Raw genomic sequence first — 115343 nt, 5'->3', positions numbered from 1 at the left:
CACCGCATCGCGTACCTCCTCGCGGAGCGCGGCGCGCACCCCGGCCAGATCCTCGCGATCACGTTCACGAACAAGGCCGCGGGCGAGATGAAGGAGCGCGTCGAGCAGCTCGTCGGCCCGCGCGCGGGCGCGATGTGGGTGTCGACGTTCCACAGCGCGTGCGTGCGCATCCTGCGCCGGGAGTACAAGAAGCTGGGCTTCACGTCCTCCTTCTCGATCTACGACGCCGCCGACTCCAAGCGCCTGATGGCCCTGGTCTGCCGCGACCTGGACCTCGACCCGAAGAAGTTCCCGCCGAAGTCCTTCAGCGCCAAGATCTCGAACCTGAAGAACGAGCTGATCGACGAGGAGGACTTCGCGGGCCAGGCCGCTGGGGGCACCTCCCAGACGGAGTCTGGGGGAGGGTTCGAGAAGACCCTCGCCCAGGCGTACGCGATGTACCAGTCGCGGCTCCGAGAGGCCAACGCCCTCGACTTCGACGACCTGATCATGACGACGGTGAACCTGCTGCGCGCCTTCCCGGACGTGGCCGAGCACTACCGCCGCCGCTTCCGCCACGTGATGGTGGACGAGTACCAGGACACCAACCACGCCCAGTACGCCCTCGTGCGCGAGCTGGTGGGCCCCTCCGGAGAGGGGCAGGAGCCCGGCGAGCTGTGCGTCGTCGGCGACGCCGACCAGTCCATCTACGCCTTCCGCGGCGCCACGATCCGCAACATCCTCCAGTTCGAGGAGGACTACCCGGACGCGACGACGATCCTCCTGGAGCAGAACTACCGCTCCACGCAGACGATCCTGACCGCGGCCAACGCCGTCATCGAGCGCAACGAGAGCCGCCGCCCCAAGAACCTGTGGACCAACGCGGGCGCGGGCGCCCGCATCACCGGATACGTGGCGGACACCGAGCACGACGAGGCCCAGTTCGTCGCCGACGAGATCGACCGCCTCACCGACGCGGGCGACGCCAAGTCCGGCGACGTGGCGATCTTCTACCGCACGAACGCCCAGTCCCGCGTCTTCGAAGAGATCTTCATCCGCGTCGGCCTGCCCTACAAGGTCGTCGGCGGCGTGCGGTTCTACGAGCGCAAGGAAGTCCGCGACGTCCTCGCGTACTTGAGGGTGCTCGCCAACCCCGAGGACACCGTCCCGCTGCGCCGCATCCTGAACGTGCCGAAGCGCGGCATCGGCGACCGCGCCGAAGCGATGATCGACGCCCTCGCGCAGCGCGAGAAGATCTCCTTCCCGCAGGCGCTGCGCCGCGTCGACGAGGCGTACGGCATGGCGGCCCGCTCCACGAACGCCGTGCGGCGCTTCAACACGCTCATGGAGGAGCTGCGCACCGTCGTGGAGTCCGGCGCGGGCCCCGCAGTCGTCCTGGAGGCGGTCCTGGAGCGGACCGGCTACCTGGCCGAGCTGCAGTCCTCCACCGACCCGCAGGACGAGACGCGCATCGAGAACCTCCAGGAACTGGCCGCCGTGGCCCTGGAGTTCGAGCAGGACAACAACACCGCCGCAGGGGCGAACACCGCCGCCGAGGGTGCGGGGGCGGCCGCCGAGGGCGCCGAGACGGCCCCTGAGGGCACCGAGGCCGCCGCCGTCGAGGGTGCCGAGCCCCCGGAGGGTGCCGCTCCCGCCGGGTCGCTCTCCGACTTCCTGGAGCGCGTCGCCCTCGTCGCCGACTCCGACCAGATCCCCGACGAGGAGGACGACGGCTCCGGAGTCATCACGCTCATGACGCTGCACACCGCCAAGGGCCTGGAATTCCCCGTCGTGTTCCTGACCGGCATGGAGGACGGCGTCTTCCCGCACATGCGCGCCCTCGGCCAGGTCAAGGAGCTGGAGGAGGAGCGGCGGCTCGCGTACGTCGGCATCACGCGCGCGCGGGAGCGGCTGTACCTGACCCGCTCCACCCTGCGCAGCGCCTGGGGCCAGCCGTCGTACAACCCGCCGTCGCGCTTCCTGGAGGAGATCCCGGAGGCCCATCTGGACTGGAAGCGGACGGGATCCGTCGGCGCGCCCGCGTCGTCCGGGCCCGCCGCCGGGGTCGCCGCCTCGCTGTCGTCGTCGCGCTCGCGCGCGGGCGGCGCGCAGGGCTTCGCCACCCGCCGTGCCTCGGAGAAGCCGGTGGTCTCGCTCGCCATCGGCGACCGCGTCACGCACGACCAGTTCGGACTCGGCACGGTGGTCGGCGTGAAGGGCACCGGGGCGAACGCCGAGGCGACGGTCGACTTCGGCGAGGAGAAGCCGAAGCGGCTGCTGTTGAGGTACGCGCCGGTGGAAAAGCTGTAGCCCTCACTCGGAGTAAGAGGGACACTCTCTAAGGGCAACTCCAGTGACGGGGGCTGGAGTTGCACCCTTCGGGGAGATGCCGCATGCGCTGACGCGGGCCTACGGGAAGACCGACGCCGCCCTACAGGGAGCAGCGCCCTACGGGGAGAGCAATGTCCTACGGAGAGAGCGGCGGGCTTTAGGTCGGGTCCAGCCCGTGGCTGCGCAGCCACGGCAGCGGGTCGATCGCCGAGCCGCCGCCCGGGCGGACCTCGAAGTGCAGGTGCGGGCCGGTGGAGTTGCCGGAGTTCCCGGAGAAGGCGATGGTCTCGCCCGCCTTCACGGGGCCGCTCGCGATCTTGTGCGTGGAGAGGTGGCAGTACCACGTCTCCGTGCCGTCCTTGGCGGTCACGATCGCCATGTTGCCGTAGGCGCTGTTGTACTTCGTGGAGACCGTGCCGTCGGTGGCGGCCTTGACCTCCGTGCCGTACGACACCGGAAAGTCGATCCCGGAGTGCGCGGACATCCAGTTGACGCCCGCCTGGCCGTAGTAGGCGCTCAGGCCGTGCTGCGCGACGGGCAGCGAGAACTTCGGCCGCAGCCGCTCCTTGCGCGCGGCCTCCGCGACGGCCTGCTTGTGCGCGGCGACCTTCTGGGCCTTGAGGTCGATGCGTTCCTGCGTGCGGCTCGCGCGGTCCGCGAAGTCGCCCGCGTCCGCGGAGAGGTTCGCCAACTGCGTGTCGAGCTTGTTGTTGGCGGTGGACGGCTTCACGGTCGCCGGGTCCGGGGCGGAAGCCTGCGTGTCCTTGCCGTCGTCGCCCCCGCCGAGACCGCCGACGGAGGCCGCGGCCACACCGGCGACGCCCATCACGCAGGCCGACGGCACCGCGACGGTGAACAGCGCGGAACGCTTGGCGGGGGAGCGGCGCGAGCGGGACCGCCCACGGGGCGCGGCCGACCGGGCGGAACGGGAGCGCTCGGGGCGGTCCACCGGCGCGTAGTCGCTGAGGTCGGCGCGCTCGTCGTCGGCCCGATCGCCGTGCTCCGCGTGCTCGGTGACCGGTTCGACGCCGCCGAGCCGATCGCCGGACGCCTCGTCGGGCAGGAACGCGTGCGTGGCGTCGTCGCCGTCGTACGCCGTGTCGCCGGACCCGTACGCCTCGGGGCCCATGGCCGCCGGCGCCTCGTACGGATCCTGGACGGCGTAACCGTTCTGCGTGTCGTACGCCGTGTCGTGCGCTTCGTAGGCGTCGTGTTGCTGCGGGGCGCCGTACGCGTCGTGCTGGTGCCCGGCTTCGTAGGCGTCGTGCTGGGGTGCCTCGTACGTGTCGTGCTGCGGGGTGTCGTACGCGTCGTGGCCGCCGGAGTTCCAGGCGGTGGCGTCGTACGCGCCGGTGTCGAAGACCTGCGTGGCCCACTGGCCGGTCGCCGGTGACTCGTTCCAGGCGGTGGCGTCCCAGGTGGCGCCGGAGTCCGGGCCCGGCTGGGAGGGGATGTCCGACAGCGGCTGGAAGGAGGTGCCCCAGGCGGTGGTGTCGTGGGTGCCGGTGTCGTACCCGGGCTGGGCCGCGTACGCGTCGTACGTCAGGGTCTGCTGCGTGCCGGTCGTGGACCACTGGCCGGTGTCGTGGCCGCCCGGCAGATCGCCGAAGAGCGGGTCGGTCGCGAAGCCCGCGGCGGGCACGGCGAAACCGGAACCGGAAGTGTCGAAGCCGCCCGTTGCTCCATAGCCGTCAGGGGCGTTGAAAGCGGTGGTGGAGAAGGTGCCGGTGGAATAGCCGTCGTACCCGAGGTGGCCGACGTGCTGCGCGCCCTGCTGGTCGTAGGACCCATAGGGCGGGCAGTCGGCGTCGGGTGCCGGGGCCGGAGCGGGGGTCTCCGACGGGTGACGGTCGTTCACCAACTTCTCTTTCGCCTCGACAGCATGGGCTGGCAGAGCAGTGCCGCGACTGTACCCGGCGGTACGCGGGCGCGACAATCTTCGTCAGGTTTCCTGCTCGCCGGAAACGGTCATTCGGCCGCCTTTCGGCGGTCCCCGGGCACAGCTTTGGCTCTGTGTTCGAGGTTCGTTCGAGTGCGAGGGGTGGGATCGCGTCCGGATCGGGCCGTGCGGAACCGGAATCCGGAGCCGCCCGTCCGGCTGCGGCGAACCGGAATCCGACGCCGGGTCAGGCCACCGTGAGGCCACCGGCCGACGCGGCGGGGGCCATGCCCGACTCTGCGAGGTCGAGGGCCTGGCGGATCGCCGTCGCCACCGCGGGGTGCACCGGCAGGGCGAGATGGCCGATGCCGGAGACGCGGATGTTCCGCGCGAGCAGGTCCGGGTGGTCGACGCAGGCCGTCTCGACGGGGTCCATGATCTGGTCCAGCTCGCTCCAGAAACTCATGAACCGCGTACGACAGCCCGGCGCGGGCTCCCGCAGCTCCGCCACCACGTCCGAGTCCGGCCGCATCTGGCGCACGATCGGGTGCGCGTCCGCGAGCGGCGCCACCCGGGTGCCCGAGTGCGGCGTGCCCAGGGTGACGAGGGTGCGGACGCGGGCGTCGCCGCCCAGGCGCTGCGCATAGTAACGGGCGATGAGGCCGCCGAGGCTGTGGCCGACGATGTCCACCCGGTCATGGCCGGTGCGCTCGCATATCTCCTCTATGTGGCGGCCGAGCAGTTCGGCGGCGGTACGGATGTCGCAGGTCAGCGGCGAGTAGTTGAGGGACTCCAGGTGCTGCCTGCCGTGCTGGGCGAGATTGCGGCGCAGCAGCACGAACACGGAGCGGTTGTCGATGAAGCCGTGCAGGAGCAGGACCGGGGGTTTGTCGGTCGCGGGCAGCCGGGGGGCGTCCGGTGAGGGCGGCGGGGGAACTGCCCGGCGTTCCTGGGTGATGCCCGATGGATACAGCAGGAGGTGTCCGGCGAGGATCACGAACTCGAGCGCGGTCGCCTTCAGCAGTGCGAGCGGCAGGCCCGCGAGGCTGGCGGGCAGCAGGGCGCCGCAGCGGCGAAAGGGCTGGACCCTCGTGATTGTCATGTCGACCTCCCGGTCGGCACACGGAAGGCGGCTCTGTCCCCCGTGTACCCCTAGTGGGAAGCCGGAGGTGGGCCTTGCCGTCCCCACGGCGTGGCGTACTCCTTGGCGATGCGCCGACACCACCGCGCCGTGCGGCTGACGGCGCGGTGGTGTGGCGGCCTCGCGGTGGCTCCCCTCACGCGGTCCCCGACGCGGCCCGGGCGCCGGGTGGGATCCGGCCCGGGTGCCGGGGCGGATCCGGCCCATGTGCCGGTTGCATACGGGAGCGGCGCGCAGCGAACGTGTCCCACCGTGTGATTTCCCCCTCGCTCTCCACCACGAAACTGCGGGCTGCGCGATGCTGGAGATAACGTTCGTTCACCTACCCGGCCGGTGCGGCGCGGGGTGTCCGTGCCGGGACCGCTGGATCTCCGGCACGACGGGATTCCGCAGAGGGCTCTCTGTACATGGAGGCAGTGATGGGTGTGGCAGCCGGTCCGATCCGCGTGGTGGTCGCCAAGCCGGGGCTCGACGGCCACGATCGCGGGGCCAAGGTGATCGCGCGGGCGCTGCGCGACGCCGGCATGGAGGTCATCTACACCGGCCTGCACCAGACGCCCGAGCAGGTCGTCGACACCGCGATCCAGGAGGACGCCGACGCGATCGGCCTGTCCATCCTGTCCGGTGCCCACAACACCCTCTTCGCCCGGGTCATCGAACTCCTCAAGGAGCGCGACGCGGAGGACATCAAGGTCTTCGGTGGCGGGATCATCCCCGAAGAGGACATTCCGCCGCTGAAGGAGAAGGGCGTCGCGGAGATCTTCACGCCCGGGGCGACGACGACGGCCATCGTGGAGTGGGTACGGGAGAACGTGCGGCAGCCGACCGAGGCGTAGGCCTCTGCGGTTCTCCAGGCCCTCCAGGCCCTCCAGGGTCTCGCGGTTCGGGGTGGGCCCCCGCTCCGTGGGCGCCGCTGCGGCGGTGGGGCCGGGGTGGCTGTGCCGTGCGCTCCCCCGCGCCACGCGGCCCTCGCCCGGCCACCCCACCTCAACCGTCCAGTTCCGCGCGCATCGCCGCCCGCAGGCGCAACGTGCTGACCAGGCGCTGGAACGCCTCCGACCAGTAGCCGCCCGCCCCGGGGGACGCGTCCTCGGGCTCGTCCGGGGTCGCCGTCAGGGCCTCCAGGCGTACCGCCTCCGCCGGGTCCAGACAGCGCTCCGCCAGGCCCATCACACCGCTGAAACTCCACGGGTAGCTGCCCGCGTCCCGGGCGATGTTCAGCGCGTCCACCACCGCGCGGCCCAGCGGGGGCGCCCACGGCACCGCGCACACGCCGAGCAGCTGGAACGCCTCCGACAGGCCGTGGGCGTCGATGAACCCGGCGACCCACTCGGCCCGTTCGGCCGCGGGCAGCGTGGTGAGGAGCTTGGCGCGCTCCGCGAGGGACACCGCGCCCGGGCCGGCCGCGTCCGGTGCCGACGGGGAGCCGAGCAGCGCCCTCGACCAGCCCGTGTCCCGCTGCCGTACGGCAGCGCGGCACCAGGCGGCGTGCAGTTCGCCGCGCCAGCCGTCGGCCACGGGCAGCGCCACGATGTCGTCCGGGGTGCGGTCGCCGAGGCGGCGCTGCCAGGTCGCCAGGGGTGCGGACTCCACCAACTGGCCGAGCCACCAGGAGCGTTCACCCCGCCCGGCGGGCGGCTTCGGCGCGACGCCGTCCCGCTCCATGCCCGCGTCGCACTCGTGCGGCGCCTCCACGGTCAGCTCCGGTCGGCCCGCCGTGCGGTCCAGGGCCACACAGGAGGCGGCCCGGTCGGCCATGCGGGCGGCCAGCGCCGAACCCGGCAGTGCGGACAGCAACTCGGCCGCCGTGGACCGGACGTTGCGGCTCCGGTCGCCGAGCGCCTGCTCCAGGAACGGCTCGTCGGCCCCGCCCAGCCCCGTGCGCAGCGAGTCCAGGAACATCAGCCGGTCCTCCGCCCGCTCCGTCGTCCAGGTGTCGGACAGCAGCTCACGGGCGTCGTCCGGGGCGTGCGCGCGGAGGGTGGCGAGGAGGGTGACGCGCTCCGCGAACAGGCCTTCCTGCCAGCGCCGTTGGAGCTCCCGCTGCCCCTGCGGGCCGGTCTCCGGGGCGCTGCCCGGCGCCGCGCGCAGCGCGAACTTCCAGTCCGGGTTGAACCGGGCCAGCCACTGGGCGCGCGGGCCCGCGAAGGCCAGGGCCTGGGGGCGCAGGTCGGTGCGCCCGCGGGCCGCGTTCAGGAGGGCGGGCAGCAGCTCCGGGGGTGCCGTGAAGCCCCGGTCGCCGGCCAGGGCCAGCCACTGGGGCAGCAGTTCCATCAGGTCGGGTGCGGTGCCTCGGCGGCCGCCGCTCGCGCTCGGGTGGTCGGCGAGCAGGGTCGCGAGCCTGCGCCGGGCCGCCGCCGGGACGACGGGGCGGGGGTCGGCGGGCGCGGGGGCGGGGCGGTCGGCCGCGGGGGCGGGGCGCAGGCCCGCCCGGCGTCGTACGGTCTGGACGGCGGCCGCGTCCAGCAGGGCCGCCGGGGCCTGCCTGCCGGGGGCGGTGAGCGGCGGGGTGCGCCGGTCCGTTCCCAGGAGCGCCGCCGTGACCAGCTCCTCCCAGGGCGTGCGGGCGTGCCGCCCGGCTGCTTCCGCGTGCGCGGTGGGTGGGGTCATCTCCCCTCCTTCTCCTTGACTCTCGTGTCGAGAGCTTCGTGTCGAGAACTTCTTGTCGAGACGCCGAGTGCCTTCAACGGCCTTGCTGGAAGGTCTTCTTGAGTACGTGGTCCCGCGGCCCGGTCCGCCGCGCGAGGCGCCGTCGTGCGACGCCGACGGCCCGACTCCTACGTCGACCGCGCGCGTCACAGCCGTACGGTCTCCGCCTGCGCGTGCGGCCACGCCGACAGTGGGGTGAAGCCCTGGTGGCCGCATTCGCCGAAGACTGTGAGCGGGGCGCCGCCGGAGAGGGCGACCAGGCGCCACAGGCCGGCGCGGGACGCGGCGGTGGGGGTGATCGGCAGGGCTGTCTCGCTGGCGGCGTCGGCCAGTTGCCAGTCCGGGCCGTTCGGGACGGGGACGACCCGGTGGAGGGTGACCGGCCAGGTGTCGAGCCAGGGGTCGTCGCGCAGCGCCTCGCCGTACCGGGCGGTCGCCTCGGTGGGCGAGATGCCGGGCGGGTGGCCCGTGGTGGGGGCCGGTGCCGTGAACTGCTCGCCCAGGTCGGCGCGGAGCTGCCGGGACGCCGGGTCCGCGGCGTACGGGACCAGCTCGGCGTCCAGGGCCAGGCCGACCGGCAGGGCCAGGGAGGGCACGCGGCCCGCCGCTCCGTACGACAGGAGCAGGGCGGTGCGCCCAGACCTCTGTCCGTGCACCCATATGCGGCGCGTGGTCAGCTTGTTGTCGGCGGTGTCGTACTGCGCGAGGACCTGCCAGGTGTCCCGCAGCGGCGTGCCCTGCGCGGGGGCGGGCAGGCCCGTACGGGAGCGGACCGTGGCGGCCAGGGTGTCGGGCAGGGCGTCGTGGCGCAGCCAGCCCGAGGTGAGCAGGTGCAGCAGCGCGCACTCCTCCAGGAGGCGGGCGGGCCAGCCGGGCCCCGAGGCCGGTATGGCGCCCAACTCCCGCACCCGCGCGGCAAGGCCGGGCGCCTGGGCGTCGACCATGCGGGCCGCGGTCTCCTCCCACATGCCGTACCCCGCCTGCTCGGCCGCCGCCATGCCGCCGCGCAGCAGGTCGGACAGGCGGCGCTCCAGCTCCGTGGCCCCCGCCGTGACGCGCTCCGCCCTGCGTTCCGCGCGCTTGCGCGCGGCCTCCGGATCGGCGGGCGCCGCGGCCCCCGGCCCGGGCCCGGCGCCGGGTGAACTCCGCTTCGCCGCCGCCTTCTCGCGGCGTCCGTCCAGCCACTCCCGCGCCCAGTCCGGCGGCTGCTCCCCGTCCGGCACGGCTCGTCCGCCGCCCCCGTCCCCGGCCCAGAGAAGGAGCAGGCCGAGCGCGTGCTTGCACGGGAACTTGCGGCTCGGGCAACTGCACTTGTACGCCGGGCCCGCCACGTCCGCCGTGTCTATCACCGTCTGATACGGCTTGCTGCCGCTGCCCTTGCACAGTCCCCACACGGCCCCCTCGCCGGAACTTCCCGCCCGCGACCACGGCCCGGCGATGCCGAGCCTGCTTCCCGCCTTCTGTGACGACGCGTCAGGTGCCAGTGCCAGCACCTGGTCCGCCGTCCAGCGCACCCCCTGCTGAGTCATGAGTCGAAGGTAGGTCCCGGCACTGACAATCGACCTCGCGCTCATTATCCGCGCAGGTCAGGGGTGTTCCGCGGTCGATTGTCAGTGGCGTGGTGCACGGTGGGACACATCGCGGCCAAGCCGTCGGCGCAGCAGCGTCGTTGCTGGTGGGTGCTGCCCGGACGCGCACGCCGCGGCACTGACGCACGCACGATCTGGAGGGGGATCACATGTCTGTTTCCGTGGAGTCGGCCGGGTCGGCCACCACGTCCGCCGGGGCGGTGGGGGAGGCGCCGGACGCGGGGACCGAGGAGGCGGTGGAAGAGGGGGCCGAGCAGGCGCTGCGGCCGCACGCCGAGGACGCCTTCGCCGCCGAACTCGCCGCGCTGGCCGAGCAGGACGACCGGCCGCGCCCGGCCCGCTGGCTGCTCTCGCCCTGGGCCGTGGCGACGTATCTGCTGGGCGGCACGCTGCCCGACGGCACCGTGATCACACCGAAGTACGTGGGACCGCGCCGCATCGTCGAGGTCGCCGTCACGACGCTCGCCACCGACCGCGCCCTGCTGCTCCTCGGCGTCCCCGGCACCGCCAAGACCTGGGTGTCCGAGCACCTGGCCGCGGCGGTCAGCGGCGACTCGACGCTGCTGGTGCAGGGCACGGCGGGCACGCCGGAGGAGGCCATCCGGTACGGCTGGAACTACGCGCGGCTGCTCGCGCACGGCCCGAGCCGGGCGGCGCTGGTGCCGAGCCCGGTGATGCGGGCCATGGCCGACGGCATGACGGCCCGCGTCGAGGAGCTGACCCGCATCCCCGCGGACGTACAGGACTCGCTGATCACGATCCTGTCCGAGAAGACCCTGCCGATACCGGAACTGGGCGAGGAGGTGCAGGCCGTCCGCGGCTTCAACCTGATCGCCACCGCCAACGACCGCGACCGCGGCGTGAACGACCTCTCCAGTGCGCTGCGCCGCCGCTTCAACACCGTCGTCCTGCCGCTGCCCGAGAGCGCCGATGCCGAGGTCGACATCGTCTCGCGCCGCGTCGACCAGATCGGCCGTTCCCTCGACCTGCCGACCGGCCCGGACGGAATCGACGAGATCCGCCGCGTCGTCACGGTCTTCCGCGAGCTGCGCGACGGCGTCACCACGGACGGGCGTACGAAGCTGAAGTCCCCCAGCGGGACGCTGTCCACGGCCGAGGCGATCTCCGTGGTCACCAGCGGCCTCGCCCTCGCCGCGCACTTCGGTGACGGCGTGCTGCGCCCCGGCGACGTCGCCGCGGGCATCCTCGGCGCCGTCGTGCGGGACCCCGCCGCCGACCGCGTGATCTGGCAGGAGTATCTGGAAGCGGTCGTGCGCGAGCGCGACGGGTGGAAGGACTTCTACCGCGCCTGCCGCGAGGTCAGCGCATGACCGCCACCGAGGAGCGCACGGCGGCCGGGGGCGGTGCCGCCGCGCGGGAAGCCGGTGCGGGCGGGCCGCTGCTGCTCGGCGTGCGGCACCACGGGCCGGGTTCCGCGCGGGCCGTGCGGAGCGCGCTCGACGCGGCCGCGCCGCGGGTGGTGCTGATCGAGGGGCCACCGGAGGCCGACGGCCTCGTGGCGCTGGCCGCCGAGGCCGACATGCGCCCGCCGGTCGCGCTGCTCGCCCACATCGTGGACGAGCCGGGCCGGTCGGCGTTCTGGCCGCTGGCCGAGTTCTCCCCGGAGTGGGTGGCGATCCAGTGGGCGGTACGGCGGGGGGTGCCGGTGCGGTTCATGGATCTGCCGGCTGCGCATTCGCTGGCGCGGGGCGAGGGGGACGAGGCGCGGGACGGGGGCGGCTCCGGCGGCGAGGGGGGCGCCCAGGATTCGGCTCCTGGTTCGGCTCCGGCTCCGGACGAGGCTCCGGCTCCGGATGTGGACTCGGCCGACGGCCTTGAGGGAGCGGACGGTTCCGGGAACGGCGACGGGGGCGCCGCGGGCGAGACGCTGAGGGTCGACCCGTTGGCGGTGCTCGCCGAGACCGCCGGGTACGACGACCCGGAGCGCTGGTGGGAGGACGTGATCGAGCACCGTGCGGGCGGCGGTGACGCGTTCGCGCCGTTCGAGGCGCTCGGCGAGGCCATGGGGGCGCTGCGTGAGACGTACGACAGCGGCGGGCACGACCGGGACCTGCTGCGCGAGGCGTACATGCGGCTCCAGGTGCGGGCGGCACAGCGGGAGTTCGGGACCGGGCACGTCGCCGTGGTCTGCGGGGCCTGGCATGTGCCCGCCCTGCGCCGGAAGACGTCCGTGGTCGCCGACCGGGCGCTGCTCAAGGGGCTGCCCAAGGTCAAGGTCGACATGACGTGGGTGCCGTGGACGCACCGGCGGCTGTCGCGGCACAGCGGGTACGGGGCGGGCATCGACTCGCCCGGCTGGTACGGGCACCTGTTCAGCGCGCTCGACCGGCCCGTCGAGCGCTGGCTGACCAAGGTCGCGGGGCTGCTCAGGGACGAGGACCGCCTGGTGTCGTCCGCGCACGTCATCGAGGCGGTGCGGCTGGCCGAGACGCTCGCCGTGATGCGGGGGCGGCCGCTGCCCGGGCTCACCGAGACGATGGACGCCGTGCGGGCCGTGATGTGCGAGGGCTCGGACGTGCCGCTCGCGCTCGTGCACGACCGTCTTGTGGTCGGCGATGTCCTCGGCGAGGTGCCGGACGCGGCGCCCGCCGTGCCGCTCCAGCGGGATCTCACCCGGCTCCAGCGCAAGCTTCGGCTCAAGCCGGAGGCGCTGGAACGGGAGCTGGAACTCGACCTCCGCAAGGACACCGACGCCGCTCGCAGCCGCCTGCTGCACCGGCTGCGGCTGCTCGGCGTCGGCTGGGGCGAGCCGGTCGAGTCGCGCGGGAGCACGGGCACGTTCCGGGAGAGCTGGCGGTTGCGGTGGGAGCCCGAGCTGTCGGTGCGGGTCGCCGAGGCGGGGGTGTGGGGCACCACGGTGGTGGGCGCCGCGACCGCCAAGGCCGAGGCGGACGCGGTCGGCGCGGGGGCGTTGGCCGAGGTGACGGCGCTGGCCGAGCAGTGCCTGCTGGCCGAGTTGCCGGAGGCGTTGCCCGTGGTGATGCGGGTGCTTGCCGACCGGGCCGCGCTCGACGCCGACGTCGGGCATCTGGCCCAGGCGCTGCCTGCGTTGGTGCGGTCGCTGCGGTACGGGGATGTTCGGGGGACGGACACCGGGGCCCTGGGGGAGGTGGCTCTTGGGCTCGCAGAGCGTGTGTTCGTGGGGTTGCCGCCTGCATGTGTGGGGCTCGACGCGGAGGCGGCGGGGGCCATGCGGGGGCATGTGGATGCGGTTCACCTGGCGGTGGGGCTCTTGGGGGAGCTTGCTGGCGGGGGCGCCTCGGGCGGGGGCGGTGCCCCGGGTGCCCCGGTCGGGCCGGGTGGGCCGGGTGAGCCGGGGCCGGAGTTGGACGAGGCGGTGCCCGGCACCGTGGGCGCAGCGGGAGCGGCTGGGGCGGCGGGCGCGCCAGGTTCGGAGGGAACCGCCGGTGTGGCAGGGGCCGTTGGGGTTCGGGCGCGGTGGCAGCGGGTTCTGCGGGGGCTTGTGGGGGGTGCGCGGGTTGCCGGGGGTGTTCGGGGGCGGTGTGCTCGGCTGTTGATGGATGACGGGGTGCTCGCGGAGGGGGAGGCCGCTCGGTTTGTGGGGCTTGCGCTGTCGCCTGGTACCGAGCCGGGTGAGGCCGCCGCTTGGATCGAGGGGTTCCTTGGGGGCGGCGCCGGGGGCGGGCTGCTGCTCGTGCACGACGAGCGGTTGCTCGGGTTGGTCGACCAGTGGCTGACGGGGGTTTCGGCGGACGCCTTCGTCGACGTACTGCCGCTGCTGCGGCGCACGTTCGGCGCGTACGAAACGGGTGTGCGTCGGAGTCTGGGCGAGCTGGTGCGTCGGGGGCCGGGGCAGTCCGGTGCGGCGGTGCCCCCGGCCGAGGGTGTGTCCGGCTTCGGGGCCGAGCTGGATCCGGGGCGTGCGGACGCGGTGCTTCCGGTGGTGGGGCTGTTGTTGGGGCTCGGGGATGGGCCGGAGAGGCCGGGAAGAGGTGGTGCGGGGCGAGGCGGTGCTGTGGATGGCGGTGGAGGGCCGCCCGGCGTTGTGGAGGGTGACGGGTTGCGTGGGAGCTCGCTGGCGGGGGTGGCGTGATGGGGGACGTAGGCATGGGTGAGGTGGACGGCGTGGGGAGCGTGGACGTGGACCGTGAGGGGGGCGTGGACATGGATGGTGGTGGGGGCGTGGACGTGGCGGGGGCCGCGGGGGAGCGGTTGCGGCGGTGGCGGTTGGTGCTCGGTGGGGGCGGGGCCGATGGGACCGGGTGTCAGTTGGGCGGGCGGGACGCGGCGATGGACGGGGCGTTGGGGGCGCTCTACGGGGGTGGGGGGAAGAAGGAGCGGGGGGAAGGGCGTTCGGCCGGGCTCGGGGCTTCGGCGCCTGCCGTCGCGCGGTGGCTCGGGGACATCAGGACGTACTTCCCCTCGTCCGTCGTGCAGGTCATGCAGCGTGACGCCATCGACCGGCTCGGCCTGTCCGCGCTGCTCCTGGAGCCCGAGATGCTGGCGGCCGTCGAGGCGGACGTCCATCTGGTCGGCACGCTGCTCTCGTTGAACAAGGCGATGCCCGAGACCACGAAGGAGACCGCGCGGGCCGTCGTACGGAAGGTGGTCGACGACCTGGAGAAGAAGCTCGCCTCCCGCACCCGCGCCACCCTCACCGGCGCGCTCGACCGCAGCGCCCGCGTCAGCAGGCCGCGCCACCACGACATCGACTGGAACCGCACCATCGCGGCGAACCTCAAGAACTACCTGCCCGAGTACCGGACGGTGGTCCTCGAGCGGCTCATCGGGTACGGGCGGGCCGCGCAGTCGGTGAAGAAGGACGTCATCCTCTGCATCGACCAGTCCGGTTCGATGGCGGCGTCCGTCGTGTACGCCTCCGTGTTCGGGGCGGTGCTCGCCTCGATGCGGTCCATCAGCACCAGGCTCGTCGTGTTCGACACGAACATCGTGGACCTGACGGACCAGTTGGACGACCCCGTGGACGTGCTGTTCGGTACGCAGCTCGGCGGTGGTACGGACATCAACAGGGCGCTCGCGTACTGCCAGGCGCAGATCACCCGGCCCGCGGAGACCGTCGTCGTCCTCATCTCCGACCTCTACGAAGGCGGTATCCGCAACGAGATGCTGAAGCGGGTCGCGGCGATGAAGGCGTCCGGCGTGCAGTTCGTGACGCTGCTCGCGCTGTCCGACGAAGGGGCGCCCGCGTACGACCGCGACCACGCGGCGGCGCTCGCCGCGCTGGACGCGCCCGCGTTCGCCTGCACGCCCGACCTCTTCCCGGACGTGATGGCGGCGGCGATCGAGAAGCGGCCGCTGCCCATACCGGACATGCATACGCATCGGTAACAGGGGACTTGCGCGACGGCCGCACCCTCGTGCGAGTATCGACGCCCCGCCCACGCGGAGCGAGTGGTTCCGCGTGCTGCGCGCCCGTCCCTCCGGGCCGCTGGGGGTTGCTTCGCAGGCCTCTTGGCAGGCTTCTCACGGAAGGTCGTTCCCGCCTTGGTTTCCGCAGTCGTTCGGTCCGGTACGGCGGTGCGCCTCGTGCGCGCGGTCGTCGGGCGGCGCGCGCTGCGGGTGCTGGTGCTGCTCGCCGGGTTCGTCGTCATCGGCCTCGTGTGCGGGGAGCGGGCGCGGGCGGCGGAAGGCGGCGACGCGGTGGACGCGGTGCGGGGGGTGGCTCGGCCCGTGGTGGAGCCCGCGGTACCTCCCGTACGGGAGGTCGCCGACGAGGCGGCGCGGGGTGCGCACGAGGCACCGTCCACGGCCTTGCCTGAGCCGGGGCGGGCGTTGCCCGCGCGGAGCGCGACGCTCTCGGAGCCGCGTCGGGTGCTGCCCGAGCGTGAGCGCGTGGCGCCCGAGGCCCGGCGCGTGGTGGCGGAGCCGCGGCGGCTGTTGTCCGACGCGGGGCGGTTGGTGCCGAAGGCCAAGAGCTTGGTGGCCGAGCCGCAGCGCGTGCTGCCCGAGGTGTTGCTGCCGGGGGCCGGAGGTGGCGCCGGGCGTGACGGCGATGGCGGCGGGACCGGGGCAACAGGGCCCGGAGGATCCGGCGTTGACGACGGACACCGGGGGCGCGGCGCCGAGCGTCCGCGCCACGACGGTCGTGGCGGTCCTGGCGGCCGGGACAGCGGTGACGAGGACCGGGGCGATGCGGCGTACGGGCCGCGTCTCGACTCCTCGTACCCCTATGGCAGTTGGACCCCGGCGAGCGGCGATCGCTTCGGTGACCGTCGTGGCGACGAGGCGCGGGACGGCGGCGGGGCCGCGTTCGGCGAGCACGGGAACGGTGGGCCGGAGAGGGCTCCGTTGCCCGGGCGGCCCGGTGGTTGTGCGAGCGGTCAGTCGGCGGGTGACGGGAGCGCGCAGCGTCACGCCGATCCGGGTGCCGTCGGCTCCGGTGGCCGTGGTGGGGTCCGCCTCGTGGCCGGGCCCCGGGTGGCGGCCGATGCCGCGCCGGTGCGCGAGAGACACCGGGACATCCTCGAATTCCCTGGCTAGGGCGGCCCGTTCCCCGCTCGACCCGCCGCGCGGGGGCGGCACGGGTCTGCCCGCCGGTCGCAGGGCCGGTTCCACAGCCAGCACGAATCCGAAGGATCAGACGTACGCATGAACAAGAACATTCGCCGTTCCATTGTCATAGCCGCCGGTGTCACCGGTGCGTGGGCGCTCGGCTCGGCCGTCGCCAGCGCGGACGAACTGCCCGCGCACTCTGTCGCCGTGCCCGACCAGGCGGCGGACGCCGCCGCCGACGCCAAGGGTGAGGTCGACGACGTCCAGAAGGGCGTCCAGGACGTCCAGAAGAAGGCCCCCGTCGTGCGGGACGTCCATGGCACCGTGACCGACGCGCAGGACAAGGTGTCCGGCGTGCGCGGCACGGTCTCGGGCGTGCAGGACAAGGTGTCCGGCGTGCGCGGCACCGTCTCCGGCGTGGACGATCAGGTCGACATTTCAGGTGTCTCCGGTGTCTCCGGTGCCTCCGATGTCTCCGGTGCCTCCGGCCTGCGGGACAAGGTCCGGGACACCGTCCAGGACAAGGCCGATGTCCAGGGCAAGGTCGCCGACGTCGCGCAGGGCAAGGTCGCCGACGTCGACCCCCAGCGCGTCGGGGAGATCGACTACCTCTTCGGCCCCCTCTCCGCCTTCGCCCCTCAGCTCGACGGCATCGGCGCCCCCCAGCTCGACAGCATCGACGCCGCCCACGCCGTCGACGGCACGGTCGGCACCGTCGACGCGGGCGGCACCGCCCGAGGCGCCCAGGACCTCGCCGCGGCCACCCTCACCACCGCGGGCCCGACCGTCGACGGCGCCTCCGACTCCGTGCTGCCCCCGGTCGCGGGGACGGCCGTCGACGGCGTGGTCCCGGTCGCGCTGGGCGCCGTCGGGGACGTGAGCTACCTGGCGCAGGGCGTGCTCGGCGACGTGCAGCCGTTCGTGGGCGGCGTCGTCGCGGACGTGCCGCCGTTCGCGCAGGCGGTCGTGGCGGACGACGTGCAGCCGTTCGCCGGTGGTGTGGTCGGGTCGGTGCAGCCGCTCGTGGAGTCGGTGACCGAGCAGGTCAGCCCGGTCGTGGGCGGTGTCGGCGGCAGCGCGGACGGCCTCGTGCGGGGTGCCGTGGGCGAGGTGAGCCCGTTCGCGGGCGGGGTGGTCGCCGACGTGCAGCCGTTCGCCGAGGACCTGACCGGCACGGTCGGCGCCGACGCGGGGTCGCTCGCGGGGAACGCCGTCACCGGCGCGCGGGACGTGACGGGCGTGGTCACCCCGGACTACCTGCCGGGCGGCGGCGCGACGGGCCTGCCGGTGTACGACGCGGCGTACCAGTCGACGTACAACGGCTGACCCCGGCCGCCCGTACGACGGCCGCCGCGCAGCCGCGCACCGGCCGACCGGCGTACAGCGGCTGATCACCCCCGCCTACGGCGGCCGCCACTGCTGACACGCACGGCGGCCGCCACTGCTGACACGCACGGCGGCCGCCACTGCTGACACGCACGGCGGCCGTCACTGCTGACACGCACGGCGGCCGCCACTGCTGACACGCACGGCGGCCGCCACTGCTGACACGCACGGCGGCCGCCACTGCTGACACGCACGGCGGCCGCCACTGCTGACACGCACGGCGGCCGCCACCGCCGACACGCACAGCGGCTGATCACAACCGCAAACGCCACGAACCGGGGCCCGCGCACCCCTCGCGACCCGAGCCGCGCGCCCGCCCCCAGGCCCCGGCACGCCCGGAGACGGCGCGTGCCGGGGCCACCCGACACGCCCGGCGTCCGCGATCTGTGACAGTCATCACCGCGCAAATGTGATCTGCGATTTAGGGACGCACGGCCCGCGGCGATAACCTGCGAGACGGACATGCCGCGTACCGGACTTTCGGCTACGCCTCCCTTGTGACAGCGCAGTCACGTTGCCCTTCGCGGCACGCCCACGCAGAGCACGCAGAGACTGAAGCCGCTGCACGGCGGCGCGAGATCACTGAAAAGGGACGGACGCGCGTGGACCTGTTCGAGTACCAGGCGAGGGACCTCTTCGCCAAGCACGGTGTACCGGTGCTGGCCGGTGAAGTCATCGACACGCCTGAGGCGGCGCGCGAGGCCACCGAGCGGCTTGGCGGCAAGTCGGTAGTGAAGGCGCAGGTGAAGGTCGGTGGCCGCGGCAAGGCCGGCGGCGTGAAGCTGGCCGCCTCCGCGGACGAGGCCGTCGCTCGCGCGACGGACATCCTCGGGATGGACATCAAGGGCCACACGGTCCACAAGGTGATGATCGCCGAGCTGTCCCCGGAGATCGAGGCGGAGTACTACGTCTCGTACCTCCTCGACCGCACCAACCGCACCTTCCTCGCCATGGCGTCGGTGCAGGGCGGCATGGACATCGAGGAGGTCGCGGAGAAGACCCCCGAGGCCCTCGCGAAGGTCCCGGTCAACGCCGTCGAGGGCGTGAACATCGAGAAGGCCCGCGAGATCGTGGCCCAGGCGAAGTTCCCGGCCGACGTGGCCGAGGGTGTCGCCGAGGCCATGGTGACCCTGTGGGACACCTTCGTCGCCGAGGACGCGCTCCTCGTCGAGGTGAACCCGCTGGTGAAGACCAAGGACGGCCGCATCCTGGCCCTGGACGGCAAGGTCTCGCTCGACGAGAACGCCGACTTCCGCCAGCCCGACCACGAGGCTCTCGAGGACAAGGACGCAGCCAACCCGCTCGAGGCTGCCGCCAAGGCCAAGAACCTCAACTACGTCAAGCTCGACGGCGAGGTCGGCATCATCGGTAACGGTGCCGGTCTGGTCATGTCGACCCTGGACGTCGTCGCGTACGCCGGTGAGAACCACGGCGACGTGAAGCCCGCCAACTTCCTCGACATCGGTGGCGGCGCCTCCGCCGAGGTGATGGCGAACGGCCTGGAGATCATCCTCGGCGACCCGGACGTCAAGTCCGTCTTCGTCAACGTCTTCGGCGGCATCACCGCCTGCGACGAGGTCGCCAACGGCATCGTGCAGGCCCTGGAGCTCCTCAAGTCCAAGGGCGAAGAGGTCACCAAGCCGCTGGTCGTGCGCCTCGACGGCAACAACGCGGAGCTGGGTCGCAAGATCCTCAGCGACGCCAACCACCCGCTGGTCCAGCGCGTGGACACCATGGACGGCGCGGCCGACAAGGCCGCCGAGCTCGCTGCGGCTGCGAAGTAAGGGACGAGGGACTCAGACCACCATGGCTATCTTCCTCAACAAGGACAGCAAGGTCATCGTCCAGGGCATGACCGGTGCCACGGGCATGAAGCACACCAAGCTCATGCTGGGTGACGGCACCGACATCGTCGGCGGCGTGAACCCGCGCAAGGCGGGCACGAAGGTCGACTTCGACGGCACCGAGGTTCCGGTCTTCGGCACCGTCAAGGAGGCCATGGAGGCGACGGGCGCCAACGTCTCCGTCCTCTTCGTGCCCCCGGCCTTCTCCAAGGCCGCCGTCGTCGAGGCGATCGACGCCGAGATTCCGCTCGCGGTCGTCATCACCGAGGGCATCGCGGTCCACGACTCCGCCGCCTTCTGGGCGTACGCGAAGTCGAAGGGCAACAAGACCCGCATCATCGGCCCGAACTGCCCGGGTCTGATCACGCCGGGTCAGTCGAACGCGGGCATCATCCCGGGCGACATCACCAAGCCGGGCCGCATCGGCCTGGTGTCGAAGTCCGGCACGCTGACCTACCAGATGATGTACGAGCTCCGTGACATCGGCTTCTCGTCGGCCGTCGGCATCGGTGGCGACCCGGTCATCGGTACGACGCACATCGACGCCCTGGAGGCGTTCGAGGCTGACCCCGACACCGACCTGATCGTCATGATCGGTGAGATCGGCGGCGACGCCGAGGAGCGCGCGGCGGACTACATCAAGGCCAACGTGACGAAGCCGGTCGTCGGGTACGTCGCGGGCTTCACCGCGCCCGAGGGCAAGACGATGGGGCACGCCGGCGCCATCGTCTCCGGGTCCTCCGGTACGGCTGCCGCCAAGAAGGAGGCCCTTGAGGCCGCCGGTGTGAAGGTCGGCAAGACGCCGACCGAGACGGCGAAGCTGGCGCGGGCGATTCTCGCCGGCTGAGCTTCCGCTCGCTGAAAGCGGGCCCGCACCCCTTGCCCGGGGTGCGGGCCCGCTTCCGTTGCCCGGGGCGCCGGGGTGCTCTCCGCCGGGTCGGGAGCCGCCCTGCGGCACGACTGCCCGCAGCGAGTGGGGGGGGAGCTACTCGGCCTTCGGCAGGAGGCGGGCCGGGCCTCTTGTTTCCTCCTTGCGGAGCTTTTCGCGGAGCACTTCGTCCTCGTACGAGAGGGGGCCGGGGCCCATTCTCGGGGGGACGCCGCTGATGGCCCGGCCGGGGGACTGCGGGGGTTCGTAGCGGGTGGGGGCCGTGCGGACGGTGAGGGCTGTGGCGCCGATGATCAGGGCCGTGAAGGCGATGGCCGCGCGGGTCCAGAGGCGGGCCCGGCGCTCGCTGCCGATGCGGACGCGGGCGGGGCGTGGCACCGGCAGGCGTTCGGTGCTGCCGAGCGCGGCGAGGTGCTGGTGCAGTACCTCGGGTGGTTCGTCGGCGGCGCGCAGGCGCTCGGCGACGGCCTCGCGGGCGTGCAGCAGGCGGCTCGCGGCGGCCGGTGTGCTGGCCTCCGTCTCGGCTGCGGTCTCGGGCAGGCCGAGGCCGACGCCGTCGTAGAGGAGGAGCGTGCGGCGCTGTGCCGGCGGCAGGTGCAGGAGTGCGCCGAGCAGGGCGCGGTGGGTCTCGTCGGCGGGCGGTACGTCGGGCTTGCGGTGGGCCGGGCGGAAGCGGTGCCACGGGGACAGCGCGTACTCGTGGGCCGCCGCCCGCACCCAGCCCGCCGGGTCGCGGTCCACGGCCACCTCGGGCCAGCGTTGCCAGGCCAGTTGGAAGGCGCGTTCCACGGCCTCGCGGGCCAGTGCGCGGCGGCCGGTGAGGGCGTACGTCTGCCGTACGAGGGCGGGGGCGGTGCGGGCGCAGAGGGCGTCGAAGGCGGCTTCGGCGGTCGGGGGCCCGTCGGGTGAGGTGGCCGCCGTCGCCGCCTGGGCCGCGGCCTCGGCCTGGGCCTCGGTCAGCTCCCGGGCCGCCGCCCGCTCCTCCGCCCGCGCCTCGGCCTCCGCCTGGACCTGCGCCAGGGTCGGCGTGCTCGGCCGGTCCCGCGCCTCGGGCTTCTCCCCGACCTGCGCCTCGGCCTCGCCTTCGACCTGCGCTTCGGCCTCCCCTTCGACCTGCGCCTCGGCCTCCCCCTCGACCTGCGCCGACGCCCCGACCTCCGCCGCCACCTCCGCCGAGGCCCCCGCCCCCGCCCCCGCGCCTTGCCCCATCGTCAGCTCCTCCAACAGCCGCGCATAGGCCACCCGCCGCTGCCCCCGTGGGTGCGTGCGGCCCGTTTCCCAGGCGCGGACGGTCTCGCGGCTGACGCCGATCTCCGCGGCGACCTCGGCCTGGCTCAGGGACTTCGCCTCGCGGAGCCTGCGGCGTTCCTTGGGGGGAGGCAGTGGGACGGCAGGGCGCTGGGAGGACATGGCTAGCCGATCCGTCGCACGAAAAAGTACATAAACGTATCTTGAGCGACACATCCGGCATTCGCCCGTTACCCGATGAAAGCGCGTGTCGTTGGGAGCATGGCCGCGTGACCCACATGACCGACTCTGGTTCTTTCACGCTCTACCGGAAGCAGGCGGCCCCCGGCCTCGGCACCTGCGTCCTCGGCGGCGCGATCGCCGCGGGGCTCGGGCTCGGCGCGTTCGCGGTCCTGGTGATGGGCCTGTGGATCAGCTCGCCGTACCCGGACAGCGGGCCGGGCGGGGCGCTGCACGTGGCGGCCGCGCTGTGGCTCCTCGCGCACGGCACGGAACTGGTCCGCACCGAGACGCTGTCCGGCGTCCCCGCGCCGGTGGGCGTCACCCCGCTGCTGCTCCTGGCCCTGCCCGCCTGGCTGGTGCACCGCGCGGCGCGCGACGCGGCGGATCCGGAGGAGCGGGCGCTGGGCGTACGCACCGCGTGGGCGGGCGTGGTCGGCGGCTACCTGCTGGTGGCGACGGCCGCGGCCGCCTACGCGGCGGGCGGTGAGCTGCGCCCCTCCTGGCCGAGCGCGGCGGCGCACGTGCCGCTGCTCGCGGTGGCGGCGGCCGGGTTCGGCGTGTGGACGGCGCACGGACGGCCGTCGGGCCCGCTGCCGGACGCGGTGCGGCGCGCGGCGGACGCGCTGCCGGTGCCCGGTGCGGTCCGCCGTCTTTTCGTACGCGGCCTCTTCGTGCGCGAACGCGTGCTCGGCGCGGGCCGCGCGGCCGTCGCGGGGACGGCGGTCCTGGTCGGCGGGGGAGCGCTGCTCGTCGGGGTCGCGGTGGTGCTGCACGGCGGCCCGGTGCGGGAGTCGTTCCTGTCGGTGACCACGGTGTGGTCGGGACGGTTCGCGGTCCTCCTGCTGGCCCTCGCGCTGGTGCCGAACGCGGCGGTGTGGGGCGCCGCGTACGGGCTCGGGCCCGGATTCGTCCTGGGTACGGGGACGGTCGTGGCGCCGCTCGACGCGGCCGCCGCCCCGCTGCTGCCCCCGTTCCCGCTGCTCGCGGCCGTGCCCGAGGCCGGTCCGGGATCGCCGCTCACCTGGGCGGTGGGGGCGGTGCCGGTGGCGGCCGGGTGCGCGCTCGGGTGGTTCGTGGCACGGGCGGCGACGGCCGGGGAGTCCGCCTGGTCGGCGGGGCGGACGGCGGCGGGGGCCGGGACGGCGGCCCTGCTGTGCGGCGTCCTCTGTGCGGGGCTCGCGGGGCTGGCCGGGGGGCCGATGGGGGTCGGGGTGCTGGCCGAGTTCGGGCCGGTGTGGTGGCTGACGGGTCTTGCGGCGGTGGCGTGGACGGGGTTGCTGGGGGTGCCGGTGGGGCTGGGGGTGCGGTGGTGGCGGCTGCGCGCGCGGTCGCGGGCGGGGGCGCCCGGTGCGGCGGAGCGGGTGGGGGCGCCCGGTGCGGCGGAGCGGGTGGGGAAGAGGGCGCGGGGGAGCGGGCGTCGGGCTGGGTGGTGGCGCGGGCTCGGGCTCGGGGTCGGCGGGCGCGGGCTCGGGCGGAGGAAGGCCGAGGGCGTGGCGCCCGGCGGTGCGGCCGAGGTGACGGCGGCCCGCACCGAGGCGGTCACGGGGACCGAGACGGTGGCCGCTCCCGCAGCCGTGACCGCCGCCGAACCGGCCCCCGGCATCGACACCACGGCCCCCGACACCGCCCCGCCGACCACCCTCAGCGCCCCGACCACCTCCAGCGCCCCGACCACCCCCAGCACCCTCCCCTCACCACCCCCACCGCCCACGACACCCCCACTCCCCACCTTCGAGCCCTACGACTTCCTCCCCGACCGAGGCCGGTACCGCGACCCGGACCGGGACCGGTACCGCGCCCCGGACCCGGACCCGGACCGGGACCGGGACCGGGCCCCGGACCGGGAATCGAGCCTCGACCCGGACCGGGAATCGGACCAAGACCCGGACCGGGAATCGGGCCGCGACACCTAGCCGCGAACCCCCGCACCGACGTTGATCAGCACTCCGGAATTCGTGTACGATCTTGACGTAACTTCGGTGCACAGCACGGGAGTCGCGCGTCTGTGGTCCAAGGAAAGACGCCCATCATCCGATGGGAAATGTAGGTGCAAGGCCTGCCGGGCGCTCCAGTGAAGAAGGTCCCCTCACTCCACGAGTGAGGGGACCTTCGCCGTTTCCGCGGTCAGAGGGAAGCAGGGGCCGACAGAGGAGAACGGCCCTCCCACGAACGCGTGGGAGGGCCGTCCGGAAAACCGCGGAGCGCCTCAGTCGCGATCCGTCAGCAGCGGCCGCAGCTCCTTCGGCAACAGGTCCTCACAGTTCTGCTGCGCCTGGTTCGTCAGCGCGTCGTCACGGCAGGTGTAGTAGTCCCGGTAGATGAGCTGCGCGGCGAACGTCGCGAGCACCATGGCCAGCGCCAGCGAAGCCGTCACCAGACCACTGATCGCTGCCGTGGTCTGCGGCCGCCCGCCGGCGCCCCGGGTCCGGGCCCCGTTGGCCCCGCCGTTCCCCCCGGCCCCGCCCGCGGCCCCGGCCGGGGCGGTCGGCGCCGGAGCCGTCGGGTCCATCGGCCTCGGCTTGGCGCGCAGGGCGCTGATGGCCCAGTGCAGACCCAGCGCGCCGAGCAGCAGCGCGACGTACCGCCAGCCGAAGAGCGCGAAGAAGAACGCCCACATGCCGGACAGGAGGGCGTAGCGGGCGCGGCGCTGGGCCGGGTCCGTCGGGTCCCAGCGCATGCCGCCGCCCTGCCCGCCGGAGCCAGGACCGGAACCCTCGGGGCCCTGGCCGCCGCCGGGCCGCTCGCCGAAGCCGCCGTCGGACGACCGCCCGGGCTGCCGGTCGCTCCACTGGCTGCCCCACGGCGAGTCACCGTTGCCGGAGCCGTCGGAACCGCCGGAGCCGTCGCCGCCCGCGGGCCGCCGCGGCTGCCACGGCTGCTCGGGCGTGCCCTCGGGCGGCGGCGCGAACGGATTGTCCTCGGCGGACCCGCCGGAGCCCCCGGACGTACCGGAAGCGGACCCGCCGGAGCCCCCGGACGTACCGGAACCGGAAGACCCGCCGGACGCACCGGAATCGCCGGACCCGTCCGACCCCCGGGGCGGAGACGAAGGCCGCCCCCCGTCCCGCAGCAGTGTCGACCCGTCCCGCCCCCCGCGTGTCGAGCCGGACGCGACATCCGCGAAGGACGGGCCGTACGCGAAGGACGGTGGGAGGCGGAGGCTGCGGTCCGGCATCAGGTGTGCGTCTTCCCCTTGGTAGAGCCCGGCCCCTGGGTAGAGCTCGGCTGGTGGAACCCGGTGGCTCGGCGGCGCCGGGCAACTCGGCGATGGAGCTTGGCTACTGGCTGTTCGGGCGTCTGCCCCCACAGACGCTACCTTCCGGCCGCGCCCCCGTCCCGTGAGGGGCCGTCCGGTGTGCCGGTATCGTTGCTGACGGTCGGCCGCTTCGTAGGGTTCCCCGTATCGGGGAGTACGAAGCCTTCGTACGACCGTACAAAGAGCACTCCCGAGAAAGGGCCCCGTCGTGGCCAAGGCCAAGCGCCTCGTCGTGCTGGTCTCCGGATCAGGTACGAATCTGCAGGCACTGCTCGACGCCGTCGCGGAGCACGGGGCGGACGCCTACGGCGCCGAGGTCGTGGCCGTCGGCGCCGACCGGACCGGCATCGTGGGCCTGGACCGCGCCGAGCGCGCGGGCCTGCCGACGTTCGTGTGCCGGGTGAAGGACTACGCGAGCCGCGCCGAGTGGGACCGGGCGCTGGCCGAGGCCATCGCCGCGTACGAGCCCGACCTGGTCGTGTCGGCCGGGTTCATGAAGATCGTCGGGAAGGAATTCCTGGCCCGGTTCGGCGGACGCACGGTGAACACGCACCCTGCCCTGCTGCCCAGTTTCCCGGGGGCCCACGGCGTGCGCGACGCGCTCGCGTACGGCGCGAAGGTCACCGGCTGCACCGTCCACTTCGTCGACGACGGCGTCGACACCGGCCCGATCATCGCGCAGGGCGTGGTGACGGTCAGGGCCGAGGACGACGAGAGCGCGCTGCACGAGCGCATCAAGGAAGTCGAGCGAGGACTGCTCGTCGAAGTCGTGGGGCGTCTCGCGCGCGACGGCTTCTCGATCGAGGGACGAAAGGTAGTTATCCCGTGACCGCCGAAGGTACGGCCACCACCGCCGAAGGTACGCAGCGCCCCATCAAGCGCGCGCTCATCAGCGTCTACGACAAGACCGGTCTCGAGGACCTCGCGCGCGGGCTCCACGAGTCGGGCGTGGAACTGGTGTCGACCGGGTCCACCGCCGGGCGGATCGCCGCCGCCGGTGTGCCGGTCACCAAGGTCGAGGAGCTGACCGGCTTCCCCGAGTGCCTGGACGGCCGGGTCAAGACGCTGCACCCGCGCGTGCACGCCGGGATCCTCGCCGACCTGCGCCTGGAGACCCACCGCAAGCAGCTCGAAGAGCTCGACGTCGAGCCGTTCGGCCTGGTCGTCGTGAACCTCTACCCGTTCCGCGAGACCGTCGCGTCGGGCGCGAGCTACGACGAGTGCGTCGAGCAGATCGACATCGGCGGCCCCTCGATGGTCCGCGCCGCCGCCAAGAACCACCCGTCGGTCGCGGTCGTCACCAGCCCGTCCCGGTACGCCGACGTGCTCGCCGCCGTCCGCGCGGGCGGCTTCGGCTTCGAGGACCGCAGGGCGCTGGCCGCCGAGGCGTTCCAGCACACCGCCGCGTACGACGTCGCCGTCGCGAACTGGTTCCTGGAGAGCGAGCAGTCCGGCAAGGACGGCTTCCCCGCGTTCGTCGGCGCCGCCTTCGACCTGAAGAACCAGCTCCGCTACGGCGAGAACCCGCACCAGGGCGCCGCGCTCTACACCGACGGCCGCGGTGGCCTGGCCGAGGCCGTGCAGCTGCACGGCAAGGAGATGTCGTACAACAACTACACGGACACGGACGCCGCCCGCCGTGCCGCGTACGACCACGACGACCCGTGCGTGGCGATCATCAAGCACGCCAACCCGTGCGGGATCGCCATCGGCGGGAACGTCGCCGAGGCGCACCGCAAGGCGCACGCCTGCGACCCGCTGTCCGCGTTCGGCGGCGTCATCGCCGTGAACCGGCCGGTGACGCGGGAGCTGGCCGAGCAGGTCGCCGACATCTTCACCGAGGTCATCGTCGCGCCCGACTACGAGGACGGCGCGCTCGAAGCCCTCACCAAGAAGAAGAACATCCGCGTCCTGCGCGCCCCGCAGGCGCCGTCCGCGCCCGTCGAGGTCAAGCCGATCGACGGCGGCGCGCTGCTCCAGGTCACCGACCGGCTCCAGGCCGACGGCGACCACCCCGCCAACTGGACCCTCGCCACCGGCGACGCCCTCTCCCCGGGCGAGCTGGCCGAACTCGTCTTCGCCTGGCGGGCCTGCCGCGCCGTGAAGTCCAACGCGATCCTCCTCGCCAAGGACGGCGCCTCCGTCGGCGTCGGCATGGGCCAGGTCAACCGCGTCGACTCCGCGAAGCTCGCCGTGGAACGCGCGGGCGAGGAGCGCGCCCGCGGCGCCTTCGCGGCGTCCGACGCTTTCTTCCCCTTCCCGGACGGCCTCGAAGTCCTCACCAACGCCGGCGTCAAGGCCGTCGTCCAGCCCGGCGGCTCGGTCCGCGACGAACTGGTCGTGGAGGCGGCGAAGAAGGCGGGCGTGACGATGTACTTCACGGGCACGCGGCACTTCTTCCACTGAGCTGTCGGTACGCGACTGAGCGGCCGGTACGCGACGGCGGCCGCACCCCGCGCCGGGGTGCGGCCGCCGTGCCGTGTGCGCTCAGCACTTACCGACGCTGGAGATCCGGTTGTCCCAGGAGCGGTCGTCGTCGGCGAGGTCCTTCGACAGGTCCTTGAAGTAGTGGCCCGCGCCGACGCGCAGCTTCAGGCCGCCCTGGTCCTTGAGCTGGTACGCGCACATCGTCGTCGCGGTGTTGTTCTTCACCGAGCTGGCCCTGTTGTCCAGGCTGGACTTGATGTTGTACGACCCCGCGTAGAAGCACTCCTTGATGCCGCCCCAGTAGTTGAAGGTGGTGTGCTGGTAGACGCAGAACTTGTCCGCCCGGGCACCGGCGTCCCGAGCACTGCCGCCCGCCCCCTGCGCGGCCGACGGAACGGCCACCGCCACGGTGAGCGCCGCCCCGACGGCCGCCGCGGAGACCATGAGCGTACGGATCCTGGTCATGCGTTTCCCCCTTCTCGCGCCACCCGCTCTTCGGTACGCCCCCGTTGGCCGCACCGAGGTGGTGTGGAGTGGTGCCACCGTCGCAGCGGTGGTCGGCTCCCGGTACCTCGTACGTCCTAGGGCCGGCGCCGGAGCGCAGGTCAGCAGCGCGGGGACCAGGTGTGCGAGCGGGGGCGCAGGGGGACGGGGAAGTTCTTCCTGGCGCCGACCTCCACGCAGTCGAGACGGTCCTTGAGGTGGGCGCGGCCGTAGAAGATGACGTCGACGTACTTCTCGCCCATCGAGGTGTCCCGGCCGTGGTTGAAGACCGACCGGGCCGCCTCGTCGTCCGCCCAGCCGCACCAGGCCTCGCCGCCCTGCCAGTGCGAGTCGTCGCCGACCCAGGCGCACAGGTCGCCCGCGCCGTCCCTCCCGGTGAAGAAGCAGACGGCGCCCAGGGGGCAGCGGTCGTAGCCGGAGCGGCCGTCGGCCCCGGGGATGCGGGAGACGTCCCGGCTGTCGCCGACGAGGGTCGGGCTGGACGTGGGCCGCTTCCTGGCGGCGTCCGGCCCGGGGCCGTCGTCGGCGAGGGTGGTCCAGGCGATGCCGACGCCGAGGGCGAGGAGGGCCGCCGTCGCACCCGCGACGAGCCGTGCGCGGCCCCGTCTCCGGAACCGGGGCCGTCCCCGTACCGCGCGGCGGGACAGGCCCCGCCGCTCCGGCGGCGCCCCCGCCGCCACGGCCGTCACCCTCCGCAGCAGGAGCGACGCGTCGTACCGGGCCCGTTCCGCGTGCGTACGGGACAGGCAGTCCGTGACGATGTCCCGCCACGCCGCCGGGAGCCGGGGCGACAGGCGCAGCTCGTCGGTGCCACGGGCGTAGCGGACGACGGCGTCCCTGCGGGCCGACGGGGTGCCGCCCGGCCAGGGGAACGTGCCCGTGAGGGTGTGGTGGGCGAGGACGCCGAAGGCCCAGATGTCGGCGGTCGGACGGATCCGCGCGCCGCGTTCGCCGACCTCGCCCCACAGGAGTTCCGGCGGGGTGTAGTCGACGGTGGCGAAGGCGGGCGCGTAGGCGTGGGTGCCGTCCAGCTCCGCGGCCGTGCTGAAGTCGGCGAGGCGCGCCGAACCGTCCCGCATCAGCAGTACGTTGGCGGGCTTCAGGTCGCCGTGCACCCAGCCCGCGGCGTGCAGCTGGCCGAGGCCTTCGCAGACCTGGGCGAGGATCGCGGGTCCGGCGGGCGGCGCGGGCCCGGAGCCGGTGAGCCGGTCCAGGGACGTCTCGGCCCGCTCCAGTACGAGGACGGTGGCGCCGTCGAGCGCGGGCAGCGCCGGGTCGTCCACGGTGAGCGTCTCGTACAGCCGGATCAGGCGTGGCCTGTCGCGCAGGCGGCGCAGCAACTCCAGTTCGCGCTCGGCCAGTTCGCGCAGGTGGGCGAGTTGGCGCGGGGTGCGGGTCCCGGTGGGCAGGAACTTCAGGGCGGCCGTGCGGGGCAGGCCCGAGCCGTCGTCGGCGGGGCCGGGGCGGCGGGCCGCGTAGACGCTGCCGAAGGCGCCCGTGCCGAGCGGCTCGCGGACGGTCCAGCGCCCCACGCGGTAGTCGCGTGCCACCTCGACCACGTACGGGGCGTCGTCCCGCGCGCTCACCGGGCCCCCGCCGCCCCGGCCAGGATGCCCAGGTCGTCCTCGCGCACCAGGTCGAAGCGCAGGGCGAGGGAGACCAGGGACTCCTTCTTGCCGTTGAGGCGGGGGCCCGGGGCGGCGGGCCCTGGGCCGGTCGGCCGGAGGCGCAGCTTGATGGCGAGGTAGTCGATGTTCCACTGCACCGCCGCCCGGTTCGCCGTCGGCCAGATCGGTGCCAGCCGGGCCGTGAGCTGGTCGACGGTGGGGGCGGGGGCGTGCGGGGCGCCGCGGAGGCGGGGCTCGCAGAGGGCGGCCAGGACGGCGAAGTAGCGCTTGGTCGGGTCCAGGCCGAAGGCGGGGCGGGTGGTGGCGCCGTCGGCCCGGGGGCCCGCGCTCGCGTAGTCGTGCCGCGGTGCCCAGACGTCGAAGTGCAGCAGCTCGCCCGCGGCGGGCAGCACGACGCGGGCGAACTCGAACGGCACCGGCGCGTCCAGGCGCCCCGGGGCGACCTTGATGTGCTCGCCCGCGCCCTCCGGGTTCTCCACGGCGTACGTCTGGTGCGCGCTGAGGTTGCTCAGCACCCAGAACGCGCCCTGCGCGGTGATCTCACCGGCGGCGCGCGACACCCCCTCGTGCGCGAGGACCAGGTCGTTGCTCCCGGCCCGCCGCCCGAACCGCAGCCGCTCCCCGGGCGCGAGCCGCAGTTGCTCCCCGTGCCCGGCCCCGGGCACCACGATCACGCTGTACACGGACATGACGCGTCCTTCCCCCGATGTCCCCCGTGCTTCCCCGCCGCACAGGGTAGGGAGAACACGCCCCGGGGATAAGGCGGCGGGCCGCAACTCCCGTGAAGAATCAGGGAGGTGCGGCCCGCGGGGCCGTGCGGCGGGGTGCCGTGCGCCGGGTGGGCCGGATGGGGCGTGGGTCAGCCCTTGACGGCGGCCCGGACCCGGCTGACGGCTCGGCCTCGGGTGACGGTTCAGCCCTTGATGACGACGGTGCCGCAGACCTTGTCGGCGAAGGTCTGCTTCTTGTCGTCCCACAGCGGCCACAGCCAGCCGAGGTAGATCGGCAGGGAGTCCAGGAAGTGGGCGAGCCTGCGGACGAACGCCATGCCGACGCCGACCGGCCGCCCGTCCAGCTCGCGCAGCAGCCGGATGCCGACGGCCTTCTTGCCGATGGTCTGGCCGGTCCTGCCCTCCTGGATCAGCTGGTAGATCGCGAAGGCGATGATGGCGAGGACGCCGACGAGGATGAGGACGACTCCGGCGCCGCCCCTGCCCACGGCGACACCGATGCCGATGATGAGGTACACGAGGCCGAAGACCAGGCCGTCGATGAGCAGCGCGCCCGCGCGCAGACCCCAGTGCGCCAGCTCCGGGCGGGGCGCGTACCCGGCCGGGTCGTAGCCGTAGCCCGGCTGCTGCTGCGGGTAGCCGCCGTACGGGGCCTGGCCGGGACCGGGCTGCGGGTAGGGCGCGTAGCCCTGGCCCGGATAGCCGCCCTGCTGCGGCGGTACGCCTTGCGGGGGCTGCTGCGGGTAGCCGTAACCGGGCCCCTGGCCCGGCTGGGGCTGCTGGGGCGGGTGCCCGTAGGGGTTGCTCATGGTGGGGATTCCTCCGTCGGGGAGCTGCGTGCGGGGACGGCGCGGCACGCGCGGAGGAACGTTCACAGATGCGTCGGTCCCCCCGACTCCGGCCGCGGCACTGTGGCCCACATGCTTCTGCAGCGCCGTCGTGTTTGTCCAGCCAGCTCACGGAACGTTGTGCGAGTGCAACCGCGGGGGTGGCGGGCGGGCGTCCGGGTGCCCCCGGATTGGTACCCGGGCGGGCTCATCCGCGAGGATGGGGGCATGACCGCCCAGATTCTCGATGGCAAGGCCACCGCAGCAGCGATCAAGTCCGAACTGACCGCCCGCGTGGCGGCCCTGAAGGAAAAGGGCGTCACGCCCGGCCTCGGCACCGTCCTGGTCGGTGACGACCCGGGCAGCCAGAAGTACGTGGCGGGCAAGCACCGCGACTGCGCACAGGTCGGCATCGCCTCCATCCAGCGCGAACTGCCCGCGACCGCCTCGCAGGAGGAGATCGAGGCCGTCGTGCGCGAGCTGAACGACGACCCGGCGTGCACCGGCTACATCGTGCAACTGCCGCTGCCCAAGGGCATCGACGAGAACCGCATCCTGGAGCTGATGGACCCGGCCAAGGACGCCGACGGACTGCACCCCACCAACCTGGGCCGCCTCGTCCTCAACGAGCCCGCGCCGCTGCCCTGCACCCCGTACGGGATCATCCGCCTGCTCCGCCGGCACAACGTGGAGATCAAGGGCGCGGAGGTCGTGGTCGTCGGCCGCGGCGTGACCATCGGCCGGCCGATGCCGCTGCTGCTCACCCGCAAGTCGGAGAACGCCACCGTCACGCAGTGCCACACCGGCACCCGTGACCTCTCCTCCCACCTGAAGCGCGCCGACATCATCGTGGCGGCGGCCGGGGTGCCGCACCTGATCAAGGCCGAGGACGTGAAGCCCGGCGCCGCCGTGCTCGACGTCGGCGTCTCGCGCGACGGCAACGGCAAGATCGTCGGCGATGTCGAGCCGGCCGTCGCCGAGGTCGCCGGGTGGATCTCGCCCAACCCGGGCGGCGTCGGCCCGATGACCCGCGCCCAGCTCCTCGTCAACGTCGTCGAGGCCGCGGAACGTGCCGCCGCCGAGGGCTGACCTGTTGAAGGGTGACCCCATGAACGTAGAGGCGAAGGACGGGTCCACGGACCCGTCCCGGGGTGCGGCCACGGACCCGGAGCCGGACACGTCCGCCGAGTCCGGCGCGGCGGTCGCCGCCGAGGCGCCGGGTGCTCCCGAGGCGTCTCCCGAGGCGTCCGGCGATCCCGACGCCCACGGCCAGCCCACCGCCAAGGGTGCCGTCAGCGCCCCCGGGCCCGACGGTGAGCCCCGCAAGGTCTCGCGGCGGTTCCCGCTGTTCACCCGGGACACCGCGCGGCCCGAGGGCGGGGGGCGTGCGGCGTCGGGGGACGCGCCTGCCCCGGCGCGGCAGTGGCCGCTGCTCAGTGTGGTGTCGCTGGTCGGGCTCGGGCTGCTCCTGACCGCCTTCGACGTGTTCCGCGTCGGCACGATACTGATCGGGCTCGCGCTGCTCGTGGGGGCCGTGATGCGCTGGTGGCTGCCGGGCGTCGGCATGCTGGCGGTGCGCTCACGGTTCACGGACATGGTGACGTACGGGAGTCTCGGCCTGGCGATCGTGCTGCTCTCGATGATGGCGCAGCCGAACCCGTGGCTGGAGATCCCGTTCCTCGACGACACGCTGCACTTCACGATCAGCAGCTAGCCGTCGGACAGCGCTTGTCGGCACACGCCAACGGCCCGTACTCGCCAGGAGAGTACGGGCCGTTGGCCGTGGGGGCAGGGGGTGTTGCGATCGGCTGCGGGCCCGTTCCTTCGTGCGCCCCCGCACGAAGCCGCATACCTCAGTGGTCTGTAGTTGTCCTGCCGTGTACCGCCGTGCACTGCTGCCTGGTGCTGTATTCGGGGCGCAGGCCCGGTCCCCCGTGCAAACCCCCGTTTGCAGGCCCGCGCCCCCTTCCCCCGGCGCGCCGTTTCAAGGCGGCGCGGGTGGTGGTGCTGGGCAAGAACCTACGCGGGACGGGGAGGGGCCGTCGTCCTGTGCCGGGTTGACGTTCGCGTACGACGCCGGTCGTAGACGATCGACGTCTACAACTTCCGCGGTACGGCGAACGATGGACGTATACCGCCAAGTATGCGGGCTACGCTGCGGCGATGCGCCTCCGCCCGTTCACCGTCGACGTGCTGCTCGCCCTCGGGCAAGTGGCGCTGCTGGCGTTGATCGGCCCCGAGGCCTCGTCGATCGGCTGGACCGAGCTGGACGTGCGGGGCTACGCCCTCGCGCTGCTCGTGATCGCGCCGACGGTGGTCCGCTCGAAGGCCCCGCTGCTCGTCTGCCTCCTCACCTACGCGATCTGGACCGTGTACGTCGCCGTCGGCTACTGGCCCGTGGTCACGTCGTTCGGCCCCATGCTGTGCCTCTACACGGTCGCCCTGCAACGCCGGACCCGCACGACCGGCATCTGCGCGGCGCTGCTCGCCGGGATCTGGGTGTTCGGCAGCCTGGTGAGCCAGGACCACGCCTCCGTGCCGTCGGTGGCGGCGCAGGCCCTCGGCGTCAACGCCCTGGTGTGGCGGCTGGGATACCTGGCCCGCCGCTCCGCCGAACTCGCCCGCAAGACCCGCGCCGAGCAGCAGGAGCAGGCGCGGGACGCGGTCGCGGAGGAGCGCGGGCGGATAGCGCGGGAGCTGCACGACGTCGTCGCCCACCACATGTCGGTGATCTCCGTGCAGGCGGGGCTCGCCAAGTTCGTCTTCGACTCCGACGCCAAGACCGCGCGTGCCGCGCTCGGCACCATCTCCGGCACCAGCACGGAGGCCCTGGAGGAGATGCGCCGCATGCTGCGGGTGCTGCGCGCCCAGGAGGACGACGGGGAGGCGCCGGACGCGCCGATGCCGGGGCTCGCCCGCATCGGGGACATGACGGACCGGGTCAGAGCGGGCGGGGTGCCCGTCGAGTTCCGGGTGCGGGGGACGCCGAGGCCGATCGCGCCCGGCGTCGAACTGTGCGCGTACCGCGTGGTGCAGGAGGCCCTCACCAACGTCCTCAAGCACGCGCGGCAGGCCAGCGCGACCGTGGAGCTGCACTACCACCGCGACTACATCGAAGTGTCCGTCACCGACAATGGGGAGGGGGTGATTCCGGACAGAGTGAGGAGCCCTGGTGGACATGGGTTGATCGGCATGCGGGAACGGGCCAAGCTCTACGGCGGAACGATCAGCATCGGACCGCGCAGCGTGGGAGGGTTCGCCGTGAGGCTGACCCTGCCGACGTCGGCACGGTTCGCACCGCCGGGAGACGACGCCAACGAATGAACGCAAGCCACATCAGGGTGCTCGTCGTGGACGACCAGTTCCTCATCCGCGCCGGGCTCGTCGGTGTGCTGCGGGCCGCGCCCGGCATCGAGGTGGTCGGTGAGGCGGGCGACGGCGACGAGGCCGTGGAACTGGCGGCGGCCACCCGTCCCGACGTGATCCTCATGGACATCCGCATGCCCGGCATGAACGGCATCACGGCCACCGAGCGCATCCTCGCCGAGGCCGCCGAGCCGCCGCCCCGCATCCTGGTCCTCACCACGTTCGACCTCGACGAGTACGTGTACGGGGCGCTGCGCGCGGGCGCCGCCGGGTTCCTGCTGAAGGACTCGGGGCCGGAACGGCTCCTCGCCGCCCTGGCCGCGGTCGGCAGCGGCGACGCGCTGTTCGCGCCGAGCGTCACCCGCCGCCTCGTGGAGGCCTTCGCGGTACGCGCCGGGGCCGCGCCCGCCGGTGAGCCGCCGCCGGACCTCGCCGCGCTCACCGGCCGTGAGCTGGAGGTCCTGAAGCTGATAGCCCGGGGCCTGTCCAACGCGGAGATAGCCGACCGCCTCTACATCAGCGAGGCCACGGTCAAGACGCACCTGAACCGCACCATGAACAAACTCGACCTGGACACCAGGGCGCAGGCGGTGGTGATCGCCTATGAGACGGGCCTGGTGACCCCCGGCGGCTCCAGCCTCTGACCTCGCTTCCTGGCGCGTGCACCGGACGGCGGCCCGTCCTCCCCCGTGGGAGCGCGGACCGCCGTCCGGCGTGCGGTGCCCGGCTCAGCAGGTCACGGCGGCGGTCCGCGCGGACCCGGTCCGGCGGGACGGGGCCCGCCAGCCGGTGTCCTCCTCGCCCTCCGAAGGCGCGCCCGCGGTGCTGTCGGTCATGTGAACTCCCCGTTGTGGTGGTCCGGCCGGCCGGTGCGAGTGGGCCCGCGCCGCCCGTCGTGCAGCACCGACTCTGCCGATCCGAACCGGTCGACATCCAGGGCCCTGGGACGAGTTGGGCCCCGGTGGGACGTCGCCCGCGCCGACCTGCGGGGACGCGGCGGCCGCGGACGCCGTCGTGGGACGCGGGACGCGCCGGGAGCGCCCTTTCCGGACGCCCGGGACGGACGCCGGGGGAACCGGAATTGTTGCATCCGCCATCTGATCGGGCGCAGGGGGCGATTCGCCTCGGGGGACCTTGGCACGCGTATGGGGTGGACATGCCGCGTTGGAGAGAGCTGCCCGCGTCACTGGGGGAGCAGGAACGCCGACTGGTCGTCCAGTTACGGCGGTTGAAGGACCACAGCGGGCTCAGTCTGACGTCCCTGGCCGCCAGGACCTCGTACAGCCGCTCCTCCTGGGAGCGCTACCTCAACGGCAAGAAGCCGGTACCGCGCGCCGCCGTCGAGGAACTGTCCCGGGTCTGCGGCGTGGAGCCGACGCGGCTGCTGGTGCTGCACGAGGTGGTGCAGGAGGTGCGGGGCGCGCCGGGCTCCGGGGGGCCCGCCGAGGCCGCCGGTGCCGTGACGGAACCGGCGCCCACGACCGGGCCGGAGGCGGCGGCGCCGTCGGAGCCCGTCGAACTCCCGGAACCCGCGGCCCCGTCACCCCCGCCCGTGCGCCCGGCGCCCCGCACCCTCCGCCTGCGCACCGCGCTCGCCGGGACGGCACTCGCCGTGGCCGCGGCCTTCGTGGGCGGGCTGTTCGCCGGCCGGGCCTGGGCGGGGGACGGGGACGGGGGCCGGAGCGGTCCGCGGTCCGCCGCCGGACCCGGGCCCGCTGCGCCGCGGTGTGCCGGTGGAGGCTGCGCGGGCGAGGATCCGGCGCGGCCGGGCTGTGGCGGGCAGGGGCGGGTGACCTCGTTGGCCACGCGGGAGTTCGGGGCCGGGCGGCGGGGGGAGCCGTGGTACGCGAAGGCGTGCGGCGCGGTGTGGGCGCGGGCCGAGGGGCTGCTGCTGCCGGGGGACCGGGTCGTGGTCGTGCTGCCGGGCGCGCGGGCCAAGGTGGTGCGGGTGGCGGGGGCTGAGGTGGTGCGGGTGGCGGGGGCTGAGGTGGTGCGGGTGGCGAGGGCCAAGGTGGTGCGGGTGGCGGGGGCTGAGGTGGTGCGGGTGGCGAGGGCTGAGGTGGTGCGGGTGGCGAGGGCCAAGGTGGTGCGGGTGGCGGGGGCCAAGGTGGTGCGGGCGGTGCGGGCTGAGGAGGTGCGGGCGGCGCGGGCCCGGGGCGCCCGGCGGTATCCGGCCACCCGCATGAGGGCCCTCGGGGGCGTCCGGCCGATGGCGGCCGAGGTGTGCCTGACCCCCGCCGACGGCTGCGCCCAGGCGTGCTTCTCGTCCTGAGCGGGCGAACCCGCAGGTGACGCAAGCGAGACGGCGCCCGTCCTCTCCCCCGTGGGAGGACGGGCGCCGCCGTTCCGCGAGGCGAGCCGTGGGCTCGCTGTGCGTCCTAAGCGTCATGGACGCGCCATGTCGGCAGCAAGCGAAGCGTTGCCCCTGTGGCACGGAAGTGACCATTCCGCAGCGCTGTTCCGGGCCCGCTACGGATGCGGGACGGCCCTGGTCGGATCGGGCGGAACGGGCGGCGGGGGCGGCGCGGACGGAACCGAACAGGGCTGCGTCGCCGTCATCAGTCGGTCGGACCGGGTCGCGCTGGGGGTGCACCATGGGGACGCGCGCGGGCGCCTGGCAGCCGCTTCCGGATGGGCTGCCGCCCGAAGTACGCCATCTCGTCGAGCAGTTGCGGCGGTTGAAGGACCACACCGGGCTCAGCCTCGTCGCGCTCGGCTCCAGAACCGCGTACAGCAAGTCCTCCTGGCAGCGCTACCTCAACGCCCAGCAGCCCCCGCCCCGGGAGGCCGTGCTCGCGCTGTGCCGGGTCGCGGGGGTGGACGGGGCCCGGCCCCTGGCCGGGTGGGAGCTGGCGGTGAAGGTGTGGCCGCGTGCGGGGGAGGTGTCCGGGGCGGGGGCGGCTGAGGTGCCGGCGCCCGGGGGGCGTACGGCCGGGGCGCCCGCGCCGTCCCCGGCCGACACACCACCGGTGGCCCCGGTCCGTGTCGTTCGGCGCCCCGCCCCCTCCTGGCGGCTGGTCGCCTGCTCCGCGCTCGCGGTGATCGCGCTCCTGCTGGTGAGCCTGCTGTGGATCGTCACGCAGGTGGCGGGGGTGCGCGGCGGGGCGGACGAGGGGCCGTCGCTGCAACCCGGGGCGAGCGTGTCCGAGCCGCTCGGCACGCGCCGGGCCCCGGGGACCGCCACGGAGTGACGGCCCCCGGGGCGGGGGTGGGGGCGCGGCCGCGACAGCACCGCGGTCCCGGGCGGTTGAATGTCAGCCGAGGCGGTTGTACGCGGCCTTCTGCCACTGACCGGCGATCCTCACGTAGTACGTACCGGCGATCCGCTTGAAGCCGATCTGGCGCACATAGCCCGTGTAGTCGACCCTGCCGTCCGCCTGCGGGCCGCTGAGGAAGTTGTCGGCCGTGCCGAAGGTCTCCTTGCCGACGATGCCGTCGATGTCCTCCAGGCCCTCGTGGGACTGCCACCACTTGGTCGCGGACGCGGTCTTCCAGCCGTAGTGGCCGTCGATGTCCGACTTGGTGAAGGGGTGCCGCACGCCGTTGCCGTCGCGCCACTTGGCGCCGTCCGCGTACAGGACGCTCTGCCACAGCCAGGTGGCGTTGCTGTGCGCGTGGCTCTGCCGGGAGAGGGTGCCCTCGTCGCCCCAGTCGTTGTACGCGTCGCCGGTGCCGTCGATGACGTGCGGCCCCGCGGCCTGGGCGAGCGGGGCGGTGGCGGCGAGGGCGAGACCGGCGGTGGCGGTCACGGCGACGGCGGCGGCGAGGAGCCGGTTCGGGCGCCGGATGCCGGTACGGGTGCCGGGAGCGGTGGTGCCGGGAGCGGTGGTGGTGTCGGTCGTGGTGCCGTCACCGGTTCCGGTGATCGTGCGGTGGTGCATGGTGGTTCCCCCCTGGTGGAACTGGTGGTTCTAGTGGTTCGATCACGGCATCCCGCCGCTGTGGCGCAGCGGTGCCGTGTTCGATGCTTCGGCACCGGAGCGCCCCGCAAAAGGGCCATCCACCGCATTCGGGACGGTTCTGGGACGTCCCGGTCCGGGAGCTGGGGTTCCGCATCGTGGACTGGGGCGACGGTGGGACACTGGGCCGTGGACCGGGGGCGTGCGACGGGGCACACTCTGTCCCAAATGCTCCCGCGCACTCCCATTCCGGGAACTGACATCCTGGCTCCGCGCATCCCTCTGGGTAGTTCAGGACCGGGGCGAGCGAGCCGTGTGCGGCCCGCCGGAGGTCCGGAGCAGAGGTATGAAGCGCGGGGGCAGTCAGGCACGTACGGGGGGAATAGGGGGAGCAATGCCTCGTTGGAAGGCGCTACCGGATGAGCTCGATCCGCAGGTCAGGGAGTTCGCGAACCAGCTGCGCAGGCTGGTCGACCGCAGCGGCCTGAGCATCGCCGCGGTCTCGGACCGGACCGGCTACAGCAAGACGTCGTGGGAGCGCTATCTGAACGGGCGGCTGCTCGCCCCCAAGGGCGCGATCGTCGCGCTCGCCGAAGTCACCGGCACGCCGCCGGTGCACCTCATCACCATGTGGGAGCTCGCGGAGCGTGCCTGGAGCCGCTCCGAGATGCGGCACGACATGACGATGCAGGCCATCCGCATCTCCCAGGCGCGCGCCGCGCTCGGCGAACTGGCGACGAATCCGCCGGTCAGCTCCAAGGAGACGAAGTCGCCGCGGGCGCCGAAGGAGCAGGAGCACGGCGGCTCGGGCAAGGCGCGCGGGGGCGGTGTCGGGGCCGTGACCGGGGTCGCGGGGCCCGCCGGGGTGTCGCCGACGGTGCCGCCCGTGGGGCGGGAGGCGGATCGGGTGCGGTACGGGGCGCAGGCGCCTGCCGTGCCCGCCGCCGGTACCGCGGGTGCTTCGGCGCAGGCCCAGGCGCCCGCCACGCCTTCGTCGCGTTCGTACGAGGCTTCGGCGCCGCCCGGGTCCCTGGCCGCCACGTCGTCGGTCGCGCCCGGGTACGCGGGCGGGGAGCGCGGGTCCGTGGCCGGGCCGGGGGCCGACGGGAAGTCGCCCGACGGGCAGCGGCGCAAGCGGAAGCTCACGATGTTCCTCGCGGGGATCGTGGGGGCGCTCGTCGTCATCGCGGCGGCGGTGTTCCTCACGGACATCGGCAAGGACGACGACGGGGGCGGCGGGAAGGCCGGGCCGTCCGTCTCGCCGACCACGTCCACGGCGGATCTGCCCGCCGGGGTCGAGTGCGCCGGGACGGACTGCGCCGGCAAGGATCCCGAGAACATGGGGTGCGGGGGCGAGTTCGCGCGGACGACGTCCCGGGTGACCGTCGGGACGAAGACCCTCGTCGAGGTGCGGTACAGCAAGACCTGCGGGGCCGCGTGGGCGCGGATCACCCAGGCCGCGCCCGGGGACAAGGTCACCATCACCGGGTCCGGGTCCGCCGCCGGGCAGAGCGGGACCGTCAACGGCGACCTCGACGCGTACACGCCGATGGTGGCGGTGAAGAACGCGGCGGCGGCGAAGGCGTGCGCCACGCTCAAGGCGGGCCGGACGGCCTGCACGAAGTAGCCCTTGACCACCGGCGTCGGCGCGCCCATCCCGCGGCTGCGCGGAGGCCCGTGCCGGGGCTGAACGGGCGGACGGGTGGGGGCTGTCCGCCGCGCCGAGGCGGGGCTGGAAACTGCCCGCACCGGAGAGGAATGCCCCGCCCTCCGGAGGGCAGACGCACCGTACCCCCACGGGAGTGGTCACACCCCCAGACGGCCGCCACATCTCCTCTCCCGAGGTGGCGGCCGTCACCCACGCCCGGGGCACCCGGCACCCACGCCCGGGCCGCGGCAACCGCCCCCCGGCGCGGGCGGGGACCCGGCCAAGGCCCAGGGGCCGGAGGCTGTGGGGCGGCCCACACGGCCCCGACGCCCCCGGCGGGCGACGGCGCGATAACCTGGCGCCCGGATCTCTCTTGATGCCAAGAGATCGATCATCGAGGGCGTCGGTGGGGATCCAGCACATAGGGGCAGGGACCCCCACCGCCAGCTGTCTTACGGAGATCGCCATGACCCGCACTCCCGTGAATGTCACCGTCACCGGCGCGGCCGGCCAGATCGGCTACGCGCTGCTGTTCCGCATCGCCTCCGGCCACCTGCTGGGCCCGGACGTGCCGGTCAACCTGCGCCTCCTGGAGATCACGCCCGCCCTGAAGGCCGCCGAGGGCACCGCCATGGAGCTCGACGACTGCGCCTTCCCGCTGCTGAACGGCATCGAGATCAGCGACGACCCGAACGTCGCCTTCGCCGGTGCCAACGTCGCCCTCCTCGTGGGCGCCCGCCCGCGCACGAAGGGCATGGAGCGCGGCGACCTCCTGGAGGCCAACGGCGGCATCTTCAAGCCGCAGGGCAAGGCCATCAACGACCACGCCGCGGACGACATCAAGGTCCTCGTCGTCGGCAACCCGGCCAACACCAACGCCCTGATCGCCCAGGCCGCCGCCCCGGACGTACCGGCGGAGCGCTTCACCGCGATGACGCGCCTCGACCACAACCGCGCCCTGTCGCAGCTGTCGAAGAAGACCGGCGCCCCGGTTTCCGACATCAAGCGCCTGACCATCTGGGGCAACCACTCGGCGACCCAGTACCCGGACGTCTTCCACGCGGAGATCGCGGGCAAGAACGCCGCCGAGGTCGTGAACGACGAGGCCTGGCTCGCCGACACCTTCATCCCGACCGTCGCCAAGCGCGGCGCCGCGATCATCGAGGCCCGTGGCGCGTCCTCGGCCGCCTCGGCCGCGAACGCCGCCATCGACCACGTGCACACGTGGGTGAACGGCACGGCCGCCGGTGACTGGACGTCCATGGGCATTCCGTCGGACGGTTCGTACGGCGTGCCGGAGGGCCTCATCTCCTCCTTCCCCGTCACCACCAAGGACGGCAAGTACGAGATCGTCCAGGGCCTGGACATCAACGAGTTCTCCCGCGCCCGCATCGACGCCTCCGTCAAGGAGCTCGAGGAGGAGCGCGAGGCGGTCCGCGGCCTCGGCCTCATCTGATCCCGCGGCCGGGCTGTTTCCCGGCCCGGCGAAGCCTGACCCAAGCCCCCGGCGGCCGCTCACCGCGGCCACCGGGGGCTTTTGTCTGCTGTGTATTCTTTCGGGGGACAGCTGTCCCATTCCCCTGACACTTGCCCCCCGCCCCGTCTAACTTGCGCGGCATGCAAGCCGACCCGCACCGACGGGGACCCGAGCCCGGCCCCGAGCCCCGGCCCCCGCGCCACTCCTGCCGCCGCCCGCGCCGCGGCCACGCGCACACCGAGGCCACCCGGCTGCTCTGCGCGGGCGCCCACGTCAACGCCGCGTTCCGCAGACGCGTCGTCGAGGAACTGGTCGGCCACGCCGAGCGCCCGGTCGCGCCGCCGCTGGGCGCCGACGTGTTGCCGGTCCTCGCGCACGCCCTGCGCGCCCGGCGCGACGAGCTGCGCACCGCGCTGCTGCTGCTCGCGGTCTGGGCCGCGTTCCTGGCCACGGACGCCGTCATGCTCTGGGACGCCGTGGCGGACCGCTCCGGCGGCGACTCGGGTCTGTCCGCGGGCGACATCGCCTGGCTGCCGTTCGGGACCGAAGCGGCGGGCGCCGCCGAGGCGGAGCCGGGCGGCGCGGCCCTCGGCGGCATGGTGCCGGGCGGCTGGGCCCTCGCGTACGCCGTCGTCGTCCTGCTGCTGTGGTGCGCGCGCGTCGTCGCGGGCCGGGACACGGGTGTCGGGGAGCCGCTGCGGCCGGTGCCGCTGCCCGCGCCGCTGGTGTGGCTGCGGCGCCGCTTCGGGTGGCTCCTCACGTACACGGCCTGGTCGTGCGCGGTCGCGTACGGCGGTGCCGCGCTCTTCGGGGTCGCCGACAGTCCGTACCCCGTGATCTTCCCGCTGCTGATCGCGGCCGTGGTCTGGCGCCACCAGTTCCTGCGCGACCGGACGCTGCGCGGGCGACTCGCCCGGCAGACCTTCGCCGAGACGCCGCAGCCCCGGCTGCCCGCCTGGTACCGCCGCATCGAGCGCTGCGTCCGCCGCGAGCAGGACGCCTCCCTCACCCTGTACGACGTCAACCGCCCCTTCGTCGGCGCCGGAACGCCCCGCAAGCCCTGGTCCGTCGTGCTCGAACTCCAGCGCGCCGAAGCCGAGTCGGCCGACCCGGCGGCCGGGCCGAACGGCGCCGTGCCCCGGCAGGGCGCCCCCGACGCGCTCACCGCGCGGGACATCATCACGATGATCGGGCCCCGGCTGCGGGCCCTGCGCAGGTCGGCCGCCGCCACCAGCCGGGACCGGCTGCGGCAGCTGGAGATCGAGGAGTTCGTCTATCTGCCCGCGGGCCCGGGCCGGGACGAGGAGCTGTACACCGGCGACGGTACGAGGACGGCGGTCGTGTACGACGAGGAGCAGGCCGCGCGCCACCTCGCCGAGGCGGCGGGCGAGGGCGGCGAGGCCCGGCGGCACTTCCTGCGCATCCGCGTCGGCGCCTGGAACGAACAGGTCGTCGTCTCGCTCCTGGTCCGGGTGCACACCCAGGGCGGCATGCTCGTCCTCGAAGTCGTGCCGCACGTCCTCGGGCCCATCGCGCCCGAGTTCCGCCGGGTCGACGCCCTGGTGGCGAGCGAACCCGGCGGCCCCCTGCGCGACGCCCTCCGCGCCTGCGTCGCCGCGCCCGCCCTCTCCGTCGCCCTCGGCATCACGGCCCTGCGCTGGCTCCCGTCTCTCGGCACGGCGCTGCGGCTGTGGCTGACGATGCCCGCGACGGACGAGATGAGTGAGGGGCACGAGGCGTACGAGACGTACAAGGCATCCGAGACGCGTGAGGCACGCGGGACGCAGGGGACGCAGCCGCCGCAGGGGACGCACAGGGCGCACGCCGCGCCCGCGACCCACACCGCCCACGCGGCGAAAGCCACGCCCGCCACCCACGCCACCCACGCGAAAAGCGTCCGATCCCCCCTCCGCCGCACCCGCCTCATCCGTCTCCTTCGTGCCACCGCCTCCCGCTTCCTCGCCGCGGACACCGGCCGCGCCCCCGACGCCCCGGCGGTCTCCCTGCGCCAACTCGCCGCCACCGACAGCCTCTCGCTGTTCCAGGAGATGGACGTCGCCCGCTACACCCGCACCCTCCAGGACCGCATCGGCGAGGGCGTCCGCGACGCGCTGCGCCTCGGCGGCTACCGCACGGACCGGCTGGAGCAGCACATCACGCAGATCAACAACAGCGGGGTCTACATCAAGGAGATGTCCGGCGGCGCCCTCGCCACCGGCACGCACGGCCAGGCCGCGCACACGGAGAAGACCCCCGCGTGAGCGCCGCCCGCACGACGCCCACGACCACGTCCCCGACGACCACCACGTCCCCGAACTGCCCACGGAAGGATCACCCATGACCGACGACAAGCCCCAGAGCGGCGCGGACGGCGGCGGCGCCCACGTCACCATCCACGCGATCAACGGCGGCTCCCAGGCCTTCGGCGCCCACGGCACAGCCGAGTCCACCAACGTCACGACCGTGGTTGCCGACCAGGCCCACAACCGCCTCCTCAGCACCGTCCGCACGCTGCGCCGCGAGCTGGGCGACGACGGGCACTCGGCCGAGGACCAGGAGGTGGCCGCCGCCCTCGACGAGGTGGCGGACGACATCTCCCGGAACGGGCGCGGCGGCAGCGGGCCGCTGACCCGGCTGCGCGACCGGCTCGCCGACTACGCGCCCGCGACCGCGACGGCCGCCGCCGTCACGGCTGTCCTGCAGGCCCTCGCCCAGGTCCTGGGCTGAGCGCGGACACGTGCGGAAGGAGGGCGGCCGGTGGTGCGGAGCTACGACAGGGACCGGCAGGAGTGGGTCGGCCGGGAGCGGGAGCAGGAGCTCGTGGCGCTCCACGAGCGGGACGCGGCGCGGCAGCGGACCGCCCGGCGCGGCGCCGTCGCGGTGCTCGCGGCGTGCGGGCTCGCCTTCGGCACCTGGGCGCTGGGCTGGAAGGACGAGCCGGAGCCGACGGTGTACCTGACGGAGCGGCTGCCCACGCAGGGCCCCGGCACGGACCAGGGCACGGGCGCGGGTGCCGAGGGCGAGGGGGACACCGCGCCGCCGTCCTCGGCGGGCGGTCCGCCGCCCGCGTACGAGAAGGTCGTCGACCCGGTGAAGGGCTTCCGCCTCGCCGTCCCGCGCGGCTGGACCCGCGCCCGCAACGACGGCCTGAACGGCGCCACCATCCTCAACTACCGCAGCCCCGACAGCACGCGGCGGCTGCAGTTCTACGAGGTGGGCGAGCCGACGCCGTACGCGTCGCTGCGGAGCTTCCTCGACGACACGAAGGTGACGAAGAACGCCGGTTTCAAGCAGCTGTCCCTGACCCGCCCCGCCAACGGGCCGGGCCCCGCCGCCCGGCTCACCTACCTCACCGACCGGATCACCGACGAGCCGGACGTCGGCACCTGGTACGTGGTCGACCACCGCTTCGAGGCGAACGACGGCAAGCTGTACGCGCTGACGGCGTACGGGGCCGACGCGGACGGCAGACAGGACGAGCGGGAACTCGTGGCCACGGCCCTGAAGTGGTTCTGCCCGCCGCTCACTTACTGCACGGACCCCGCCGCGGACTGAGCCGCGTCACCGCCGGGAGCCGGGCCCGGTCCGGTCCGCCGCACCGTCCGGAGCCAGCCGCGGCCCGAGCCCCGCCGCCACCACCCCCGCCGCGACGATCACCACCACGCCGACCACCCGCAGCGCCGCCGCCATCCCCGACGTGAAGTCCGCCGCGCCGCCCGTGTGGCCGGTGCCGGTGTGGGACGCGAGGACCGTGCCGGAGACGGCGACGCCGAGGGCCGCGCCGATCTCGCGGGCGGAGGTACCGAGGCCGGAGCCGAGGCCCGCCTGGTGCGGGGGCAGGGAGGAGACCACGCCCAGGGTCAGGGCGGGCATGCACAGGCCCGTGCCCGCCGAGATGACGAGCAGCCAGCAGACGTACGCCGCGTAGGGCGTGCCGGCGTCCGCCATGGACACGCCGAGCAGCCCCGCGCCGATGAGCAGCAGCCCGCCGCCCACCACCGGCCGGGGCGAGGCCGACCAGCGTGCCGCGAGCCGCGGCACCAGCGCCATGCCGACCGTCAGCGGCACGATGGCGAACCCGGCGCGCGCGGCCCCGTACCCCTTCACGTACTGCAGGTACTGCGAGTTGACGTAGAAGAGCGCGAACAGGCCGAAGAAGGCGGCCGCCGAGCCGAGGGTCGCCGCGGTGAGGCGGGCCGAGCGGAAGACGCGCGGGTCGAACAGCGGGGCGCGCGAGCGCAGCGCGTGCGCGACGAACGCGGCGAGCAGCAGGGCTCCGGCGGCGAAGGCGCACAGGATGCGGGGCGCGCCCCAGCCGTACAGGGGGCTCTCGATGACGCCGAAGAGGACGGCGACCAGGCCCGTCGTGAGCAGGAGGGTGCCGCGCGGGTCGAGGGACGGCGCGGCGGGTGTGCCCGCGGAGTGGTCGGTGCGGGGGGTGGTGCGGGCCACGGCGAGGGCGAGCAGCGCGCCGAGCGGCACCGCGATCCAGAACAGGGCGCGCCACGACAGGTATTCACCCACGAGGCCGCCGCCCGCGTTCCCGACGAAGCCGCCGAGGCCCATCGCGAGGGTCCAGGAGGCGAGGGCGCGGGGCCGCTGCTCGGGCGGCGCCACGCGCATCAGGATCGACATGGTCGCGGGCATGATCAGGGCGGCCCCGGCGCCGGAGACACCGCGTCCGGCGATGAGCAGGGCGGGCGAGACGGCGAGCGCGCTGACCGTGGCGCCCGCGACGAACAGGCCGAGCCCGGCGAGCAGCGCGCCCTTGTGGCCGATGGGGGTCCCCCCACGCCTCAAGCTGTGGGGGAGGTCGCCGAGCGCGCCCGCCGGGATGAGCAGGCCCGCGAACACGATGACGTACGCGTCGACGGTCCACAGGACCTCGCTCGCGGACGGGTCGAGGCCGGACGAACCGAGCTGCGGGATCAGCAGGTTGATGGCGGCGACCATGCTCTGCGCGACCGTCACGCAGGCGCACAGGACGATCAGGACCGACCGCTTCAGGACGGCCGGGGGCGCGGGTGCGGCCACCGGGCCGGGTGCGGACGGCGGGGCGGGGACCGGGACCTGGGCAGGCGAAGGCAAGGCTCCTCCTCGGGAGCGGTGTGGCGTGGGATGTACGGCCACCGTAGGCTCGCCCGGTACCTGCTTTCCAGTGCAAGTTATGCAAGGAATGATTGCGTGTGACGCAAGTGGAGCGTCCGGCCGACGGTGCCGGACTCGACCTGAACCTGCTGCTCGCGCTCGACGTGCTGCTCGACGAGCGCAGCGTGGGCGGTGCCGCCCGCCGACTGCATCTGTCGGAGCCCGCGATGAGCCGCACGCTCGGCCGGGTCCGCAAGGCGCTCGGCGATCCGGTCCTGGTGCGGGCGGGCCGCCAGATGGTGCCGACGCCGTACGCGCTGTCGGTGCAGGCGGAGGTGGGCGCGGTCCTCGAACGGGCGCGGGCGGTGTTCGCCGGGCCCGGCGCGCAGGACCTGCGGGCCCTGACGCGCACGCTCACGCTCGTCGGCAACGACGCGCTCGCCGCCGCGTACGCGCCCGCCCTGTTCGCCCGTGCGGCGCAAGAGGCGCCGGGGGTCCGCCTCCGCTTCCTGTCCGAGAGCCATCTGGACGTGCCGCTGTTGCGCGAGGGCATCGCCGACCTGGAGGTCGGCGTGATCGACACGGTCGCGCCCGAGGTGCGGGTCGAGCACCTCTTCGACGATGTGATGGTCGGCGTCGTGCGCCCCGGGCACCCTTTGCTGCAAGGGGAGTTGACGGCGAAGCGGTTCGCCGCCGCCGATCATCTGACGGTCTCGCGGAAGGGCCGGATGGCCGGTCCCGTCGACACCGTTCTGGCTGAAACCGGCCTGCGCCGCCGGGTCGTGGGCAACGTCGGAACGTACCCCTCCGCGCTCCACATCCTGCTGCGGACCGATCTGGTCGGCCTGAGCATGTCCTGGGCCCGCCCGCTGATGGACCCCCTCGGCCTGGTCACCTTCCCCGTGCCGCTGGAGCTGCCGCCGCTGAGCATCGGCATGGCGTGGCACCCCCGGCACGACGCGGACCCGGCGCACGCGTGGCTGCGGGATTGCGTGCGGGAGCTGGTCGCGGCGCCGAGGTGAGGCACCTGTTGCTGAACCACTCGCGAATGTAGTACTTCTTATACATGAGCGAGCAAGTTCACAACAGGCTGGCGATGGTGCGTGCCGAGCGGAAGGTGTCCCGGCAGACCCTCGCCGCCGCCGTGGGCGTGCATTACCAGACCATCGGCTACATCGAGCGCGGGCAGTACAACCCCAGCCTCGACCTGGCGTTGAAGGTGGCCGAGTACTTCGGGCTGCCCGTCGAGGCGCTGTTCTCGCTGGAGCCGTTCCAGCCGCTCACGGATCAGGTGTACGGGCACGGGAGGGACCAGTAAGCCATGGCGCGGCAGGAGCAGTTGAGCGGGTACGACCAGCGGATGTTCGCCCTGATGAACCGGCGCGAGGGCGTACCGCTCTACCGCACCGCCGGTCGTCGGCGGGCCGTCGTCGGCGTCCACGTCGTCCTGACGGCCGCCTTCGTCGCGGCCTGGCTCGGCACGGTCGTCGGGGAGCTGGCCTGGACGGGGTGGGCGATGCTCGGCCTGCTGCTGCCGTGGTGCGTGGCGACCGGCGCGATCAACGGCGCCACCCGCGGGCTCCTCGAACTGCGGCCCCGGGCGCTGGACGAGCGGCAGCGGGCCGAGCGGGACCGGGTGCGGGCCAAGGCGCACCAGATCATGGGCTGGGTGCTGCTCGCGGCGGTCCTGGTGACGGGGATCGCCGGGTTCTCCGGCCTGGCCGCGAAGGCGCTGGTGTTCCAGGTGGCGGTCTGCGCGCTCGTGCTGCACTGGCTGCTGCCGCTGTGGGTGGCCGGGCTCGCGGCGCGGGACGAGCCCGACGCCGACGAGTAGACGAGCCCGTCACGTCTGCTTCAGTTCCTGCTCCAGCTTCGACACGTCCACCGAGTCCTTCGCCGACGGCGTCTTCGTCGGCACCGGCTTGTCGTAGTCGGTGAGCGTCGTCGTCTTGTCCGTGCCGGAGCCCTTCTCGGTGGCGCGGACCAGATACGGCTTGCCCTCGGCGGCGACGTACAAGGTGTTGTCCTTGCCGTCGTCCTTGCTGGTCAGCGGGATGACGCGGGTGCCGTCGACGGTGGTGACCCGGCCCTTCCGCAGGTTCTTCGGGGCGTCATCGTCGTCCGACCCGGCGTCGTCGTTCACGTTCTCCTGGAGCTCTTTGAGGTCGCAGACCTCGGCCAGGCCCTTGAGCATGGGGTCCTTGGTGGTGCCGTGGATGTAGCGGTCCTCGAAGAGCTCGGCGGCCGCCTCGCCCTGGCCGCCGGGCACCTGGTTCTTCCAGAACGCCTGGTCGGGCTTCATCCACACCTTGTCGCCCTGTTTCACCAGCTCCGCCGAGCCCCCGCCCGCGCCGAAGCGCAGGGTGCCCGTGCAGTTGCCGTCGCGGTCGAGCGCGAGGTCCATGGCGGCCGGGTCGTCCTTGTCGACGTCGCTGCCCTTGTCCGTCAGGGTGAGGTGGACGGACTTGGCGTCGAGCAGCTCCTGCTTCGCCTTGTCCGAGATCTCCTGGGCGCTCAGGTCCGCCGTGTCGTCGCCCTTGTCGCTGCCGCCGCTCTTGTCGTCGGAGCACGCGGGGACCAGCAGGGCCAGCGCCGCGGCCGTGCAGGCCGCACCCGCGGTCCGCAGTCGCGTACGAGACATTTTGCTCATAGCGTCACCTCCGGTGACAGAAAGTGTTTCGAGCGTACGTTTCGCCCCGCGTACCCGCACGCGCAGTGACACAGCGCACTTTCGGCCATCGAATGCGCATGCTTTTCCCGGGCCCGGGCAGGTGCTCCCGGCTACCACGAGTGATCAGGTGGGGCAAACGGCAGAAAGTGCCAGGAACGGAAGGCAAAAGGGACGTGTCCGCACAACAGACCATCCACGTGGCGGGAGAGTGGCGCGCTGCCGTCTCCGGCGCCACCCGCGAGATCATCGACCCCGCGGATGCCAAGCCGTTCGCGACCATCGCCGAGGGCGGCACCGAGGACGCCGACGCGGCCATCGCCGCCGCGCGCGCGGCCTTCGACGAGGGCCCCTGGCCCGCCACGCCCGTCGCCGAGCGCGCCGCGCTGCTGCGCCGCGTCGCCGACCTGCTGGTCCGCGACCGCGAGAAGATCGGCCTCCTGGAGAGCCGGGACGCGGGCAAGACCCTCGAAGAGGGCCGTATCGACGTCGACTGCGTCGCCGACGCCTTCCGGTACTTCGCCGACCTGGTGATCGGCGAGGGCGCGGGCCGCGTCGTCGACGCCGGGTCCGACGAGATCCACAGCGTCGTCGTGCACGAGCCGATCGGCGTCTGCTCCATGATCACGCCCTGGAACTATCCGCTGCTCCAGGCCAGCTGGAAGATCGCCCCCGCCCTCGCGGCCGGCAACAGCTTCGTCATCAAGCCGAGCGAGATCACGCCCCTCACGACGGTCGCGCTCATCGAGCTGCTCGTCGAGGCCGGTCTCCCCGAGGGCGTCGCCAACATCGTCACCGGCCCCGGCCACACCGTCGGCGCCCGCCTGGCCGACCACCCCGACGTCGACCTGGTCTCCTTCACCGGCGGCCTCGTCTCCGGCACCAAGGTCGCCCAGGCCGCCGCCGTGACCGTGAAGAAGGTCGCCCTGGAGCTCGGCGGCAAGAACCCCAACGTCGTCTTCGCGGACGCCTGCGCCACCGACGAGGGCTTCGACACGGCCGTCGACCAGGCGCTGAACGCCGCGTTCATCCACAGCGGGCAGGTCTGCTCCGCCGGTGGCCGCCTCATCATCGAGGAGTCGGTGCGCGAGCGCTTCGTCGCCGAACTCGCCCGCCGCGCCGAGAAGATCAAGCTCGGCCGGGGCACCGAGGACGGCGTCGAGTGCGGCCCGCTCGTCTCCAAGGAGCAGCGAGAGAAGACCGAGGGCTACGTCGCCTCGGCGCTCGCGGAGGGCGCCGTGCTGCGCTCCGGCGGCAAGCGGCCCGAGCCCACCGACGCCCGGCCCGCGACCGGCTACTTCTACGAGCCGACCGTGCTCGACCAGTGCCACCGCGAGATGAAGGTCGTCCGCGAAGAGGTCTTCGGCCCGGTCCTGACCGTCGAGACCTTCCGCACCGAGGACGAGGCCGTCGCGCTCGCCAACGACACCGAGTACGGGCTCGCGGGCGCCGTGTGGACCACCGACTCCGGGCGCGCCCGGCGCATGGCCCGCCGGATGCGCCACGGCACCATCTGGATCAACGACTTCCACCCCTACCTGCCGCAGGCCGAGTGGGGCGGATTCGGCAAGAGCGGCGTCGGCCGCGAGCTGGGCCCGGCCGGACTCGCCGAGTACCGCGAGGCCAAGCACGTCTACGAGAACCTCGCGCCGAAGCCGGTCCGGTGGTTCGCGGGCTGAACCGCCCGTCCCCCCTTACGCGTAAGCACCTTGTACGACCTCGCAGGAAGAGGAGCAGTTCCCCCATGGCTGAAACGAACGAGTACGACTACGTCATCGTCGGCGGCGGCACCGCCGGTTCCGTGATCGCGTCGCGGCTCACCGAGAACCCGGACGTCACCGTCGCCGTCATCGAGGGCGGCCCCAGCGACATCGACCGGGACGACGTCCTGACGCTGCGCCGCTGGCTCGGCCTGCTCGGCGGCGAGCTCGACTACGGCTACACCACCACCGAGCAGCCGCGCGGCAACTCGCACATCCTGCACAGCCGCGCCAAGGTCCTCGGCGGCTGCTCCTCGCACAACACCCTGATCTCCTTCAAGCCGCTGCCGTCCGACTGGGACGAGTGGGAGGAGGCCGGGGCCACCGGCTGGAACGCCAAGGCGATGGACCCCTACTACGGCAAGCTGCGCAACAACGTCGTACGCGTCGCCAAGAAGGACCAGAACCAGATCGCCACCGACTGGGTCGAGGCGACGAAGACCGCGCTCGGCGTGCCCGAGGTCGTCGGCTTCAACGACCAGCCCTTCGACGAGGGCGTCGGCTTCTTCGACCTGGCGTACCACCCGGAGAACAACAAGCGCTCCTCCGCGTCCGTCGCCTACCTCCACCCCCACATGGAGGCCGGTGACCGCCCGAACCTCCACCTGTTCCTGGAGACCTGGGCCACCAAGCTGGAGCTCGACGGCAAGACCGCGCGCGGCGTCCACATCCGCACGCAGGACGGCGCGGAGAAGCTGCTCACCGCCCGCCGTGAGGTGCTCGTCTGCGCCGGGGCCGTCGACACGCCCCGGCTGCTCATGCTCTCGGGCATCGGGCCGAAGAAGGACCTCGAAGCCCTCGGCATCCCGGTCGTCCACGACCTGCCGGGCGTCGGCGAGAACCTCATCGACCACCCGGAGTCGGTCATCGTCTGGGAGACCAACGGGCCGATCCCCGGCAACTCCGCGATGGACTCCGACGCCGGTCTCTTCGTGAAGCGGGACCCGGCCCACAAGGGCCCGGACCTGATGTTCCACTTCTACCAGATCCCGTTCACCGACAACCCGGAGCGGCTCGGCTACGAACGCCCCGAGCACGGTGTGTCGATGACGCCGAACATCCCCAAGTCCCGCGCCCGCGGCCGCCTTTACCTGACCTCCGCGGACCCCGAGGTGAAGCCCGCCCTGGACTTCAAGTACTTCGAGGACGAGGGGGACTACGACGGGCAGACGCTCGTCGACGGCATCAAGCTGGCGCGGAAGGTCGCGCAGGCCGAGCCGTTCAAGAAGTGGCTCAAGCGCGAGGTGTTCCCCGGCCCCGAGGTCACCGACGACGCCGAGATCGGCGAACTGGTGCGCAAGGCCGCGCACACCGTCTACCACCCGGCGGGAACCTGCCGAATGGGCGCTTCCGGTGATGAACTCGCGGTGGTCGACCCCGAGTTGAGGATCCGGGGCCTTGCAGGAATTCGTATCGCGGACGCATCCGTCTTCCCGACGATGCCCGCTGTGAATCCGATGATCGGAGTGCTCATGGTCGGGGAGAAATGTGCCGAGATCCTTGGAGGTGACGGCCGATGAGCGACACCGCGACCGTCACCCCCGCCGCCGACGCGGCCACGGACACCGTCTTCGCCGTCAAGAACCTCTGGAAGGTCTTCGGCCCCAAGGCCGAGACCATCCCGGGCAACGGTGAACTCACCGGCCTCGACCCCGTCGAACTGCGCGAGCGCACCGGCTGCACCGCCGCCGTGCGCGATGTGTCCTTCGAGGTGCAGAAGGGCGAGGTCTTCGTCGTCATGGGCCTGTCGGGCTCCGGCAAGTCCACGCTCGTGCGCTGTCTGACCCGCCTCATCGAGCCGACGTCAGGATCGGTCGAGATCGACGGCGAGGACGTCCTCGCCATGGACAAGAACCGGCTGCGCGAACTGCGCCGCCACCGCGCGTCCATGGTCTTCCAGCACTTCGGCCTGCTCCCGCACCGCACGGTCCTCGACAACGTCGGCTACGGCCTGGAGATCCAGGGCGTCGCCCGCGCCGAGCGCCGCGAGAAGGCCATGAAGGTCATCGAGAAGGTCGGCCTGGAAGGCCTGGAGCAGCGCAAGCCCGGCCAGCTCTCCGGCGGCCAGCAGCAGCGCGTCGGCCTCGCCCGCGCCCTCGCCGCCGACCCCGAGGTGCTGCTCTTCGACGAGCCGTTCAGCGCCCTCGACCCGCTGATCCGCCGCGACATGCAGGAAGAGGTCGTCCGCCTGCACCGCGAAGAGGGCCGCACCATGGTCTTCATCACCCACGACCTCAGCGAGGCCCTGAAGCTCGGCGACCGCATCGCCCTCATGCGCGACGGCCGCGTCGTCCAGCTCGGCACGCCCGAGGAGATCGTCGGCTCGCCCGCCGACGACTACGTCCGCGACTTCGTCCGGGACGTGCCGCGCGAGCAGGTCATGACCTGCCGCAGCGCCATGCGCCCCGTCGACTCCGACGCGGACGAGGACACCAGGGGCCCGGCGATCGCGCCCGACGCGACCGTGTCCGAGGCCATCGAGGCCGTCGCGCGCACCGGCTTCCCGGCGCGCGTGATGGACGGCGGCCGCTGCCTGGGCGTCGTCGACCACGAGCAGCTGATCGGCGTCGTCGCGGGCGTGACCCCCAAGGGCGGCGCGCAGTCCGCGAAGGCGGGCGCCTCGATACGTAAAGAGGTAACCGGCGAGGTGGCTTCCTGATGGCCACCGCCACCGCGTCAACCCCGGTACGAGATACCGGGATCGGCGCCCTGCTGCGGCGCCGCGCCGTCGTCAAGCTCCTGCTGCTCGCCGTCGTCGCGGCCGTCGCCGTACCGATCCTCAACGCCAAGTGGGCCTCCGGCGCCTGGCCGGACGCGCTCACCGTCGACCTGACCGAGCCGCTCACCAAGGCCAGCGACTGGATCATCGACAACCGCGACAGCCACTGGCTGTTCACGTACTTCTTCGGGCACATCTCCAATGCCATCGTGCTGTCCGTGCGCGGCGTCTACCTGGTGCTGCTCGCCGCGGGCTGGGCGGGCGTCACCGTCGCCGCGGGTGCCATCGCCTGGCGCGTCGCGGGCCTGAAGCTCGCCGCCCTGGCCACCGCCGCGTTCGCCGCCTGCGGTCTGCTCGGCATGTGGGTGCCGACGATGCAGACGCTCGCGCTGATGGTCGTCGCCGTGCTCGCGTCGGTGATCCTCGGCATGCTGCTCGGCCTCGCCGCCGGTCTCAACGACCGGATCTTCCGCATGATGCGCCCGGTCCTCGACACCATGCAGGTGCTCCCGGCCTTCGCGTATCTGCTGCCCGTCGTGCTCGTCTTCGGCATCGGCGTGCCCGCGGCCGTCCTCGCGACGGTCGTGTACTCGGCCCCGCCGATGGCCCGCCTGACGGCCCTCGGCCTGCGCGGCGCCGACGGCGGCGTGATGGAGGCGGTGGCGTCCCTCGGCGCGACCGCCCGCCAGCGCCTGCTGTCCGCGCGCCTGCCGCTGGCCCGCAAGGAACTCCTCCTCGGCCTCAACCAGACGATCATGATGGCCCTCTCCATGGCCGTCATCGCGTCCGTGATCGGCGCGGGCGGCCTCGGTGACCGCGTCTACCAGGCACTCTCCACGGTTGACGTCGGCCAGGCCCTCGCCGCCGGCATCCCGATCGTGCTGCTCGCCGTCGTCCTCGACCGCGTCACCGGCGCGGCGGGCGAACGCCTCGGCGCGCACGCCGAGGACAACTCGCCGCTGCACGGCTGGCGCGGCTGGTCGATCGCCGCCGCCGTGACCCTGGCCTGCGCCCTCGCGGCCAGGTTCGCGGACCGCCTGGAGTGGCCGACGAGCTGGGTCGTGCAGATCGCCGAGCCCGTGAACACCGCCAAGGACTGGATGGTCGACCACCTGTACACGGGCGTGCCCGTCGTCGGCGGTACGGCGGACTGGGCGGCGCACTTCACCACGTACGTACTCGACCCGGTCCGCGACGGCCTGCAGGGCCTCCCGTGGTGGTCGGTGCTGCTCATCGTGGCGGCCCTCGCCTGGGTGATCGGCACCTGGCAGACGGCGCTCACCGCGGTCCTCGCGATGGCGGCGATCGGCGTCATGGGCGTGTGGAACGCGTCGCTCGACACCCTCTCCCAGGTCCTCGCGGGCGTGGCCGTGACCGTCGTCCTGGGCTTCGCGATCGGCATCGCGGCCTCGCGCAGCCGACGCCTCGAAGCCCTGCTCCGCCCCGTCCTCGACGTCTTCCAGACGATGCCGCAGTTCGTGTACCTGATCCCGGTGGTCGCCCTGTTCGGCGTGGGCCGTGCCCCCGCCGTCGCCGCGGCCGTCGTGTACGCGCTGCCCGCCGTCATCCGCATCACCACGCAGGGTCTGCGCCAGGTCAGCCCCGCCGCGATGGAGTCCGCGCAGTCCCTCGGCGCCACCAGCTGGCAGCAGCTGCGCCAGGTCCAGCTTCCGCTGGCCCGCCCCGCGCTGATGCTCGCCCTCAACCAGGGCGTCGTCCTCGTCCTCGCCGTCGTCGTCATCGGCGGTCTGGTCGGCGGTGGCGGCCTCGGCTACGACGTGCTCGCCGGTCTCGCCCGCGGCGACCTCGCGACCGGTCTGGTGGGCGGTGTCGCCATCGTCTGCCTCGGCCTGATGCTCGACCGGGTCACGCAGCCGACGGAACGCCGCGCGAAGAAGGGAGCGTGACCATGCGAGTGCGTACGCGCATGACCGCCGCGCTGGCCGGAGTCGGCGCCCTCGTCGCCCTCTCCGGCTGCGGCAAGGCCGACATGTCCAAGCAGGCGTCGCCGTACGCGAACGCGGCGGGCGCCAAGACCGTGACGCTGTCCGTGCAGTCCTGGGTGGGCGCGCAGGCCGACGTCGCCGTGGCCGAGTACCTGCTCAAGAACGAGCTGGGCTACCGCGTCGACAAGGTCCAGATCGACGAGATCCCCGCCTGGGACGCCCTCAGCCAGGGCCGCGTCGACGCGATCATGGAGGACTGGGGCCACCCGGACCAGGAACAGCGCTACATCAAGGACAAGAAGACGATCGTCCCCGGCGGTGACGTCGGCGTGATCGGCCACATCGGCTGGTACGTCCCGACCTACTTCGTCAAGAAGCACCCCGACGTCACCGACTGGAAGAACCTCAACAAGTACGCGAAGGACTTCCGTACGCCGGAGAGCGGCAGCAAGGGCCAGCTCATGGACGGCTCCCCGTCCTACGTCACCAACGACAAGGCCCTCGTCGAGAACCTCGGCCTCGACTACAAGGTCGTCTTCGCGGGCTCCGAAGCCGCGCAGATCACGCAGATCGAGCAGTTCGCGAAGCAGCAGAAGCCCTTCCTCACCTACTGGTACAAGCCCCAGTGGCTGTTCAAGAAGGTCCCCATGACGGAGGTGAAGCTCCCCGCCTACAAGGAGGGCTGCGACGCCGACCCCGCCAAGATCAAGTGCGCCTACCCGCACACGCCCCTCCAGAAGTACTTCAACGCCGACTTCGCCAAGAACGGCGGCAAGGCGGCCCAGTTCCTGAAGAACTTCAAGTGGTCCGAGGCCGATCAGAACGAGGTGTCCCTCATGATCGCCGACAAGAAGATGTCGCCCGAGGACGCGGCGAAGAAGTGGATCGACGCGCACGAGTCGAAGTGGCGGGGGTGGCTGCCGAAGTAGTGGCCGTCGCGGGGGCGCCGTAACCGGGGGCTGCTGCCCCCGGCCCCCGCTGATCGGCGCTCCGCGCCTCGTCCGCAAACTCCCCCAAGCTCTTGAGGAGCAGGGGGGACCCCCACGACGGGCTGATACTCACCGGCACATTTTCCAGCCCCCTGGGGGTACCACCCACGCCCTTGAGGCAGTGGGGGAGTTTGAGGAGCGGGGTCCGGGGCGGAGCCCCGGTTTCGGGAAGGGGCGGGACTGGGGAATGCCCCGCAGGGCCCCTACCTCAGCTCCGCCGCCACCCCCCGCAACGCCTCCATCGCCCGGAACAACAACCCCGGCCCGAAGGTGACCCGAGTGGCCCCCAGCTCACCCAGCCCCTCGGGCGAGGGCCCGCCCGGAATGAAGACGAAGTTGAGGGGCCCCTCGATCCCGTCCCGCAGGGCGGGAATCACGTCCACCGGCGCCTTGATGACGTAGACGCAGTCGGCCCCGGCCTCGACGTACAGCCGGGCCCGCCGCAAGGTCTCGTCCAGGTCCGCGACCCCGCGGATGTACGTGTCCACGCGAGCGTTGATGAAGAGCTCACGACCGGCCACGTCCCGGACGGCGGCGAGGTAGTCGGCCTGTTCCTGGGGGTCCTTCAGGGGACCGGCGGCAGCACCCTCGCGCCCCCAGGAGTCCTCCAGGTTGCACCCCACGACCCCGGCGTCGAGAAGCCGCCCGACGAGCGTGCGTGCGGGCAGCCCGTAGCCGTCCTCGACGTCCGCGCTGACCGGCACGGCCACGGCACGGGCGACGCGCCCGACGGCCTCGAACATCTCGCGCGGCGGCACGGCCCCGTCGGCGTACCCGAGGGAGGCCGCGACGCCCGCGCTGGGCGTGGCGAGGGCGGGGAACCCGGCGTCCTCGAAGACGCGGGCGCTGGCGGCGTCCCAGGGCCCGGGCAGGACGAGCGGATCGGCGGGCGCCCGGTCCTGGTGCAGGGCGCTGAACGCCTCGGCTGCGGCGGTCACTTGGGGTCTCCCTGCGAGCCGGCGGGGCGGTGCGCGGTGGAGCCCGGAGTGTAGTGGCCGGGCACCATGCGGGAGGTGACGCCGAACCGGTTCCAGCTGTTGATGAGGGCGATCGCCGCGATCAGATGGGCCAGTTCGGACTCGTCGAAGTGCTTGGCCGCGCGCGCGTACACGTCGTCGGGGACGAAGCCGTCGGTGAGGACGGTGACGGCCTCGGTCAGCTCGATCGCCGCGATCTCCTTGGCGGTGTAGAAGTGCCTGGACTCCTCCCACGCGCCGAGCTGGATGATCCGCTCGACGCTCTCGCCCGCGGCGAGCGCGTCCTTGGTGTGCATGTCGAGGCAGAAGGCGCAGTGGTTGATCTGCGAGGCGCGGATCTGGATCAGCTCGAAGAGGACCGGGTCGACGCCCTTCTTCGCGGCGGCGGCGAACCGGATCATGGCCTTGTACGCCTCGGGGGCGTGCTCGGCCATGTCGAGGCGGGGGAGGTGCTCGGGGAGGCGGTCGCTGTCGGTGGTCGTCGGGTTCGTCGCTTCGGCCGTGTTCGTCGTCGTCATGGTGTCGACGCTACGCCGCGATTAGCCCACCGGTATGGTCCATTCCCATGGACAAATCCTGGGCCAATCGGGCCGCCGGGGGTGGCTCCGACAAGGTTTCCGACAAGGATGCCGACAAGGATTCCGGCGGCGATTCCGGCGACGGCTCCAGCGGCGGCTCCGGCGGCTGGAGCGTCGACCTCCACCTGGACGCGGCGGGCGCGGCCTCCGGTACGGGCTCCCGCTCGGGTGTCCGCAAGAGCCTGACGGACGCGCTGCGCGAGGCGGTGCGGGGCGGCCGCCTGGCCCCCGGCACCCGCCTGCCCTCCTCCCGGACGCTCGCCGTGGACCTGGGCGTCGCGCGCAACACGGTCGCCGACGCGTACGCGGACCTGGTCGCCGAGGGCTGGCTCACGGCGCGGCAGGGTTCGGGCACCCGGGTCGCCGAGCGCGAGGTGCCGCGCCCGGTGGCCCCCGCGCGCCCGCAGCGGACGGGCGGCGCCCCGCTGTACGACCTGATGGCGGGCACGCCCGACCTCGCGTCGTTCCCGCGCGCGGAGTGGCTGAAGGCGGCCCGCCGCGCGCTCGCCGCCGCGCCCAACGACGTACTCGGCTACGAGGATCCGCGCGGCCGCGTCGAACTGCGCACCGCCCTCGCCGCCTACCTGGCCCGCGCGCGGGGCGTGCACGCCGACCCGGACCGGATCGTCGTCGTCCCCGGCTTCACCCACGGCCTCACCCTCCTCGGCGAGCTGCTCCACGCGCGCGGGCTGCGCTCCGTCGCCGTGGAGTCGTACGGCCTGGACCTGCACTGGGAGCGGCTCGCCCGGTGCGGCCTGCGTACCGCCCCGCTCGCCTTCGACGAACTCGGCACCCGCACCGAGGGGTTGGCCGGCCACCGGGCGGTCCTCCTCACCCCCGCCCACCAGTTCCCGATGGGCGTGCCGCTGCACCCCGATCGGCGGGCGGCGGCCGTCGAGTGGGCGCGGCGCGCGGACGGGCTGATCCTTGAGGACGACTACGACGGCGAGTTCCGGTACGACCGCCAGCCCGTCGGCGCGCTGCAGGGGCTCGACCCCGACCGGGTGGTCTACCTCGGCACCGCCAGCAAGTCCCTGGCCCCCGGCCTTCGGCTGGCGTGGATGGTGCTGCCCGCCGAACTCGCCCTCGAAGTCGCCGAGTTGAAGTACGCGGCCGGGGCCGCCAGCAGCTCGTTCGACCAGGTGACACTGGCGGAGTTCATGGTGTCCGGTGCGTATGACCGGCATGTCCGGGCGGCCCGGCTGCGGTACCGGCGCCGCCGGGACCAGTTGGTCGCCGCGCTCGCCGATCGGGCGCCGGGCGTGCGTGTGACCGGGATCGCGGCGGGCCTGCACGCCGTTGTGCGGCTCCCGCCGGGTTCGGAGCAGACGGTGGTCCAGGGTGCGCACTGGCAGCGGCTTGCTCTTCAGGGGGTGTCGCGGTTTCGGCATCCGCTGGCGGGGGCGCCTTTGGGGGATGCGCTGGTCGTGGGGTATGGGACGCCGCCCGATCATGCGTGGGCGGCGGCGTTGGACGCCCTGTGCAGGGCGTTGCCCTGAACCCGGCGTCACGGATGGGCCCGCGCCGGGCGCGGGCTGAGCGGGCCTTGCCGGGGGCTGCCCGATCCCGCCCCTTCCCGAAACTGGGGGCGCTGCCCCGGACCCCCGCTCCTCAAACGCCGGAGGGGCTGTCCATAGCCCGTAGTGAGGGTCCCCACTTGTCGTGATGAGAGTGCAACTACCCGACTTCGGCGGGCAGTTGACTGCCCCTCGCGCACCTGTCTAGAACTCATCCCAGTTTTCCGTTCACTGCTCCTGGAATTCCACGGGGCGGCACTCCGTGCTGCCCACATTCGGAAGCGCAGAGAGGTAGTAGGCACAGTGAGAACTGGTTGTCGCGGGGCGTTAGCCGCCCTGGTCGCATCGGTGGTGGTCGCCACGGCGCTGCCGCAATTCGCCTTCGCGTCGGAGCCCGACGCCGTACCCGAGCAGAGACACGCACCGGACCTGAGACAGGTGCCGGACCAGAGACAGGCGGACGCCCCGCAGCCCCGGGCGCACCCGCCCAAGGACCCGCCCAAGCGGGCCTATCCCCGCAACTCCCCGCGCCTGAAGGTCACGTACGGCGCGGACGGGGCGAGCGCCATCAAGGCCCCCTCGGTCGTGCACGCGAGAGGCCCCGAGCTGTCCTGGCCGAAGGCCACGGCGCGCGACGTCGTCGGCTATCAGCTGCACCGCTCGCCGCAGGCGGACTTCCGGCCGACGACCTCGACCCTCGTGGCCGACCTCGGCAAGGGCGCCACGCGCTACCGGGACACGACGACCGCGCCGACCCCGGCCGGGAGCCGCGCCGAGACCGGGCGGCGGTACGCGTACCGGCTGCTGGTGGAGACGAGGGACGGCCGCCTGCTCGGCTCGCCCGTGCGCCGCGTGGGCGTGCCGAAGGCGGGCCACACCCTCCGTGTCGTGGCGGCCGACCGGTCGCAGGCGACCCCGGGCGCCCTGAAGTTCCCGACGGCGGGCATCCCGAAGAAGGCCCACGTCCTCGACGCGCGGGTCCACCTGCGCGCCGGGAACGGCGAGGAGCTCTCGCGGGACGCCACGCCCCTCGCCCGCCGGTGGGTCAAGGACCCGGGGGCCAACAAGGGCCTTCCGCTCAAGGGCGCCGACCCGCGCCGCGACGCCCGGCTCGGCGTCCTCTACGCGGCCCCCACCCCCTGGGACACCTACTACGCCCCCGGCACCCCGCCCCGCATGACCGCCCGCAACACCTATCCGGTGACGGTCACGCTCACCAACACGACGACCTCGGCGTGGCCCGCGGGCGAGCGGCAGCTCAGCTACCGGTGGGCGTACCCGGACGGCTCGGACGCCACGACGGGTGACAACCAGTTGCGCACGGACGTCCCGGCCCTCGCGGCGGGCGCCTCCGCGACCGTGCGGGCCGAGGTCAAGGCACCGCCCGTGGACGGCAACCGCCGCGCGGGCTTCACCCTGACCTGGGACGTGTACAACAAGGCCGACGACACCTGGCTGTCCCAGAAGCCCGGCATCGGCGGCCTCGCGCAGACGGCGGCGGTCGAGGACCCGACGGCGGACCGGCTCGGCCTGGAGAAGTACCACGCGTACACGGGCAAGAACACCGGCGCGGGTTCGACGCTGATGTCCAACGTCGGTTCGGGCAACGCCGTCTGGTCCTACGACGCGGTCAACAACCCGGGCCGCGGCATCAACACCTTCGCGCGCTTCACGTACAACGCGCAGGACACCTCCGACGGCCAGCTGGGCCACGGCTGGTCGGCGCAGGCGTCGGGCCCGCTGCGGCTGGGCGCCGTGCTCGACTTCCACCCGGACGTGAACCCGGGCGAGGCGTACGTCGTCGACGGTGACGGCACCCAGCAGATCTTCCGGAAGCAGGGGAGCGGGGAGTGGAAGCCCTCGCCGGGCTACCACTACCGGCTGAAGGCGAAGGACGGCGCGCGCCTGTCGTGTCTGCCGGGCGTCGATCCCGAGGTGCCGGACGCCTGGACGCTGACCCGTCCGGACGGCACTCGCTTCCTGATCGGCTGCGACGGCTATCTGACCTCGGTCGTCGACAAGAACGGCAACACGCAGACGTACGAGTACGAGCTGCGCGACTCCGGCAACCGGCGTGTGAAGTTCCTCGCCCGGATCAAGGACCCGTCGGCCCGCACCACCCTCACGCTCGACTACTACCGGGCGGGCGACGCGACGTACGAGTACATCGACGACAAGGGGGAGAGGGCGTCCGGCAAGGACCTCTGGAACCCGAGGATCTACGACCACCTCAAGTCCGTCACGGATGTCTCGGGGCGCAAGGTCGCCTTCCACTACACCGAGAAGGGGCACCTCGGCCGCCTCACCGACGGTGACGGATCGGCGCAGCCCAAGGTCTTCAAGTTCGCGTACGACGCCGCGCAGGGCGCCAAGAACGCGAAGCTGACGAAGGTCACCGACCCGCGCGGGAACAGCACCGGGCTCGACTACTCGGTCACCGCCGAGACCGACTACCGCTGGTCGACGAAGACGGTCACCGACCGCCTCGACGGCACCACGGACTTCGCGTACAAGAAGCGGCAGGGCGGCGGTGACGAGACCAGGGTCACCGACGCCGAGCGGAACTCCGCCACCTATGAGACCGACGACAGTGACCGACCGGTCAAGATCGTCAACGCCAAGTCCGAGTACACCAAGATGAGTTGGGACGGCGACAACAACGTCACGCTCCTTGAGGAGAACAACGGCGCGAAGACGGCCTACTGCTACGACGAGAAGACCGGCTATCCGCTCTGGGAGCGCTCGGCGGAGGAGAACAAGGACGGCGTCCCGTCGGCCGCGGACTGCGCGCCCGGCAAGTACCCGGCCCACTCCTCCCGTTACGAGTACCAGACCCGGGAGGACGGCTATGTCGCCGACCTGAAGAAGAAGACCTCGGCGGAGAACCGGGCGTGGGAGTTCGGCCACGACGCCAAGGGGAACCTGAAGAAGGTCACCGACCCCAAGGGTGTCTCCACGCCCGCGGACGGCGACTACACGACGACGTACGACTACGACGCGTACGGCCAGCTCATCAAGGCCACCGACGCGGGCGGCAACCCGGTCCTGCACTCGGACTTCGCGCCGTCCGGCTCTCCGCGCACCACCACGGACGCGCTCAGCAAGGTCACGAAGACCGAGTACGACGAGCGCGGCCAGGTCACGGCGGTCACGGACGCGCTGGGCAAGAAGACCACGCAGACGTACGACACGTACGGCCGCCCGCTGGTGTCGAAGGCGCCGAAGGACCAGGCGGCGGGCGTCTTCATCACGACTCCGGCGCCCGAGTACGACCCGAACGACAACGTCGAGAAGTCCACCGCCCCCAACGGCGCGGTATCGACCGCCGTGTACGACAAGGCGGACCAGGTCACGTCGGCCACCGCGCCCAAGGACGCGGACACCTCCGGCGAGCGCAAGTCGGTCTACACGTACGACAAGGTCGGCAACCTGCGGACGACGACGGAGCCCAAGGGCGTGGCGACCCCGTCCGACCCCGACGACTACGTCACGACCAATACCTACGACGAGATCTACCAGCTCACCTCGGTCGTCAACGCCAAGAAGCACAAGATCAGTTACGTCTACGACGGCGTGGGCAACCCGGTGCGCGTCATCGACCCCAAGAAGAACAACACCTCCGACCCGGACGACTACACCACCAAGACCGACTACGACATGAACCACCGGGTCGTCGCGGTCACGGACGCGGCGGGCCGCACGGTCAAGCAGGCGTACGACAAGGACTCCCTGGTCGTCTCGACGACCGACCAGGAGAACAACACCACCAAGAACCACTACGACGAGCGCGGCAAGCTCGCCGTGACCGAGGTCCCGCACACGGACAAGACGACCCTCACGACGAAGTTCGGCTACGACGAGGTCGGCAACCGGATCAAGGTGTTCACGCCGCGCAGCGTGGCCGCCGACCGCCCCGACGCCTTCGTCTCCGAGACCACGTACGACGAACTCAACCGCCCCAAGCGGCAGATCCAGCCGTACGACCCGAAGGACCCGCGCTACAACCGGAAGGTCTGGACGGAGACGACGTACGACGCGGTGGGCCGGGTCGAGAAGGTCTCGATGCCGCCGTCCGAGGGCGAGCAGACCCGCAACGACACGACCTACGGCTACTACGACAACGGCTGGGTGAAGTCGTCCAAGGACGCCTGGAACATCACCACCGCCTACGACTACAACGCGCTCGGCCAGCAGAGCGCCCGCCAGCTCACCTCGGCGGCGGGCTCCTCCAGCCGCACCATGCGCTGGGGCCACTACCCGGACGGAAAGCTCAAGTCGCTGGACGACGACGGGATTCCGGTTGGCCGCAACGAGGTCCTGGGCGAGGAGTCGCAGCGGCGCGGCGGCGCCGGGTGGAAGCTGCCGATCCCGAAGTCCGGCACGTACACGGCGTACGCGGACCGTCCCGGGGACGGCAAGGGCTGGATCAAGCTGAGCCGCAAGACCTACAAGAAGAACGAGATCACGCCCCTCAAGGCCGCGGGCGCCTCGAAGGTCAAGCTCGTCCGTGACGCCTCGGCCGCCGCGGACACGGAGAACAAGCGCTTCGCGTACGCCTACGACGTCAACGGCAACCTCACCTCGATCGACGACAAGTCCACGGGCACGAAGGTCGACGCGTACACGATCTCGTACACGGGCCTCAACCAGGTCGAGAAGGTCGTGGAGGCCCTGGCGGGCCAGGAGAAGAAGGCCACGTCGTACACATACGACGCGAACGGTCAGCCGGAAACGCTGACGCACCCCGACCAGTACGCCAAGTACACGTACGACCTGCGCGAGCTGGTGAAGACGGCGTCGGTGGGCAAGTCCGCGTCCGACACCTCCCCGAAGGTCACGACCTACGACTACACCTGGCGCGGCGAGAAGAAGCTGGAGACCAAGGCCAACAAGAACACGGTCGACCACACCTACTACCTGGACGGCGCCCTCAAGTCCCAGACGGAGAAGAAGCCGAACCAGACGCTCGTCGCCTCGCACACCTACGCCTACGACCCGAACGGCAACAAGGCGCGGGACGAGGCGAAGAAGATGAACGCCGACGACGCGTCGAAGTACGTGTCGTCCACCACCGAGTACGCCTACGACCCGGCGGACCGCCTGGCGAAGTCGACCCGCACCGGGGACGGCGCGGGCACCGAGACCTACGTCCACGACGACAACGCCAACGTCATCTCACAGACGGTCAAGGGCAGGACCACGACGTACGGCTACGACCGCAACCGCCTCCTGAAGGCGGCGTCGGGCGGCGCGGAGGCCTGGTACACGTACGACCCCTTCGGCCGCCAGGAGTCGGTGACGAGCGGCGGCAAGGTGGTGGAGCGGAACACGTACGACGGCTTCGACCGGGTAACCAAGCACGAGAAGGAGGACGGCGGGGCGCGCGCCCTGAAGGCCACGAAGTACGCCTACGACCCGCTGGACCGCACCGCGAACCGCACGGACGCCGCCGGCAAGAAGACGGACTTCAACTACCTGGGCATGTCCGGGGAGGTCCTCAGTGAGGACGTCGCGGGCAAGCTGACGAAGTCCTACCAGTACAGCCCCTGGGGCGAGCGCCTGTCCCAGGTCAAGCACGCCGCCGACGGCAAGACCGAAGACACCTTCTACGGCTACAACAGCCACACGGACGTCGAGACCCTGACGGACAAGGACGGCAACGCGAAGTCCACGTACGGCTACACGGCCTACGGCAACGCCGACCCCGCCGACTTCACCGGCATCGACAAGCCGACGGCGACCGACCCGACGAAGGAGGCGTACAACCCTTACCGCTTCAACTCCAAGCGGTGGGACGGCGAGTCGGGCACGTACGACATGGGCTTCCGCGACTACAGCCCCGGCCTGAACCGCTTCACGACCCGGGACATGTACAACGGCGCCCTGGCCGACATGGAACTCGGCTCCGACCCCCTGACGGGCAACCGCTACGCGTTCGCGGGCGGCAACCCCACCACCTTCCTGGAGTTCGACGGCCACGACTTCGGCATTCCCGTCATCACCAACACCTTCAAGGGCATGCGGGAAGGCCTGAAGAAGGGCTTCACGGGGGCCGTGAAGGGCGGCGCGAAGCTGGCGGGGAAGCGCAATCCCGTCGGCACCGGCTTCAGCCTGCTGAGGATCCTCGGCGTCATCGACTCGAACCCGGTGGACCGGGCCATCGGCTCGGCTGTGGACCGGGCGGCGAGTGCGGTGTTCGGGGAGGATTCCGAGGGTGGGTCCAGTGGGCGCACCAGAGTTCCCGAGAACCGCTGCGGCGAGGACAAGTCGACGCGGTTCAACTACCAGCCCCTGAAGGACGGGGCGCCCACCGGGGCGACGGCGCTGATCTGCCCGCAGGACCTGAAGGGTCCGAATTCCCGGGGTCCGCGCGTCGGGACGTGGGATCCGCCCGGTTTCGTATCGGCCAGGGAACGGTCGAAGGGCAAGAGGTGGGTGTTCAACCGCTCTCACATCATCGGTGACCGATTCAGCGGGGACTGGGTGCGGGAGAACATCTTCACCGGGTACCGCGAGATGAACGTCAGCGGCATGAAGAAGTGCGAGAACCGGATGGCGGAGGCTCTCTCCAGTGGCCAACCAGTCTTGTACTCTGGCCAATTGCGCTATGGGGACGGCCGCGAGAACCTCCCGACGGGGATCACCATGACGGCCTCGACACCGAACGGTCTGCTCTTCAACGAGACCGTGGACAACAAGCCAGGAAAGCAGGTGACCTGTTGAGCGTCCAAGACTTGGAGCGGGTGCTTCCGGCGCTTCTGCGGCATCGTGCGCCGACTGCCCGGACCATCGACTGGGATGCGCTCTCCGGTGCGCTCGGGACGGCGCTTCCTTCCGATTTCATGGAGCTGACCGAGAAGTATCCCGCGCTCGCCATCGGTGATTTCCTCGCGATCCACATCCCGGACCCGGGTGAGGAGCATTCCTTCGTCGAAGGGATGCGGGAGGATCTCGAAGTCCTCGGGGACCTGCGGGACTCGGGCATGTCGCACGGACACGTGCCCTACCCCGAGGCGCGCGGACTGCTGCCCTGGGGGGACTCCTCCGACGGAGACCTCTTCTACTGGAAGACCACGGACGAGGGCCCCGACACCTGGACCATCCTCGTGAGCGGGCGCAACGACGACTGGTGCGAGTTCAAGGGCGGTCTCACGGAGTATCTGGCCGGTCTGGTCTCGGGCACGGTGCCCCCTGACGGGCTGCCGCCGGACTTCCCGGGGCGGACGCCGAGCGTCGACTCCGACTGACGCGCGGAGCGTGTCGTAGGGCGCGGTGGTGCGGGGGCTCGTCCCCCGCACCACCGCGCCTGCCTGCTGCAGGGCTACCGCCCGGCCTCCGACGCCTCCCCGGCGGGAGCCCTCTCACCCTCCGGCGCCTCCCCGAACCGCGCCAGCGCCAGCGCCCCCGCCACCGCCACCCCGAACCCGAGGAGCGCCAGCCAGCCCAGCCCCTCACGGGTGCGGTCCCCGAGCCATACGACCCCCACCAGGGCGGGCCCGATCGTCTCGCCGATGACCATCCCGGCGGTGGCGGCGGTGACCGAGCCGCGCTGGAGGGCGGAGGTGAGGAGCAGGAAGGCGGCGCCCCCGCCGACCAGGAGGGCGTACGCCGCCGGATTGGCGATCAGTGCCCCCGGCGACACGTCGTCGATGAGGCGGACCGTGACCTCCACGACGCCGAAGCCGCAGCCCGCTCCGAGGCCCAGGGCCAGGGCCCGGCCACGGTCCGGGAGGCGTCCGGCCAGGGCCCCGAGGAGCAGCACGGCCACGGCGACGCCCAGCATCACGTACCGCAGCGTCGTGGAGCCGGTCTCGTCGCCCTCGGCGCCGGAGGCGAGCCCGAGCATCGCGAGCCCGGCGGACACCACCCCCACCGCGCCCCACTCCGTCCCGCTGAGCCGCACCCCGAGCAGCCGTGCCGCGACGACCGCCGTGACGGCGAGCGACGCGGCGAGGGCGGCGCCGACCGCGTAGATGGGCAGGGAGCGGAGAGCGACGATCTGGAGGAGGAAGCCGAGGCCGTCCAGGGCGAGCCCGGCGACGTATCGCCATTGGCGTACCGCACGCAGGAGGAGGGCGGGGTCGACCCCGGAGCCGGTGCCGGGCGCGGTCGCGCGCGCGGCGACCGCCTGCAGCACCGACGCCGTACCGAAGCAGACCGCTGAACCGAGCGCGCAAATCATCCCAAGAGACACGAAAGGACAGTAGATCAGGGAGTGTCGCGCGCTCCGTCGGCGGGGCTGGGCACGGAGAGGGCTATCCGCGCCGGGGCTGGGTGCCGGGGCGCAGTTCGATGCGGATGCCGTCGTCGTCCTTGATGACGTACGTCGGGTCGGTGTCCTTGTGCCAGCCCAGCGGCAGCACGTAGTACCGCTGGTCGCGTTCGAGGAGCAGGCGCAGGCCGCTGTAGCGGTAGCGGTAGTGGGTGCCGCGGCCGAGGTCCTCCACCGCGGGGCCCGGCGGGGCGAAGCTGAGGCGGTCGGTGCTGAGGACGACGACGGCGACGCGGCGTACGAGTTGGCCGGCGTCGTGGTGCGCGTCGTGGCGGCCGCGATCCCCGGAGACCAGGGCGACGACCCAGATGAGGAAGAGGCCCGCGGCCAGGAGGGACGCGGCGCGCCGCCATGCCGGTGGGGGAGGGGTGCCCGCCGGTGTGGCGGCGCGGGTCCGGCCGAGAAGCAGCCCTGCCGCCACGAGCAGCGGGGCCGCCCAGGCGAACGGCTGGATCCACCGCCACACCAGGAGCAGGACGGCTCCGGCGGCGACGAACCCGACGTGAGCCCGCGCCACGGCCCGCCCGGCCCGCCGCAGTCGCACGACATGGCGTGGCGGGACCCGCAGGGCGGTGAGCAGCCGGGGCAGGTACGGCACCAGGAGGGCCAGGATGAGGACTTCGAGGGCGGGCAGCGCGGCCAGGTTCAGGCTGCGGATGACGAGTTCGAAGGTGTCGAAGCCGACGGCGAAGCTGTCGAGGTGGAAGTAGCCGTAGTAGGCGTTGGTGTAGATGTAGCCCGCGTACAGCATCAGGGCGCTGACGAACGAGGCGGCGCCGACGACGGAGTTGATGAGTTCCACGGGGTTGCCACCGGCGGTGGGGGGCTCCGGCTGCCGGGAGTCCGGGGTACGGGCCGCCCGCCGCACGCCCGGTGAACGCGGTACGCCCGGTGAGCGCCGTACCCCTGGCGAACGCGGCACGCGGGGCGCCCGCACCACGCGGCCCACGGTCAGTTCTCCCCGGGCGAGGCGCTGCCGCCCCCCGGCACGGCGGCCGACTCCGGCGAGTTCGTCCCGGGCGACGGTGTCACCGGCTCGGGCGTGCCCGGTGGGCGTCGGCACCAGGACCTGGTCTCCATGGCCGGGGACGGGCTGCACCCCGGCGGCGCCGCGGGCGTCGACCCGCTGACCCCGGGTCCGGGCGCCCCGGCCGGACCCGTGTCCGTCGGCGGCGGCTGCACCGGCGGCACCCCGGGGTCGCCGCCCTGGGACCCGCCGCTGGCCTGGGCACCGGGCGGCGCGCCGGGAGCGGCGGCGGACCCGCTGGGGCCTGCCTGCGAGGTGGTCGCGGCGGGGCCCGACGACTCGCCCGGCCGCCCCGGCACCTTCCCTCCGGGTCCGTCGGAGTGGCCGCACGCGGCGGCTCCGAGGCCCAGGGCGACCACCACGACGGCCGTCGGGACGGCTCCGCCGCCCCCGGCCACGATTCTCTGGCGTAAGCGCATCGTTCCCCCTCACACCGGAACGTCCTCACAGTGTGTGACCGAAGGATGGCACCGGTCGCGGGGGCTGCCCAGATCCAGGACGTGAATTCACTCCTGTACGCCCCGAGTTGAGGGATACCGGGTGGCGCACCGTCCTGCTACCCGGCGGCAGGGCCCTGCTACCCGGCGGCTTCCCGTCGCCCGGCGGCTTCCCGCGACCAGGCCGTCTCCCCTTGCCCGGCGGCTTCCCGCGCCCCGGCGGTCTCCCCCTGCCTCGCGTCGAACCGGCTGCGGGCCGTCTCGATCTCCGTCATGTACCGGTGCGTCCAGTCGCACATGGCGTCGATGGCGCGGAGCAGCGCCGTGCCCGCCTCTGTCAGGCGGTACTCGACGCGGGGCGGCACGGTGGGGTGGACGGTGCGGTGGACCACGCCGTCGCGTTCGAGGCCGCGCAGGGTCTGGGTGAGCATCTTGTGGCTGATGCCGTCGACGGCGGAGCGCAGCTCGGTGAAGCGCAGGGTGCCCTCGCCGAGGGAGCTGACGATCAGGATGGCCCACTTGTTGGCGAGGCCCATGAAGACCTCGCGGGCCAGGGCGTCGGTGCGCGCGACCTCCGCCGCGTCGGCGCCGCCCTGGATCTGCCGGATGCTCACGGGGTTCTCCTCCCACCGGAACGTGCCGGAACGTGCCTGCCTGTCTCCGCGAGCGTACGTCGAGGGGGGCCGGGGCCGACGGCCGCCGGCGCACAGGGCACCATGGGCGGTCGCAATGATCAGAGCGCCGTGGCGGACACGGCGTGGAACCACGGGGAACACATGAGCACTCTGCGCGGTATGCGGAACCACCGGTCTCTCGGTCTGGCGGCGGTGGGCGTGATCACCGCCCTCGCGGTGACCGCGTGCGGCCCGTCCGACGACTCGGACAAGGACGGGAAGTCCGGCGCGTCGAAGGCCGCCGACGAGGCGCCGAAGAACCTCAAGCTCGGGCAGCCGGGCCCGGTGCAGGAGATCACCAGCTACAAGAAGACCGGCAAGTTCTCGATCACGCCCACGAAGGTGTCGCTGGGCAAGCCCGAGGACCTCAAGGAGCTGGACGACCCGAAGAAGTACAAGGACAAGAAGATCGCCTGGATCTACGTGAAGGCGAAGCACGTCGGCGGCCCCGCCATCAAGGAGGCCAAGCCGATGAGCGACGTCGGCGCCGAGACCGACGCGGGCGCGCCCGCGACCCGGTTCATCCTCATCGGCACGCTCGCCAGCACGCCCAAGGACTGCAACCTCCTCAACGGCGTCAAGGAGCTGGGCAGCGACGACATCTGGAAGAAGGGCGAGGAGCGCACCGTGTGCGAGCCGTACCTGGTCCCGGCCACCGCGAAGGTCAAGAACGTGACGTACTCGCAGGGCTTCTACAAGGAGCCCCTCAAGTGGGCGGTGAAGTAACTCAGGCGTAGCTCTGGCCTGGTGGGCCCGTGCCGAGGAGTGAACGAGGCCGCCCGGGTTCTGGGAGCGTGGCGCTTCCGGGGCGGCAGTCAAGGGCGCCCTGCGGGCGTCGGCTGCGCCGATTCCGCTGCGCTCCACCCTTGACTCCCGCCCCTCCAGCGCGAGTTGCCGTCGGCCGGGCGGCCCGGGGCGGGGGCGGCGGGGAGCCTCCGGTGGCGGCGGAAAGGCTTCGCTGCCGGGTGCCGCCCGGCACAGCCTTGGCGCGGCGACCCCGTCCTGTGGCCCAACGGGGTTGCTGGGTGGGTGGTTCGCCTGATTCGCCGGGTGGCAGGTGGCAGGTGGCAGGCGGTGGGCGGTTGTCGAGCGTGCCGGGCCGGTCCCGGTGACCTGTTTTGGAAAAGTTGCGAGAGGCGCGCGGGGTAGTGCGAGCGGCAGGGCGCGCGCCCCACCTGTAAGTGCAGGTCAGTGCGAGCGAATGCGAGTGAGGGCGAGTCAGTGCCAGTCAGTGCCAGTCAGCGCTGGTGGGGAGGGGCGTGAATTGCTGGGGTGCGCTACCCCTGTGCGCTGCTCGCAACTTTTCCGAAGTAGGTGATGGGGGGGAGGGCTGGGGCTGGCCGCGCCCAGCCCTACCCGCCAGCCGCGCCCAGCCCAGCCGCACCCGGCGGCCGCACCCGGCGGCCGCACCCGACAGCCGCACCCGGCGGCCGGGTGTGGCCGCCCCGCTACCGGTCCCGCACGGTGCGCCGACCGCGAGGGGCCACACAGGAAGTGCCGGTCCGCACCCGGCAACGAAGCCGTGCGCTCTCCCCGGAGGCTCCCCGCCGCCCCACCCCGGGCCGCCCGGCCAACAGCAACTCGCGCTGGAGGGGCGGGAGTCAAGGGTGGAGCGCAGCGGAATCGGCGCAGCCGACGCCCGCAGGGCGCCCTTGACTTCCGTCCCGGAGGCGCCACTATGTCGACCTCCGGGCGGCCACGTTCACCTTTGCGCGTAGGGGAGGAAGTCGCTGCACGCGGTGGAAGTGAGGGCGAGTCGAGAGCTTCAGGCCGCGTCAGTGTGGCCTCTCCTTCCTCGACGACGCGGACGAACTCCTCGTGGGCAGAGCCGTGTCAGGCCTCGCGCGCACCGCGCAGGGCCGCGCGGACGGCAGGGGCGCCGAGGGCGGTGGCGAGGGTCGCGGGGCGTGGCCAGGGCGCGTTCGCGGTTGCCTCGGCCCGGTCGCGGCGGCAGGGGCCGCAGTGGTCCTCGTCGGACACCGGGCGGAAGAGGAGAGGGTGAGGGTGGGGGCCCGCGCACTCCCGCAGGGCGGCGACCTGGGGTTGTTCCGGCCTTGGCGGCCGGGGCGGCACGGGGTCGCTGAGGAGGTGGCGGACGAGGCCGCCCGGCTTGTGGATGACTGGGGGCAGCCCTCGGCGGATCTCGTCGAGTACGTCGCCGGGACTGTGGCCCAGCGCCAGCCACTGCCCGGCCAGCTCGGTGAGCTGGGGGACCATCCCGCGCGGTACGCGTAGACGCGGGTCGAGGTCGCGCAGGCCCTCGACGAGGTGGCGTGCCTCGTCCGGGGACGGGGGAGGTTGGGGGGTGTTCACCGGGGGTGTCGCCTCTGGATGACAGCCGACGGCCGGATGGGTCGGCGAGCCGGTGGCCGGACGGGGGCCCGTCGGTACGGGGGTCACGTTCCGTAAGGCCCCGGCTTCCTCGGCGCTCAGCGGGACGTTGGAGACTAGCTGGCGGGTCGTCCACCGTCCCCGCTCCCGCTGCTCGCGCCACTCGTGGACGTACCCCTCGTCCTTCAACTGCCGCTTGGCGCGAAGGAATCCGGTCTTCCCGATGCCTGCGTTGCGCGCGGTGGCCGAGAGCGGTTCGTCCGCCCCGTCGGGGAGGGAGAGCTGCCAGGTCAGCAGGCGTACGGCGTCGGAGGAAAGCCGTGGATGGCGGAGAATCTCGTTCGGCACCTGCGTGAAGAAACGGGCAGGGGCGATAACATGACGCTGCATTTCGGGTGCTCCTACGAGGCACTCGGCGTGAAGGCCCTCGCTGCTGGTTGCCGCCAGCGCGGGGGCCGTTTAGTTGTGGTTACCGTACATCAACTCACGTGTACGGACGGTCACTTCTGGTTGCGAGGTCCGTTCGGCCGCTCGCGCCGTGACACGGCTCCGCCCCGGCGCGGGCCGTGACGGCTCGTACCGGGGCGGAGTGCGGGGCTCAGGGGTTCAGCTCTTGATGTAGAACGACTTGAATTTGACGTCGGTGCCGAGGTGGGACTGGCCGGGAACCGTCGTCTTGGTGCCTTCGCAGTCTTCCTCGGCAAAGACCCAGACCTCGAACTGCTCTGTGTTGTCGGGCCTGAAGGCGGTCTCGTTCTTGCCCTCGACCTCGGGGACGTTGTAGCACGTGATCCCGTCAAGGTCGTCCATCTGCCCCAGGGTCGGGCTGGCCGGGTCGCCGTACTGGTAACGGAAGGAGAATTGGCCCGCGCTGGCCGATGTGGGAAGGGCCAGGACGAGGGTGAGGGCGCCGAGGGCGGCACCGACGGTGTGGCGAAGACGCACGGGGGGACTCCTTTTGCTGCCGAGGTCTTGAGCCCTCGGATCGTGTTGTGTTCCCTCGCCGTGGCTCCTTGATCTTGGCGTGAGCCACCCGTACGACGTGCGCAGAAACGATGCTGCTTACGCCATGTGGGTGTGGGTGGCAGCTACTTGACACTGCGGCGCAGGAAGTCCACCCACGCGGTGGGTGTGACGGCGAGGCGGGGTCCGTCGGGGTTCTTGGAGTCGCGGATGTGGATGGTGTCGGGGGCTGCGGCCACCTCGACGCATGACGGTCCGTCGGCTGTGCTGTAACTGCTCTTGAACCACTCCAGCGTCATGACTCTCTTTCCATCTTCTCGATGAAGTCCTGTGACTCCTCCGGCGTCAGAGCCTGCGCTCGGATGATGCCATAGCGCATATCGAGGATCTGGACCTCTTTCGGATCGGTAACCACGCGGCTGGCGAGCTGGACCTCGATCAGCCCGACGGTGGTCCCGTCCTTGAGCTTGGTCAGGCGGAAGGGCCCCTCAAGTCCGGTGTTCCGTTCGCGGATCAAGGGCAGGACCTGGATGTCTACGTTGCGCAAGTTGCTGAGTGCCGACAGGTGTTCGAGCTGGTTGCGCAATGTCATTGTGCCCCCAGGGTTGCGCCGCAATGTCGACTCGCACAGCACAAAGCTGAAGACGGTACGCCCCATCGCGTCCTTGAGGATCTGCTGGCGATCCATGCGCGCGAGCAGTCGCCGTTCCAACCCCACCCTGGGGTGGGGGTCTGCGTGCGTGCCGACGTCGGGGGAGTCAGGGCACGAGGCTGTCGAGGTCGATGTCGACGGGGAAGGGGACTGCGGTCCTCAGCCGGTCCCTGTGGATGCCGGTGGCCACATAGGCGCTGGTCATGTCGTCGAGTTCGTAGGTGTGGACGGACGGGGAGCCGGCTTCGTCCTCGACGCGCCAGAAGTGCGGGATCTTGGCCTGTGCGTACTTGAAGGGCTTCAGGGACCGGTCGCGGTCGGCTGATTCCTCCGAGACGACCTCGATGACCAGAGTGACGTCTTCGGGGGCGTACCAGGTGCGATCGGGGTCGTACGAGGCGGTGGTGACCAGGATGTCCGGCTCGGGGCGGCTCCTTCTGTCGAGGCGGATGGTCATCTCACGCTCCGTCTCCGAACCGGCGGGAGCCGTCTGCCGCAGGGCGAAAGTCAGGTTCTCCACGAGTCGGGAGTGCCAGGACCGCTGCGGCGACACCATGAAGATCAGGGCTCCGTCGATGAGTTCGGTGTGTCGCGGTGCCTGGGAAAGATGGTCGAGGTCGTCAGCTTCCCAGCCGCTCGGCCTGGGCGGGATCATCCAGTCGGGGAGTTCGGCTGTCACGGCTTCCTCCGGGCGCCTGAAGGGGGCGGTCGAGGGGTTTGATCATGGTCTGTGGACCCGGGTCATACGTTGGCGCCAGCGCAATTGATGCCGCGCCGAGCACGGTGACCTCACAGAGCCGGTCTGCCGCGCCCGCCCCGGGGGACCGTGATCTTCAGGTTTAGGGCGACAGCACTGAAAGCGGTGTCAACGTTCAGCAGTACGACGACGTCGCATCATCCTTGCAGCAGTGGCGCCTCGTCCCCGATGCCCCACGCGCCGACTATTCGTCCGTGTGCCGGGCTTGCGCGCTGAAGATGCCCCAGCGCACGCGTCCCGCGCGGGTCGCGTCGACCCAGAGGGGGAGGTTGGCGAGGAGGCCGTCGACGTAGGCGGGGCTGATCGTGGTGCGCAGCTCGGCCTCGCGGGCGCGGGTGGTGTCGTTCAACCGGACGTAGTGCCGGGCGATCTGGGTGCTGTGGTCGTCGAATTCGACGGGGGCCAGGCCCAGGTCGGCGAGCTGGCGCAGGTAGAAGGAGGGGGTCGCGAGGGCGGCGACGCCCAGGCGGGAGACGACCGGGGCCAGCGCCTCGGCGGGTGTGTCCTCGTCGGCCATGATGTCCGTGAAGGCGAGGCTCCCGCCGGGCTTGAGGACGCGTACGGCCTCGCTCAGCGCGCGCGGCCGGTCATCGCTGTGGCAGAGCGCTTCCAGCGAGCAGACGGCCTCGAAGTGGTCGGCGGGGCGTACGGCACTTCGTGGAAGGAGCCGGTGACGACCTCGATCAGGCCGTCGAGGCCGCGCTTGGCGTTGGCCGCGCGGTGGCGCTCGTTCTGGACGGCGCTGAGGTTGAGCGCGACGACGTCGCAGCCGAAGCGGTCGGCGAGGTAGCGGGCGGTGCCGCCGTAGCCGGAGCCCAGGTCCAGGACGGTCCGGCCGGGGCCGAGGTGGTCCGCGAGGCGGTCGGCGAGGCGCTCGACGGTACGGCGGGAGGCATCGGCGACGGGCTCGGTGTCGTGGTCGTAGATGCCGGTGTGGATGTCCTCGCCGCCCCAGACGGCGTCGTAGAAGGCGTCGACGTCGGTGGATTCGTAGTAGCTGCGGGTGGCGTCCTCATTGTCGCCCAGTGTGGTCTCGGCCGTCTGGCGGTCGTGGCCGTCTTGTCGTCGTTCATGTGCGCTGTCCCCTCACTCGTGCCGCCTCCGTGGCGGTTCCCCAAACCTGGGCTCGGCCGCGAGAGGAGATCAACGGTGCCAAGTCGGCCAACCGGACGCCGTGTCCCGAACCGATCGGGGGGACCGGCTGCCGGGGAGGGCCGGCAGCCGGTCTCGCCTCACATGAAGCGCACCGAGCGGAGCTTCAGGCGCTCGGAGGCGTGGCCGCCGTGCGGGCGCAGGGTGAAGGAGTCACCGTCACAGTGCGGGCCGGTGTAGACGGTGGCGTACGCGTCGGTGTGGTTGAGGGGCGAGTGCGCCGAGCTCGACGAGGAGGGGTTGCCGACCTCCGGCAGGGTCACGCACTCGTAGCTCGGCGGGTCGGCCAGGACGCCGGTCTGCGGGGAGCCGTCGAGCCCGCTGTACGTGTAGAAGAAGGGGCCCTCCGCGGCCGAGGCGGAGGTGGGCAGAGCGAGGATGAGCGCGAGCGCGCCGAGGGCGGCACCGGCGGTGGAACGAAAACGCACGAAGGCACTCCTTGAAGGGAGTTGGGGGTGGGCCGGAAGCCGAGCGGGCTCCGGCGGGTTCCGGGAATCGGATCCCGTCGGAGCCTGCCTCGGTGAGAGGGCGCGTCCTCCTTCCCCGGAGCCGCGTCACCCGAAGGGAACCCGCCGAAACGATCAGCCGTGCGGTGAACGGGTGACACGGCCACGCGGGGAGTTTGCGGCGCCGTGTACCCGTACTCCGCAGGTCAGTTGAACATCACGCTGTGCGGGAGCGAGCCGAAGAAACCGGTGGACTGGCCGGGCCTCAGGGTGCCCGAGGGCTCCTCGCAGCCGTGGTCGAAGTAGACCGTGGCGGTCGCGTCGGTCTGGTTCGACGCGCTGGTCGCGCCGCCCTGGACGAGGAGTCGGCACTCGCCGTTCGCCGGGTTGTCCATCTGGAGGTCCCCGGCCTCGACCGAGTGGTAGAGGAACGTGCCGTTCGCGGCGTGGGCGCTGCTGGTGGGCAGCGCGGCGAAGAGGGCGAGGGCGGCCCCGGCGGCCAGGGCCGTGCGGCCGAGGCGGGTCGCCGTCATGCGTGTGGTGGTCATGGCGTCAACGGTTGTGGACGGGGGGTGGCGCGCCCAGGGGGTACGGCCTCTTGCGGCCGGGAAGCCCGCCCGGCGGGCCGGGAAACCGGAGCAGGAAAGGGGTCGCCAGGATGAGGAGCCCGGCGGTGGCGATCGCGGTGCGGGGGCTGGTGAGGGTCGCGAGGAGGCCCGACAGGGCGGTGAGGGCGGCGACCGTGGCCCTGGTCGTGATCGTCCAGGCGGACAGGGTGCGGGCGATACGGTCGGGCGGGGTGTGGTGCAGGCGGTACGTGGCGTACACCGGGTTGAAGACGCCCATGCAGGTGATCAGGCCCAACTCGGTGACCATGACCAGGGCGAGGCCGGTCGGGCCGGGGTGGACGAAGGCCAGGGCGAGGGGCCAGCAGACGCGCAGGGTTCCGGCGACGCGCAGGACCGCGCGCTCGCCGAAGCGGTGGACCAGGGGGCGGGACAGGCGGGAGCCGATCAGGCCGCCCAGGCAGGGCAGTGCGAACGCGAGGCCGTACTGCCAGGGGGCGAAGCCGAGTTGGCCGAGCATGAGGACGGCGAGCGGGGGAGCGGCCGCCATGATCAGGGCGCTGACCAGGACGGTGTTGAGGAACAGGGGGCGCAGCGCCGGGTCGGTGAGGAGGAAGCGCCAGCCGTCGGTGAGGTCGCGGACGCGGAGGCGGGGTGGCGTACTCCGCTGGGGGTGCGGCTCGGTCGCGCGGATCGCGCGGATTCCCGCCGCCGAGAGCAGATAGCTCACCGCGTCCGCCGCCACCGTCACCACCGGCCCGAACACCCCCACCGTGGCCCCGCCGAGCGGTGGCCCGAGCGCCGTCGCCGTCCAAGTCGTGGACTCCATGCGGCCGTTGGCGGTGAGCAGGTCCTCCGGGTGTACGAGCGCCTTCAGGTGGGCGCCGGACGCCGTGCTGAAGGCGATGTCGGCGGCGGCGACCAGCACCGAGACGGCCAGGAGGTGGGCGAAGGTCAGGGCGTCGAGGGCGTACGCGACCGGCACGGTCACCAGTGCCGCGCAGCGGGTCAGGTCCATCGCCACCATCACCGGCCGCTTGCGCCGGAACTCCACCCACGGGCCGAGCGGCACCGCCACCGCCGCCCCCACCGCGAGCCCCGCCGCCGAGAGCAGCGCCACCTGCGCCGGTCCCGCGCCCAGCGCCAGGATCGCGATCAGCGCGAACGCGTCGAACGCGAACCGCGTCCCGAACGCGCTGATCCCGTACGCGGCCCACAGCCACCCGAAGTCCCGGCCCAGCGACCGCGTGTCCGCCCCGTCGGCCCTGCCCGCCATGCCGAGCGTCCCCCCTCCCCGGACAACGCCGTGTTGACCACCGGCATCAAAACCAGGCGTGGGGCAGGCGCGCAAACAACCAGAGGGAAGGTTTCGTACAACCAGAGGTTGTGCACGTAGGGCGTAAGGTGGCCGCGTGGATCTCAACGCCGTACGCACCTTCGTCGCCGCCGCCGACAGCGGACAGTTCCAGGAGGCCGCCGCCGATCTGGAGATCACCCAGCAGGCCGTGTCCAAGCGGGTCGCCGCCCTTGAGGCCGACCTCGGCGTGCGGCTCTTCACGCGCGCGCCGCGTGGTGTCCGGCTCACCGTCGACGGGCAGGCGTTCCTGCCGCACGCCCGCGCGCTGCTCCAGGCCGAGGAGCGGGCGGCGGCGTCCGTCAGGCCCGGCAGCCGGGCGCTGCGCGTCGACGTGGTCGGGCGCCGGGTGGCGACGGCCGGGCTGCTGCGGGACTTCCACCGCGCGCGGCCGGACATCGACCTCGACGTCGTCACCCTCTTCGGCGCCGACGCGGCGATCGACGCCCTCCAGGCCGGCACGATCGACGCGACCTTCCGCGCCGTCACCATGCCGGGGCGGCGGCTCCCCGCCGACATCGAGGCCGTCCCGGTCCTCGACGAGCCGATGATGCTGTTCACCGGGCCCGCCCACGCGTTCGCGGGCGCCCGCTCGATCACCCCGGCGCAGCTCGCCGGGCAGCGGATCTGGATGCCCGGCAACGAGCCAGGGACCGAGTGGGCCGCGTACTACGACGAGCTCGCCGCCACCTTCGGGTGCACCATCGACGTGCTCGGCCCGAGCCCGCACTTCGGCATCGAGACGCTCCTCGACACGATCGCGGACTCCTCGACCCTGGCGACCTTCCTGAGCGAGCGCACCCCGCTCGTCTGGCCCGCGGGACACGACCTGCGGCTCATCCCGCTGCGCGACCCGACGCCCGTCTACCCGCACTCACTGCTCTGGCACGCCGACAATCCGCACCCCGGGCTCGCCGCGTTGCGGGACCATCTGCTGGCCGCACGGAACGGCCTCGGGGGTGCGGAGACCTGGCGGCCGACGTGGGCGCGGCCTCAGCCCGGGAAGCGGTCTTAGCCCAGGAAGCGGCCCCGGCCCAGGAATCGTCCTCAGCCCAGGAAGCACGCCGAGACGTAACCGACCACGCCCGTGCGCTTGTTCTGGACGAGCTGCCAGGCGACGGTGTGGCTGCCGTCCGGGCACTGGACGCGGGGGCCCGGGTCGGCCTGGTACCAGTACGCGCAGTCGCCCTGGTTGGCCCAGCCGACGTGGCTGCCGCCGGGCTTGTTGCGCATGTGGATGCTGGTGCCCTTGAAGTCGGTGTGGGGGCCGCCGTGCTCGCAGGCGGCGCGGGCCTGGGCGGCGGCCGGGGCGGTGGCCTGGGCGGTGGGTGCCGCCGCGGCCGCGTGGCCGGTGGTGAACGGGGCCATGAGCAGCGCGGTGCCCGCCACCGCGAGGGCGGCCGTCGTCTTGGTTCGCTTCAACATGAACGCAACGGTTCCGAACCGGGGCGGCCCCGACAAGAAGGCGCGGCCCGCATCCACCTGTCCGTGGGAGTCACTCCCCGCCATGCGCGCCCCCTCCATCCCGGCCGCGCGCCCCCTAGCCCCGGCTGCTCCGGTAGTGCTCGGCGATCTCGTCCGACGTCGTCACCCACACCCCCGGGTGGTTCACCACGTACTCCAGGGCCTGGTCCAGATACTTGGCGCGGAACGCCTGGCCGATGACGAACGGGTGCAGGGCGAGGGCCATCACCCGGCCGCTGTCCGCCGCCTCCGCGTCGGCGTGCAGCTGGTCGAGCTGGTCCTTGACGATCTGCACGAAGTCGGGGCCGGTCATGCTGTGGCCGACGAAGAGGTTGATGTCGTTCAGCTCGACGGAGTACGGGACGCCGAACATGCCGGGGACGTTCAGGTCGAAGGGCTGGTCGTCGTTCGTCCAGTCCAGGACGTAGTCGAGGCCGAGTTCCTTGATCAGGTGCGGGGTGCGGAACGTCTCGGTGAGCGCGGGGCCCATCCAGCCGCGCGGCCGCGTCCCCGTGGTCCGCTCGATCGTCTCGACGACGTCCGTCAGGTACTTCCGCTCCTCGTCCTCCGTCATGTCGGCCTGGAAGATCGAGTTGTTCTTGCCGTGCGCGAGCCACGCCCAGTCGCGGTCCCGGCCCGCCTCGATGATCTGCGGATAGCGGTCGCCCACATCGGAGTTGAGGAGCACGCTGGCCCGGACCCGGTGCTTGTCGAGGGTCTCCAGGGTGCGCCAGAAGCCCACGCGCGGGCCGTAGTCCCGCCAGCCGTAGTTCAGCGGGTCCGGGGTGAGGTGCGCGGTGCCGGGGAACGTCGACGTCGACGGCTTGTCGACCTCGTAGTGCTCGATGTTGAGCCCCACGTAGAACGCGACCTTGGCGCCGCCCGGCCACTGGATCGGTTCGCGCTCGACTATGGGGCTGTAGTCGTAGAGCTGGTTGTCCATCCCACTCACCTCGGAACGTTCGCTGCGGGCTGCTGTCTGCTGTCCGCTGTGTCTGGTGCCTGTCGTGTGCGGGGGGTGTCCCGCCCACGACAGACATCCTCAAACGTTCACACTGATGTGAGGGTCAAACGCGCACCGCAAGTCTCCTCCCACGGCCGCGTGTACGCCCCTGACGTCACCTCACTTCACTTCCACGGTGACCTTCCACTGCCGGATGACGGCGGGGCAGGCGTAGCCGGGGTCGGGGACGCAGCTGGCTCCCGCGTTGACCGTGGCGGTGCCGACGCTGTCCGCGCTCAGGTCGGCGCGGGCACCGCCATCAGGCAGGGGGCTGCCCGCCGTTTTGCGGAGCACGGCGGCGTTGTCGGTGTCCGGGACGCTCCACGTCCACCTGACGTGGCCCTCGCGGACGGAGGTGAGCTTGACCTCGACGGTGTCCCCGGGGGCCACGGTCACGGTCCGGCCGTCGTCCGCGTTCGTCAGGACGGCCTTCCGGGCCGCCCGCGCCTCGGCCTGGGCGGTCGCCGGTACGGCGGCTACGGCGAATGCGGCGAGCGCGAGGCCTGCGGCCAGCGGGACGGCACGGTACGTCGATGACTTCATGGTCTCCCCAGGGTGTGGGCGGTGTTTCGGGTCCGTGGGGGCAGGCCGGACGGCCCGCACCCAGAGATCAGAATCGGCCGCACCCGGGCCCCACTTGCGGCTTTCACCGACAAACACCCTGATTGGGTGAGCTGGTGATGCTATGCCATGAGGTGTGACGTCATGGGGGTGACCGCGAGGCGTTACGTCACGGGGTGACCGCCGAACGTCCCGCTCGCAGCGCCGCCCGCACGGTCGGTGCGCCCCGGGCCGGGCCAGTGGGCGTGGAGCTCGGCCAGGTGTCGTGCCAGGTCCGACCCCGGGCGGTTCAGGCCTGGTATTCGGTGAGGTCGATGGCGTGGACGGTCAGCGGGACGCCGTACGCGGGGTGGTCCGTCTCGCGCTCCGGCGCCATGCCGAGCTTGCGGGCGACGTTCTCCGAGGCCTTGTCCCCGGCCCGGATGACGGCGACGACGCGGTCGATGCCGCGGTCCTGGAGCGCGAACTCCAGCGTCGCGTGGGCGGCCTCGGAGGCGTAACCCTGGCCCCAGAACTGGGGGCCGAGCCGCCAGCCGATCGCCACGTCGGGCACCACGTCCGGGAAGAACTCCGCCACGGACAGGCCCGTGAAGCCGATGAGCTCGCCCGAGCCAAGGAGTTCGACGGCGAAGAGCCCGAAGCCCTCCTCGTCCCACTCCTCCTCCCACCGCTCGATCTCCTCGGCGGTGGTGTCCGCGTCGATCACGGAGCCGTCGCCGACCCACCGCATCGCCCGGGGATCGGCGTTGATCTCCGCCAGGAACGGCACGTCGCCCTCGTGCCAGCGACGGAGGAGGAGGCGGGGGGTGTGGATCTCGGTCATACGGCCCATCCTGCCGAAGGCGCGGGCCCCGGCGTTAATCCGTGACCTGCGAGGACCTGAACCCGGACCCCACCCTTGTTCCTCCCCGCCACAGTAGAACGCTCTTTTTAGTCAGAACCTGGGTGCGGGCCCAGGGCTGACCCACCCCGCTCGGCAAGGCCATCAGCAGCGACCTGGGCCCGGCGGCCGTGGAAGATGCCCCAGCGCAGGCGGTGGGCGCGGGTCGCGTCCACCCAGAGGGGGAGGTTGGACAGCAGGCCGTCGACGTACGCGGGGCTGATCGTGGCGCGCAGGTCGGCCTCGCGGGCGCGGGTCTCGGCGGTGAGGCGGACGTAGTGCCGGGCGATCTGGTCGCTGTGGTCGTCGAAGTCGACGGGGGCCAGGCCGAGGTCGGCCAGCCGGCGCAGGTAGAAGGAGGGCGTGGCCAGGGCGTCCACGCCGAGGCGGGAGACCACCGGGTGCAGCGCCTCGGCGGGGGTGTCCTCGGCGGCCATGATGTCGGTGAACGCGAGGGCCCCGCCGGGCTTGAGGACGCGTACGGCCTCGCTGAGGACGCGGGTCCTGTCGCCGCTGTGGCAGAACGCCTCCAGCGAACAGACCGCGTCGAAGTGCCGCTCCCCGTAAGGCACTTCGTGGAAGGAGCCGGTGACGACCTCGATGAGGTGGTCGAGGCCGCGCTTGGCGTTGGCCGTGCGGTGGCGCTCGTTCTGGACGGCGCTGAGGTTGAGCGCGACGACGTCGCAGCCGAAGCGGTCGGCGAGGTAGCGGGCGGTGCCGCCGTAGCCGGAGCCCAGGTCGAGGACCGTCCGGCCGGGGGAGAGGCGGTCCGCGAGGCGGTCGGCGAGGCGCTCGACGGTACGGCGGGAGGCGTCGGCGACGGGCTCCGTGTCGTGGTCGTAGATGCCGGTGTGGATGTCCTCGCCGCCCCAGACGATGTCGTAGAAGCGGTCGACGTCGGTGGATTCGTAGTAGCTGCGGGTGGCGGTCTCGTTGCCGGTCAGGGTGGGGTTTTCAGTGTGCGTTTCGCTGGGCTCGCCGATCTGCCGCTCGGTCGGCCGCTCTGCCCGCTTCCCGGTCTGCTGTTCGGCCCGCTTCTCGGTCATGTGCGCTGTCCCCTCGGTGCTCGCCGTGCCGCCGTGGTGGTGGCTTCGCAAGCGTGGGTGCTCCGGGTGGAGATGATCAAGAGCGCCTGATCGGCCAAGAGCGCCTAGTCGGCCACGGGGGTGGACTCGGTGGTGAGGAGGTGGTGGCAGTGGCGGGCGCGGGCGGCCAGGTCGCCGTCCACGGTGAAGAGTTCGGTGAGGTACAGGAGCAGGTTGGTGATGGCCGCCTGGGTCGGACCGGCGGAGAGGAAGGCCTCGGTGACGGTGGCCAGGTCACGCGACGGTTCGAGGATCAGCGCCCGGAAGACGTCACGGAACCCGGCTTCGAGCGGCTGTGGCGCGTCCGGGGCGAGCAGTTCCACCCAGTGCGGCCTGCACGATGCGAGGCCTGACTCGACCGTGTCCAGCATGGTCAGCTCGAACGGGAAATTGTGGTCGCTGACCCTGCGGTCGGCGACCCTGGACAGATCGTCCCGTGCCTTCGTGAAATCTCCTGCCTGCCGGTACGTGATGCCGCGCACGGCACGGTGCCAGACGCGGTCGGAGTCGTGTGAGAGCGCGGCGGTGAGGTCGCTGATGGCTTCTTCGTAGTGACCGGCCTGCCGGTGGACATCGCCCCGCTGCGCTTGGAAGTGGGACGCGCTGGGCTGCAGGTCGAACGCCGTGGTGAGGTCCCGGACGGCTTCCGCGAGCCGTCCGGTCCGCTGGTGGGCGAGGCCTCGGAAGAAGAGAGCACTGGCGTGAGTCGGCTCGAACTCAAGGGCGGCGGTGTAGTCGTTGATGGCGTCCTGGTACCGGCCGGCCTCACGATGGACCGAACCGCGCAACACCCGGACATAGGGCATGCCGCTGTCCCTGTCGATGACAGCGGTGTAGTCCGCGACTGCCTCGTCGAAGTGCCGGAGCCTGCGATGCACTTCCGCGCGAGGCACCCGGCCGAGCAGGTTGTCGGGGTCGATGGTGAGGGCGCGATCGAGTTCGGCGAGTGCTTCCTCGTCGCGGTCGGCGAACATGAGGAGCCTGCCACGGTACGTATGGGCCAGGCTTCGGTGCTTGGCGCTCAGCGCGTCATGGCTCAGTACGGCGGTGAGGAAGCCCAGAGCCGGATCCTGGCCGGAGACGGCGGTGCGGAGCGTATCGGCCCACGTCAGCAGATCCGGATCAGCCGTGTCGCGGGCCGCCTGCTGGAAGGCGTCCGTCCACTGCCGTAGTACCGCCACATCCTCATCGGCGGCACCGATGGCCACCGCCAGCGCGGCCGTCAACGCGGCCGACGGCCGGGCGCACAGACGGTGGTACATCTCGTCCAGGCGGTGCCGGAGCCACCGGGCGTCGCCCCACCGCTTCGACGCGGGCAAGCCCTCCTGGACCGCCGCGCGCCAAGCGCCGTGCGCCTCCGCCAACCGCAGGTGCGCCGCACCCCACCGCTGCGGCGAGAACACCCGCCGCTGCCGCACCATGCTCGCCCGCACCACCGCGTGGTACTGCTTGAAATCCCCGTGCCCGCTCACGAACGGCTGGCCGCACAGCCACCCCCACAGCCGCCGCGCCTCCTCCGGCACCGCCGCCGCGAACACGTCCTCGTTCAGGCGGGGTGCCAGCGCGCAGGCCAGGACCGCGTCCCGTTCGGCCGGGTCGTCGATCCACCGGACGAAGCGCTCGACGGCCGCGTCGACCACGTCCGCCCCGGCGCCCACCTCCTCCGCGCTCTCCGGCTGGGCCAGGGCGAGGAGTTCGACTAGGAGGGGCAGGCCGAGGGACAGGTGCAGGACGGCGTCCACCACGTCCGGCTCGGTCACCCCGCGTGCGGCCAGGAGGGCGCGGGTCTCCGTCTGCGTGAAGACCTCCAGGGGCACGTCCGTGACGTGGGGCCGCAGCGGCGCCCACGGGCGTTCCGCCAGCTCGTCCCGTCCGGCCAGGACCATGATCACGTTCGCCGGCAGCGGCCCGAACTCGTCCTGGAGCAGGTCCAGCAGCCACCCGTCCAGGAAACGCCCCGTCTGCTCCCACGTGTCGAAGAACAGCACCACCCACGCGTGCTTCCCGGACAGGCGGTCCAGCTCCCCGACGAACGCCCGGCCGAGCCCGCTCGCGTCCGCCCCACGGCCCCGGCGACCCCGGCCCCCCTGGCCTCGCAACCCCGCACGCAACCGATCCAACCCCTGCGCCGCCGCATCCTGATTCGCCATCGACGTCGCCGCCCCGACCCCGGGGATCAGCGCCGCCGCCCCCAGCGCCGCCTGCGTCACCACCCGGCTCGACAGGGACGCGTCGGCGCCCACCGCGTCGGCCCCCTCGGTGAGCATCGACTCGGCCGCCGCCGCGTCCTGCTCCTTGCGGTACTGCTCCGCCGCCTTGTCGAACTCCTTGAGCGGGCCCGTCTGTTCGGCCAGTTGCCGGGCCAGCTCCGCCAGCGCCTGCGGCACCCCGTGGACGTCGTTCTCGTCCACCACGGCGGTGACCGCACCCGCCTTCCGGGCCACCTCCTGCCACTGCCGCAGCAGCGTCGACTTGCCCACGCCCCCGACCCCGCGCACATGGAACAGGAAGTCCGCCGGGTCCTCCGCCGACGCCGGATCCTTCGTCAGGTTCTCGGTGAACAGGGACACCTGCGCCCGCCGCCCCACGAACCGCGCCCGCGTACGCTCCCGGATCAACTCGCCCCGCGACCGCCCCCGACGCCCCGCCCCGGCCATGCGCCCACCTCCACCAGCGCCATGCTGCCATCCGGGGGCCCACCGGGGACGGCTCCTTGCCGAACCGGGCGCCGGGCGTAAAGCAGTGGCGGTCCCGTGCCCCGCGCACGACCATGGGGCGCATGAGCGACCAACCCGCGCGATGGAGCCAGGCGAGCGTCTACCCCGACATGTGGGCGGACCCCGACAACGACCCGCGCGACAGCGACGGCCCCAGCCCGGACGGCGAGCTGCCGACCTACCTCGACTTCCTGTCGGGGTATCGCTTGACCCTGCGCATGAAGTGCGAGGGCCTGGACGCGGAGCAGCTCGCCCGGCGCTCCGTACCGCCGTCGACGATGTCGCTCCTCGGCCTGCTGCGGCACCTCGCCGAGGTGGAACTGGACTGGCGCGGCTGGATCGAGGGCGAGGCCCCGCCCAAGCTGTACGGCCGGAAGAACGCCGACTTCGAGGAGGCCGTCGCCGACCAGGCCATGGTCGACGCCGCGTACGCCGACCTGGAGCGTGAGCAGGCCGCGACCGACGCCGCGCTCGCCGCCCACCCGGATCTGGGGGAGCGGCTGAAGGACGGCTCCTCGGTCCGGGAGCTGATGGTGCACCGGATCGAGGAGTACGCGCGGCACTGCGGGCACGCGGATCTGCTGCGCGAGTGCGTCGACGGCCGGGTCGGCCAGTAGCCACGGCCGACGCGGGCGGGACCGCCGAGGGGGCGGCTAGCCGAACTGCACGCTGTGCGGGAGCGACCCGGTGAAGTTCGCAGCCTGCCCGGGGTGCAGAACGATCCGGACCTCCTCACAACCATGGTCGTGGTAAACCGTGGCCTTGGTGTCCGTCTGGTTCGAGGCGGTCTCCGCGCCCCCCTGGGCGAGCAGACGGCACTCTCCGTTGGCCGGGTTGTTCATCTCCAGGTCGCCCGCCTGGGCCGAGCGGTAGAAGAACGTGCCGTTGGCCGCGTACGCCGTACTGGCGGGCAGGGCGGCGAAGAGAGCGAGGGCGGCGCCGAGGGCGAGGGCCGCGCGGGTGGTCTTCGAGGTGTGCGTGGTCGTCATGAACGTCAACGGTTCCTGACGGAGGCGGGTGGCGACAGGGGAGCGCGGGGGCGTTTCCCGCTGGTGCCGCGCCTCGCACGCCCCTGCCGCGCGCGGGCGACGCGTCACCGGACGTCCGACCCGGCTTCGTGAACGCGACGTTCCAGCAACTCGGGGGCGAGGACGGTGACGGCGTGGTGCCGCACGTCGATCAGCCCGTCGCGCCGGAGCCGGGACAGGGCGCGGTTCACGGTCACGCGGGTCACGCCGAGCAGTTCGGCGAGGGCCTGCTGGGTGCCGCCGGGCAGGGGCACGGGGCCGCCGCCGGGCGCCGCCGCGGCCCGCTCCAGGAGCCAGACCGAGACCCGCGCCCCGGCGGGCAGCGTGGCCGTGCGGGCCAGGCGCTCCTGCTGCTCGCGGGCGCTGCCCGCGAGCACCCGCAGCACGTGGCGGCGTACCGAGGACTCGTCGTCGACCAGCGTCAGGAAACGCTGCCGGGGCAGACTCCGCACGACGCAGGGCGTGAGCGCGGTGAGCGTGGCCGTGTGCCCGCCGCCGTCGATCACGGCGATCTTGTCGAGGGCGCAGGGGGCCGCCCACTCCCCGAAGCGCACGACCCGGCCCGCGCCGGTCGTGCCGGTGGCGGTCACCCTGCCGCCGAGGAGGAGCAGCAGCCGCGCGGCCGGGTCGGCCTCGTGCCGCAGGACCTGTCCCGCCGGTACCGCCTTCGGCACGGACGCCTGCCACAGCCGCCGCAGGACGTCGTCGGGGAGGGCCCCGAGGAGCGGAACGTCGCCCAAGGAGTGCCACCGCTCGCGTGTATCAGCCGATACAGACCTGGTCACAGCGTGACCGTACCGTCCCCCGCATGCTGATCCTCGAACTCGCCTTCACCGACAACGGCACCCCGGAACGGCTCGCGGCCCGCCCCGCCCACCGGCAGCGCCTGATCCGACTGCACACCGAGGGCCGACTGGTGGCCGCCGGACCCTGGGCGGACGACTCGGGCGCGGTCCTGATCTTCGACGTCGACCGCTCCGAACTGGAGGAGATCATGGCCGCCGACCCGTACTACGGCGCTCCGGGCGTACGCGTCCAGGGCGTCCGCGCGTGGACACCGCTCGTGGGGCCCGCGCGCGGCACGTGAGAGACGTGTTGCCGCACCCCCTCCACGTACCGCCGCATGTTCTTGTGCGCCGTGTCGGTGTCGGGGTGGCGGGCGGAGAAGTGCAGGCCGTCGTGGAACCGGGCCACCCACGCGCAGACCTTGTCGCCGTAGGAGACGCGGACCAGGCCGTGGGCCCGCATGTCCGGCCAGCGTTCCGAGCCGGGCACGGACCGGGTGTCGACGAACGACACGATCGAGTACAGGTCCGGGGACGTGGGCCTGAAGTCGGCGCCGAGCTGGTGCAGGACACGGGCGATGGGGACGCGGGACAGCGGCTTGGTGCGGCGCAGCTCGTCGCGGACCAGGCGCAGCGCGCTGTCGAAGTCGGGCGCCTCGGCGAGCGGGATCTCGATGGGTGCCCCGCCCACGTACCAGCCGAGGGACTCCTGCCACCGGGACTTCACCCGGGTGTGGAACGGCACGACGGCCCGGTACACGGGCTGCCCGCCCATCTCGTGCAGGACGAGCGCGGTGGCGGCCAGGATGCCGACCAGGCTGCCGCCGTACGGGCGGCAGTACGCCTCGAAGGCCGCCGCGTCCGCGTCGTCGGCGAGCGGGGCGCACAGCAACTTCTGGGTGGGCAGTGGGCCCTGGGGGTCGAGGCCGAGGTCGATGGGGAAGTTCGGCAGGGTCCCGCCGCACCTGGCGATGAACTCGCGCCAGCGGGCGACGACCGCGTGCGTGTCGTCGATCTGGTCGGCGTCGGCGCGCTCGACGGCGCAGAAGTCGACGTAGCTGGCGACCGGAGGGGCCGGGTCGGCGCGGCTCTCGCGGGCGGCCTCGTACAGGTCGTGGATCTCGGCGGGCAGGCGGTACAGCGAGTACGCGTCCACGTTGCTGTGGTCGAACGCGGCGTAGACGCTCGCGCCGTCCTCCCTGAACACCGCCGCGTAGATGAAGTTGGGCCAGCTCAGGGCGTTCGCGGCGGTGTCGAAGCGGTCTTCCAGGTAGCGGGCGAGGGTGCCGGCGTCAGTGAAGGTCCCGGTGTCCTGGCGGTGCAGCGCGACATCGTCGGCGGCGAGCGTGAACCGGCGCAGCTCGCCGTCGTCCCAGCGCAGGCCGCTGCGCAGCGTCTCGTGCCGTACGGTCCAGGCCGCGAGGGCCTGTTGGAGGGCCTCGGTGTCGACGGGCCCGGCGAGGTCGAAGGCCGCGCCGAGCCAGGTCGGTACGAACAGGCCGTCGTCCCGCACTGAACGCGCCGTGCGCACATGGGACTCCTGCACGTAGGCGGCCGGCCGGGAGTCCTCCGGCAGGCCGGCCGCCGTCTCGACGGCCCTCGGGTGCAGCGTCCACTCCACGACCCGCCCCGGGCGGATCTCGCAGCGCTGGATGTCGGTCATACGCACGCGGTCTCTCCGTTCCCGGCATGGCGCGATGTCCCGGCCTGGATCATGGTTCCGGCATGCCTTGACGCCCACGGGCCCGGCGACGTGTCCTCGGGGTCCGGCGAGGCATCCTCCGGGGCCCAGCGAGGCATCCTCCGCGCGCGGCCGGTACGGCCGCAACCACGCCTCTCGCGCCACATTGGCCACTTCCGTGCGCTGGTGCCGGACGCTCCGCACGCGGGGTGCGCGACGTGGGCGCTCGCTCTTCGGGGTGAGGTGTACGAGTCCCTGGATACGCGGGCAAGGGGGTGGGCAACGACAGCCGTTGCGCACGTGCGTCCACCTCTCCGAACGCTCCGAAAGGACCTCCATGCGTTTCCGCACCGCCCTGGCCGCCGCCTCGGGTGCCCTTGCCCTGATCGTCACCCTGCCGACGTCCGCCGCCGCGGCCGAGGGGACGTTCCAGTACACGTACAGCGGTCTCGACGGCCGCCCCCAGATCGCCGCCATCGACAACCCGGACAGTTGGGTCTGCGTCACCCTGCCGGAGGTGGGGGACCCGGACTCCAGCTCACCCGCCCACTCGCCGCGCAACCGGACGGACCAGTTCGCGCACGTCTTCACCGGGCCGGACTGCGACGGTGACTCGTTCACGCTGCGGCCGCACACCGGGTACGGCAGCGAACGCCTCACGCTCCGCTCGGTCCGCTTCACGCCGCCGCTGCCGTCCTGACAACCCCGGCAACCTCGGCAACCCCGGCAACCCCGGCAACCTCGGCAACAGGGAGGGCCACTCGCGCGGATGCGCGCAGGCGGCCCTTCCGGCCCTGCTGATCACCGGCCCCCGTACGGAAGCGCCGGGCTCCTCACGGAAGCAGTTCGTCGAGCGCCCCGTCCAGCGTCTTGAACGCCGCCTCGCCCGCGCTCAGCGACTCGTACACGTACCGGACCGCCACCGCCTCCGGCGCCATCCCGCGGAATTCCGACCTGATCGGCCGCGAAGCGGACATCGCCCGCGTCTGCGACCTGGTCCGCTCCCAGCGCCTGGTCACCCTGACGGGCCCCGGCGGCGTAGGCAAGACCCGCCTGGCCCTGGAGGCGGCCCGCCCCCTGATCACCGACTACGCCGACGACCACCCCGACGCCGCCGCCCTCCTCGGCCAGGCCGCCGCCCTCCGCGAAGCCGAGAACTCCCCGCTGCCCCCGGCCGAACGCACCGACGTCGACCGCGCCACCACCCGCTCCCGCACCGCCCTCGGCACCACCGCCGTCGAGGCCGCGTACGAGAAGGGGGCCGCGGAGGCCACCGGGTAGCCCCGCGCCGGGGGACCGGGGGAACGGGGGCCGTTGGACCCCGGGGGGGGACCGGGTGGGACCGGGTGGGACGGACGACCCCCGCCCTCACCCGGACCCCAGACCCCGGCCCCTGGGAACCCCCGGGCCTACCCGAGAACCGCCCGCAACTGGTCCAACCCCCAGTCCAAGTCCTCCTTGCTGATCACCAGCGGCGGCGCGATCCTGATCGTCGACCCGTGGGTGTCCTTCACCAGCACCCCGAGGTCCATCAACTTCTCGGAGATCTCCCGGCCCGTGCCCTGCGCCGGGTCGATGTCGACGCCCGCCCACAGCCCGCGCCCGCGCACCTCCGTGACCTTGCCGGAGCCCACGAGCAGGCCCAGCTCGGCGTGCAGGTGGTCGCCGAGCTCGGTGGCCCGCTGCTGGAACTCGCCGGTCTCCAGCATCGCGACGACCTCCAGGGCCACCGCGCACGCCAGCGGATTCCCGCCGAACGTCGACCCGTGCTCGCCGGGCCTGAACACCCCGAGCACGTCCGCGTTGGCCACCACCGCCGACACCGGCACCACCCCGCCGCCGAGCGCCTTGCCCAGCAGATACACGTCCGGCACCACACCCTCGTGCTCGCACGCGAACGTCCGGCCCGTCCGGCCGAGCCCCGACTGGATCTCGTCCGCGATGAACAGGACGTTGTAGTCGCTGGTCAGCTCCCTGACGCCGGGGAGATAGCCGGGCGGCGGGACCAGTACCCCCGCCTCGCCCTGGATCGGCTCGATGAGGACCGCCACCGTGTCGTCCGTGACCGCCTCGCGCAGCGCGTCCAGGTCGCCGTACGGCACGATGTCGAATCCCGGCGTGTACGGGCCGTAGTCCGCGCGGGCCTCCGGGTCCGTCGAGAAGCTGACGATCGTCGTCGTACGCCCGTGGAAGTTGTCGCTCGCCACCACGATCCTGGCCCGGCCGTCCGGCACCCCCTTGACGCGATACCCCCACTTCCGGGCGGTCTTCACGGCCGTCTCCACGGCCTCCGCCCCCGTGTTCATCGGCAGCACCATGTCCTTGCCGCACAACGCGGCCAGCCGCGCGCAGAACTCCGCGAACCGGTCGTGGTGGAACGCCCGCGACGTGAGCGTCACCCGGTCCAGTTGCTTCTTCGCCGCCTCGACCAGGCGCCGATTGCCGTGGCCGAAGTTGAGAGCCGAGTACCCGGCCAGCATGTCCAGGTACCTGCGGCCCTCCACATCCGTCATCCACGCCCCCTCCGCCGAGGCGACCACCAGCGGCAGTGGGTGGTAGTTGTGCGCACTGTGCGCTTCGGCCGAGGCGATGAGGTCTTCCGTAGCAGTCACGGGGGGCTCCATTTCTCGCGTGCGCACGTCGTTGTGCGCTTTCTTCCGGCGGTTCACGGCGCGGTGCGCGTTCTTCCGGTTCGGGGCGGGCACGTGACCCAATTCCTATCGTCGCTCGCATCCTGGACTAAGGACCACGACAGGATGGAGCGCCCGATAGGCTGGTTTTTCACAGCACGGCGACTGGCGCACAGGGAAATGACCCTGAGGGAGCCGTGCGAGGCAACGCCTTCGAGGTGCCGCCCGCCTGGGCACCCGGGACCACGACCGGACATTTCACCGCTCGCCCCGGAGGACGCCATGACGCCACCCGCTGCCCACAAGACCCCTGCCCACCAGCACCCCGCCCTCGCCGCCGCCGACCCCGAACTCGCCGCCCTCGTCGGCGTCGAAGAGCGCCTCCAGGCCGACACCCTCCGCCTGATCCCCAGCGAGAACTACGTCTCCAGCGCCGTCCTCGAAGCCTCCGGCACCGTCCTGCAGAACAAGTACAGCGAGGGCTACCCGGGCCGCCGCTACTACGAGGGCCAGCAGAACATCGACCAGGTCGAACGCCTCGCCGTCGCCCGCGCCAAGGCCCTCTTCGGCACCGACCACGCCAACGTCCAGCCCTACTCCGGCTCCCCGGCCAACCTCGCCGTCTACCTCGCCTTCGCCGAGCCCGGCGACACCGTCATGGGCATGGCCCTGCCGATGGGCGGCCACCTCACCCACGGCTGGGGTGTCTCCGCCACCGGCAAGTGGTTCCGCGGCGTGCAGTACGCCGTGCGGCAGGACACCGGCCTCGTCGACTTCGACGCCGTCCGTGAACTCGCCCTGAAGGAACGACCGAAGCTGATCTTCTGCGGCGGCACCGCCCTGCCCCGCACCATCGACTTCGCCGCCTTCGCCGAGATCGCCCGCGAGTCCGGCGCCGTCCTCGTCGCCGACATCGCCCACATCGCCGGGCTCATCGCCGGCGGCGCCCACCCCTCACCCGTGCCGCACGCCGACGTGATCTCCACGACCACCCACAAGACCCTGCGCGGGCCCCGCGGCGCCATGCTCCTGGCCCGCGAGGAGCACGCCAAGGCCATCGACAAGGCCGTCTTCCCCGGCCTCCAGGGCGGCCCCCACAACCAGACCACCGCCGCCATCGCCGTCGCCCTCCACGAAGCCGCCCAACCCTCCTTCCGTGACTACGCCCACGCCGTCGTCGCCAACGCCCAGGCCCTCGCCGACGCCCTCCTCGCCCGCGGCTTCGACCTCGTCTCCGGCGGCACCGACAACCACCTCGTCCTGATGGACCTCACCCCCAAGGACGTCCCCGGCAAGGTCGCCGCGAAGGCCCTCGACCGGGCCGGGATCGTCGTCAACTACAACACCGTCCCCTACGACGCCCGGAAGCCGTTCGACCCCTCCGGCGTGCGCATCGGCACCCCCTCCCTGACGTCCCGCGGCCTCGGCACCGAGCACATGGCCACCGTCGCCGACTGGATCGACCGCGGGGTCCGTGCCGCCGGGTCCGGCGACGAGGACGCACTCCAGAAGATCCGCGGCGAGGTCGCCGAGCTGATGGCGGCCTTCCCGGCCCCCGGCCTGCCCAGGGCCTGAGCTGCCCGGCGGGGCGGGGTCAGGCGTCGAGCAGCTCCTGGCGCGGGGGCTCGTCCCCGCCGTGCTCGGGCCCGTCGTCGCGGCGGCGGAGCAGGTGCATCGCGGCCGCTCCCGCCGCCAGGCCCGCCGCCCCGCTCGGTATCGCCCACTGCCAGCCCGTGCCGTCCCCGTCCGGGCCCCGTCGGTCCGCGTCGCCCTTGCCCTGGGCGGCCACTCCGGCGGGGGCCGGGCTCTCCGGCTCGGGTGGCGGTGCCACGTCCGACGGGCGGATCCCCGCGTGGTTCCGCTCGGACAGCTTGCCCATCAGGCCCAGGTCCTTCAGGAGGGACCGCAGGGCCGAGGGGTCCGGAGACCGGTGCCAGTACCCCTTCATCGTCTCCGTGTCCGTCGTCGTGTGGATCCATATCGCCGCGTCCTCGGTGGCCGACGGCTCTGGATACACCCGGTCCACGCGCCACGGACTCACGTCGTGCACCAGCCAGGTCACATTGATCTGGCGCGTCGCGCCCAGGCTCAGGCCCGGCGGCTGCTCGCTCTCTCCCCTGGCCGTCGGGCCGAGCAGCTTCTCCAACTCGGCGTACTCCTCCCGGTCCCGGTACAACGACGCTGTCTCTCCGCTCTCCGGTGATGTGATCAGCACGCTCGTCGGCCCGCCCGCCGACGCCTGCGGCGCGCCCAGCAGCAGCACGGCCAGCGCCACGACCAGCCCGGCCAGTCCCCTCGCCGTTCCCATCTGAGACCCCCTGCGGCTCCCGGCGCGGCCCCTCCGCACCGCCTCACTTCTGGTACACCGGCCGAGCCCCGCAGGTTCCACTCGGCGGCCACCCACCCATCAGCCGCGTCAACAACCCTGCGAGTCAATACACCTAGCCCCCGGCGCCGTCCCGCCCCCGCTCCGTACCCGTCCCCGCGCCGCGCTGCCCGGCCCGCTCCGGCACCGACTTCGCGATCTCCGTCGCCCGCGCCTTCGACCCCACGCCCTCAAGCCGCAGCGTCAGCTCCCGCTGGTCCGTCCACAGCAGCGTCGGGCCCGCGGGCCGCACCGCCCGCTTCCAGCTCCCGCCGTCGGGGTCGAGCAGCCACAGTTCGAGCCGGTGGGGGCGGGCGAACCACAAGGCCGTGCCGTTGCCGAGGTCGATCCACTCGGGCTGACCCGGCACCAGCTTCGTATAGCCCGGGTCGAGCGCGGCCGGGAACTCGTCGAGCCGGACCGTCCGGCCGTGCTCACGCCAGCACAGCGTGATCGAGGAACGGCCCGCCCGTTCCCGCGTCACCACCACCGCGTCCGGCTTCCCGAGCGCCGCAGGCACGGCGGGCCGGAACCCGGCCTCCCGCTCGGCCCGCGCCAGCGACACCGACGGCTCCCCGCACCCCGGCGTGAGCGCCGCGGGCGGCGGAGGCGACGGGTCGTACCGCACCTCGACCCCGCCGAAGTCGAACCAGTCGAAGACCGCCGCCCGCACGGGAGGCGTCAGCGCCGCCACGGTCAGCAGGCCGCACACGGACACGGCGACCGCCCGCCACCGGGCCCGCACGCCGTGCCGCACGCGCCTCAGGCCATGGCGGGCCCCCTCGGCCCGGCCGGGCGGCTCGGGCTCGGGGACCGCGGCGCCCTCGGCCCGTATCTGCGCGAGCACCCGCTCGACCATCGTCTCCTCGCCCGGATGCCGGTCCAGCGAGCGCCCCAGCGCCCGCAGCTCCTCCGGCAGCCCCGCACCGCCGGACCGCTCGGCGCCCCCGGCACCCGCGTCGCCCGTGTTGTCTGTGCTGTCTGGGTCACCCATGCCCCTCACCTCCCCTCACCCCCTTCCGGAAGCAGTCGTCCCAGCTTGCGCAGGGCCCGGTTCAACCGGGACTTCACCGTGCCCCTCGGCCAGCCCAGGGCCTGGGCCGTCTCCGTCTCGTCCATCTCCAGGAGATAGCGGTACGTCACGACCAGGCGGTGGTCCTCGCCCAGGCGGTCCAGGGCGGCAAGCAGCGCGGCGCGGCGCTCCCGCTCCAGGGCCGCCACGGCCGGGTCCGCCGACTCCGGTATCAGCGGATCCGCCTCTGTCAGCGCGGCCTCGCGGCCCGCCACGGAGCGCTGTCGCGCCGCCGAACGCACTGTGTTCCTCGTCTCATTGGCCACGATCGAGAGCAGCCACGGCTTGAACGACGAGCCGTCCCGGAACCGGCCGAGCGCGCGGTACGCCTTGAAGAAGGACTGCTGCACCACGTCCTCGGCGTCCGAGCCCGCGCCGAGGGCCGCCGCCGCTCGCAGCGCCACGCCGGTGAAGGCGCGCACCAGCTCGGCGTACGCCTCCGGCTCGCCGGCGCGCACCCGTGCGATGACCGCCGCCTCGTCGACGCCGATGCCGTCCCCCTCCAGCGCCCGCCCTGCCGCGCTCCCCGGAGCCGCCTGAAGAGCATTCCCCCGTGCACTCACACTCTTGGTACACCGCCCGGACCGAATCGGTTCCCACCCGTCACGCACCAGTTCCCGACCAACGGGCGACACCTGAGAGAATGCTGAGCATGGCCTCTGATCGTCCCCGTGTGCTCTCCGGAATCCAGCCCACCGCAGGCTCGTTCCACCTCGGCAACTACCTCGGCGCCGTCCGCCAGTGGGTAGCCCTGCAGGAGTCCCACGACGCCTTCTACATGGTCGTGGACCTGCACGCGATCACGATTCCGCAGGACCCGGCCGAGCTGCGCGCGAACACCCGCCTCGCCGCCGCCCAGCTCCTCGCCGCCGGGCTCGACCCCGAGCGCTGCACCCTGTTCGTCCAGAGCCACGTCCCCGAGCACGCCCAGCTCGCCTGGGTCATGAACTGCCTCACCGGCTTCGGCGAGGCCAGCCGCATGACGCAGTTCAAGGACAAGTCGGCCAAGCAGGGCGCCGACCGCGCGTCGGTGGGCCTGTTCACGTACCCGGTCCTCCAGGTCGCGGACATCCTGCTCTACCAGGCCAACGAGGTGCCGGTCGGCGAGGACCAGCGCCAGCACATCGAGCTGACCCGGGACCTGGCCGAGCGCTTCAACGGCCGCTTCGGGCAGACGTTCAAGGTCCCGTCGCCGTACATCCTCAAGGAGACGGCGAAGATCTACGACCTGCAGGACCCGGCGATCAAGATGAGCAAGTCGGCGTCCACGCCGAAGGGCCTGATCAACCTGCTCGACGAGCCCAAGGCCACCGCGAAGAAGGTCAAGAGCGCGGTCACCGACACCGACACGGTGATCAAGTACGACCCCGTGGACAAGCCGGGTGTCAGCAACCTCCTCACCATCTACTCCACGCTCACGGGCACCGGTATCGCGGAACTTGAGCAGAAGTACACCGGTAAGGGCTACGGTGCGCTGAAGACCGACCTCGCCGAGGTCATGGTCGAGTTCGTGACCCCCTTCCGGGACCGCACCCAGGAGTACCTGGACGACCCGGAGACGCTCGACTCGATCCTGGCCAAGGGCGCGGAGAAGGCTCGTGCCGTCGCGGCGGAGACCCTGGCCCAGGCGTACGACAAGGTGGGCTTCCTGCCCGCCAAGCACTGAGCCCCACCCGAGCGACCCGACCGAGCACCACCCCGCCGTCCGGCACGGCGGCGCCCCCTGCCCACCAACACGACGACAGGAGTACGACGTGGGGACCGTAACGATCGGTGTGTCGATCGCGGTCCCGGAGCCACACGGCAGCCTCCTCCAGGAGCTGCGCGCCGGCTTCGGGGACCCCGCCGCGCACGGCATCCCCACGCACGTCACCCTCGTGCCGCCGACCGAGGTGGAGTCCGGGGCGCTGCCCGCCATCGAGGCCCATCTGGCCTCGGTCGCCGCCGCGGGGCGGCCCTTCCCGATGCGGCTTTCCGGGACGGGAACCTTCCGGCCGCTGTCGCCCGTCGTGTTCGTACAGGTCGTCGAGGGCGGCTCGGCCTGCTCCTGGCTCCAGGAACGTGTCCGCGACACCGCGGGCCCACTCGTACGGGAACTGCAGTTCCCGTACCACCCCCATGTCACCGTCGCCCACGGCATCGCCGAAGAAGCCATGGACCGGGCCTTCGAAGAGCTCGCCGAGTACGAGGCCGAGTGGCCCTGCACCGGGTTCGCGCTCTACGAGCAGGGGGCCGACGGGGTCTGGCGGAAGCTCCGTGAGTTCGCCTTCGGGGGGACGACAGTTCCCCCGCAGGCGGGTGCCCCCGCCGCGCGGGGTACGCTGCCCGCCCGCTGACCGGGCGGGACTCGGGGGGACCCGAGGGGTGCCGGACGGGGGCTTCGGTGAAGGCGTACAGAGCCGTGGCGAGTGCGATCGCCGGAGTGCTGCTCCTGGCCGGGTGCGGCGGGGACGGCGGTGGCTCCGGGGGCGACACGGACGACGCGGGCGGATCCCGCGCGCCGGGCGGGCCGGGCTCCGCCAAGGGCGGCTCCTGGAAGATCGTGCACATCGACAAGCAGGCCAGGGGCACGGTGGAGGCCGTCGCGGCCGCCGCCGACGACGACATCTGGGCGGCGGGCGCCGACCAGGGCGCGGCGCGCCCCGACAGCTACCTGCTGCGCTACGACGGCGCCAAGTGGCGGCGCACCCCGCTGCCCGCCGCACTGGGCGGACGCGTCTCCCAGCCCCGGCTCGACGCGTCCGGGCCCGACGACGTGTGGCTCCACGGCGTGGCGCCCGCGGTCGGCTCCCGCATCGCCCGCTGGGACGGCACCCGCTGGCGCGCCGTCCCCCGGCCGCCCGTCCGGGGTGCCGTCGGCGACCTCAAGGCCTTCGCGCCCGACGACGTCTGGGCGCTCGTCGGCGGACAGGCCGCGCACTGGGACGGCAGCCGCTGGACCGTCACCACGCTGCCCGCCGTCGCCAACCGGCTCGACGGGAGCTCCGGGGACAACGTGTGGGCCGTGGGGTACCGCGACAGCGGGCCCGGAGTGGGCGGCGCCGGGGGTGAGACGACGCAGCCCGCCGCCATGCGCTGGGACGCCCGCGCCCGCGCCTGGAAGCTCACGCCGACGCCCGCCTACCGCTTCCCCGACCCCGCCCCGCCGGAGCCCGGCGCCTCCCTCGACGGGGTGCTCGCCGTGTCCCGCGACGAGGTGTGGGCGTACGGCATGCACTCCTTCGACCAGGGCGAGTCGCCGACCGGGCCGTCCGCCGAGCGCGTCCTGCTCCGCTGGGACGGCGCGCGCTGGCGGCGGCAGGCGGACGCCGACACCGACCCCTGCCTGTCACGGCCGCCCGTCGCGCACGACGGTGCGGGTGGCGTGCTCTTCGAACGGCACCGGTTCCGCGCCGCCGACGGATCCTGCCGCAAGGTTCCCTGGGAGCGGCTGCCCGCCACCGGCGCGGTCACCGCGGCCGGCAAGCAGCAGTTGTGGTTCGAGCGGGTGGGACGGGTGCCGGGGACGAAGGGGTTCGTGGGGGGCGGGAAGGTGTATGTGATGCAGAGCGGGAATCCGTTGGTGCTGCCTGTGGTGGCTGTGTACGAGCCCTGAGGCGGGGGTGTCCCGGGACCGGGCCGGGGCGGGGCCGGACGGCGTGGGTGGGGGTTTCCGGGGGCGCGGTCAGACCGGTAGGCGGCGGAACACCGGGCGCGGTACGTGGCGCAGTGCCGACATCACCACGCGGAGCGCTCCCGGGACCCAGACCGTCTCCGAACGGCGGCGCAGGCCCGTTTCGATCGCCTCCGCCACCGCCTCCGGTGTCGTCGCCATCGGGGCCTCCTCCAGGCCCGCCGTCATCTTCGAGCGTACGAAGCCGGGGCGTACGACCATCACGTGCACGCCCGTGCCGTGCAGGGCGTCGCCCAGGCCCTGGGCGAAGGCGTCCAGGCCCGCCTTGCTCGAGCCGTAGATGAAGTTCGCCCTGCGGGCTCGTTCCCCTGCCACCGAGGACAGGACCACCAGGGAGCCGTGGCCCTGGGTCTGCAGTGCGCGGGCGCAGATCAGGCCCGCCGAGACCGCCCCCGTGTAGTTCGTCTGGGCCACCCTTACCGCCGCCAAGGGGTTGTCCTCGTCCTTCGCCTGGTCGCCCAGGATGCCGAAGGCCAGGAGCACCATGTCGATCTCGTTCTCCTCGAAGAGGGGGCCGAGGGCGGTCGGGTGGGACTCCGCGTCCAGGGCGTCGAAGGGGATCGTGCGGGCGTCCGCGCCTTGGGCGCGGAGGTGTTCCGCCGCCTTCTCCAAGGCGGGGGAGGGGCGGCCTGCCAGCCAGATCTTGTGGGTTCTGCGGGTGGCCAGACGGGTGGCTGTGGCCAGGGCGATCTCGGACGTGCCGCCGAGGATCAGCAGGGACTGGGGGGTGCCGAAGGCGTCCTTCATTCGGGGTCCTTTGGGGGGTGTGGTGTTGGGGGGTGCGGGTGGTGGCCCTGCGGGGCTTTCCCCAGTCCCGCCTCTTCCCGAAACCGGGGCTCCGCCCCGGGCCCCGGGGGGGGTGTTCCCTTCGGGTGGGACGGGTTGCCCCGATCGGCGCTTCGCGCCTCGTCCTCAAATGCCGGACGGGCTGAAAATTTCGCCGGAGGCGGGCTGGAGTGGGGCTGTGGGGTGGGCTGGGGCGGGGGCTCCAGGGGGTCAGAGGTTCAGGCGGCGGGAGAGGTCTGAGCGGAAGAGGGCGTGGGGGTCGAGGGATTGGCGGAGGGTGCGGAAGGCCTCGAGGTGGGGGTACATCGTGGTGAGGGTGGTGGGGTGCAGGCGGGAGTCCTTGGCCAGGTAGACGCGGCCGCCCGCGGTGGCCACTTCGGTGTCCAGGTCGTCCAGGAACGGGGCCAGGCCCGGGAGGTTCGCGGGGATGTCCAGGGCCAGGGTCCAGCCGGGCATGGGGAAGGAGAGCCAGCCGGGGTCCGCGTCGCCGAAGCGTTTGAGGACGGCGAGGAAGGAGGGGCAGCGGTGGGCCGAGATGCGGTGCACGATGCGGCGGAGGGTTTCCTCCTGGCCGTAGCCGACGACGAACTGGTACTGGATGAAGCCGCCGCGGCCGTACACGCGGTTCCAGTGCGGGACGCCGTCCAGGGGGTGGAAGAAGGTGGCGAGCTTCTGGATCTGGGCGGTGCGGGAGCGGGGCGCCTTGCGGTACCAGAGCTCGTTGAAGAGGCCCACTGAGCGCGGTCCGAGGAGCCCCTCGGGGATGAAGCGGGGCGCGGCCGGGAGCTGCCGGGGGCGGAAGGCGAGGGGGGCGGTGCGGGCGCGGGCGGGCAGCGCGTCCAGGGGGGCGTGGTCGCCGCGGGTGAGGACCGCGCGGCCGGTCGCGGCGCCGCGGGCCAGGAGGTCGATCCAGGCGACGGAGTAGCGGTAGCGGTGGTCCGTGGCGGTGAGGCGGGCCATCAAGTCGTCGAGGTCGGTGGCGCGTTCGGTGTCGACGGCCATCAGGGACGTCTCCACCGGGTGCAGCTGGAGCACGGCGGAGAGGATCACTCCCGTCAGGCCCATCCCGCCCGCCGTCGCGTTGAAGAGAGGGGTGCCCGGCTCGACGGTGCGTACCGTGCCGTCCGCCGTGAGCAGGTCGAGCGACCGGACGTGGCGGGCGAACGAGCCGGACACATGGTGGTTCTTGCCGTGGATGTCGGCGCCGATCGCCCCGCCGACGGTGACGTACCGGGTCCCGGGGGTCACCGGCACGAACCAGCCCAGCGGCAGCAGCACTTCCATCAGGCGGTGCAGCGAGACACCCGCGTCGCACACCACCGTGCCCGCGTCCGCGTCGATGGCGTGCACGCGGTCCAGGCCCGTCATGTCGAGGACCGCGCCGCCCGCGTTCTGCGCGGCGTCCCCGTACGCGCGCCCGAGCCCGCGCGCGATGCCGCCGCGCTCGGCGCAGGCGCGCAACGCGTCCACCGCCTCCTCGTGCGTGCGGGGGCGCACGACGTGGGCGGCGGAGGGGGCGGTCCGGCCCCAGCCGGAGAGGGGGACGGGGGGCGGCGGGGGAGCTGATGGCGGGGTCGCTGACATGCCAGTGACCGTATCGCCCGTAATTGGAGGGGTTGGTCACCTCCATGACTCCCCTCACCGAAATGGGTGATTGAGGGAGTGTCATTCAAGATTGCCATAGTTATTGAGGGATTTGGTAGAAGAGTCGATATGTGATTAATCAGAGGAATGTGGATGAGAGGGAAGCAGGGGGCGGTGGTGTGCCGCGTGCCGTCGGCCGCGGACTGCCGCACGCCGCCGACCTCGGCGTACTGCGTGCCGCCGACCTCAAGCTGCTGGCCGCGCTGCGCGACTGCGGGCGCGACCCGCGCGTGGCCGCCGCCGCCCGCGCCCTGTCGTGGAGCGGCGAGCACGGCGCGCTCTGGCTCGCCGCGGGCCTCGCGGGCGCCGCGCTCGACCGGGAGCGGCGCGCCGACTGGCTGCGCGGCACGGCGCTGACCGCGGCGGCGCACCTGGCCAGCATGGGCGTGAAGCGGATCGTGCGGCGCCCGCGCCCCGGCCACGTAGAGCCCCTGGTGCGCACCGCGGGCCGCCACTCCTTCCCCAGCTCGCACGCCGCGTCGGCCGTCGCCGCCGCCGTCGCGTACGGCGCGCTGCGCCCGGCCGGAGCCCGCCTCGTGCCGCCGCTGGCCGCCGCGATGTGCGTGTCCCGCATGGTCGTCGGCGTGCACTACCCGTCGGACGTCGCGGCGGGCGCGGCCCTCGGCGCCGTCGCCGCCCGGGCGGGCGCCACGTGGACGGGAGCCCGCACCGATGGCTGAACGCACCGCCGTCCTGGAGCGGAAACCCCCCGTCGGCCCCGGACACCCCCCACCCGGCCCCGTCGCCCTCCCGCTGGGTCTCCTGAAGACCGCCCGGCCCCGTCAGTGGGTCAAGAACGTCCTGGTCATCGCCGCCCCCGCCGCCGCGGGCGAGCTGTTCTCGCGGCACGCGCTGACCCAAGTCGCCCTCGTCTTCGGCCTGTTCACCGCCGCTGCCGCCGCCGTCTACCTCATCAACGACGCCCGCGACGCCGACGCCGACCGCGCCCACCCCACCAAGTGCCGTCGCCCCGTCGCCGCCGGACAGGTCCCGGTGGCCGTCGCGTACGCCGTCGGCGGGCTGCTCGCCGTCCTGGCGCCCGCCGCCGCGGCCGTCCTGTGCACCCCGCTCACGGCGGTGCTGCTCGGCGCGTACGTGGTGATGCAGCTCGCGTACTGCGTGAGCCTCAAGCACGTCCTCGTCGTCGACCTCGCCGTCGTCACCACCGGATTCCTGATGCGGGCGATGATCGGCGGGGTCGCGCTCGGCATCCCGCTGTCGCGCTGGTTCCTGATCACCACCGGGTTCGGGGCGCTGTTCATGGTGTCCGCCAAGCGCTACTCCGAGGCCGTGCAGATGGAGCGGGCAGCGGCGGCGGCCGCGGCGGCCGGGCGGACCCGACGGATCGGCGCCACCCGCGCGTTGCTCACCGAGTACACGACCGGCTATCTGCGGTTCGTGTGGCAGCTCGCGGCCGGGGTCGCGGTCCTCGCGTACTGCCTGTGGGCGATGGAGAGCGGCGGCATCGAGGGCGCCGGGCTGCTGCCGTGGCGGCAGTTGTCGATGGTCGCCTTCATCCTCGCGATCCTGCGGTACGCCGTGTTCGCCGACCGGGGCACGGCCGGTGAGCCCGAGGACGTCGTGCTCCGCGACCGCGCGCTCGCGCTGATCGGCCTGGTGTGGCTCGCCATGTACGGGTTCGCGGTCGCGGACTGGTGAGGGGTTCCCCGGTCCGGCGGCTGCGCGCCGCCGGGCCCGAGCTGGCCGCGTTCGCCGCGGTCGGCCTGTGCGCGTACGCGGCCGACCTCGGGCTCTTCCTCTGGCTGCGCGGGCCCGTCGGCCTCGACCCGCTCACCGCCAAGGCCCTGTCGTTCGTGGCCGGATGCAGCGTGGCGTACACCGGCAACGCCCTCGGCACCTATCGGCACGCGGCGGACGGCGGCGCGCCGGACGGGATCTCGCGGCTGCGCCAGTACGGGATCTTCTTCGCCGTCAACGTCGCGGGCGCCCTCGTCCAGCTGCTGTGCCTGGCGGTCTCGCACTACGGCCTGGGCCTCACCTCGCGGCGCGCCGACACGGTCTCCGGGGCGGGAATCGGGATGGCACTGGCCACCGTCCTGCGATTCTGGGGTACCCGGACCCTGGTGTTCCGTTACCGGGGCGCGGCAACCGCACAGCTGAGGCAGGCGAGACAGGTGACGCAGACGACATGGACTGGCTGAAGAAGCTCCCCGGCATCGGGCCGCTCGTCGAGCGGCTCATGCGCACACACGCGTGGCACTCCTACGAACGGCTCGACCGCGTCCACTGGTCCCGGCTCGCGGCCGCGATGACGTTCATCAGCTTCATCGCGCTCTTCCCGCTGATCACCGTGGCCGCCGCGATCGCCGCCGCCACGCTCAGCACGAGCCAGGTGAAGCGCATCGAGGACAAGATCTCCGAGCAGGTGCCGGGGATCTCCGACCAGCTCGACCTGGACGCCCTGATCGCCAACGCGGGCACCGTCGGGGTGGTCGCGGGCGCGCTGCTGCTGTTCACCGGCGTGGGCTGGGTCGGCTCGATGAGGGAGTGCCTGCGTGCGGTCTGGGAGCTCGACGACATCGACGAGAACCCGGTCCTGCGCAAGCTCAAGGACCTCGTCGTGCTCGCCGGGCTCGGCGGCGCGGGCCTCGCCTCGCTGCTCGCCTCCACCGTGGCCTCCACGGCGGTCGGCTGGACGGCCGACCAGCTCGGCGTCGACCGGGACGGCGCCGGTGGCGTGCTCCTGCAGATCCTCGCCTTCGCCATCGCCGTCCTCGCGGACTTCCTGCTCCTGCTGTACGTCCTGACGCTGCTGCCCGGCGTACAGCCGCCCCGTCGCGCGCTGCTCGTCGCCGCGCTGATCGGCGCGGCCGGGTTCGAGCTCCTGAAGGTGCTGCTCGGCAGCTATATGAAGGGCGTCGCGGCGAAGAGCATGTACGGCGCCTTCGGTACGCCCGTGGCGCTGCTGCTGTGGATCAACTTCACCGCGAAGCTGCTGCTGTTCTGCGCGGCCTGGACGGCGACCCGCAGGGGCGGGGACACGGCGGAGACGGAACGTACCGAGGACGGGACGGACCCCGCCGCGGCGGCGGCCGAAGCGGGCCCCGCCACCACGGCCGACGCAGCGGGCCCCGCCACGACGGCGGAGCCCGCGAAGCCCGTCAGGAGCGGCGGCGACGCACCAGGTCGGGCAGCGGCCAGCGGCGGTTGAGGAGGAACAGGCCGCCCGCGATCAGCGCGAGCACACCGGCGGTGACGCCGAGCGCCACGCCCATGCCGCCGGACTTGCCGTCGGAGGAGCTGGCCGCGTTCTCGGCGCCGCCCGCCTGCCCCTTGGGCGCGCCCTTGCCGGAGCCCGTGCTCGCGCCCTTGGGGGCGACCAGCTCGCCGACCGGCTTCACCTTGCCGCTGGCGGCGAAGCCCCAGTCGAGCAGGCGGGCCGTCTCCCGGTAGACCGCGTGGTCCTCGCCGGAGTCGGGGTTCATGACGGTGACGAGCAGCACCTTGCCGTCGCGCTCGGCGACGCCCGTGAAGGTGTTGCCCGCGTTCGTCGTGGAGCCGTTCTTGACGCCCGCGATGCCCTTGTACGGCTCCATGCCCAGGTCGCCGGTCAGCAGCCGGTTGGTGTTCTGGATCTCGAAGGGGTCCCGCTTCGTCTTGCCCTTGTTCTTGCCCTTCTTGATCTTCTCCGTCTGGCCGGGGAACTTCGCGGTGGCCGTCGAGCAGTACTCGCGGAAGTCCTTCTTCTGCAGTCCGGAGCGGGCGAAGAGGGTCAGGTCGTACGCGGACGACACCTGGCCCTTCTCGTCGTAGCCGTCGGGCGTGACGACGTTGGTGTCGAGGGCCTGCAGCTCCTCGGCGTGCGCCTGCATGTCCTTGACGGTCTGCGCGACGCCGCCGTTCATCGACGACAGGACGTGCACCGCGTCGTTGCCGGAGCGCAGGAAGACGCCGAGCCACAGGTCGTGGACGGAGTACGTCTCGTTCTCCTTGACGCCGACCAGGCTGCTGCCCGCGCCGATGCCCTCCATGTCCTTCAGCTCGACCTTGTGCTTCTGGGTCTTCGGGAACTTCGGGAGCACCGTGTCCGCGAACAGCATCTTCAGGGTGGAGGCCGGGGCGAGCCGCCAGTGCGGGTTGTGCGCGGCGAGGACCTCGCCGGTCTCGGCGTCCGACACCATCCAGGAGCGGGCCGACAGCTTCTTCGGCAGCACCGGGGCGCCGCCCCGCAGGTCCACCTGCGTACCCGGCTTGCCGAGGCGCGCGCCGCCGACGGTCGACATCGACGCGGGCGGCTTCGGCTTGCCCGTCTCATCGGCGCCGCCGCCCGGTTTGTCGTCCGCGAACGCGGGGGCGGCGGTCGACAGGGACAGCAGCGTCGCCGTGGCGAGCAGCACGGCGGTCTTCTTGGACACAGGCACGGACGGAAGCGTACGGGGCCGCGCCGGGGCCTCCGCCGCCGAGGTCGGGTCGGCCCCCGCCGCCGTCCCACCAGGGCGGGACGCCCCACCCCGAAGGCCACGCGGCAGGCCGGATCGTGATACTGAGCGTATGAAGCTCAGCCGCCCCGTCTCCTGGTTCCTGCTCGCCTTCGGCGTGTGGAGCTGGTTCATCTGGATCACTTTCGTCAAGAACCTGTGGAAGGACGGCAGCGGGCTCGCCTTCGACGACGCGGGCGATCCGACGGGTTACTTCTGGGTGCACCTGACGCTCGCCGTTGTCTCCTTTGCCTTGGGGACGGTGGTAGGGACCATCGGGTTCCGTGGCGTCCGGGCACTGCGCCGAACGTCATAGCCATGGGTGTCCTTCTGGGTGTGCTCATCGGGGCAGGAGTGATCGCCGCTTTCGGCGGGCTGCTCTGGTACGTGTGGCGCCGCGTCGTCCGCGACACCACGCGCCCCCGCACGCGCTGGCGCCGGATCGGCACGGTCGTCTTCTTCGCGGGCCCGGTCCTGATGTTCGCGGCCCTGGCGGCGGAGCGCGGCGGCGCCCCGTTCCTGCTCCAGCAGGTCCTGGCGTGGCCGGGCTTCCTGTGGATGGCGTTCGCGCTGTATCTGCTGCTGGCGTTGGTGGCGGGGGAGGCGGTGCGTCCGCTGCTGCGCCGCTGGCTGACGTCCAGGGAGCCGTCGCTGAGCGTTCCGGCGCCGGATCCAGCCCGTCCGGCGCTGGAGGGCGAGCCGGATCCAGCCCGCCCGGCGCTTGAGGACGAGGCCCGAAAGGCCGGCGAAGCGGGGACAGGGGCGCAGCCCCATCAGCCCGAAGGGCCACACCGGAACGACCCCGAAGGGGCACGGCGGAAGGCCCGGGCGGAGCCCCGAAAGGGCGAGGCCGGGGACCTGACCCGGCGCCTGTTCGTGTCCCGGGCGGTGGCGGGCGCCGCGGTCACCGCAGCCGCTGCGACGGTCGGCTACGGCACGTACAACGTCCTCAAGGGCCCGCGGATCAAGCGCGTCACCGTCCCGCTGGCCAAACTCCCCCGCGCCGCGCACGGCTACCGCATCGCCGTGGTGAGCGACATCCACCTGAGCCCCGTCCTGGGCGAGAGCTTCGCCCGCCGGGTCGTGGACACGGTCAACTCCACCCAGCCCGACCTGATCGCGGTGGTCGGCGACCTGGTCGACGGCGACGTGGCGGACCTGGCCGGGGCGGCCCGCCCCCTGGCGGACCTACGGGCGCGTCAGGGCGCCTTCTTCGTCACGGGCAATCATGAGTATTTCTCGGGCGCCGACCAGTGGGTCGACCACGTCCGGGAGCTGGGCCTGCGCCCCCTGGAGAACGCCCGCACCGAACTGCCGTACTTCGACCTCGCCGGGGTCAACGACGTACAGGGCGAGGGAGAGGGCGAAGGGCCCGACTTCGCCAAGGCGCTCGGTGACCGCGACCGCACCCGGACCTCCGTCCTCATGGCCCACCAGCCCGTCGTCATCCACGACGCGGTCGAGCACGGCGTGGACCTGCAGCTCTCCGGCCACACGCACGGCGGCCAGCTCTGGCCCAACAACTTCATCGCCGACCTCGCCAACCCGACGCTCGCGGGCCTGGAGCGCTACGGCGACACCCAGCTGTACGTGACGCGCGGCGCCGGGGCGTGGGGCCCGCCCGTGCGGGTGGGCGCCCCGTCCGACATCACGGTGGTGGAGCTGGCGTCCCCGCGGGCGTGAACGGGCCGGGGCCGAAGGTCTCGGCGGGGGACGCGCCGCCCGTGCCCGCGGCCCGCTCCGGTGGCTGCGGCGCCCGGTGCGGGGGCTCCGTGGGAAGCGGCGGCGCCGGACGGGGCGGGGCGGGCGTGCGCGGCAGGGTGACCAGGACGGTGAGGCCCTCGCCGGGCTCCGTATGGACCGAGACGCCACCGCCGTGGGCGCCCACCACCCCGTGCACGATGGCCATGCCGAGGCCGCTGCCCGCCCCCCGGCCCGCCCGGAAGAAGCGGTCGAAGACCCGGGCCGCGTCGGCCGCCGAAAGACCGGGCCCCCGGTCGGCCACGGTCAGGCGGACCACGTCACCGGCCCGGACGAGGGCGAGCCGCACGGGCGCGTCGGGGGGCGTGTGCGTACGGACGTTGGCCAGCAGGTTCGCGAGCACCTTCCGCAGCCCCTGCTCGTCGGCCTGGACGAGGATCGCGCCGTCCGCGGACACCGTGAGCGGCCGGTCCGGCTCCTGGGCCCGCAGGTCGTCCGCCGCGTCCCGCACCAGGCGGCTCAGGTCGACCGAGCGGAAGCGGAGTTCGGGCTGCTGGTCCAGGCGGGCCAGGGTGAGCAGCTCCGCCACGAGGTGGTTCATGCGGTCGGCCTCGGCGTTGACGCGGTCCCAGGCGCGGCTGCGGTCCTCGGGGGTGCTCAGCATCCCCTTGTCGTACAGCTGGAGGTAGCCGCGGATCGCGGACAGCGGGGTCCGCAGCTCGTGCGAGGCGTCCGCGACGAACTGGCGCAGCTGGGCCTCGCTGCGCTCGCGCGTCGCGAACGCCGCCTCGACCTGCTGGAGCATGGAGTTGAGCGCGAGCCGCAACTGCTCGGTCTCCATCACGGCGGCGCGGTTGGACGGCACGCGCCGCTTCAGGTCGCCGTCGGCGATCGCGGACGCCGTCTCCACCATGTCCTCCAGCGGGCGCAGGCGCTGGTGCGCGGCGACCATCGTGAGGACCGCGAGCAGGCTGAGCAGGACGGCGCCGAAGGCGAGGTCGAGCTTGAGGGCCTTGCCGACGCCCGACTGCACGTTCTCCGTCGACGACGCCATGAGCAGCACCGAGTCGTCCTCCAGGCGCACTCCGATCGCGCGGTAGGAGTCGCCGCCGAGCGTCACGTCCTGCGGCGTGGCGTGGCGCGCGAACCTCTTCGGGTCGCCGACGGTCCGCGCCAGTTCGTACTCGCGGGCGCTCGGCGGCAGCGTGCCGATGTCGACGGGCGTGCCCGAGGCGTCCACCGCCAGGAACGCCGACTCCACGAGGCGAAGGCCGTCGGCCTTCTTGGAGCCCTCCGACAGCCGCTCCAGGGAACTGAGGCCGGTGTGGCTCTGGATCTCCTCCAGGGTGAGGCCGCTGTTGCGCAACGCCGTGCGGGACACGGTCAGTTCGGAGTCGACGTTGTCGAGCAGATAGTGCCGCATGCCCATCAGGCTCACGGCGGTCGCCGCCACGATGCCGAGGGCGAGCAGCGCCACGTTCACGAGCGTGAGCCGGGCGCGCAGCGAGCCCATCCCGAACCGTCCGACCGGCCCCCGGCCGAAGCGCGGGGCGCGGGCGGGGGTGGTGCGCGCGGGCGCGGTGGCGCGTGGGCGCAGCAGGGTGCGCAGCAGGAAGGCGGGGCGCGGGCCGGGGGCGCGGAGCCTCATGCCAGCCCGTACCCGACGCCGCGCCGCGTCATGATCAGCGGCGGCCCCACCTGGTCGAGCTTGCGCCGCAGATAGCTGATGTAGGTCTCGACGACGGTCGACTCCGCCGCGTGCTCGATGTTCCACACATGCCGCAACAACTGCTCCTTGGGCACGATCCGGCCGCCGTTGCGGACCAGGAAGCGCAGCAGCGCGTACTCGGTCGGGGTGAGCTGCACCGACCCGCCCTCGCGCCGCACCACGTACGTCGTCTCGTCCAGCTCCAGGTCGCCGTAGCGCAACGGCGGCCGCTGCGGCAGTACGTCGTGGGGGCGCACCCGGCGCAGCACCGCGCCGATGCGGGCCACGACCTCGTCGATGTTGAACGGCTTGGTGATGTAGTCGTCGCCGAAGCCGAGCGCGCCCACGACCTCCGCGGGCGCGTCCCGCGCGGTGAGGAAGACGAGCGCCAAATCGGGCCGCCGCGCCCGCAGTTCCCGCCCCAGGGCGCGCCCGTCGCCGTCGGGCAGCATCACGTCGAGCAGCGCGCAGTCGGGGCGGGTGCGGTCGGCGGCGCTGAGCGCCTCGCGGACCGTGCCCGCGGTCATCACGTCGAAGTGGTGGTAGCGCAGGGCGATGGCGAGGACGTCGGCGATGGACGGCTCGTCCTCGACGACGAGCACGGTCGCGCGACCGCGCGCGGCCGTGGGCCCGGCGGCCGAGGCGGCTGCGGCAGCTGTTCCCCGATGACCTTCGGCGTGGCTCATGTCCCCAGTATCCGCACGGGCGTTGCGCGGAAGGCGAGTCCTCCCCTTGGAGTTCCTTGAGAATCACGGCCGTGACGCGCCGTTCGCCGACCGGACCCCTGATGCTGGGCGCGAACCCCCGGAATCCACTGCTGACGGCGGGGACCACAACCGGAGACCGGAACCGGAATCCACACGGAGCGAAGGAGCGTGCGTCGTGGCGGCATGGGCGCGGTGGTGCTACCGGCACCGCCTGGCGGTCGTCGTGCTGTGGCTGGCCGCGCTGTTCGGCCTGGCCGCCGCGGGCGGCTCCGCCGGCACCGCGTACTCCAACGTCTTCTCCCTGCCCGACACGGACTCCGCGCGCGCCCACGACCTGATGACCAAGGCGTTCCCGGAGCGCGGCGGCGACACCGACACCGTGGTGTGGAAGACCGGTGCGGCCTCCTCGGTCCGCGAGGGCGCCGTCCGCGACCGGATCGAGCCCGCGCTCCGGCGGATCGCCGCCCTGGACGGCGTGGGCGCGGTCACGAGCCCGTACGCGGCCGGGCCGGGCGCCGCCGCGCAGGTCAGCGCCGACGGGCGGATCGCGTACGCGCAGGTCACGTTCGCCCGCCAGGCCAACGAGATCCCCAAGGGCCTGATCCAGCGGGTCGTGGACACCGCCCGGGCCGCCGAAGCGGAGGGCCTGCAGGTCGAGTTGGGCGGCCAGGCCGTCGCCCGCACCCAGAAGCCGCCCGTCGGCGTCTCGGAGGCCGTCGGCGTCGCGGCCGCCGCCGTCGTACTCCTCCTCGCCTTCGGCTCGCTCTTCGCGATGCTCCTGCCGATCCTCACCGCCGTGTTCGCCGTCGGCACCGGCGTGCTCGCCACGATGCTGCTCAGCCACGTCACGGACATACCCGAAGTGGCGCCGCTGCTCGGCTCGTTGATCGGCCTCGGCGTCGGCATCGACTACGCCCTCCTCATCGTCACGCGGCACCGCCGGGGCATCCTGCACGGCCTGGCACCGCAGGAGTCCGCGGTGCGGGCCCTCAACACCTCGGGTCGCGCGGTGCTGTTCGCGGGCGGCGCGGTGTGCGTCGCGCTCGCCGGGATGCTCGTGCTGAACCTGCGCTTCCTGGACGGCGTGGTGATCGCCGCGTCCCTGACGGTGGGGCTCGGCGTCCTCGCCGCCAGCACGCTGCTCCCCGCCCTGCTGGGCATCCTCGGCGTACGGGTGCTCAGCCGCCGCCGGCGCCGTGCCCTCGCCGCGTCCGGGCCCGAGCCCGACGGGCCCGGCGGCCGCACCGCCCGCTGGTCCGCCTTCGTGCAGCGCCGCCCGCGCGCCGTCGGCGTGCTCGCGGTCGCCGTCATGGCGGCGCTCGCCATCCCGCTCCTCTCGCTCCGCCTCGGCGCCACCGACCAGGGCGCCCACCAGGAGTCGACGACCACCCGGCAGGCCTACGACCTGCTCGCCGAGGGCTTCGGCCCCGGCTCCAACGGACCCCTCCAGGTCGTCGTGGACAAGCCGGGACCCGATGCCGCCGCGGGCCTGGTGCGGCGCATCCGCGACACCGAGGGCGTCGCCCGCGTGCACGCGGCCCCGCCCTCCGCCACCGCCGACACCACCGTCATCGAGGTCGTGCCGACCACCTCGCCGCAGTCCCGGGAGACGCACCGGCTCATCGACCGGCTGCGCGGCGACGTCCTGCCCGAGGCCGGGGCGGACGCCCATGTGGGCGGCGTGACCGCCGTGTTCAAGGACTTCGCGGCGGAGACGGCCGAGAGGCTCCCGTACTTCGTGGGCGCCGTCGTCGTGCTCGGCTTCCTGCTGCTCCTGATCGCCTTCCGCTCCCTCGTGGTGCCCCTGACGGCGGTCCTGATGAACCTGATCGCGGCGGCCGCGTCCTTCGGGGTGCTCGTCGCGGTGTTCCAGTGGGGCTGGGGCGGCGAGCTGCTCGGCCTCGGCAAGGAGGGGCCCAGCACGGCCTTCCTGCCCGTCGTGATGCTGTCGCTGCTCTTCGGCCTGTCGATGGGCCACCAGGTGTTCCTGGTCAGCCGCATGCGCGAGGAGTGGACGCACACCCACGACCACGCCCGCGCGGTCCGCGTCGGCCTCGCCGAGACCGGCCGCGTCATCAACTGCGCGGCGCTCATCATGATCTGCGTGTTCTCCGCGTTCGTCCTCAGCGGCGACAGGGAGGGCGCGATGGCCGGGATCGGCCTCGCCGTCGCCGTCGCCCTCGACGCCTTCATCCTGCGGACGGCCCTCGTGCCCGCCGCGATGCACCTCCTCGGCCGTGCCAACTGGTGGCTCCCGGCCTGGCTCGACCGCCGGCTGCCGCACCTGGCCGTCGAGCCCGAGGAGGCGGAGCCGCCCGCCCCGGAGGACCTGGAGGTCCTGGTGGCGGCGGCCCTCGGTACCCCACGCCCGCCGGTCCCTCCGGCCTCCCCCGGCCCGGGGGGCCCGGCGGGCGTGAGTGGATCCACCGGGGTGAATCCCTACGGGGCCGCGCACGCGTACGAAGCGGAGGCGGGCGGCCGCGGCACCTCCGGGGACGCGGCCAAGGCGCTGCCCCGTTACGACGGCCAGGGGTCCGCGACCCCGTACGGCCCCTGCCGACCCGGGCGCCGGACTGCCCCCGGCGCCCGCACCCCCGGCGTCCCCGGCCCGCGCGCACCCGGAGCATCCGGGCGTCGCGGCAGGGCCGGGCGACGCGGCACACCGACGGAGGACGACGCACCCATGGAAAGCGGTGACCCCCTGGCCGGCGGCGCGCCCGGACCGCACGCCCCCGTCGTCCACGGCTTCATCATCACGCCGGACGGCGACCCCATCCACAGCGTGACCCTGACCCTGCTGTCCAAGGGCGGCGGCCAACTGGACCGGGTGTCGTCCCTGGCCGACGGCTCCTACATCCTCGCCGCCCCCGCGCCCGGCGTGTACCTGCTCTCGGCGACAGCCCCCGGGTACGCCTCGAAGGCCCGCCACATCATGCTCGGCGACGGGCCGTTGACGTACGACCTGGAGCTGGTGGAGGCGGTCGGCGGCGGGGTGAACGCCGTGACCTGACCCGGACCGGCCCGGCTGACCCGGGCCGAACCCGACCTGGACTTGGCGGGTGGGCGGAGCTGCACCCGCCCACCGGCCTCACCGCCGGGACGCCCGCCCGCCCGTGACCCGAGCCCACGGGAAGGCGAGCGGGGGAACCGGCACAGCGGTGGCCGCCCACCCGTGGGGGCGGCCACCGCTGCTCAGGCAGTGCGGCCACTGCGGACAGCGCCCCCGCCCGGGGTCGGGCCCGCCGCCCGACGAACCGCGCCCGGGGCCGCCCCGCCGCTTCCGCGGCGCCTCACCGCCCGGCCGCTGCCGCTGTGTCTCACCGGTCAACTGCGCCCGCAGCCGCCGCAGTCCGCGGTACAGCGCCATCCGGACGGCCCCCGGCCGCTTGCCGAGGACACGGGCCGCGCTCGGCCCGTCCATGCCGATCACCACGCCGAGGTAGACGGCCCGGCCCTGGTCCGGCGGCAGCGCGGCGACCAGGTCCAGGGCGTCGTCGGTCGCCAGCGCCTCCAGGGCCTCCGCCGCGGTGTCACGGGAGTCCGGTACGTCGAGGGCGTCGCCGTCGGCGAGGCTCAGCCGGGGGCGGCTCAGGCGGCGGCGGATGTGGTCGCGGGCGCGGTTGCGGGCGATGACGGCGGCCCAGCGGCGGAAGTCGCCCCCGTCGCCGGTGAACCGGTGCAGATCACGGGCGATCTGCAGCCACGCCTCGGACGCCACGTCCTCCGACTCGTCCCCCACGATGCCGCGCACATAGCCGAGCAGCCCCGGGTGCACCCACTGGTACACCGCCGCGAACGCGGCCTCGTCGCCCTCCTTGGCGGCGGCGAGGGCACGGGTCAGCGCCGCGTCACCGATCCTCGTACGCCCCCGGCGGCCGTCCGGCCCTCGGTCCTCACGCTGTTGGTCCCCACCCGCGCCCACGCGCTCCTCTTAACCCCCGCTGACACTGCGCACCGTGCCCGTGCCCCCCATGGCCCTGCGTCCCCGTGCGGCCGCGTGCCGCTAGCGCCGCGCGGGCTCCGGCTCCGCCTCGGGCACCGCGGCGGTCCGCCGTCCCGGCAGCGTCAGGTAGAAGGTCTGGAGGGACTCCGCGGCCCCCGCCTCGTACCGGTTGACGACCTTCCCCAGCGGGCTCCACACCCGCCCGTCCGGCATCCGCACGCCGACGGTCTGCCCGAAGAACTCCCGCTGGCTGTCGTCGAAGTCGATCCACGTGGCCCCCGCCCGGCGCACCAGGACCTCACCGACGTACGCCCCGAACCCGAACAGCGTCCCCGCGACCTCGGCCCGTTCGCGGCCGTCCTTGCGCAGTCCGTCGAGCACGAAGTCCACGACGCGCAGGCTCCGCACGGAGAAGTCCAAGGGCAATCGGTTGCGCTCCGTCACATGCGCGACGAACCGCCGCGTGTATCCGCGCATCTCGTCCGCTTTCGGCGGTCTCTTCCCCTCACCGGCCACTCTTCCCCACCCCTTTGACTCCGCGCCCGTGTGTGCGAGAGCACCGCACGTGCTCTCCGCTTAACAAGCGCAACCAGGATCCCAGGCGTCACGGGTGCCGCCGGTGTCCCTTCTCACACGCCCAACTCCTCGTGTCCATACAACCTTTGGGCGTGATCGGCTGTCCGTGAGTCGCTGTGGAATGTCCGATTTCGGTGGGGCGTGGTGAGGGAACGCCACCGTGCTGTACAACCGCCTCGCCCACCGGGTGAGTGCCCACCGGGTGAGTGCCCGTCGGGGGTGAGCGAGGAGGGGGTGAAGCGGTGGAGGGGTTGGAGATTCCCGGGCTTTCCGAGGCCGACATGGGGCTGGGCGTGGACGCCGTGGCGGGGCTGGGTGCGGAGGTCGGCGCGGGGCTGGGCGAGGAGGCCGTGGCGGGGCCGGGCGAGGAGGGGCCGGGCGAGGAGGTGGTGGAGCTGGGCGAGGCGGAGCGGGCGCGGCTCGTGGGGGAAGTGCCGGACCGGCGGGTGGTGTTGATCGGGGCGGCGGTGCTGGTGAGCTGTGCCGCCTTCGTCCTCGTCCTTCGGGGGCTGTACTAGCGGGGGGACGCCGCGCCGACCTGTCGGACAGGCCCTAGGTGTATTGATCACGAGCGTTGTTAACGCTGGCGGGGCTTGATCATGGCGAA

98 protein-coding genes, 2 pseudogenes and 1 riboswitch (1 of these 101 running past the window's edge) are annotated in these 115343 nt (G+C 72.8%); of the genes and pseudogenes, 52 read left to right on the top strand and 48 right to left on the bottom strand.

The window, feature by feature from the left end:
* A protein-coding gene (locus IE274_RS21915; RefSeq protein WP_190117566.1) for an ATP-dependent DNA helicase crosses the window boundary here: on the top strand, positions 1–2289 show its 3' portion. The gene continues 306 nt to the left of window position 1, outside the view; only the last 2289 of its 2595 coding nucleotides appear in the window; its start codon lies off the left edge, out of view; its stop codon occupies positions 2287–2289.
* Between the two features lie 178 nt (positions 2290–2467).
* Here the strand turns inward: IE274_RS21915 and IE274_RS21910 are convergent, their stop codons facing one another.
* Both IE274_RS21910 and IE274_RS21905 read right to left on the bottom strand, forming a co-directional pair.
* The gene (locus tag IE274_RS21910) at positions 2468–4168 is read right to left on the bottom strand and encodes a M23 family metallopeptidase (protein WP_229909722.1); all 1701 of its coding nucleotides are present in this window, start codon (positions 4166–4168) and stop codon (positions 2468–2470) included.
* A gap of 268 nt (positions 4169–4436) precedes the next feature.
* Positions 4437–5291: an esterase/lipase family protein gene (locus IE274_RS21905; RefSeq protein ID WP_190117564.1), complete on the bottom strand. Its 855-nt coding sequence runs from the start codon at positions 5289–5291 to the stop codon at positions 4437–4439.
* A 458-nt stretch (positions 5292–5749) separates the two neighbouring features.
* Between IE274_RS21905 and icmB the strand changes: the two genes are divergently transcribed.
* Complete coding sequence (gene icmB / locus IE274_RS21900) at positions 5750–6166, top strand: coenzyme B12-dependent isobutyryl CoA mutase small subunit (RefSeq protein ID WP_030361455.1); 417 nt, start codon at positions 5750–5752, stop codon at positions 6164–6166.
* 151 nt (positions 6167–6317) lie between these two features.
* On the opposite strand, the gene IE274_RS21895 is transcribed toward icmB, so the two are convergent.
* Positions 6318–7940, bottom strand: a complete 1623-nt coding sequence (locus IE274_RS21895; protein ID WP_190117563.1) for a DUF5691 domain-containing protein — start codon at positions 7938–7940, stop codon at positions 6318–6320.
* Positions 7941–8125: 185 nt separating this feature from the next.
* Positions 8126–9508 (bottom strand): SWIM zinc finger family protein, encoded by a 1383-nt coding sequence (locus IE274_RS21890; protein ID WP_190117562.1) that lies wholly within the window; start codon positions 9506–9508, stop codon positions 8126–8128.
* Positions 9509–9717: 209 nt separating this feature from the next.
* On the opposite strand from IE274_RS21890, the gene IE274_RS21885 reads away from it, so the two are divergent.
* From IE274_RS21885 to sucD, 7 genes are all read left to right on the top strand, one after another.
* Complete coding sequence (locus IE274_RS21885) at positions 9718–10899, top strand: ATP-binding protein (protein ID WP_229909721.1); 1182 nt, start codon at positions 9718–9720, stop codon at positions 10897–10899.
* Complete coding sequence (locus IE274_RS21880) at positions 10896–13643, top strand: DUF5682 family protein (protein ID WP_229909720.1); 2748 nt, start codon at positions 10896–10898, stop codon at positions 13641–13643. The genes IE274_RS21885 and IE274_RS21880 overlap by 4 nt, the downstream gene beginning before the upstream one ends.
* A gap of 71 nt (positions 13644–13714) precedes the next feature.
* On the top strand, positions 13715–14899 hold the full coding sequence (locus IE274_RS21875; RefSeq protein WP_190117801.1) for a VWA domain-containing protein: 1185 nt from the start codon (positions 13715–13717) through the stop codon (positions 14897–14899).
* A gap of 156 nt (positions 14900–15055) precedes the next feature.
* Positions 15056–16051: a hypothetical protein gene (locus IE274_RS21870; protein WP_190117561.1), complete on the top strand. Its 996-nt coding sequence runs from the start codon at positions 15056–15058 to the stop codon at positions 16049–16051.
* 108 nt (positions 16052–16159) lie between these two features.
* The gene (locus IE274_RS21865; protein ID WP_190117560.1) at positions 16160–17389 is read left to right on the top strand and encodes a hypothetical protein; all 1230 of its coding nucleotides are present in this window, start codon (positions 16160–16162) and stop codon (positions 17387–17389) included.
* 662 nt (positions 17390–18051) lie between these two features.
* Positions 18052–19233: an ADP-forming succinate--CoA ligase subunit beta gene (gene sucC, locus IE274_RS21860; RefSeq protein WP_190117559.1), complete on the top strand. Its 1182-nt coding sequence runs from the start codon at positions 18052–18054 to the stop codon at positions 19231–19233.
* Positions 19234–19255: 22 nt separating this feature from the next.
* Positions 19256–20140 carry a succinate--CoA ligase subunit alpha gene (gene sucD / locus IE274_RS21855; protein WP_190117558.1) on the top strand — a complete coding sequence of 295 codons (885 nt, stop codon included), beginning with the start codon at positions 19256–19258 and terminating at the stop codon, positions 20138–20140.
* A 138-nt stretch (positions 20141–20278) separates the two neighbouring features.
* Here sucD and IE274_RS21850 read toward each other — a convergent pair whose 3' ends face one another.
* The gene (locus IE274_RS21850; RefSeq protein ID WP_229909719.1) at positions 20279–21592 is read right to left on the bottom strand and encodes a helix-turn-helix domain-containing protein; all 1314 of its coding nucleotides are present in this window, start codon (positions 21590–21592) and stop codon (positions 20279–20281) included.
* Between the two features lie 116 nt (positions 21593–21708).
* Here IE274_RS21850 and IE274_RS21845 point away from each other — a divergent pair, with 116 nt between their 5' ends.
* A complete protein-coding gene (locus IE274_RS21845) occupies positions 21709–23565 on the top strand; it encodes a cell division protein PerM (protein WP_229909741.1) in 1857 nt (618 codons plus the stop codon).
* 293 nt (positions 23566–23858) lie between these two features.
* On the opposite strand, the gene IE274_RS21840 is transcribed toward IE274_RS21845, so the two are convergent.
* Positions 23859–24827, bottom strand: coding sequence for a hypothetical protein (locus IE274_RS21840; RefSeq protein ID WP_190117555.1), 969 nt, complete (start codon positions 24825–24827; stop codon positions 23859–23861).
* Between the two features lie 289 nt (positions 24828–25116).
* On the opposite strand from IE274_RS21840, the gene purN reads away from it, so the two are divergent.
* Both purN and purH read left to right on the top strand, forming a co-directional pair.
* A complete protein-coding gene (gene purN, locus IE274_RS21835; protein ID WP_190117554.1) occupies positions 25117–25737 on the top strand; it encodes a phosphoribosylglycinamide formyltransferase in 621 nt (206 codons plus the stop codon).
* Positions 25734–27314, top strand: coding sequence for a bifunctional phosphoribosylaminoimidazolecarboxamide formyltransferase/IMP cyclohydrolase (gene purH, locus IE274_RS21830; RefSeq protein WP_190117553.1), 1581 nt, complete (start codon positions 25734–25736; stop codon positions 27312–27314). The genes purN and purH overlap by 4 nt, the downstream gene beginning before the upstream one ends.
* 81 nt (positions 27315–27395) lie before the next feature.
* Here purH and IE274_RS21825 read toward each other — a convergent pair whose 3' ends face one another.
* From IE274_RS21825 to IE274_RS21815, 4 genes are all read right to left on the bottom strand, one after another.
* A complete protein-coding gene (locus tag IE274_RS21825) occupies positions 27396–27800 on the bottom strand; it encodes a peptidase inhibitor family I36 protein (RefSeq protein ID WP_190117552.1) in 405 nt (134 codons plus the stop codon).
* A gap of 140 nt (positions 27801–27940) precedes the next feature.
* Positions 27941–29425: a protein kinase domain-containing protein gene (locus tag IE274_RS21820; protein ID WP_229909718.1), complete on the bottom strand. Its 1485-nt coding sequence runs from the start codon at positions 29423–29425 to the stop codon at positions 27941–27943.
* The gene (locus IE274_RS39580) at positions 29422–30150 is read right to left on the bottom strand and encodes an FHA domain-containing protein (RefSeq protein ID WP_372447084.1); all 729 of its coding nucleotides are present in this window, start codon (positions 30148–30150) and stop codon (positions 29422–29424) included. The genes IE274_RS21820 and IE274_RS39580 overlap by 4 nt, the downstream gene beginning before the upstream one ends.
* Positions 30151–30380: 230 nt before the next feature.
* Positions 30381–31007, bottom strand: a complete 627-nt coding sequence (locus IE274_RS21815; protein ID WP_190117551.1) for an RDD family protein — start codon at positions 31005–31007, stop codon at positions 30381–30383.
* Positions 31008–31253: 246 nt separating this feature from the next.
* Here IE274_RS21815 and IE274_RS21810 point away from each other — a divergent pair, with 246 nt between their 5' ends.
* From IE274_RS21810 to IE274_RS40395, 6 genes and pseudogenes are all read left to right on the top strand, one after another.
* Complete coding sequence (locus tag IE274_RS21810) at positions 31254–32114, top strand: bifunctional methylenetetrahydrofolate dehydrogenase/methenyltetrahydrofolate cyclohydrolase (RefSeq protein ID WP_190117550.1); 861 nt, start codon at positions 31254–31256, stop codon at positions 32112–32114.
* Positions 32115–32133: 19 nt separating this feature from the next.
* Positions 32134–32739 (top strand): DUF3017 domain-containing protein, encoded by a 606-nt coding sequence (locus IE274_RS21805; protein WP_229909716.1) that lies wholly within the window; start codon positions 32134–32136, stop codon positions 32737–32739.
* A gap of 449 nt (positions 32740–33188) precedes the next feature.
* Entirely contained in the window at positions 33189–34349 is a 1161-nt protein-coding gene (locus IE274_RS21800) for a sensor histidine kinase (protein ID WP_190117549.1), read from the top strand.
* Complete coding sequence (locus IE274_RS21795) at positions 34346–35035, top strand: response regulator (RefSeq protein WP_190117548.1); 690 nt, start codon at positions 34346–34348, stop codon at positions 35033–35035. Before IE274_RS21800 ends, IE274_RS21795 begins: the two co-directional genes overlap by 4 nt.
* A 512-nt stretch (positions 35036–35547) precedes the next feature.
* Positions 35548–36663 (top strand): helix-turn-helix domain-containing protein, encoded by a 1116-nt coding sequence (locus IE274_RS40085; RefSeq protein ID WP_268255581.1) that lies wholly within the window; start codon positions 35548–35550, stop codon positions 36661–36663.
* Positions 36664–36985: 322 nt separating this feature from the next.
* Positions 36986–37268, top strand: a pseudogene (locus IE274_RS40395) (helix-turn-helix domain-containing protein); the annotation flags it as partial.
* Between the two features lie 377 nt (positions 37269–37645).
* Here IE274_RS40395 and IE274_RS21780 read toward each other — a convergent pair.
* The gene (locus IE274_RS21780) at positions 37646–38272 is read right to left on the bottom strand and encodes a peptidoglycan-binding domain-containing protein (protein ID WP_268255580.1); all 627 of its coding nucleotides are present in this window, start codon (positions 38270–38272) and stop codon (positions 37646–37648) included.
* Between the two features lie 412 nt (positions 38273–38684).
* Between IE274_RS21780 and IE274_RS21775 the strand changes: the two genes are divergently transcribed.
* The 5 genes from IE274_RS21775 to IE274_RS21755 all read left to right on the top strand — a co-directional run bounded on the left by IE274_RS21775 (position 38685) and on the right by IE274_RS21755 (position 44970).
* Positions 38685–39917: a helix-turn-helix domain-containing protein gene (locus IE274_RS21775; protein WP_190117546.1), complete on the top strand. Its 1233-nt coding sequence runs from the start codon at positions 38685–38687 to the stop codon at positions 39915–39917.
* Between the two features lie 487 nt (positions 39918–40404).
* Positions 40405–41394, top strand: coding sequence for a malate dehydrogenase (locus IE274_RS21770; protein WP_190117545.1), 990 nt, complete (start codon positions 40405–40407; stop codon positions 41392–41394).
* A 161-nt stretch (positions 41395–41555) separates the two neighbouring features.
* Complete coding sequence (locus IE274_RS21765; protein ID WP_190117544.1) at positions 41556–43676, top strand: AbeC-like domain-containing protein; 2121 nt, start codon at positions 41556–41558, stop codon at positions 43674–43676.
* Positions 43677–43752: 76 nt separating this feature from the next.
* Entirely contained in the window at positions 43753–44142 is a 390-nt protein-coding gene (locus tag IE274_RS21760; RefSeq protein WP_190117543.1) for a hypothetical protein, read from the top strand.
* 33 nt (positions 44143–44175) lie between these two features.
* Complete coding sequence (locus IE274_RS21755; RefSeq protein ID WP_190117542.1) at positions 44176–44970, top strand: serine/threonine kinase C-terminal domain-containing protein; 795 nt, start codon at positions 44176–44178, stop codon at positions 44968–44970.
* 6 nt (positions 44971–44976) lie between these two features.
* On the opposite strand, the gene IE274_RS21750 is transcribed toward IE274_RS21755, so the two are convergent.
* Positions 44977–46449 (bottom strand): MFS transporter, encoded by a 1473-nt coding sequence (locus IE274_RS21750; protein ID WP_372447083.1) that lies wholly within the window; start codon positions 46447–46449, stop codon positions 44977–44979.
* Positions 46450–46595: 146 nt separating this feature from the next.
* Between IE274_RS21750 and IE274_RS21745 the strand changes: the two genes are divergently transcribed.
* Genes IE274_RS21745 through IE274_RS21735 form a run of 3 tightly spaced genes read left to right on the top strand, consistent with a single transcriptional unit; the run spans position 46596 to position 48337 of the window.
* On the top strand, positions 46596–47525 hold the full coding sequence (locus IE274_RS21745) for a LysR family transcriptional regulator (RefSeq protein ID WP_233103106.1): 930 nt from the start codon (positions 46596–46598) through the stop codon (positions 47523–47525).
* 44 nt (positions 47526–47569) lie between these two features.
* Complete coding sequence (locus tag IE274_RS21740) at positions 47570–47821, top strand: helix-turn-helix transcriptional regulator (protein WP_190117540.1); 252 nt, start codon at positions 47570–47572, stop codon at positions 47819–47821.
* Positions 47822–47824: 3 nt separating this feature from the next.
* Entirely contained in the window at positions 47825–48337 is a 513-nt protein-coding gene (locus tag IE274_RS21735; RefSeq protein ID WP_190117539.1) for a hypothetical protein, read from the top strand.
* Positions 48338–48346: 9 nt separating this feature from the next.
* Here the strand turns inward: IE274_RS21735 and IE274_RS21730 are convergent, their stop codons facing one another.
* Positions 48347–49153 carry a LolA-like protein gene (locus IE274_RS21730; RefSeq protein ID WP_229909715.1) on the bottom strand — a complete coding sequence of 269 codons (807 nt, stop codon included), beginning with the start codon at positions 49151–49153 and terminating at the stop codon, positions 48347–48349.
* Between the two features lie 194 nt (positions 49154–49347).
* Between IE274_RS21730 and IE274_RS21725 the strand changes: the two genes are divergently transcribed.
* The 5 genes from IE274_RS21725 to IE274_RS21705 all read left to right on the top strand — a co-directional run bounded on the left by IE274_RS21725 (position 49348) and on the right by IE274_RS21705 (position 56525).
* Positions 49348–50850 (top strand): aldehyde dehydrogenase family protein, encoded by a 1503-nt coding sequence (locus IE274_RS21725; protein ID WP_190117538.1) that lies wholly within the window; start codon positions 49348–49350, stop codon positions 50848–50850.
* 65 nt (positions 50851–50915) lie between these two features.
* The gene (locus IE274_RS21720; protein ID WP_190117537.1) at positions 50916–52451 is read left to right on the top strand and encodes a GMC family oxidoreductase; all 1536 of its coding nucleotides are present in this window, start codon (positions 50916–50918) and stop codon (positions 52449–52451) included.
* On the top strand, positions 52448–53590 hold the full coding sequence (locus tag IE274_RS21715; RefSeq protein ID WP_190117536.1) for a quaternary amine ABC transporter ATP-binding protein: 1143 nt from the start codon (positions 52448–52450) through the stop codon (positions 53588–53590). Before IE274_RS21720 ends, IE274_RS21715 begins: the two co-directional genes overlap by 4 nt.
* The gene (locus IE274_RS21710) at positions 53590–55557 is read left to right on the top strand and encodes an ABC transporter permease (protein ID WP_190117535.1); all 1968 of its coding nucleotides are present in this window, start codon (positions 53590–53592) and stop codon (positions 55555–55557) included. Before IE274_RS21715 ends, IE274_RS21710 begins: the two co-directional genes overlap by 1 nt.
* A 2-nt stretch (positions 55558–55559) precedes the next feature.
* Positions 55560–56525 carry an ABC transporter substrate-binding protein gene (locus IE274_RS21705; protein WP_190117534.1) on the top strand — a complete coding sequence of 322 codons (966 nt, stop codon included), beginning with the start codon at positions 55560–55562 and terminating at the stop codon, positions 56523–56525.
* Between the two features lie 263 nt (positions 56526–56788).
* On the opposite strand, the gene IE274_RS21700 is transcribed toward IE274_RS21705, so the two are convergent.
* Positions 56789–57523, bottom strand: a complete 735-nt coding sequence (locus tag IE274_RS21700; RefSeq protein ID WP_190117533.1) for an isocitrate lyase/PEP mutase family protein — start codon at positions 57521–57523, stop codon at positions 56789–56791.
* The gene (locus tag IE274_RS21695) at positions 57520–58080 is read right to left on the bottom strand and encodes a carboxymuconolactone decarboxylase family protein (protein WP_190117532.1); all 561 of its coding nucleotides are present in this window, start codon (positions 58078–58080) and stop codon (positions 57520–57522) included. The genes IE274_RS21700 and IE274_RS21695 overlap by 4 nt, the downstream gene beginning before the upstream one ends.
* Before the next feature lie 47 nt (positions 58081–58127).
* Here IE274_RS21695 and pdxR point away from each other — a divergent pair, with 47 nt between their 5' ends.
* The 3 genes from pdxR (at position 58128) to IE274_RS21680 (ending at position 66904) form a co-directional block, all read left to right on the top strand.
* Entirely contained in the window at positions 58128–59639 is a 1512-nt protein-coding gene (pdxR, locus tag IE274_RS21690; RefSeq protein WP_190117531.1) for a MocR-like pyridoxine biosynthesis transcription factor PdxR, read from the top strand.
* A 456-nt stretch (positions 59640–60095) separates the two neighbouring features.
* A complete protein-coding gene (locus tag IE274_RS21685; RefSeq protein ID WP_229909714.1) occupies positions 60096–66380 on the top strand; it encodes a DNA/RNA non-specific endonuclease in 6285 nt (2094 codons plus the stop codon).
* A gap of 119 nt (positions 66381–66499) precedes the next feature.
* The gene (locus tag IE274_RS21680; RefSeq protein WP_190117529.1) at positions 66500–66904 is read left to right on the top strand and encodes a hypothetical protein; all 405 of its coding nucleotides are present in this window, start codon (positions 66500–66502) and stop codon (positions 66902–66904) included.
* 74 nt (positions 66905–66978) lie between these two features.
* Here the strand turns inward: IE274_RS21680 and IE274_RS21675 are convergent, their stop codons facing one another.
* The 3 genes from IE274_RS21675 to IE274_RS21665 form a co-directional block, all read right to left on the bottom strand.
* On the bottom strand, positions 66979–67839 hold the full coding sequence (locus tag IE274_RS21675) for a DMT family protein (RefSeq protein WP_190117796.1): 861 nt from the start codon (positions 67837–67839) through the stop codon (positions 66979–66981).
* Between the two features lie 73 nt (positions 67840–67912).
* A complete protein-coding gene (locus IE274_RS21670; protein ID WP_229909713.1) occupies positions 67913–68992 on the bottom strand; it encodes a hypothetical protein in 1080 nt (359 codons plus the stop codon).
* A 541-nt stretch (positions 68993–69533) separates the two neighbouring features.
* Complete coding sequence (locus tag IE274_RS21665; protein ID WP_229909712.1) at positions 69534–70007, bottom strand: winged helix-turn-helix transcriptional regulator; 474 nt, start codon at positions 70005–70007, stop codon at positions 69534–69536.
* 162 nt (positions 70008–70169) lie between these two features.
* On the opposite strand from IE274_RS21665, the gene IE274_RS21660 reads away from it, so the two are divergent.
* On the top strand, positions 70170–70793 hold the full coding sequence (locus IE274_RS21660) for a hypothetical protein (RefSeq protein ID WP_190117528.1): 624 nt from the start codon (positions 70170–70172) through the stop codon (positions 70791–70793).
* Between the two features lie 1107 nt (positions 70794–71900).
* Here IE274_RS21660 and IE274_RS21655 read toward each other — a convergent pair.
* The 10 genes and pseudogenes from IE274_RS21655 to IE274_RS21615 form a co-directional block, all read right to left on the bottom strand.
* On the bottom strand, positions 71901–72746 hold the full coding sequence (locus IE274_RS21655; RefSeq protein ID WP_190117527.1) for a hypothetical protein: 846 nt from the start codon (positions 72744–72746) through the stop codon (positions 71901–71903).
* A 258-nt stretch (positions 72747–73004) separates the two neighbouring features.
* Entirely contained in the window at positions 73005–73343 is a 339-nt protein-coding gene (locus IE274_RS21650) for a hypothetical protein (RefSeq protein ID WP_190117526.1), read from the bottom strand.
* A 143-nt stretch (positions 73344–73486) separates the two neighbouring features.
* Positions 73487–73660: a DUF397 domain-containing protein gene (locus IE274_RS21645; RefSeq protein ID WP_190117525.1), complete on the bottom strand. Its 174-nt coding sequence runs from the start codon at positions 73658–73660 to the stop codon at positions 73487–73489.
* A complete protein-coding gene (locus IE274_RS21640) occupies positions 73657–74049 on the bottom strand; it encodes a DUF5753 domain-containing protein (RefSeq protein WP_190117524.1) in 393 nt (130 codons plus the stop codon). Before IE274_RS21640 ends, IE274_RS21645 begins: the two co-directional genes overlap by 4 nt.
* A gap of 70 nt (positions 74050–74119) precedes the next feature.
* On the bottom strand, positions 74120–74668 hold the full coding sequence (locus tag IE274_RS21635; protein ID WP_233103116.1) for a Uma2 family endonuclease: 549 nt from the start codon (positions 74666–74668) through the stop codon (positions 74120–74122).
* Positions 74669–74954: 286 nt separating this feature from the next.
* On the bottom strand, positions 74955–75287 hold the full coding sequence (locus IE274_RS40245) for a hypothetical protein (protein ID WP_307822148.1): 333 nt from the start codon (positions 75285–75287) through the stop codon (positions 74955–74957).
* Positions 75288–75472: 185 nt separating this feature from the next.
* A pseudogene (locus IE274_RS40075) lies at positions 75473–75697 on the bottom strand (SAM-dependent methyltransferase); the annotation flags it as partial.
* 305 nt (positions 75698–76002) lie between these two features.
* Positions 76003–76350, bottom strand: coding sequence for a hypothetical protein (locus IE274_RS21625; RefSeq protein ID WP_190117522.1), 348 nt, complete (start codon positions 76348–76350; stop codon positions 76003–76005).
* 224 nt (positions 76351–76574) lie between these two features.
* On the bottom strand, positions 76575–76916 hold the full coding sequence (locus tag IE274_RS21620; protein WP_190117521.1) for a hypothetical protein: 342 nt from the start codon (positions 76914–76916) through the stop codon (positions 76575–76577).
* A gap of 4 nt (positions 76917–76920) precedes the next feature.
* On the bottom strand, positions 76921–78210 hold the full coding sequence (locus IE274_RS21615) for an MFS transporter (protein WP_190117520.1): 1290 nt from the start codon (positions 78208–78210) through the stop codon (positions 76921–76923).
* A 136-nt stretch (positions 78211–78346) separates the two neighbouring features.
* Between IE274_RS21615 and IE274_RS21610 the strand changes: the two genes are divergently transcribed.
* Positions 78347–79303 carry a LysR family transcriptional regulator gene (locus IE274_RS21610; protein ID WP_190117519.1) on the top strand — a complete coding sequence of 319 codons (957 nt, stop codon included), beginning with the start codon at positions 78347–78349 and terminating at the stop codon, positions 79301–79303.
* A 32-nt stretch (positions 79304–79335) separates the two neighbouring features.
* Here the strand turns inward: IE274_RS21610 and IE274_RS21605 are convergent, their stop codons facing one another.
* The 6 genes from IE274_RS21605 to IE274_RS40070 all read right to left on the bottom strand — a co-directional run bounded on the left by IE274_RS21605 (position 79336) and on the right by IE274_RS40070 (position 85938).
* Positions 79336–79713 carry a hypothetical protein gene (locus IE274_RS21605; protein ID WP_190117518.1) on the bottom strand — a complete coding sequence of 126 codons (378 nt, stop codon included), beginning with the start codon at positions 79711–79713 and terminating at the stop codon, positions 79336–79338.
* Between the two features lie 115 nt (positions 79714–79828).
* On the bottom strand, positions 79829–80695 hold the full coding sequence (locus IE274_RS21600) for a polysaccharide deacetylase family protein (protein ID WP_190117517.1): 867 nt from the start codon (positions 80693–80695) through the stop codon (positions 79829–79831).
* Positions 80696–80875: 180 nt separating this feature from the next.
* Positions 80876–81298 (bottom strand): hypothetical protein, encoded by a 423-nt coding sequence (locus tag IE274_RS21595; protein WP_190117516.1) that lies wholly within the window; start codon positions 81296–81298, stop codon positions 80876–80878.
* Between the two features lie 307 nt (positions 81299–81605).
* Entirely contained in the window at positions 81606–82139 is a 534-nt protein-coding gene (locus IE274_RS21590) for a GNAT family N-acetyltransferase (protein ID WP_190117515.1), read from the bottom strand.
* Positions 82140–82246: 107 nt separating this feature from the next.
* Positions 82247–83242, bottom strand: coding sequence for a class I SAM-dependent methyltransferase (locus IE274_RS21585; protein ID WP_190117514.1), 996 nt, complete (start codon positions 83240–83242; stop codon positions 82247–82249).
* A gap of 104 nt (positions 83243–83346) precedes the next feature.
* Entirely contained in the window at positions 83347–85938 is a 2592-nt protein-coding gene (locus IE274_RS40070; RefSeq protein ID WP_190117513.1) for a tetratricopeptide repeat protein, read from the bottom strand.
* A 113-nt stretch (positions 85939–86051) separates the two neighbouring features.
* On the opposite strand from IE274_RS40070, the gene IE274_RS21575 reads away from it, so the two are divergent.
* Positions 86052–86615, top strand: coding sequence for a DinB family protein (locus IE274_RS21575; RefSeq protein WP_190117512.1), 564 nt, complete (start codon positions 86052–86054; stop codon positions 86613–86615).
* A 36-nt stretch (positions 86616–86651) separates the two neighbouring features.
* Here the strand turns inward: IE274_RS21575 and IE274_RS21570 are convergent, their stop codons facing one another.
* Positions 86652–86987: a hypothetical protein gene (locus tag IE274_RS21570; RefSeq protein WP_190117511.1), complete on the bottom strand. Its 336-nt coding sequence runs from the start codon at positions 86985–86987 to the stop codon at positions 86652–86654.
* Between the two features lie 104 nt (positions 86988–87091).
* The gene (locus IE274_RS21565) at positions 87092–87766 is read right to left on the bottom strand and encodes a Crp/Fnr family transcriptional regulator (protein WP_229909711.1); all 675 of its coding nucleotides are present in this window, start codon (positions 87764–87766) and stop codon (positions 87092–87094) included.
* Positions 87767–87834: 68 nt separating this feature from the next.
* Between IE274_RS21565 and IE274_RS21560 the strand changes: the two genes are divergently transcribed.
* Complete coding sequence (locus IE274_RS21560; RefSeq protein ID WP_190117509.1) at positions 87835–88113, top strand: YciI family protein; 279 nt, start codon at positions 87835–87837, stop codon at positions 88111–88113.
* Here IE274_RS21560 and IE274_RS21555 read toward each other — a convergent pair.
* Complete coding sequence (locus tag IE274_RS21555; RefSeq protein ID WP_190117508.1) at positions 88038–89480, bottom strand: condensation domain-containing protein; 1443 nt, start codon at positions 89478–89480, stop codon at positions 88038–88040. The two genes, IE274_RS21560 and IE274_RS21555, sit on opposite strands and share 76 nt — an antisense overlap.
* Before the next feature lie 349 nt (positions 89481–89829).
* Between IE274_RS21555 and IE274_RS21550 the strand changes: the two genes are divergently transcribed.
* Positions 89830–90192 carry a hypothetical protein gene (locus IE274_RS21550; RefSeq protein WP_190117507.1) on the top strand — a complete coding sequence of 121 codons (363 nt, stop codon included), beginning with the start codon at positions 89830–89832 and terminating at the stop codon, positions 90190–90192.
* A 170-nt stretch (positions 90193–90362) separates the two neighbouring features.
* On the top strand, positions 90363–90773 hold the full coding sequence (locus IE274_RS21545; RefSeq protein WP_190117506.1) for an AAA family ATPase: 411 nt from the start codon (positions 90363–90365) through the stop codon (positions 90771–90773).
* 128 nt (positions 90774–90901) lie between these two features.
* On the opposite strand, the gene rocD is transcribed toward IE274_RS21545, so the two are convergent.
* Complete coding sequence (gene rocD / locus IE274_RS21540; RefSeq protein ID WP_233103113.1) at positions 90902–92116, bottom strand: ornithine--oxo-acid transaminase; 1215 nt, start codon at positions 92114–92116, stop codon at positions 90902–90904.
* Positions 92117–92273: 157 nt separating this feature from the next.
* Positions 92274–92364: riboswitch (ZMP/ZTP riboswitch) on the top strand.
* Between the two features lie 40 nt (positions 92365–92404).
* Here rocD and glyA point away from each other — a divergent pair.
* Complete coding sequence (gene glyA, locus IE274_RS21535; protein WP_190117504.1) at positions 92405–93697, top strand: serine hydroxymethyltransferase; 1293 nt, start codon at positions 92405–92407, stop codon at positions 93695–93697.
* A gap of 19 nt (positions 93698–93716) precedes the next feature.
* Here glyA and IE274_RS21530 read toward each other — a convergent pair whose 3' ends face one another.
* From IE274_RS21530 to IE274_RS21520, 3 genes are all read right to left on the bottom strand, one after another.
* Positions 93717–94430 (bottom strand): hypothetical protein, encoded by a 714-nt coding sequence (locus IE274_RS21530; RefSeq protein ID WP_190117503.1) that lies wholly within the window; start codon positions 94428–94430, stop codon positions 93717–93719.
* Positions 94431–94563: 133 nt separating this feature from the next.
* Positions 94564–95481 carry a hypothetical protein gene (locus IE274_RS21525; RefSeq protein ID WP_229909710.1) on the bottom strand — a complete coding sequence of 306 codons (918 nt, stop codon included), beginning with the start codon at positions 95479–95481 and terminating at the stop codon, positions 94564–94566.
* A gap of 5 nt (positions 95482–95486) precedes the next feature.
* Positions 95487–96065, bottom strand: coding sequence for an RNA polymerase sigma factor (locus tag IE274_RS21520; RefSeq protein ID WP_190117792.1), 579 nt, complete (start codon positions 96063–96065; stop codon positions 95487–95489).
* Between the two features lie 146 nt (positions 96066–96211).
* Between IE274_RS21520 and trpS the strand changes: the two genes are divergently transcribed.
* From trpS to IE274_RS21505, 3 genes are all read left to right on the top strand, one after another.
* A complete protein-coding gene (trpS, locus tag IE274_RS21515; RefSeq protein ID WP_190117502.1) occupies positions 96212–97225 on the top strand; it encodes a tryptophan--tRNA ligase in 1014 nt (337 codons plus the stop codon).
* An 88-nt stretch (positions 97226–97313) separates the two neighbouring features.
* Positions 97314–97895 (top strand): 2'-5' RNA ligase family protein, encoded by a 582-nt coding sequence (locus IE274_RS21510; RefSeq protein WP_190117501.1) that lies wholly within the window; start codon positions 97314–97316, stop codon positions 97893–97895.
* Positions 97896–97960: 65 nt separating this feature from the next.
* Positions 97961–99154: a hypothetical protein gene (locus IE274_RS21505; protein ID WP_190117500.1), complete on the top strand. Its 1194-nt coding sequence runs from the start codon at positions 97961–97963 to the stop codon at positions 99152–99154.
* A 69-nt stretch (positions 99155–99223) separates the two neighbouring features.
* On the opposite strand, the gene dprE2 is transcribed toward IE274_RS21505, so the two are convergent.
* Positions 99224–99979 carry a decaprenylphospho-beta-D-erythro-pentofuranosid-2-ulose 2-reductase gene (dprE2, locus tag IE274_RS21500; protein ID WP_190117499.1) on the bottom strand — a complete coding sequence of 252 codons (756 nt, stop codon included), beginning with the start codon at positions 99977–99979 and terminating at the stop codon, positions 99224–99226.
* A 249-nt stretch (positions 99980–100228) separates the two neighbouring features.
* Positions 100229–101602 carry a decaprenylphosphoryl-beta-D-ribose oxidase gene (gene dprE1, locus IE274_RS21495; protein WP_190117498.1) on the bottom strand — a complete coding sequence of 458 codons (1374 nt, stop codon included), beginning with the start codon at positions 101600–101602 and terminating at the stop codon, positions 100229–100231.
* Between the two features lie 230 nt (positions 101603–101832).
* On the opposite strand from dprE1, the gene IE274_RS21490 reads away from it, so the two are divergent.
* From IE274_RS21490 to IE274_RS21475, 4 genes are read left to right on the top strand one after another with little or no spacing between them, the layout of a single operon-like run.
* The gene (locus IE274_RS21490) at positions 101833–102342 is read left to right on the top strand and encodes a phosphatase PAP2 family protein (protein ID WP_190117791.1); all 510 of its coding nucleotides are present in this window, start codon (positions 101833–101835) and stop codon (positions 102340–102342) included.
* Positions 102335–103321 (top strand): decaprenyl-phosphate phosphoribosyltransferase, encoded by a 987-nt coding sequence (locus IE274_RS21485; protein WP_190117497.1) that lies wholly within the window; start codon positions 102335–102337, stop codon positions 103319–103321. The genes IE274_RS21490 and IE274_RS21485 overlap by 8 nt, the downstream gene beginning before the upstream one ends.
* On the top strand, positions 103318–103824 hold the full coding sequence (locus tag IE274_RS21480; protein ID WP_190117496.1) for a GtrA family protein: 507 nt from the start codon (positions 103318–103320) through the stop codon (positions 103822–103824). Before IE274_RS21485 ends, IE274_RS21480 begins: the two co-directional genes overlap by 4 nt.
* On the top strand, positions 103812–104834 hold the full coding sequence (locus IE274_RS21475) for a YihY/virulence factor BrkB family protein (protein WP_190117495.1): 1023 nt from the start codon (positions 103812–103814) through the stop codon (positions 104832–104834). Before IE274_RS21480 ends, IE274_RS21475 begins: the two co-directional genes overlap by 13 nt.
* Here the strand turns inward: IE274_RS21475 and IE274_RS21470 are convergent.
* Positions 104785–106044, bottom strand: a complete 1260-nt coding sequence (locus IE274_RS21470) for a D-alanyl-D-alanine carboxypeptidase family protein (protein WP_372447071.1) — start codon at positions 106042–106044, stop codon at positions 104785–104787. The genes IE274_RS21475 and IE274_RS21470 overlap by 50 nt on opposite strands.
* 130 nt (positions 106045–106174) lie before the next feature.
* Here IE274_RS21470 and IE274_RS21465 point away from each other — a divergent pair, with 130 nt between their 5' ends.
* A complete protein-coding gene (locus IE274_RS21465) occupies positions 106175–106417 on the top strand; it encodes an SCO4848 family membrane protein (protein ID WP_190117493.1) in 243 nt (80 codons plus the stop codon).
* Between the two features lie 2 nt (positions 106418–106419).
* Positions 106420–107784, top strand: coding sequence for a metallophosphoesterase (locus IE274_RS21460; RefSeq protein ID WP_190117492.1), 1365 nt, complete (start codon positions 106420–106422; stop codon positions 107782–107784).
* Here the strand turns inward: IE274_RS21460 and IE274_RS21455 are convergent.
* Both IE274_RS21455 and IE274_RS21450 read right to left on the bottom strand, forming a co-directional pair.
* Complete coding sequence (locus IE274_RS21455; RefSeq protein WP_190117790.1) at positions 107750–109315, bottom strand: sensor histidine kinase; 1566 nt, start codon at positions 109313–109315, stop codon at positions 107750–107752. The genes IE274_RS21460 and IE274_RS21455 overlap by 35 nt on opposite strands.
* 131 nt (positions 109316–109446) lie before the next feature.
* Complete coding sequence (locus tag IE274_RS21450) at positions 109447–110112, bottom strand: response regulator transcription factor (protein ID WP_190117789.1); 666 nt, start codon at positions 110110–110112, stop codon at positions 109447–109449.
* A 280-nt stretch (positions 110113–110392) separates the two neighbouring features.
* Here IE274_RS21450 and IE274_RS21445 point away from each other — a divergent pair, with 280 nt between their 5' ends.
* Positions 110393–113227, top strand: coding sequence for an MMPL family transporter (locus IE274_RS21445; protein WP_229909709.1), 2835 nt, complete (start codon positions 110393–110395; stop codon positions 113225–113227).
* Between the two features lie 78 nt (positions 113228–113305).
* Here IE274_RS21445 and IE274_RS21435 read toward each other — a convergent pair whose 3' ends face one another.
* Together IE274_RS21435 and IE274_RS21430 are read right to left on the bottom strand one after the other, a co-directional pair.
* Complete coding sequence (locus IE274_RS21435) at positions 113306–114139, bottom strand: RNA polymerase sigma factor (protein ID WP_373305756.1); 834 nt, start codon at positions 114137–114139, stop codon at positions 113306–113308.
* Between the two features lie 81 nt (positions 114140–114220).
* On the bottom strand, positions 114221–114637 hold the full coding sequence (locus IE274_RS21430; RefSeq protein WP_190117491.1) for a hypothetical protein: 417 nt from the start codon (positions 114635–114637) through the stop codon (positions 114221–114223).
* 341 nt (positions 114638–114978) lie between these two features.
* On the opposite strand from IE274_RS21430, the gene IE274_RS21425 reads away from it, so the two are divergent.
* Positions 114979–115254 carry a hypothetical protein gene (locus IE274_RS21425; protein ID WP_190117490.1) on the top strand — a complete coding sequence of 92 codons (276 nt, stop codon included), beginning with the start codon at positions 114979–114981 and terminating at the stop codon, positions 115252–115254.
* Positions 115255–115343 lie beyond the last annotated feature (89 nt).

It is taken from the genome of Streptomyces flavofungini (assembly GCF_014650815.1).
Classification (GTDB): Bacteria; Actinomycetota; Actinomycetes; order Streptomycetales; family Streptomycetaceae; genus Streptomyces; species Streptomyces flavofungini.
The sequence above is the reverse complement of the archived record's forward strand: the minus strand, read 5'-3'. Positions and strand labels throughout refer to the sequence as shown.

Bases quoted from the DNA above. Each gene is read 5' to 3' on its own strand.
- IE274_RS21890 (WP_190117562.1), bottom strand. From the start codon at position 9,508: ATGACTCAGCAGGGGGTGCGCTGGACGGCGGACCAGGTGCTGGCACTG.
- rocD (WP_233103113.1), bottom strand. From the start codon at position 92,116: ATGGAGCCCCCCGTGACTGCTACGGAAGACCTCATCGCCTCGGCCGAA.
- IE274_RS21815 (WP_190117551.1), bottom strand. From the start codon at position 31,007: ATGAGCAACCCCTACGGGCACCCGCCCCAGCAGCCCCAGCCGGGCCAG.
- dprE1 (WP_190117498.1), bottom strand. From the start codon at position 101,602: ATGTCAGCGACCCCGCCATCAGCTCCCCCGCCGCCCCCCGTCCCCCTC.
- IE274_RS21780 (WP_268255580.1), bottom strand. From the start codon at position 38,272: ATGCACCACCGCACGATCACCGGAACCGGTGACGGCACCACGACCGAC.
- IE274_RS21605 (WP_190117518.1), bottom strand. From the start codon at position 79,713: ATGTTGAAGCGAACCAAGACGACGGCCGCCCTCGCGGTGGCGGGCACC.
- IE274_RS21715 (WP_190117536.1), top strand. From the start codon at position 52,448: ATGAGCGACACCGCGACCGTCACCCCCGCCGCCGACGCGGCCACGGAC.
- glyA (WP_190117504.1), top strand. From the start codon at position 92,405: ATGACGCCACCCGCTGCCCACAAGACCCCTGCCCACCAGCACCCCGCC.
- IE274_RS21730 (WP_229909715.1), bottom strand. From the start codon at position 49,153: ATGAGCAAAATGTCTCGTACGCGACTGCGGACCGCGGGTGCGGCCTGC.
- IE274_RS21805 (WP_229909716.1), top strand. From the start codon at position 32,134: ATGAACGTAGAGGCGAAGGACGGGTCCACGGACCCGTCCCGGGGTGCG.
- IE274_RS21530 (WP_190117503.1), bottom strand. From the start codon at position 94,430: ATGGGAACGGCGAGGGGACTGGCCGGGCTGGTCGTGGCGCTGGCCGTG.
- IE274_RS21430 (WP_190117491.1), bottom strand. From the start codon at position 114,637: ATGCGCGGATACACGCGGCGGTTCGTCGCGCATGTGACGGAGCGCAAC.
- IE274_RS21710 (WP_190117535.1), top strand. From the start codon at position 53,590: ATGGCCACCGCCACCGCGTCAACCCCGGTACGAGATACCGGGATCGGC.
- IE274_RS21620 (WP_190117521.1), bottom strand. From the start codon at position 76,916: ATGACCACCACACGCATGACGGCGACCCGCCTCGGCCGCACGGCCCTG.
- IE274_RS21875 (WP_190117801.1), top strand. From the start codon at position 13,715: ATGGATGGTGGTGGGGGCGTGGACGTGGCGGGGGCCGCGGGGGAGCGG.
- IE274_RS21550 (WP_190117507.1), top strand. From the start codon at position 89,830: ATGCGTTTCCGCACCGCCCTGGCCGCCGCCTCGGGTGCCCTTGCCCTG.
- IE274_RS21485 (WP_190117497.1), top strand. From the start codon at position 102,335: ATGGCTGAACGCACCGCCGTCCTGGAGCGGAAACCCCCCGTCGGCCCC.
- IE274_RS21660 (WP_190117528.1), top strand. From the start codon at position 70,170: ATGAGCACTCTGCGCGGTATGCGGAACCACCGGTCTCTCGGTCTGGCG.
- IE274_RS21845 (WP_229909741.1), top strand. From the start codon at position 21,709: ATGACCGACTCTGGTTCTTTCACGCTCTACCGGAAGCAGGCGGCCCCC.
- IE274_RS21560 (WP_190117509.1), top strand. From the start codon at position 87,835: ATGCTGATCCTCGAACTCGCCTTCACCGACAACGGCACCCCGGAACGG.
- IE274_RS21735 (WP_190117539.1), top strand. From the start codon at position 47,825: ATGGCGCGGCAGGAGCAGTTGAGCGGGTACGACCAGCGGATGTTCGCC.
- IE274_RS21880 (WP_229909720.1), top strand. From the start codon at position 10,896: ATGACCGCCACCGAGGAGCGCACGGCGGCCGGGGGCGGTGCCGCCGCG.
- IE274_RS21740 (WP_190117540.1), top strand. From the start codon at position 47,570: ATGAGCGAGCAAGTTCACAACAGGCTGGCGATGGTGCGTGCCGAGCGG.
- IE274_RS21465 (WP_190117493.1), top strand. From the start codon at position 106,175: ATGAAGCTCAGCCGCCCCGTCTCCTGGTTCCTGCTCGCCTTCGGCGTG.
- IE274_RS21615 (WP_190117520.1), bottom strand. From the start codon at position 78,210: ATGGCGGGCAGGGCCGACGGGGCGGACACGCGGTCGCTGGGCCGGGAC.
- dprE2 (WP_190117499.1), bottom strand. From the start codon at position 99,979: ATGAAGGACGCCTTCGGCACCCCCCAGTCCCTGCTGATCCTCGGCGGC.
- IE274_RS21865 (WP_190117560.1), top strand. From the start codon at position 16,160: ATGAACAAGAACATTCGCCGTTCCATTGTCATAGCCGCCGGTGTCACC.
- IE274_RS21635 (WP_233103116.1), bottom strand. From the start codon at position 74,668: ATGATCCCGCCCAGGCCGAGCGGCTGGGAAGCTGACGACCTCGACCAT.
- IE274_RS21895 (WP_190117563.1), bottom strand. From the start codon at position 7,940: ATGACCCCACCCACCGCGCACGCGGAAGCAGCCGGGCGGCACGCCCGC.
- IE274_RS21475 (WP_190117495.1), top strand. From the start codon at position 103,812: ATGGACTGGCTGAAGAAGCTCCCCGGCATCGGGCCGCTCGTCGAGCGG.
- IE274_RS21590 (WP_190117515.1), bottom strand. From the start codon at position 82,139: ATGACCGAGATCCACACCCCCCGCCTCCTCCTCCGTCGCTGGCACGAG.
- pdxR (WP_190117531.1), top strand. From the start codon at position 58,128: ATGGACAAATCCTGGGCCAATCGGGCCGCCGGGGGTGGCTCCGACAAG.
- IE274_RS21460 (WP_190117492.1), top strand. From the start codon at position 106,420: ATGGGTGTCCTTCTGGGTGTGCTCATCGGGGCAGGAGTGATCGCCGCT.
- IE274_RS40085 (WP_268255581.1), top strand. From the start codon at position 35,548: ATGCCGCGTTGGAGAGAGCTGCCCGCGTCACTGGGGGAGCAGGAACGC.
- IE274_RS40070 (WP_190117513.1), bottom strand. From the start codon at position 85,938: ATGGCCGGGGCGGGGCGTCGGGGGCGGTCGCGGGGCGAGTTGATCCGG.
- IE274_RS21600 (WP_190117517.1), bottom strand. From the start codon at position 80,695: ATGGACAACCAGCTCTACGACTACAGCCCCATAGTCGAGCGCGAACCG.
- IE274_RS21645 (WP_190117525.1), bottom strand. From the start codon at position 73,660: ATGACGCTGGAGTGGTTCAAGAGCAGTTACAGCACAGCCGACGGACCG.
- IE274_RS21885 (WP_229909721.1), top strand. From the start codon at position 9,718: ATGTCTGTTTCCGTGGAGTCGGCCGGGTCGGCCACCACGTCCGCCGGG.
- IE274_RS21795 (WP_190117548.1), top strand. From the start codon at position 34,346: ATGAACGCAAGCCACATCAGGGTGCTCGTCGTGGACGACCAGTTCCTC.
- IE274_RS21705 (WP_190117534.1), top strand. From the start codon at position 55,560: ATGCGAGTGCGTACGCGCATGACCGCCGCGCTGGCCGGAGTCGGCGCC.
- trpS (WP_190117502.1), top strand. From the start codon at position 96,212: ATGGCCTCTGATCGTCCCCGTGTGCTCTCCGGAATCCAGCCCACCGCA.
- IE274_RS21720 (WP_190117537.1), top strand. From the start codon at position 50,916: ATGGCTGAAACGAACGAGTACGACTACGTCATCGTCGGCGGCGGCACC.
- IE274_RS21850 (WP_229909719.1), bottom strand. From the start codon at position 21,592: ATGTCCTCCCAGCGCCCTGCCGTCCCACTGCCTCCCCCCAAGGAACGC.
- IE274_RS21675 (WP_190117796.1), bottom strand. From the start codon at position 67,839: ATGATTTGCGCGCTCGGTTCAGCGGTCTGCTTCGGTACGGCGTCGGTG.
- IE274_RS21570 (WP_190117511.1), bottom strand. From the start codon at position 86,987: ATGACGACCACGCACACCTCGAAGACCACCCGCGCGGCCCTCGCCCTC.
- IE274_RS21760 (WP_190117543.1), top strand. From the start codon at position 43,753: ATGACCGACGACAAGCCCCAGAGCGGCGCGGACGGCGGCGGCGCCCAC.
- IE274_RS21525 (WP_229909710.1), bottom strand. From the start codon at position 95,481: ATGGGTGACCCAGACAGCACAGACAACACGGGCGACGCGGGTGCCGGG.
- IE274_RS21800 (WP_190117549.1), top strand. From the start codon at position 33,189: ATGCGCCTCCGCCCGTTCACCGTCGACGTGCTGCTCGCCCTCGGGCAA.
- IE274_RS21695 (WP_190117532.1), bottom strand. From the start codon at position 58,080: ATGACGACGACGAACACGGCCGAAGCGACGAACCCGACGACCACCGAC.
- IE274_RS21770 (WP_190117545.1), top strand. From the start codon at position 40,405: ATGACCCGCACTCCCGTGAATGTCACCGTCACCGGCGCGGCCGGCCAG.
- IE274_RS21775 (WP_190117546.1), top strand. From the start codon at position 38,685: ATGCCTCGTTGGAAGGCGCTACCGGATGAGCTCGATCCGCAGGTCAGG.
- IE274_RS40245 (WP_307822148.1), bottom strand. From the start codon at position 75,287: ATGGCCGACGAGGACACACCCGCCGAGGCGCTGGCCCCGGTCGTCTCC.
- IE274_RS21585 (WP_190117514.1), bottom strand. From the start codon at position 83,242: ATGACCGAGAAGCGGGCCGAACAGCAGACCGGGAAGCGGGCAGAGCGG.
- IE274_RS21825 (WP_190117552.1), bottom strand. From the start codon at position 27,800: ATGACCAGGATCCGTACGCTCATGGTCTCCGCGGCGGCCGTCGGGGCG.
- sucD (WP_190117558.1), top strand. From the start codon at position 19,256: ATGGCTATCTTCCTCAACAAGGACAGCAAGGTCATCGTCCAGGGCATG.
- IE274_RS21765 (WP_190117544.1), top strand. From the start codon at position 41,556: ATGCAAGCCGACCCGCACCGACGGGGACCCGAGCCCGGCCCCGAGCCC.
- IE274_RS21640 (WP_190117524.1), bottom strand. From the start codon at position 74,049: ATGGATCGCCAGCAGATCCTCAAGGACGCGATGGGGCGTACCGTCTTC.
- IE274_RS21810 (WP_190117550.1), top strand. From the start codon at position 31,254: ATGACCGCCCAGATTCTCGATGGCAAGGCCACCGCAGCAGCGATCAAG.
- IE274_RS21575 (WP_190117512.1), top strand. From the start codon at position 86,052: ATGGGGCGCATGAGCGACCAACCCGCGCGATGGAGCCAGGCGAGCGTC.
- IE274_RS21680 (WP_190117529.1), top strand. From the start codon at position 66,500: ATGGAGCTGACCGAGAAGTATCCCGCGCTCGCCATCGGTGATTTCCTC.
- IE274_RS21595 (WP_190117516.1), bottom strand. From the start codon at position 81,298: ATGAAGTCATCGACGTACCGTGCCGTCCCGCTGGCCGCAGGCCTCGCG.
- IE274_RS21840 (WP_190117555.1), bottom strand. From the start codon at position 24,827: ATGCCGGACCGCAGCCTCCGCCTCCCACCGTCCTTCGCGTACGGCCCG.
- IE274_RS21905 (WP_190117564.1), bottom strand. From the start codon at position 5,291: ATGACAATCACGAGGGTCCAGCCCTTTCGCCGCTGCGGCGCCCTGCTG.
- IE274_RS21455 (WP_190117790.1), bottom strand. From the start codon at position 109,315: ATGGGCTCGCTGCGCGCCCGGCTCACGCTCGTGAACGTGGCGCTGCTC.
- icmB (WP_030361455.1), top strand. From the start codon at position 5,750: ATGGGTGTGGCAGCCGGTCCGATCCGCGTGGTGGTCGCCAAGCCGGGG.